Origin of the sequence: Streptomyces sp. NBC_01216 (assembly GCF_035994945.1) — a bacterium.
Taxonomy (GTDB): Bacteria; Actinomycetota; Actinomycetes; order Streptomycetales; family Streptomycetaceae; genus Streptomyces.
Map to the genome: position 1 here is coordinate 6388883 of NZ_CP108677.1, position 110767 is coordinate 6499649.

Here is a 110767-nt window from a genome sequence, read left to right on the forward strand (position 1 = left end):
AGGGTTCCAGGACGGACGGGCGGACGTAGGCGAGCGCCTGTACGGATCGCGTCATGGTCAGGACCGTAGGACCCCGCACTGACATCATCTGCGTACCGCCTCGCGCGGCGCTTCCCGGAGCGCCCGGCCCCGTCTCGCCCGGCCGGAGCCGCGACCGCGGGCGACAGTAGCTCCCAGGCGGGCTGCCCGGCCGGGACCGACACCCGCCCGGCGTCTTCCGGTGTGGTCGCGGCCCGCATGCGGGAGGCGCCCCCTCCGTCGTGGTGTCCCGGGGTCCCCCTGACCGCCTCACGCGGGCCAAGATACGTCGGTCCCACGACCCGGCGCCGGGGCCGCGCACGCCGGTCCCGCCCTCTTCGCGATCCCGGCAGCGCGCGACAAACATCCGCGCAGGCCGTTGAATGGACGAGTGAGCACCGTCCGACTGCTTGCCGCGGCCGGGTTGGCGGCGCTGCTGGGCGCCGCGGCCCCCGGACCATCGCCGCCCCCGCCCCAGCCACCGGCCCAGCTCGACGACGCGGACGTGGCCCGCGCCGTCGACCGACTCGACGGGGTCGTCGAGGCAGCCATGAAGCGCACCGGGGTCCCGGGTGTGGCCGTCGCAGTCGTCCACGACGGCAAGGTCGTCCATCTCCAGGGATACGGCGTCCGTAAGGCCGGCGAGAAGGCCGTCGTAGACGCCGACACCGTCTTCCAGCTCGCCTCCGTCTCGAAACCGATCGCCTCCACCGTGGTCTCCGGAGCCGTGGGCACCGAGGGCTGGACCGCACCCGTCTCCCCGAACCTGCCCGATTTCCGGCTGAAGGACCCGTGGGTCACCACCCACGTGACGGCCGCCGATCTCTTCGCGCACCACAGCGGTCTTCCCGACCACGCCGGTGACCTCCTGGAAGACCTCGGCTACGACCGCGCGTACATCCTGTCCCACCTGCGCTACGAGCCACTCGCCCCGTTCCGCGCGAGCTACGCCTACACCAACTTCGGTCTGACGGCCGCGGCCCAGGCCGTCGCCGACGAACAGGGCGTTTCCTGGGAGAAGCTCGCCGCCGACACCCTCTACGAGCCGGCCGGGATGAACTCCACCAGCTCGCGCTTCGAGGACTTCGAGAAGGCCGCCGACCGCGCCTATGGCCATGTGAAGGCCGACGGTGCCTGGAAGCCCCGCTACGTCCGGGACCCGGACGCGCAGTCGCCCGCCGGAGGCGTCAGCTCCACCGCCCGTGACATGGCCACCTGGCTGCGCCTGCAGCTCGCGAACGGCAAGCTGGACGGCCGCCAGATCATCGACGCGGACGCTCTGGAACGCACCCACTGGCCCGAATCGGTCGCCGCCCCGCCGCGCGCACCCGCCGGCCGGACCGGCTTCTACGGCCTGGGCTGGAACGTGAGTTACGACGACGAGGGCCGGCTCAGGCTCTCGCACACCGGAGCGTTCGCCCAGGGCGCGCACACCAACGTGACGATGCTGCCCGGCGAGCAACTCGGCATCGTGGTCCTCACCAACGCCGCACCGGTCGGCGTCGCCGACGCCGTCGCCCTCGACTTCTTCGACATCGCGCAGACCGGTGAGGTCAGCCGCGACTGGATCCCCCTCGTCGACGCCGTGTACCGGCAACAGGCCGACGAGGCGCGCTCGGAGACCGACTACGCCCAACCCCCGTCCGCTGCCTCGCCGGCGCGGGCCGCCGACACCTACACCGGTGTCTACGACAACGCCTACTACGGGAGGGCGGAGGTCGTCGTCGGCGCGGACGGTGTTCTGACGCTCCGTCTGGGCCCGGAGCCGCGGTCGTTCCCGCTGACGCACTACGACGGCGACACGTTCAGCTTCGAGACCACGGGAGAGAACGCCGTCGGCCGCACCGGGGTCACCTTCACCCCGGACGGGAAGTCCTTCACCGTCGAGTACCTGGACACCCGGGGACTCGGCACCTTCACCCGCGTCGCAGGGGCGGGCGACTGAGAGCCTGTCGGGTGGCCTTCGGCCGACAGGCTCTGAGCCGAGAGGCGGGCGCCGGCCCGTCCGTCGTCCGGGCGCGGAGCACGGTCTGCCAGGCGGCCGTGGTGACGGTGAACGGCTTCGTCGCCTTCTACCGGGGCGTCCAGCGCGTCGGCGTCGAACGGGCCACTCACCTCACCGGCATGATCCCGGTCGCCGCGGCGTCGACCGCTCCCTTCGTCGGCAACCGGGGCTTCGGTCTTTCGCAAGCCGCCGGCAGCGTGCTCGTGGCGGCCGGAGCGGCACGGGGACGGGGCTGTTCGCGCGTGCGCGCCGATCAGCCGCTGCAGTCCAGGATCACCCGCGCGACCAGGGCCGGGTCGTCGTTCATGGGGACGTGACCACAGCCCGGCAGCCGGACGAGACGCGCGCCGGGCACCGTGTGCTTGGCCCGGACACCCTGCCGGGGCAGTAGCAGCCGGTCGCGGCTGCCCCACGCGACGGTGACGGGCACGGCCGGGACGTCGTCGGCGAACCGCACGGTACGGCCCGCCTCCAGGGTCTGCCGAAAACCGGTGGCCTCGCGCAGGGCGAGCGTCTCGGCCACCACCGCCCGCGGTGAACGGCGCCCGGGGCGGGCGTAGATCGTGCTGGTCAGGGCGGTACGTCCGACGGTGCTGCGGGAGAGCCGCTCGATCAGCGACACCGGCATCGAGAGGGCGGCGGCGCGCATCGCCCGCAGTGTCCCGAACGCGTAGCGCCGCTCGCCCTCCGACCAGAACCCGGCCGGGGACAGCGCCGTCACCGAGCGTGCGAGCTTCTCCCGGCCGAGCTCCAGAGCGAGCAGCCCGCCCAGCGAGTTTCCGGCCACGTGCGGCCGCTCGATGCCGATCGCCTCGCAGAACGCCCCGAGGACGGGCACCACCGAGGCCAGGTCGTAGGCGTGGCCGTCCGGGAGCGCCGGTGACGCCCCGAATCCGGGCAGGTCGACGGCGACGACGTCACGTTCGGCGGCGAGGATGTCGAGCACCGGTTCCCACGCCTGCCAGTGGTGGCCGATGCCGTGGAGCAGCAGCAGAGGTGCTCCCGCGCCCCGGCGCTCGTAGGCCACGGAGGCCGTGCGCGCTCCCCCGGGGGAAGCGATCGGGAATGAGATCTGTGCGGACATGCGACTGCTCCCTGTCTTAGACACCCTGTCAGCAAGAATTACCGCTCGGTAGCCACGAGTTCAAGAGGTCCGACGGAAACGGGCGTGCGCGTGGCCGGGGGGCACCTGGACAGGCCCGGACCGGTCGGCTGGGATGGGGCGGTGGCCATCGACGCGCTGACCTACGCCTTCGAGGGGCGCCGCCCCGTGCTCGCCGGCGACGCCTCCCGTGCGTCCCCGGTCGGTTCGGCGCGGCGCGGTTCGGCTGGGAGCCTGTCGGGTGGCCTCTGACCGGGCGGAGGTCAGCCGGCAGGCTCCGGGGCGTGCCCCAGTCGGCGCCGCCGCCCACCTCGCCCCGGCCCTGCCGTCGCGCCGTCCAGCGCCGCCTCCGGTCTCCGGGTCCGGGGCGATTCGCCACACATGCCGCACGGGGGTGCGAACGTCCCGTGAACGATCCGCGCCGGATGACCGGATTCGCGGACTTCCCCCGCAGGATTGGTCTTGACCAAGTAGGTGCGCCGCCTTATGGTCGCAGAGTTAGTGCAGGAACCTTTAATAAACAAGGGCGCGGAAAAACTGCCGGGGACACGGCGATTGCGGAGGATCAGGGTGGGGACCACGCAGCTGGAAACAGTGCCGGAGCCTAAGTACTGGCACCTCAAGACCGTGATCAGCGAGGCTCTCGACTCCGACTTCGCGGTCGGTGAGATCCTGCCCAACGAGAGGGACCTCGCAGCGCGCTTCGGTGTCGCCCGTGCCACCCTCCGGCAAGCCCTGGAACAGCTCGAGCTCGAAGGCCGCCTCCAGCGCCGCCGCGGCGTCGGCACCACCGTCGCCCCGCCCCGGGTCGGCGTGGACGTCTCGACCGCACAGCACTCCTGGCCCGGTGCCGGCGAGGAGACCTGGCAGTCCCTCGACTCCGTCACCGACAAGCCCACCGCGGCCGTGGCGCGCCTGCTGGACACCGACCCCGGCGAGCCGGTGCACATCGTCCGCCGACTGCGCGTCACCGAAGGCCAGCCGGTCGCGGCCGAGCTTCTGTACGTGCCCGTCGGCTCGGTGCCCGGACTCCCGTCCGTCGACGTCTCCGAGGGGCCCGCCCGCGCGCGCGACGTACTGCGCGAACTCGAGTGTCTCGCCCTGGACGGCCAGGACCGCTCCGTGGAACTGGGCTCGGCCCGCGCCGACGACGCCAGGGAGCTGGACCGACTGCCCGGCGCCCCCGTGCTCGTCGTGACGACCCGCTACCTCTCCGCCGGCCGCACCGCGGCGGTCTCGGTCGCCACCTACCGCGCCGACACCTGCCGTCTCACCTTCGGTGACTCCGGCGACCTGGTCATGGCCTCCTGACCCGACCCCCGGCCGACGGGCGTCCCCACGGCGCGCCCGCGCCGCACCACGCCCGTCGGACCCTGGCAGCGCGTACGGCTCCGCGACCTCGCCCCGCACCTGTCGCCGGGCCGCCGTGCCGCCCCCGCGGGTCACGTGTCACCCCGCCGACGTCAGCGACGGGCCGTGACCGTCCCCTCCACCGCGAAGAGTTGCTCCTCCACGTGGTCCAGGGCCAGGCGCAGTGCGCCGGTGCCCACGGCGGCCTCGCCGAGCAGAGACAGGACCACGCGCGGCGGACGCAGGCAGAACCGCGCCAGCTCGTCCCGTAGCGGCGGGAGCACACCGTCCAGACCGGCCGCCCAGCCGCCGACCACGACCACCTCGGGATCGAGCGCCAGCACCAGCGCCGCCACGTCGTGGACCAGCCGCTGCGTGAACCGCTGCACCGCGGCCTCCGCCTGCGGATCGCCCTGGCGGGCCAGGGCGAACACCTCGGCGACGGCGTGTTCGTCCAGGGGATGCAGCGGCTCGTCGGTCGTCGACAGCAGATGCTCCGGGGTGACGCCCCGGCCCAGCAGGTGCAGCGCGCCTATCTCGCCGGCCGCGCCGCCGAACCCGCGGTGCAGCCGGCCGCCGATCAGCGAACCGGCGCCGGGGCTCAGTCCCGCCAACACGAAGACGATGTCGTCGGAGTCGGTCGCCGCGCCCTTCCAGTGCTCGGCGACCGCCGCCGCGTTGGCGTCGTTCTCCACCAGCACCGGGCAGCGGAACGACCGCCGGAGCCGCTCGCCGAGCGGCAGTCCGGTCCAGCCGGGCAGCGCGGTTCCGAGCCGGACGGTCCCGTCGGCCTCCACTATCCCGGGTGTGCCGACTCCGACCGCCCGCAGGCTGGAGCGCGGCACACCGGCCCTGCGCAGGACGTCGGCGACCACCGTGCGGACCCGGTCGAGCCGGTCGTCCTCCGAGGCCGACTCGGAGACGTCCCGGGAACCGGCGCCGATGATCCGCCCGTCCAGCCCGGAGAGCAGCGCGGCGACCCGGTGCGGCCCGATCTCGATGCCCAGCAGATGCCCCGCCTCGGCCCGGAACCGGAACCTTCGGGCCGGACGCCCCTGACGCCGTGCCTCGCCCTCCTCGGGCGCGACCTCGATGACCAGACCGCCTTCGATGAGCCCTTCGATCACGCCCTCGACGGTCGGACGGGACAGGCCCGTGATCCGGGTCAGGTCCGTGAGGGTGAGCGCGTCGGCGCCCCGCAGGGCGTGAAGCACCACCGCGGAATTGATCCGCCGGAGCAGTGACGGGTCCCCGCCGGTCAGCCTGCCCACCGTGTGTCCTCCCAGCTCGCGCGCCTGTCCAGCCGGATGTTACTCAATGGAACGGGGGGCGGCGAGCGCCGCCCGCGCCCCACGCGTCCGGAGACCGCCCCTGACGGGTTACCAGCTGTCGGTGCGCGCCGGTTTACTGGACCCATGACGCTCGCACGGCACCTCGCCGCCATCGACCTGCTGCGCGCCCGCGCACTCCCCGAGGCGGGCTACCACCTGGCGGAGTCGGCCGTCGCCGACGCCGTCACGCCGGAGGAACAGCCGGGGGAGTGGGGCCTGGACCAGGCGGAGGCGGAGTGTGACGCGCTCGCCCTGCTTCTCGCCGCCCGCTGGGGGCCACCGCGTCCGTTCGCCCTCCCGCACCTCCTCCTTCCCCGGTCCGAAGCGGGGGAGGAGGAGACGGAGGAGATACCGGACCCCTGGGGCCTGCTCACGGCCTCACTGCCGGACTTACGGCTCTGGCGTCCGGATGACCGGGGCCCCTGGGTGGCGCTCGGGCTCACGGGTTCGGCCCAGGACGGCTTCCGGCTCGTCGTCTGCGTCACCGAGATCGATCCGCCGTGACGCCCCGGGCGGCCGTCGCGCACCCGGCTCCCTACGTCCGCGGGCCGGGTATGCCCGGCTCCTCCGTGCGCCGGTCCGGGACGCCCGCCCGCTCGCGGAGACGCGCGAACTCCTCGGCCATCGCCGTGGCGGTCCAGTGCGCGTTGAGCCCGCTCGGATTGGGCAGCACCCAGATCCGGGTCTCCCCGATGGTCCGCTCCTGCGGTCCGACGGCCGCCTTGCGTTCCCCGAAGGCGGTCCGGTACGCGGTGATGCCGACGACCGCCAGCCACCGCGGGCGTAGCCGCTCCACCCGCTCCGTCAGCCGCCGGCCTCCCGCCCGGAACTCCTCGGCGGACAGCTCGTCCGCCCGCGCGGTCGCGCGCGCCACGATGTTCGTGATGCCCAGCCCGTAGGACGGAAGTTCCGCCTGTGCCGAGGGCGCCAGCCGGCGTGGCGTGAATCCCGACAGATGCAGCACCGGCCAGAAGCGGTTGCCGGGACGGGCGAAATGGTGGCCCGTCGCGGCCGACGTCAGGCCCGGGTTGATTCCGCAGAACAGCACGGAGAGGCCGCCCGCGACCACGTCGGGAACGACGCGGTCGCGGGCGGCCTCCAGCTCCCGCGGGGTGAACCCGGTCAGAGGATCGACCCGGGGGCGTACCCGGCGACCTCCGGGTGCTGCTTCGCGATCTCCTCGATCCGCGAGACCACGACGGCGACCTGATCGGCGGCAGCACCGGTGAAGGACAGCTTGTCCGCCATCAGCGCGTCGAGCTGTCCCCTGTCCAGCGGGATCCTGTCGTCGGCGGCCAGCTTGTCGAGCAGTTCGTTGCGTTCGGCACCCTGCTCGCGCATCGCGAGGGCGGTGGCGACGGCGTTCTCCTTGATGGCCTCGTGGGCGACCTCGCGGCCGACGCCGGCGCGGACCGCGCCCATGAGGACCTTCGTGGTGGCGAGGAACGGCAGGTAGCGGTCCAGCTCGCGGGCGACGACGGCCGGGAAGGCGCCGAACTCGTCGAGCACGGTGAGGAAGGTCTCCAGCAGGCCGTCGAAGGCGAAGAACGCGTCCGGCAGCGCGACCCGGCGTACCACCGAGCAGGACACGTCGCCCTCGTTCCACTGGTCACCGGCCAGCTCGCCGGTCATCGAGGCGTAGCCCCGCAGGATGACCATCAGGCCGTTGACGCGCTCGCAGGAGCGGGTGTTCATCTTGTGCGGCATCGCGGAGGAGCCGACCTGGCCGGGCTTGAAGCCCTCGGTCACCAGCTCGTGGCCGGCCATCAGCCGGATCGTCTTCGCGACCGACGACGGGGCGGCGGCCAGCTGTACGAGGGCGGTGACCACGTCGTAGTCGAGCGAGCGCGGGTAGACCTGGCCCACGGAGGTGAGGGCCCGGGCGAAACCGAGGTGACCGGCGATCCGTCGCTCCAGCTCGTCCAGCTTGGCCGCGTCGCCGCCGAGCAGGTCGAGCATGTCCTGGGCGGTGCCGACCGGGCCCTTGATGCCGCGCAGCGGGTACCGCCCGAGGAGGTCCTCCAGGCGGCCGTACGCCACGAGCAGCTCGTCGGCCGCGGTCGCGAAGCGCTTGCCGAGAGTCGTGGCCTGGGCGGCGACGTTGTGCGAGCGGCCGGCCATGACCAGCTCGGCGTACTCGCCGGAGAGCTTGCCGAGACGGGCGAGGACGGCGACCGTACGGTCGCGCACCAGCTCCAGCGAGAGCCTGATCTGGAGCTGCTCGACGTTCTCGGTGAGGTCGCGCGAGGTCATGCCCTTGTGGACGTGTTCGTGACCGGCGAGAGCGTTGAACTCCTCGATCCGGGCCTTCACGTCGTGGCGGGTGACCTTCTCACGCTCGGCGATGGAGGCGAGGTCGACCTGGTCGAGCACTCGCTCGTAGTCGGCGAGTGCCTTGTCCGGGACCTCGATCCCGAGGTCCTTCTGGGCGCGCAGCACGGCGAGCCACAGTCGGCGCTCGAGCTTCACCTTCTGCTCGGGGGACCAGAGGACGGCGAGCTCCGCGGAGGCGTAGCGGCCGGCCAGGACATTCGGGATGCGGGGCTTGGCAGTCACGTGACGTGATTCTACTGGCGGTTCGTGCAGGCCGGCGCCACGACCGGCTTCGTCTCTTGCTACGAGACGCGTGCCACGTCCCCGTCGACGACCGCCGCGCCCACCGGGACGCCGGGGCCGGGCCGTCGTCCCGGTAGGGCTGCCCGCGGGCGACCGCGCGCTGTCTCGTCAGCTCGCCAGGGCGGACACCGCGTCCCCCACGTACTTGCCGCCGAGCACGACGAGCAGCGTCGCCATGATGGCGGCGTTGTGGACCGCCATCCACGCCTTCCATCCGGCCAGTACCCGGGTGGACCGGTCCCCGCCGGACAGGTACACGGTGAGCGGGGCGAGGGCGCACAGCGACGCGATGAGCACCATGAGCAGACCGGCGACGGCCCGCCCGCCCGCGGTGGCGTCGGACGAGGCGATGGCCACGGCGCCGCCGACGGCGAGCACCAGGTTCTTGGGATTGGCGACCGCCAGGACCACGGCCAGGCCCGCCGCCTTGGCCGGGGTGAAGGAGTCGACGGCCCGTATCCAGCGCGGCATGCCGTCGCCTTCGGCATCGCGGTGCCTGCCGCGCCACTGCCGCGCGGCGAGCAGGAGGAAGGACACACCGAGGGCCAGCTTCAGCCACGAGGTCCAGGTCGCCGGACCCTCCGCGCCGGACGCGTCGGCTCCCACGCCCAGCGTCACGACCACGGTGACGAGGACCGCCAGCGACACCATCCAGCTCGCCGTGAAGGCGATGCCGTCGGCCCGGCCGCGGGGAGAGGCGAGCATGAGCACCATTGCGATCACGGGCACGGGACTGATGGCGATACCGACGGCCGAGACGAGCATCTGCCCGACGGCGTCCCCCATGAGCGACCTCCACGGCTTCGCGGGACATGACGGAACGGGGAACGTACGCGTCGAGGCCCGACCACGGACGACCGCCCGCTCCCGAACCCGTCGCGGGCGAAACGGTCGTGGGATCGAACTCGTCCCGTTCCGAAGACGTCTCGTGCCGGAGCCGTTCCGGAGTGCGCGACTTTCCCGTGGGTCCTGCCCGGCCGGGTAGGAGCAGCGGTGCCTCCCGCGACCGGGTGACGAGGCGTCACGCCGGTGGACCCCGCCGGCGTGTTCCGATCATGTCCCCGGCCCGGCACCGCCGCCACCGGGCTCACCCGTCGGTGGCCGTCCGGCGGGAGGGGTGTGTCTCAGAGGCCACCCGACAGGCATTCAGGGCGCCGGAGGCTCGAACGGAAGCAGCTCCGGGCGTTTCGCCGGGCGGCCGTCACCCGAGGAGCGGCCCGTCAGGCGACGCCCGATCCAGGGGCCGAGGTGCTCCCTGGCGAAGCGCGCGTCTCCGACCCGCCGGCTCACCCAGCCCGGTGGCGCGGTGGTCGGCAGGGGGGTGCGCCAGTCGCTCTCCGGCGCGAGGCCGAGGATCTGCCACACGGCCTCCGCGACCCGCCGGTGGCCCTCGTCCGTCAGATGCAGTCGGTCCACGTCCCACAGGCGCGGATCGCCGAGCGCCGGCGCGCCGTACAGGTCGGCCACCAGAGCCCCGTGGCGGGCGGCGAGTTCGTCGACGATGACGAAGAGTTCCTCCATGCGGGGCCGGAAGCGCTCCATGACGGGACCGTCGCGGCCCGGACTGCGCATGAGGACCAGTTGCCCGCAGGACGGCGTCAGCCTCTCGACCGCTTCGGTGAGCAGTGCGCGCACCCGCCCCATGTCGCACTTCGGCCGCAGTGTGTCGTTCAGCCCGCCCACGAGGGTCACCACGTCCGCCTTCATGGCGGCGGCCGCGTCGACCTGCTCGTCCACGATCTGGCCGATCAGCTTGCCGCGGACGGCGAGGTTCGCGTAGCGGAAGCCGGGTGCGCGCGCGGCGAGACGTCCGGCGAGGAGGTCGGCCCAGCCCCGGTAGGACCCGTCCGGCAGGCGGTCCGACATACCCTCGGTGAAGCTGTCGCCGACGGCGACAAGACTGGTGTAGGCGGCATTCATCTCCATGGCGGTCCGATCATACCGAACGGTATGGAGTGCGGGACGCCGGAGCCGGGGGACGGCCCTGGTGTGTGGCGACCGCCCCGTGACACGCCGGGCCCGGGACGCGAGCGTCCCGGGCCCGGAGCGGTCCGTACGGAAGCGGTCCGCAGGGAAGCTGCCCGCCGAAGCGGCTACGGCCCCGCCGGGCGGCCCACCAGCTCGCGCAGCACGTCCTCCATCGTGACCAGGCCGGCCAGTTTGCCGTCCTCGCCCAGGACCGCCGCGAGGTGCGTCCGTCCGCGGCGCATAGCCGTCAGCACGTCGTCCATCGGCGACGCCGCCCGGACCCGTGCGATCGGCCGCAGGGCCGAGACAGGGAAGGGCAGGTCGCGCGGTGTGACGTCGAGGGCGTCCTTCACGTGGAGATAGCCCAGGATCCCGCGGGCCGAGTCGACCACCGGGAACCGGGAGAACCCCGACTGCGCGGAGAGGGCCTCCAGCTCCTCAGGCGTCGTGCCCACCGCGGTGTACACGACCTTCTCCACCGGCATCACCACGTCCCGCACCGGACGGCGGCCCAGCTCCAGGGCGTCGTGCAGCCGCTCCGTGGCCCGGTCGTCGAGCAGACCGGCGACTCCGGAGTCGGTGACCATCCGGGCGAGCTCGTCGTCCGAGAACGTCGCCGAGACCTCGTTCTTGACCTCCACTCGCAGGAGTGTGAGCAGCGCGTTGGCGAAGGCGTTGACCGTGAAGATCACCGGGCGCAGCGCCCGCGCGAGAGTCACCAGCGGAGGGCCGAGGATCAGCGCCGTGCGGACCGGCTCCGCCAGCGCGATGTTCTTCGGGACCATCTCCCCGAGCAGCATGTGGAGGTAGGTCGCCACGGACAGCGCGATCACGAACGAGATCGGGTGCACCAGGCCGTGCGGCACGCCGACCGCGTCGAAGACGGGCTCCAGGAGGTGGGCGATCGCCGGCTCTGCGACGATGCCGAGCACCAGGGTGCACAGTGTGATGCCGAGCTGCGCCGCGGCGAGCAGTGCCGAGACGTGTTCCAGACCCCACAGGACGCTGCGCGCCCGACGGTTCCCCTCCTCGGCCTGCGGTTCGACCTGGCTGCGGCGTACGGAGATCAAGGCGAACTCCGCGCCGACGAAGAAGGCGTTCACGACCAGGGTCAGCAGGCCGATCAGCAGTTGGATCGCGATCATCGGCCGGCCTCCCCGGTCCCGTTCCGTCCGGGACGGTCGCCACCGGCCACCCTGTCGGGTGCCCCGTCGTCGTCATCGCCGTACTCGTCCGGCTCCTGCGGCGGCGCGTGCATCAGCACACGGGCGGCGCGCCGGCCGGAGGCGTCCACCACGTCGAGCCGCCAGCCGGCCAGTTCCACGCTGTCGCCGACGGACGGGATCCGTCCGAGTTCGGTGGCGAGTATGCCGGCCAGCGTCTCGTACGGGCCGTCCGGCACCCGCAGGCCGATGGCCTCCAGCTGGTCCGTACGGGCGGCACCGTCCGCGGACCAGAGCTCGCGCCCCTCCGTGTCGGCGCCCGCCCTGGCCAGGTCGGGCGTCTCGTGCGGGTCGTGCTCGTCGCGGACCTCGCCGACGACCTCCTCGACGATGTCCTCAAGGGTCGCCACACCGGCCGTGCCACCGTATTCGTCGATGACGACGGCCATCGTCTGCCGGCCGGAGAGCCGGTCGAGCAGCTTGTCCACGGTCAGCGTCTCCGGCACCAGCAGCGGCTCGCGCAGGATGTCCCCGACGCGCCGGCGGGGGCGTTCCCCGGCCGGTATCGCCAGGACGTCCTTGATGTGGGCGATGCCGACCACCGAGTCGAGACTCCCCCGGTACACGGGAAAGCGGGACAGGCCGGTCGCGCGGGTCGCGTTGGCGACGTCCTCGGCCGTGGCCTGCACCTCCAGCGCCGTGACCTGGACACGCGGGGTCATCACGTTCTCCGCCGTGAGCTTGGCGAGGCTCAGGGTCCGGACGAACAGCTCGGCGGTGTCCGCCTCCAGCGCGCCCGCCTTGGCGGAGTGGCGTGCCAGGGCCACCAGCTCCTGCGGGGAGCGGGCGGAGGCCAGCTCCTCGGCGGGTTCCAGACCGAGCCGGTGCACGATCCGGTTGGCGGAGTTGTTCAGATGGCTGATCAGCGGCTTGAAGGCGGCGGTGAAGACCCGCTGCGGGGTCGCCACCACCTTGGCGACCGCCAGGGGTGAGGAGATGGCCCAGTTCTTGGGGACCAGCTCACCGACGACCATCAGGACGACGGTCGACAGGGCGGTTCCGATGACCAGGGCCGCGGAGGAGGCGACCGCGGGCGACAGGCCCAGGGCCTCGACGGGCCCCCGGATCAGTTTGGCGATCGACGGTTCGGAGAGCATGCCGACGACCAGGTTGGTGACGGTGATGCCGAGCTGGGCGCCGGAGAGCTGGAAGGTGAGGGACTTGACGGCCTTGAGCGCGCCGGCCGCGCCGCGCTCGCCCCGCTCGACGGCCGCTTCGAGCTCGCCGCGCTCCACGGTGGTCAGCGAGAACTCCGCCGCGACGAAGGCACCGCAGGCGAGGGACAGCAACACCGCCACCACGAGCAGGATCACTTCGGTCATCGGTTCACCTCCGTCCCATGATCAGTCAGGGGAAGGGGGAACGCTCGATGTCGGTCCCGGCCGTGTCGCAGGCTGCTACTGGGAGGCTCGCCCATGGGCGGACGCTCACACCTTTCGGTCGTGGTGGAAGAAGGAACCCCCATGGTAAAGGATGAGCAAAAGAGGGTGGTCGTCAGCCTGTGAGCGGCTTCACCCAGCGGGTCGGCCACTCCTGCGGCCCGTACGAGGCGGCCCGCCAGGCGTGCTGCCCGAGTTCGTTTCACCCCGCCCGGAAGGGCGTCGGCCGTGTTTCGCCGTACGGACGGCGGTGCCACGCGCACCGCTGCCGTTGGGCGCGCTCCCGCTTGGGGCCGGTGCCGCCGCCCCGACGGGTCAGTCCCGCCGCGCGACGCCCAGCACGCAGAAGGAGGAGGGCAGTCGGGGTCCGCCCTCCGGAAGGGTGAAGGCACGGCAGGCGGTCGTCTCGAAGCCCGCGGCCTCGATCGCCGCGAGCGGGTCGCGCGCCGTGTGGCAGCCGCCGAACAGCGGGGGCCACACCGTGCGGTCCAGCGCCCGCTGCGCGCGGGCCATTCCGCGCCCCGGGGCCAGGCCGTGTTCGAGGAAGCGGAGTTCGCCGCCCGGCCGCAGCACCCGGCGCAGTTCGGCGAGCGCGCGCGGAACGTCCCGGACCGTGCAGAGCACCAGCGAGGCCACCGCAGCGTCGAATGCCTCGCTCTTGACCGGCAGCGCCTCCGCCACGGCCGGCACCACGTCCACCGGAACCCGGGCGCGCCGCCCGGCGTCGGCCGCCGACCGGCGCAGGCGGCGCTCGGGTTCGATCGCGACCACCTCGGACACCGCTCCCGGATAGTGCGCGAAGTTCAGCCCGTTCCCGGCCCCGATCTCGACGACCCGTCCCGACAGACCGGCCAGCAGTTCCTTCCGCAGGGGCGCCATGCCGCCCCGCACCTCGGCGGCGACGCTGCACCGCTCGTAGAACCGGGCGAACAGCGGATGGTGGACGGTGTCCCGGGGGACCCGGGCGGAACGCGGTGACATCGCGGACCTCCTCCGACGCGCGGGGGCGTGGACACGGACGGGGGGATTCTGCCCCGTGCCGCCCTGATCACCCCGTGACGAAGCAGAACTCGTTGCCTTCGGGGTCACGCATCACCTGGAAGGAACCCTGGTCGTCGGTGACGGTCCCGCCGACGCGTACGGCCCCGCGGCCGGTCGCCGCGTCCGCCGCCGCGCCGACCTCGGGCACCTCCAGATCGAGGTGGAGCCGGTTCTTGCCCGCCTTGCCCTCGGGTACACGCTGGAAGGCGATCCGTACGGACTCCGGCGGATCGACGTACGACCAGTCGGGGGCCCGGTCCACCGCCGCACCACCCAGCAGCCCGGCCCAGAACCGTGCCAGGCCGGAGGGGTCCGAGCAGTCGAAGACGATCTCCTGGAGGTGTGCGCGCATGCGCTCAGCCTACGGAGGCACCGACCGGCGCGCCGAGCGGCTGGGAACACTCCCCGCCGCGGCGGGTCAGGCCCGGTGTGAGGAGGCGAATGCCTCCGCGTCCCAGTCGCCGCCGAGCGCGGGAGCCAGCCAGCCGCCCGCGCCCGCCCGGAAGGCCGCCGGGCCCAGTGCTCCCGCGCCCTCCGGTACCGCTCCGAGCAGCGGCGCACCGGCCGCCTCCGGCAGGTCCCTCAGGTTGCAGCGCTGGGCCAGGTCCGGAGCGGCCGGCCAGCTGCCGACCACCACGCCCGACTGCGTGATGCCCCGTGCCCGCAGCGCCTCCGCCGTCAGGGCGGTCGCGTTGAGGGTGCCGAGTCCCGCCGGCGCCACCACGAGCACCGGCGCGCCGAGCAACCGGGCCGCGTCGGCGAGCGTGCCGCCCCCGGCGTCGAAGCGGACCAGCAGCCCGCCCGCTCCCTCCAGCAGCACCAGATCGTGGTCGGCGGCCAGCTCCCGGGCCGCGTCGGCGATCTCCAGCGGTCCGACCGGGGCCATCCCGGCCCGCCGCGCGGCCGTTGCCGGGGCCAGCGGTTCAGGGAACCTGGCCAGTTCGACCGAGGTCACGGCGCCGCCGAGCCGGACCACCTCGTCGGCGTCCCCCCGATCGCCCGGCGCGAGTCCGGTCTGCGCCGGCTTGAGCACGGCCACCGACCGGCCGCCGGCCGTGGCCACGGCGGCCACGGCGGCGGTCACGATCGTCTTGCCGATCTCCGTACCCGTACCGCTGACGACGATGACGGTCATGCCTGGGTGCTTCCTCTCCGGTCGCCCGCGCCGATGCGGGCGGGTCAGGCCGCCGACGCGGCGGCGCGGACCGCGGCGCAGATCCGCGCCACGTCGCCGTCGCCGGTCACGAACGGCGGCATGGTGTAGATCAGGTCGCGGAACGGCCGCAGCCACACGCCCGCCCGGACGGCCGCGTCGGTCGCCGCGGCCATGTCCACCTCGTGGTCGAGCTGGACCACGCCGATGGCACCGAGCACCCGCACGTCGACGACCCCGGGCACCTCCACGCAACCGGCCAGCCCCGCCCGGAGCCCCGCCTCGATCCGCTTGACCTCCGTTGCCCAGTCCTGGGACAGCAGCAGGTCGATCGAGGCGCAGGCCACCGCCGCGGCCAGCGGATTGCCCATGAAAGTGGGCCCGTGCGCCAGCACCGGAACCTCGCCGCGCGAGATCCCCTCGGCCACCCGCGAGGTGCAGAGCGTCGCCGCCATCGACAGGTACCCGCCGGTCAGCGCCTTGCCCACGCACATGACGTCCGGGGCGACGCCCGCGTGACCGGCGGCGAACAACGAGCCCGTACGGCCGAATCCGGTCGCGATCTCGTCGAAGACCAACAGCACGTCGTGCTCGTCGCACGCCTCGCGCAGCACCCGGAGGTACTCGGGAGCGTGGAACCGCATGCCGCCCGCGCCCTGCACCACCGGCTCCACGATGACCGCGGCCAGTTCGTCGGCGTGCCGGCCGATCCGTTCGCGCAGCAGCTCCGCGTACGACTCCTCGTAGCCCGTGGGCGGCGCGTCCGCGAAGACCTGACGCGGGAGCACGCCCGACCACAGCTCGTGCATCCCTCCCTCGGGATCGCACACCGACATCGGCTGCCAGGTGTCGCCGTGGTATCCGCCGCGCCAGGTGAACAGCCGCTGCTTGCCGGGCCGCCCCACCGACCGCCAGTACTGGAGGCACATCTTGGCGGCGACCTCGACGGCGACGGAACCCGAGTCGCTGAGGAAGACGTGCCGGAGCGGCTCGGGGGTGATCTCGACCAGCCGAGTGGCGAGCCCGACGGCGGGCTCGTGGGTGAGCCCGCCGAACATCACATGGCTCATCCGGTCCAGCTGACCACGTGCCGCCTCGTTGAGCACCGGGTGGTTGTAGCCGTGGATCGCGGACCACCACGAGGACATTCCGTCGATCAACTCGGTCCGGTCGAAGGCCGCTTCCGCGAGCTGGAGACGAACCCCGGACGCGGACGCGACGACCAGCGGGTCCGTACGGCCGGGCATCGGGCCGTAGGGATGCCAGACGTGCGCCCGGTCCAGGGCCACCAGTTCGCCGCTACGCATTCGGCGCGATGTCCGTGCCGGCTCCGCGACGGCGGACGGCCACCAGATCGGTGCGGGCGTTCGCCTCCTCGGCGTCCCCCGCCGCGACGCCCTCCCGAGGCGCCGAGGCCGGGACGCTCTCCGCCGGCGCCGCGTGCCCGCCGCACGGGCCGCAGCCGCCGGACTGCCCGTGCCCGCCGCACGCCGCGCCCGACCCGGCCTCGGCGTGCGCACCGCAGCCCCCGGCATTCGCGGCGGCGTCCACCCGGTGGCGGGGCAGCGTCGTCGTCCCCGCGCCCTCCACCTCGAACCCCGCGTCCGCGATCATGTCGAGGTCCGCCTGCCCGGCCTGCCCCTCACTGGTGAGGTAGTCGCCCAGGAAGATGGAGTTCGCCACGTGCAGGGCCAGCGGCTGCATCGAGCGCAGATGCACCTCACGGCCACCGGCGATCCGCACCTCCACGTCGGGGCAGACGAAGCGGACCATCGCCAGGATGCGCAGACAGCGTTGCGGGGTGAGGTTCCACTCCTTGGCCAGCGGGGTGCCCTCGAAGGGGATCAGGAAGTTCACCGGCACCGAGTCCGAGTCCAGCTCACGCAGCGCGTAGACGACGTCGACCAGGTCCGCGTCGCTCTCGCCCATGCCCGCGATCAGGCCCGAGCAGGCCGACAGACCGGCGGCGTGCGCCTTCCGCACGGTGTCCACGCGATCCGCGTAGGTGTGCGTGCTGGTGATCTCCCCGTACGTCCCCTCGGAGGTGTTGAGGTTGTGGTTGTAGGCGTCGGCGCCCGCGGCCCGCAGCCGTTCCGCCTGGCCGTCCGAGAGCAGGCCGAGGCACGCGCATACCTCGACGCCCTCGTTCTGCTCCTTGATGGTCTCGATGGTCCTGCCGACCCGGTCCACGTCCCGGTCCGTCGGACCGCGTCCACTGGCCACCAGACAGACCCGCTTCGCACCGCCCGCGACACCGGCCGCGGCGGCGTCGGATGCCTCGTCCGGCTTCAGCCAGGTGTACTTCAGGATCCCGGCCGTCGAGCCCAGCCGCTGCGAGCAGTACGAGCAGTCCTCGGGGCACAGCCCTGACTTCAGATTGACCAGATAGTTCAGCTTCACCCGGCGGCCGAACCACTGGCGGCGTACCTTGCCGGCCGCGGCCACCACATCGAGCAGTTCGTCGTCGGAGGTCGCCAGCACGGCGAGCGCTTCTTCACGGGTCGGCAGCTCGCGCCGCAGCCCCTTGTCCACCAGCGTGTTCAGCAGGTCCATAAAGGCTGATCCTGACGTACGGCACACCCTGCGGCCAAGGAGGAACTGAACAAACGAGCCCGTTTGAGGTGTGTGCATGGCCACACCCTGACCTCGCCCGAGGAGAGTTAGGGTCTGTGCGCTGCCTACAAAAGGATCTGCCCCATGCACCGGGACGAGGACACGCGCCCGAAGGCGTTCGACTGGATCGACGCCGAGGCACGCCGACGCGCCGAAGCCGGACTCGTCCGCACCCTCCGGCCGCGCCCCGCCGAATCGGATCTCCTCGACCTCGCGAGCAACGACTACCTGGGCCTGACCCGGCGCCCGGAGGTCACCGAGGCGGCGGCCGAGGCCGCCCGCCGCTGGGGCGCGGGCTCCACCGGGTCCCGGCTGGTCACCGGCTCCACCCGGCTGCACGCCCGGCTCGAACGCGAACTCGCCGAGTTCTGCGGATTCGAGGCGGCCCTCGTCTTCTCCTCCGGCTACACCGCCAACCTCGCCGCGCTCACCGCGCTGAGCGACCGCGACGGGCTGGTCGTGTCGGACGCGGGCAACCACGCCTCGATCGTGGACGGCTGCCGGCTCTCCCGCGCCGAGACGGCCGTGGTACCGCACGCCGATCCGGAGGCGGTGGACAAGACCCTGCGGAGCCACCGCGGTCGCCGGGCCCTCGTGGTCAGCGACTCGGTCTTCTCCGTCGACGGCGACAAGGCACCCCTGCCGGAACTCGCCGCCGCCTGCCGGGCGCACGGGGCGGCGCTCGTCGTCGACGACGCCCACGGTCTGGGTGTGCTCGGCGCCGGCGGCCGGGGTGCCCCGCACGCCGCCGGACTCGCGGGCGCCCCGGACGTCGTCGCCACGCTCACCCTCTCCAAGTCGCTGGGCAGCCAGGGCGGCGCTGTCCTCGGCCCCGCCCGCGTCATCGAGCACCTGGTGAACACGGCCCGTACCTTCATCTTCGACACCGGACTCGCCCCCGCCGCGGTGGGGGCGGCGCTCGCGGGCCTCCGCCTGGTCCGGAAGGAACCCGGGCTCGCCGAGCGGGCACGGACGGTCGCGACGACACTGCACCGGCTGCTCACGGAAGCCGGCCTGACGGCGACGCGCCCCGACGCGGCCGTCGTCTCGGTCCGCGCACCCTCACCGGAAGCGGCGCTGGCCTGGGCGGCGGACTGCCGAGAACAAGACCTGGCCGTGGGCTGTTTCCGCCCGCCGTCGGTCCCGGACGGCATCTCACGGCTGCGCCTGACAGCCCGTGCGGACCTCAGCGACGCCGAGATCGACCGAGCCGTCGCCACCGTCCTCCGTACGGCCCGGCGGTAGCACGTCCCCGGGTGACGGGTGACGGGGGTCTCGCCCTCGCCCGCATACGCCGGACCGTGGAGCGCCGGTGGTTCCGGACCCCCGCCCGACCCGTTTCGCTCCCCCCGGCGGCCCGCGGCGCCCGGTCCGACGCCGTACCTCCGCCGGTCCTGCGCCGCACCTCCGCTCCCGGAGGCCGTCCCGGAGCGGACGGTGGCCGTCGCCACGGCGGAGTCCTCCGCTGCCCCGGCCCACGGCCGATAGCAGAGTTCACTGCTTCCGACGATGGATATGTGGATATCTTGGTGGATCGACACCCATGACGGCACGGGAAGTGGCAGTCTGGCGCGAAGCGCGATCCGGGGCGGGCCCCGGTGCGGAAAGGGACTACGTCGCCATGGCAGATCACCAGGAAGCAACCGTCACTCTGCCGAGCGATCCGGCCTCGGTCTTTGTGGCCCGGAGGTTCGTCGCGGACGTCCTGACCGAGTGGGGACTCCCGCTAGGCGACGACATGGCCGAGACCGTGCGGCTCGTCGTCTCGGAGCTGGCCACCAACGCCGTCCAGCACACCTTCGGGCAGTCGCCCACCTTCACCGTCGACGTCCGCCTGGAGCGCGAGGAGCAGCTCCGCATCGGTGTCACCGACAGTTATCCGCGCTGGCCCAGACGGCTGCCCGCGGCGGTCCAGCAGGACAACGGCCGCGGCATGGTCATCGTCCGCATCCTCACGGCCGAGGCGAAGGGACGGCTCTCGGTCACCCCCACCGACGACGGCGGCAAGACTGTCTGGATCAGCCTTCCGTGGACACCCCCGCTGCCTCGGTAGCGCCCCGCCCGCCAGGAGGGCCGGTCCGGGGCGCCCGGTCGAACCCGCCGCGCAGCAGGGCCCGCAGCGACCGTGCCGCCGGGCCCGACTCCTCTCCGCGGTGCGCCACCGAGATGGTCCGCCGGAAGGACACGGGTTCCAGGGCCCGGACCCCGAGCGGCTCCGGCGCCATCGAGGCGACCATCTCCGGTACCACCGCCACGCCGAGTCCCGCGCTGACCAGTGCGCACACCAGGGCGTAGCCGGGTGTCCGGCAGACCACCGCCGGAGTGGCGCCGATCCGTGCCAGCGCGTCCTCCACACCCCGACGTGGGGGATGGCCCGGCGCGCTGCTGATCAGCGGACGGCCCGCCAGCTCCGCGAGGGGCAGCCGGCCGGTGCCCTTCGCCAGGGCATGGCCCGGCTCCGTCACCAGGACCAGCTCCTCCACCAGCAGGGTCTCCAGCTCCACGCCCGGCGGTGGCGGGGTGGACTCCGCCGGCTCGTACGTGTGGGTCAGCGCGAGATCCACCTCGCCGGACGCGACCGCCCGGACACCGGCCGGCGGCTCGTACTCCGCGACCGTCAGCTCCACGTCCGGATGCGCCCGGCGGAACGCGCTGAGCACCGGTGGCAGCAGATGGACGCCGACCGTGGTGAACGTGCCCACCCGCAGCCGGCCGCCGGACAGCCCGCTGATCCGGGCCAGTTCGTGACGCGCGCGCTCCATCTCGTCGAGGACGCGCCGCGCCCGGGTGACCAGCAACTCGCCTGCGGGCGTCAGCCGTGCCCCGCGGTGGTGCCGCACGAGCAGCGCCGCACCCGCCTCCCGTTCCAGCTTGGCGAGCTGCTGCGAGAGCGCGGGCGGAGTGTAGCCCAGCCGGGTGGCGGCCCGGGTGATCGAGCCGTCCTCGGCGACCGCGACCAGCGCGGCGAGCCGCACCAGATCCTGCATGAAGCGTTCCTTTGGGCAGACCCACGAGATTCCGTCTTCACCCTAGAGGCAGGGCGGGGGCAGTCTGGGGCCATGGACGGACAACTGATCGCCTTTCTCGGGGTCGCGGCGGGCATGGTGGCCATGCCCGGCGCCGACTTCACCGTCGTCGTACGCGGCGCGCTCGCCGGGCGCCGGACCGGGGTCGCCTGTGCCGTCGGTGTGGCGGGCGGGCTGCTGGTGCACACCGCGCTCGCCGTGGCGGGCCTCGCCGCCGTGCTGATCGCGGTACCGGCGCTCTACCGTGCCCTCCAGATCGCCGGTGGGATCTACGTGCTCCTGCTCGGTGTCCAGGCGCTACGCGAGGCGCTGCGGGCGTCGACGGGGGAGCCCGCGGACACGGCCGGTGAGCCGGGGGTGCTGCGCGGGCTGCGGCAGGGCTTCCTGACCAATGTGCTCAATCCCAAGGCCCCGGTCCTGTTCCTGAGTCTGCTGCCGCAGTTCGTGCCGGACGGCGCGGCCGTGGTGCCCCGCACGCTGCTGCTGGCGACGGTCGTGGTGCTGCTGGCGCTCGTCTGGTTTCCGCTGGTCGCGGTGTCGGTGGACCGGCTCGGTCCCTGGCTGCGCCGTCCCCGGACCGCGCGCACCGTGTGCGGGGTGACCGGGGGCGCGCTGGCCGCGCTGGGGCTGTCCCTGCTCGCGGCCCCGCTCTCGGCGGGCTGAGAGCCTGTCGGCTCTCGCGCCCCGCCGTCGCTCCGGGACGGCGGGGAGGGTGGCCTCCTGTGGTGAGTGCCTGTCAGGAGCCGCGGGTGAGGGAGTCAGCGGACGCGGCCGTAGTAGACCTTCGACGACCAGATCTTGTCGAGCTTGACCCAGGACCCGGTCTTGGGGGCGTGCCAGATCCGGCCGCTCCCGGCGTAGATGCCGACGTGGTACACCCTGCCACCGGTGTGGAAGAAGACCAGGTCGCCCTTCTGCCTGCCGGCGGCCCGGATGTGCCGGGTCTTGTCGTACTGCTGCTGCGCCGTACGGGGCAGCGACTTGCCCGCCCGCTTGTACGAGTAGAGCGTGAGCCCCGAGCAGTCGAACCGGGTGGGTCCGGTCGCCCCGTACCTGTACGGGGCGCCCTTCTTCGAGGCCGCGACGTTCAGCGCCTTGCCGGCGTACGAGGTGGCGGCCTCGGCCTCCGGCGTGGCGCCCGGTGCCAGCAGTGTGCCGCCGACGGCGGCCAGGGTGAGAGCCGAGACGGCTCCGGCCCGGAACAGCAAGGACGGGACATGTGCCTGCGCGGTCATGCGCAACCCTTCGTCAGCCGCCTGTGAAGGATGACCTGTCGGGTTCGGGCTGGCGAAGTCGCCCGGCCGCGGCTGCGGCTTCACCCCGAGGAACGGCCCCACCGGCCGGCCGTCCCGTAGTGCTCGGGTCCTCCACTCCTGCCGATCCACTCCTGTCGACCAGGCATCCGGGACGGCGGCAGGACTCGGCGTCCGCCCGGACCGCCCCGCCGCGGTGGCGGGGGCTTGTCGTCGTCACGGATCTTGACCCACGAACCGGTCGAAAACCGAGCTGAAACGGCGATATGTGAGGCTCCTCACGACTGATCCGTTCGGGTGGACAGGCTGGTTTGGCGATCTTCGGAGGGGTGCCTGCAGGGCCCCGCACCAGCGACGGAACCCCCGGTGCACCCAGATGTGTGCACCTGTCGCGCAACTCGCCCCGGTCGTAAGCGGATTCGCCGGCTACGCCGAACGAGGGAGCGATTCCGTCGACCCGCTGGGCCGACTGGGTCTGGACGCGACACGCCCTCGTGTCAACTCGTCTGAGCACTCGGCACCGTGACGCGTCCGGCCCGCCGCTCCCCGTCCAGTACGCGCAGCGCCCGGGCCAACGTGTCCGCGTGCACCTCGCTTTCGCCGCGTCCGTGCATCGTGGCCAGCGCGTCGCGCAGCGCGGTCGCGCGCCCCACCAGGGCCTGTGCGGCCCGGAGCGCGCCGTAGGTGTGCGAAGCCCTGGACGGGTTGACGCGGCCGAGCAGGTCCACGACCTCCAGGTAGGCGTCGACGAGTTCGCCCTCGGCGCGCGTCAGCGCGGGCAGCGGCGGCAACTCGGGCACCACGGCCGCCTCACCGCGCCCCGAGGCCGCCGGCCGCGGGGCGATGGTGGACCACGTGGTCCACCAGGCCGTAGGCGGTCGCCGCCCCGGCGTCCAGGACGGTGGTCCGGTCGATGTCGGCGTCGATCCGTTCGCGGCTCCGGCCGGTGTGGGTGGCCAGCATCCCGGCCACCATGGTGCGCAGGCGCAGCAACTCCCCGGCCTGGATGACGAGATCGCTCGGCTGCCCGCGCAGCGGCTCGTCCGTCGAGGGCTGCCGGAGCAGGACCCGCGCACCGGGCAGGATCAGCCGTTTCCCCGGCGCCCCCGCCGCGAGCAGGACGGCGGCGGTGGACGCCGCCTGGCCGAGGCAGGTGGTCTCCACGTCGCAGGTGACGACCTGCATCGTGTCGTAGATCGCCGACATGGCGCTGAGCGAGCCGCCGGGGGAGTTGATGTACAGCGAGATGTCCCGGTCCGGCGCGGCGTACTCCAGGTGCAGGAGCTGTGCGATGACGTCGTTCGCCGAGGTCTCGTCGATCGGTGTGCCCAGGAAGACGATCCGCCCCTCCAGAAGCCTTGAGTACGGATCGAGGGTGCGGTCGCCGTAGGCGCTCCGCTCGGTGAACTCGGGCAGCACGGAGCGGGCGTCGGGTCGGGTCATGGCGGTGCGCCTCCATCGGTGGCCTCGTGGATCTGTCAAAAATGTACAGGACGTACAGGCCGTAAGATGAGAGTCATGGCCTACGAGATTCCGGTGACGCAAGCACGTGCTGAGCTCGCCGACTTGATCAACCGCGTGGTGTACGGCGACGAGCGCGTCGTCGTGACCCGGCACGGAAAGCCGCTCGTGGCGCTCGTCTCCGCAGCTGACCTGGAACGACTGGAGGCGGAGGAGGCGCGCGAGGCATCGGAGGCCGAGGAGCAGGTCGTCTCGTCGCTCTCCCGCGTCCGCACCCTCGCGTCCGCTCCGGGCGAACAGGGCCGCTTCGGCATCGCCGCGCGCCACCGCGAGCCGGGCGTCTGACCACCAGCAGGGCACCCGGTCGGACGCCGTGGGCGCGCGCCCTCCTCGTCACCGCCCAGGCCGTCGTCGCCCGGCGGGCACTCCTCGGCGACGCCGCGGTCGAGGTCCTGGTGGGCGGGCTGCGCGGGCTCATGTCCATGCGGCCGCCAAGCCCGAGTTAACGCGCCGGAAAAACTTCCGCCCTAACGTGCAAAGTCCGGCTCGGCGGCCCGTCATCGCAGCTCAACGGAGTATCGAAGATCGGTAAGGTCCGCTGCTGTCCGGGGAGAGCCCGCTGGACGACTGTGAGGTGGAAGAGTGCAACTGACCCCGCACGAACAGGAACGCCTGCTCGTCCATGTGGCGGCGGACGTGGCGGAGAAGCGCAGGGCGCGCGGTGTGAGGCTCAACCACCCGGAGGCCGTCGCCCTGATCACCTCCCACATCCTGGAGGGTGCCCGCGACGGCCGGACCGTCGCCGAGCTCATGTCCAGTGGACGCGAGGTACTCACCCGCGACGAGGTCATGACCGGGATCCCCGAGATGCTGCACGACGTCCAGGTCGAGGCCACCTTCCCGGACGGCACCAAGCTCGTCACCGTCCATGACCCGATCGTGTGAGGAAGGAGCGCCGCCGATGATCCCGGGAGAGATCCTGCACGGTGACGGCCCGATCGTCCTCAACCAGGGCCGTGCCGTCACCCGCCTCACCGTCCTCAACGCCGCCGACCGGCCCGTCCAGGTCGGCTCCCACTACCACTTCGCCGAGGCCAACCCCGGCCTGGACTTCGACCGCGCCGCGGCCCGCGGCCGGCGGTTGCACATCGCCGCCGGTACCGCCGTGCGCTTCGAGCCCGGCATTCCGGTCGAGGTCGAACTCGTCCCGCTGGCAGGCCGGCGGATCGTCCCGGGTCTGCGGGCGGAGACCGCCGGCCCCCTCGACGCCCCGGCGGGCGCCGGGGCGGAGGAGGCCCACCGTGCCTGAGCTGCACCGCGCCGTCTACGCCGACCTGTTCGGTCCCACCGTCGGCGACCGTATCCGGCTCGCCGACACCGCCCTGCTCGTCGAGATCGAGGAGGACCGCTCCGGCGGCCCCGGCCGGGCCGGCGACGAAGCCGTCTTCGGTGGCGGCAAGGTCATCCGGGAATCGATGGGCCAGTCGCGGACCACCCGCGCCCAGGGCGCACCCGACACCGTCGTCACCGGCGCCGTGGTCCTCGACCACTGGGGTGTCGTCAAAGCCGACGTCGGCATCCGCGACGGCCGGATCACCGGCATCGGCAAGGCCGGGAACCCGGACACCATGGACGGGGTCCACCCTGACCTCGTGATCGGCCCCGAGACCGAGATCATCGTCGGCAACGGCCGGATCGTCACCGCGGGCGCCGTCGACGCCCACGTCCACTTCATCTCCCCGGGTCTCGTCGACGAGGCGCTCGCCGCCGGGATCACGACCCTGGTCGGTGGTGGCACCGGACCCGCCGAGGGCACGAAGGCCACCACGATCACCCCCGGTCCCTGGCACCTGGCGCGCATGTTCGCGGCTCTGGAGAACGCGCCCGTGAACATCGGTCTGCTCGGCAAGGGCAACACCATGTCCCGTGACGCCATGTACTCCCAGCTCCGGGGCGGCGCCCTGGGATTCAAGATCCACGAGGACTGGGGGGCGACCCCGGCGGTCATCGACGCCTGCCTCGGCGTCTGTGAGGAGACCGGCGTCCAGCTCGCCGTCCACACCGACACCCTCAACGAAGCGGGATTCGTCCGGGACACCCTCGCCGCGATCGCCGGGCGCACCATCCACGCCTACCACACCGAGGGTGCGGGCGGCGGACACGCGCCGGACATCATCACGGTGGTCTCCGAGCCGCACGTACTGCCCAGCTCCACCAACCCCACACGGCCGCACACCGTCAACACCATCGAGGAGCACCTCGACATGCTGATGGTCTGTCATCACCTCAACCCGGCCGTCCCGGAGGACCTGGCCTTCGCCGAATCCCGCATCCGGCCCTCGACGATCGCCGCCGAGGACCACCTCCACGACCTCGGCGCCGTCTCGATCATCTCCTCCGACTCCCAGGCCATGGGACGCGTCGGTGAAGTGATCATGCGGACCTGGCAGACGGCGCACGTGATGAAGCTGCGTCGCGGAGCGCTGCCCGGCGACGGCCGCGCGGACAACCACCGGGCCCGCCGCTACGTCGCGAAGTACACCATCAATCCCGCGATCGCCCAGGGCCTCGACCACGAGATCGGCTCCGTCGAGACCGGAAAGCTCGCCGACCTGGTCCTCTGGGAGCCGGCCTTCTTCGGAGTGAAGCCCCTGGTCGTGCTGAAGGGCGGCCAGATCGCCTACGCGCAGATGGGCGACGCCAACGCCTCCATCCCCACACCCCAGCCGGTCCTGCCCCGGCCGATGTTCGGGGCCCTCGGCAAGGCCCCGGCGGCCAACTCCGTCAACTTCGTCAGCCAGGCGGCGATCGAGGACGACCTCCCCGGACGTCTGGGGCTGGACAAGGGGTTCACGGCGATCCGGAGCACCCGGCGGATCACGAAGGCTGACATGCGGGAGAACGACGCCATGCCGCGTGTCGAGGTCGACGCCGACACCTTCACGGTGACGATCGACGGCGATCCGGTCGAGCCTGCGCCCGCCGCCGAACTTCCGATGGCCCAGCGGTACTTCCTCTTCTGATGGACGCGCACACGCCCAGCCGGGCCGCCCTGCTGGTGCTCGCCGACGGCCGCTTCCCCGCCGGCGGGCACGCCCACTCCGGCGGAGTCGAGGCCGCCGTCGCGGCGGGCCGGATCACCGACGCGGCCGGCCTGGCGGCCTTCTGCCGGGGCCGCCTGCACACCACGGGGCTGACCGCGGCGGCGCTGGCCGCGGCGGCGGCGTTCGGACACGACCCTGCCGAACTCGACGCCGCCGCCGACGCGCGGACGCCGTCTCCCGCCCTGCGGGCCGCCGCCCGCAAACTGGGCCGCCAGATGATGCGGGCCGCGCGCGCCGCCTGGCCCTGCCCCGAACTCGACGCGCTCGCCACCGCGTTCCCCCGTGGCGCCCACCAGCCCGTCGTCCTCGGCACCGCCGCCCGCGCCGCCGGACTCGGACCCTTCGACGCCGCGTCCTGCGTCGCGTACGAGACCGTCAGCGGCCCCGCGACCGCCGCCGTGCGCCTCCTCGGCCTCGACCCCTTCCAGGCCACGGCCGTCCTCGCCCGTCTCGCACCCGAACTGGACCGGGTCGCCGAGCGGGCCGCCGCTGCCGCCCGGCAGGGAGCGGACGCGCTGCCCGCCGCCTCGGCGCCGCTGCTGGACATCACCGCGGAGCAGCACGCGACCTGGCCCGTCCGCCTCTTCGCCTCCTGACCCTCCCACGGACACCCGGAGCCGCCCCATGCACCTCGACCACCACCACCACCACGACGGCGCCGCCCTCTCCGCGGACGCCCACCGCCCCGACGGCACCCGGCGCGCCCTGCGGATCGGCCTCGGCGGCCCCGTCGGCTCCGGCAAGACCGCCACCGTAGCGGCGCTCTGCCGCGCCCTGCGCGACCAGCTCTCCATCGCCGTCGTCACCAACGACATCTACACCCGTGAGGACGCCGAGTTCCTGCTCCGCAACGCCGTTCTGCCACCCGAGCGCATCCGCGCCGTCGAGACCGGCGCCTGTCCCCACACCGCGATCCGGGACGACATCTCGGCCAATCTCGAAGCCGTCGAGGAACTGGAGGAGTCCGTCGGTCCCCTGGATCTGATCCTGGTCGAGTCCGGCGGCGACAACCTCACCGCCACCTTCTCCCGGGGGCTGGTCGACGCTCAGGTCTTCGTCATCGACGTGGCCGGCGGTGACGACATCCCGCGCAAGGGCGGCCCCGGCGTCACGACATCCGACCTGTTGGTCGTCAACAAGACCGACCTCGCCCCGCATGTCGGTTCCGACCTGCGGCGAATGGCGCGCGACGCGGCGCGACAGCGGGGCGACCTGCCCGTCGCGTTCACCTCCCTGACCGGCGTGGAGGGTGTCGCCCCCGTCGCCGCCTGGGTCCGCGAGCGGCTCGCCGCCTGGTCCGCATGAGCGTGCGCGCCACCGCCCGGCTCGTCGCAGACGCCGACGGCGGGCTGCCGCTCCTGGAGAGCGACGGGCCTCTCGCCCTGCGCCGCACCCGCGGCACCGGCACCCGCACCCGGGTCACCGTCGTCGGCGCCATGAGCGCCCCCCTCGGCGGTGACCGGCTCGCCGTCGAGGCGGAGGCGCGTGCCGGCGCCCGGCTCCAGGTCGGCTCGGCCGCCGCCACGATCGCGCTTCCCGGCCCGACCGCCGAGCCCGCCTCCTACGACGTCCGGCTGACCGTCGGTGCCCACGCGGAGCTGCGCTGGCTGCCCGAGCCGCTCGTCTCCGCCCGCGGGTCCCTCCTGCGGATGCGGACGACCGCCGAACTCGCCGCCACCGCGCGGCTGGTACTGCGCGAGGAGCAGATCCTCGGCCGCCACGGCGAGACACCGGGGACGCTCGCCAGCCGGCTGACCGTCCGCCGCGCCGGCCGGCCGCTGCTCGACCAGGAACTCGGCTACGGACCCGGCGCCCCCGACGGCTGGGACGGCGGAGCCGTCCTGGCCGGCCATCGGGCGACCGGGCAACTCCTCGTCGTCGCACCCGAGTTCGAAGACAAGCCGGTAGAGCCGCGACTGCTCGGCGAGAACGCCGTCCTCGTCCCGCTGGCCGGGCCCGCGGCACTGGTCACCGCGGTGGCACCCGACGCGCTCCGGCTGCGCCGCGTCCTGGACGAGGCGCTGCTCGCCCTGGCGCCCGCCTGAGCTGATCACCCGTCGGGTCGCCTTCGGTCGACAGGCTCTGAGTGCCCGTCGACCCGTCCGGAGCCCACCCGGGGCGTGGGGCTCACCGCTCAGCGGTACCCCCCTGTCCGGTTATGGGTTCGGCAAAGAAACGCCTGTGCGCCCTTTTGCCGTGAGCGGCTCGGACGAAAGGATCCCCCGGGACGGACCGACCGATTTCACGGCGCCGCGACGAGGGCGGCGCCGACACGAGGGGGAAACCACGTGAGACGCGTGAGTATGCTCGGCTCGACCGGCGCCCTGATAGCCGGCGTGCTGTCGGCCACGGTGCTGGCGGCACCACCCGCCGGAGCCGACAGCCGCGACCACCGTTCCCACGCGGAGTACCGCGGTGCCGTGATCGCCGCCGACCGGGCCGCGCGGCGGGGCATCGACTGGGCGGACTGCCCGGCCGGCTGGGGGCTGGAGAAACCGATCCAGTGCGGCCGGGTGACCGTTCCCCTCGACTACGCCCGGCCGTACGGCCGGCAGATCGAGATCGCCGTCGACCGTGTCGCCGCCACCGGCACCGCCGCCGAGCACCAGGGTGCGCTCGTGTACAACCCCGGCGGCCCCGGGGGATCCGGCCTGCGTTTCCCGCGCCGGGTCGTCACCAGGAACGCGATCTGGGCGAACACCGCCAGGGCCTACGACTTCGTGGGCTTCGACCCGCGCGGAGTCGGCCACTCGGCCCCCCTCTCCTGCGTCGACCCGGCCGAGTTCGTCAAGGGTCCCAAGCCCGACCCGGTCCCCGACACCGAGGCCGACAAGCGTGCCCAGCGCAAGCTCGCCGCCGAGTACGCCGCCGGATGCGCCGAGAAGAGCGGCGACCTGCTGCCGCACATGAACACCCCCGACACCGCCCGGGACCTGGACGTCATCCGGGCCGCACTCGGCGAACGGAAGCTCAACTTCGTCGGAGTCTCCTACGGCACCTACCTCGGAGCCGTCTACGGCAGCCTCTTTCCGGCCCACGTCCGGCGCATGGTGCTCGACAGCGTCGTGAACCCCTCGACGCGCAAGATCTGGTATGGGGTCAACCTCGACCAGGACATCGCCTTCGAGGGCCGGCTCGAGGACTGGATGACCTGGGTCGCCCGCAACGACGCCACCTACCACCTCGGCGACACCTACGCCGAGGTCCGCCGCCAGTGGGAGACCCTGCGCGCCGCGGCCAAGGAGCACCCGCTCGGGGGCACGGTCGGCCCGGCCGAGCTCATCGGCTTCTTCCAGAACGCCCCGTACTACGACTCCATGTGGGCCCCCGTCGCCGCGGCGTGGAGCTCCTACGCCGCCGGCGACCCCCAGCCGCTCGTGGACGCCGCCGCCGGGGACCCCACCGACACGGCCGGCAACATCGCCGCGGAGAACGGCAACGCCGTCTACAACGCCGTCGAGTGCGGCGACGCGCCCTGGCCGACCGACTGGCGGACCTGGGACCGGGACAACAGCCGGCTGCACGCGCGCTACCCGTTCATGACCTGGGCCAACGCCTGGATGAACCTGCCCTGCGCCACCTGGTCCGCGCCGCCGCGCCGGCCGACCGAGATCCGCACCGGCCGGGGACTCCCGCCGGTGCTCATCGCGCAGTCCGAGCGCGACGCGGCCACGCCGTACGCCGGAGCCGTCGAGCTGCACAAGCGGTTCAAGGGCTCGCGGCTGATCACCGAGAGGGACGCCGGGTCACACGGCATCACCACCCTGGTCAACCCGTGCCTCAACACCAGGGTGGAGGCGTACCTGCTGACCGGGCGACTGGACCACGCGGACGTGACCTGCGGGCCGCACGCTCCGCCCCGCCCGTAACTCCGGTGGGCGTGGGCGGCCGTGCGCCACGGCCCCGCCCCGCCCGCGGGAAGCGGTACACGGGAGCCGCCCTTCCGGTACACGACGGCCGGACGCGACGGCTCCCGGTGCGCCGGCCGCGGCACCCCCACCGCGCCGTCGCTCCGCTCGCCGGACCCGTCAGCGGCCCCTGCGCGGGAACCCGCGCGTCCGCCGAGTGCTCCGCGCCCCGGCCCCCGGCGGGACCTCCGCCTCGGCCTCCTTGACGCGGGCCGCGTAGGCGTCCACGTACTCCTGCCCGGACAGCGCCAGGATCTCGTACATGATCTCGTCCGTGACCGCGCGGATCGCCGCCTTCTCGCCCTCCATGCCCGCGTAGCGGGAGAAGTCCAGCGGCGCCCCGAAGCGGATGGTGACCCGCCTGACCCTCGGTACGATCCTGCCGGGTGGCTGGATCTCGAAGGTGCCCACCATCGCGCACGGAATCACCGGGACACCGGCCGTGACCGCCATGACCGCGACCCCGACCTTGCCCTTGTACAGCCGTCCGTCGTGCGAGCGGGTCCCCTCGGGATAGATGCCGAGTAACTCGCCCCGGGCCAGCACGCCGAGACCCTCGCGGATCGCGGCCCGTCCCGCTTCCTTCCCGGACCGGTCCACCGGGATCTGCCCCACGCTGCGGAAGAAGGCGGCGGTGAGACGGCCCTTCAGACCCGGACCCGTGAAGTACTCCTGCTTGGCCAGGAAGGTGATCCGCCGCTTGAGCACGACCGGCATCAGGAAATGGTCGGAGAACGACAGGTGGTTCCCGGCGATGATGGCGGCGCCGTCCTCCGGAACGTGCTCCAGTCCCTCGATCCGCGGGCGGAAGGCCACCCTCAGCAGCGGTCCGAGCAGAACGTACTTGAGCACGTAGTAGAACACCGGCGGCCCCCGTCCATGTCTGAGGGTTCCTTTGTAACGACTTGGGCGGGCGCGGTCCACCGCAGGGGAGCACACTGGGACCGATGGCAGCCGAGCGTCGACGTCCACGGCCCGGCGCAGCCGTCGCCGTGCTGTTGTGCGCGGTGATGACCGCCGGGTCGTACGGATGCTCCGACGCGGGCACACCCCGGCCCGTGCCCGCGTCCGCTCCGGCCACCCCCAGCACTCCGGTGGCACCCGCCACCCCCCGCCCGTCCGGTCTCTCACCGCTTACCGGCCTGCCCGCCCGGCCCGCGCCGGTACTCGGCGTGAAGATCGACAACGCTGCGGCGGCCCGCCCGCACACCGGCCTGGGCGCGGCCGACCTGGTCTACGTCGAGCAGGTCGAGGGCGGCCAGACCCGGCTCCTCGCGGTCTTCTCCTCCCGGCTCCCCGAACGCACCGGTCCGGTCCGCAGCGCCCGGGAGTCCGACATCGAGCTGCTCGCCCAGTTCGGTGAGCCGGCACTGGCCTACTCGGGTTCCCAGAGCGCCCTCGAACCGCTCCTCACCGCCGCTCCGCTGATCGCCCTGCCGCAGGAGGCGGCCCCCGGGGCCTTCGTCCGCGGCTCCGCCCGCGCCGCGCCCCACAACCTGTACCTGCTGCCCGGACGGGCTCTCGCGGCGGCTCCCGGGGCGAGCCTCGCCCGGGACATCGGCTTCCGGTTCGGGCCGGCCCCCGAGGGCGGTACCCCGGTCCGCGAGCACACCGTGCGCTACCCCGCCGCCCGCTACGCCTTCACCTGGTCCGTCGCGGACGGGGCATGGCGGGTGGCGATGGACGGCACGGCGGCGCGGACCACCGACGAGGGACCGCTGCGGGCGGCGACCGTCGTGGTCCAGTACGTCGACATCCGGCCGTCGCGCTTCCACGACTTCCTCGGGAACACCTCCCCGTTCACGGTGACCACCGGCTCCGGGACCGCGCTCGTGCTGCGCGACGGACGGGCCTACGAAGCCCGCTGGAACCGGCCCGATGCCACGGCCGGCACCAGTTTCACCACGCCGGCCGGGGCGCCGCTGGACTTCGCCGCCGGCCAGGTCTGGGTCGTGCTCGCGCCGCGCGTCTGACCGCGCCGCGTGCTCAGCTCTGGGGTCCCGGTCGGCCGGGACCGCGCCGCGGTGCCACCGGAACGTTGCTGTCCGCGGCGGCCAGCCCGATCGTGATCACGCCGAGCACCACCCAGCCGAACCACAACAGGCCGTTGCTCCCCAGTGCCACCGTGTACGCCGTCGTCAGCACCAGGGCCGCGACGGTGATCACGCTCATCGCCTTCGTGGGACCGGACATGGGTCCGCCCTCCTCATGACGGGGCCGTCGGGCCCATCGTCACCCCGGAGGAGGGGTGCGCGCTACTCCCGGGACGCCACCGGGCCGGTGCGCCGCCCCGGATGGCCTTCGCGGCACCCGGGGCCTACGCTGCGGGACCCGCGGCGGTCTACTGCTCGCGGGTCCGCAGCGAGGCCAGATAGGCGTTGTACGCCTCCAGCTCCCTGTCCCCGTCGCGGTCGGCCGCCCGGTCCTTGCGCACGGCCTGCCGCTGTTCGGAGTGGTACCACTGGTAGACGAGGGCGATGAGCACCAGGACGGACGGGATCTCGCTGAACGCCCAGGCGATACCGCCCGCCGCGTTCTGGTCGGCGAGCGCGTCGATCGCCAGCGAGGCCGGCGGGTTCTCGTACACCTCGACCATCGGCTGCGTCGCCATCATCAGGGCGATGCCGAAGAAGGCGTGGAACGGCATGCCCGCGAAGAGCTCCAGCATCCGCATCACGTAGCCGGGGCGGTGCGGGCCCGGGTCCACGCCCATGATCGGCCAGAAGAAGACGAGACCCACCGCGAGGAAGTGCACCATCATGCCGATGTGCCCCACCTTCGACCCCATCAGGGTGTCGAAGAGCGGCGTGAAGTACAGGCCGTAGAGGCTCGCGATGAACAACGGGATCGTGAACGCCGGATGCGTGACGAACCGCAGGTACCGGCTGTGCAGGAGCATCAGCAGCCACTCGCGGGGCCCCTTCGTCCCCCGGGCCGCGACCGGCAGGGCCCGCAGTGCCAGGGTCACCGGCGCGCCGAGCAGCAGCAGGATCGGCGACAGCATCGAGATGACCATGTGCTGCACCATGTGCACGCTGAACATGACCATGCCGTAGTCGTTCAGCTTGGTGCACATCATCAGGGCGATGCTCAGCACGCCGGCCGCGAAGAACACCGTCCGGCTGACCGGCCAGCCGTCGCCGCGAGCCCGTAGCCGCGCCACACCCCAGCCGTACAGGGCGAGGCCCGCCGCACACCCGACGAGGAAGAAGGGGTCCGCGGAGAACTCCAGCCCCCGCCCCAGCGTGAACGGCGGCAGATCCATGGTCATGCCGTGCCCGCTGTGATCCATCCGTGTACTCCTGGAGCCCGATTCGCGCTTGTTGTCCGCACCAGACTAGAACCGCCCCCGGTCGCGGACGCGACCGGGGGCGGTTCGGGACGTACGTGGCGTGGGTCAGAGCACGCACTCGGCCTCGGCGTACCGCTCGGCCGGGACCGTCTTGAGGGTCTCCACGGCCTGCGACAGCGGCACCATCACGATGTCCGTGCCGCGCAGCGCGGTCAGCATGCCGAACTCGCCGCGGTGTGCCGCCTCCACCGCGTGCCAGCCGAAGCGGGTGGCGAGGACGCGGTCGTAGGCGGTCGGCGTGCCGCCCCGCTGGACGTGGCCGAGGATGACCGGCCGGGCCTCCTTGCCGAGCCGCCGCTCCAGCTCGACGGACAGCTGGTTGGCGACGCCGGTGAAGCGCTCGTGACCGTAGATGTCCTTGGCGCCCACGTCGAATTCCATCGAGCCTTCGCGCGGCTTGGCGCCCTCGGCGACCACCACGATCGCGAAGCGCTTGCCGGCCTCGAACCGCGCGCCGACCCGCGCGGTCAGTTCGTCGATGTCGAAGGGGCGCTCGGGCACGACGATGGCGTGGGCGCCCGCGGCCATGCCGGAGTGAAGGGCGATCCAGCCGGTGTGCCGGCCCATGACCTCGACGATCAGGACCCGCTGGTGGGACTCGGCGGTGGTCTTCAGTCGGTCGAGGGCCTCGGTCGCCACGCCCACGGCGGTGTCGAATCCGAAGGTGACGTCGGTCGAGGCGATGTCGTTGTCGATCGTCTTCGGGACGCCGACGATCGGCAGCCCGGCCTCGGACAGCAGATTGGCCGCCTTCAGGGTGCCTTCGCCGCCGATCGGGATGATCGCGTCGATGCCCAGGTCGGCGACGTGGCCGCGGGCGCGCTCGACGCCGCCGACCAGGTGCGCCGGCTGGACGCGGGAGGAACCGAGGATGGTGCCGCCCCGGGCGAGGATGCCGCCCACCGCGTCAAGGTCGAGCTTGCGGTAGTCGCACTCCAGGAGGCCCTTCCAGCCGTCGTGGAAGCCGATGACCTCGTCGCCGTGATCGACGACGGCGCGGTGCACGACGGAACGGATGACGGCGTTCAGACCGGGGCAGTCGCCGCCGGAGGTGAGCACACCAATGCGCATAGCCCGAAATACCTTTGCAACGTGGGCCGACTCCCGGACCACGTCGTCCGGTTGGATCCCCGCCACCCTATCGGTGTGGGGTGGTGGGGCCGAACCGGATGTCCGCACCGTGGACATCGTAGATTCGTACGAAAGATCGTCGGGGCCTCGGAGGGGTTCGGTCGGCCTTCGGTCGCAAGGCGGAACCGGCGGCGTGTGTGTGATTGCCAGGCCGGGACGCCCTCGCGGTGGAGGAACGAGGGTGTCCCGGCATCACCGGAAGCGCGCGGTCCGGAGGCGTGACCGTCCGGCCGGAGGCCACCCGCCGGGCGCTCAGGCGGGCTGCGTGGCCGCCTCGATGCGCTCGGCGCGCAGTGCCTCGTACCAGCGGTCGTCCGTCGGCGGCAGCGCGTTCACGTCGAGGGCCAGCTTGAGCAGCAGGTCCGCGATCTGCGGGTTGCGTGCCATCACGGGGCCGTGCATGTACGTGCCGAACACGGTGTCGTTGTAGGCGCCCTCGGTCCCGTCCCCGGTGCCGTTGCCCCGGCCCAGGAGGGTGCGGGCGAACGGGCGGGCGGTCGGCCCGAGGTGGGTGATGCCCTGGTGGTTCTCGAAGCCGGTGAGCTGGGGGAGGCCGAGTCGCGGGTCGATGTCCGCGAGGACGTCACCGACGCAGCGGTCGCCCTCGCCACGGGTGGAGGTCACGTCGATCAGACCGAGTCCGGCCTCGCGTTCGCCCAGGTCGTTGATGAACTCATGGCCCAGGATCTGGTAGCCGGCGCAGACGGAGAAGATGATCGCGCCGTTGGACGCGGCGCGGGAGAGGCCGCCGTCACGCCGCAGCCGCTCGGCCGCGAGCCGCTGCGGCCGGTCCTCGCCGCCGCCGACCAGGTAGATGTCGCCGGAAGTCGGCACCGGCTGGTCGCTGCGGACGTCGACGCGCTGGACGTCCAGGCCGCGCTGGCGGGCGCGGCGCTCGACGACCAGGGCGTTGCCCTGGTCGCCGTAGGTGCTGAGCAGGTCCGGGTAGACCCAGACCAGACGCAGGCTGCTGTCACTCATGCTGCAAGTCCTCTACGGGTCAGTTGCCGACGCGGCGGCGGACGTCCTGGAACGCGGTGTAGTTGGCGATCAGCTCGATCTGGCCGGGCGGGGCCTGGCGGACGGCCTCGTCGATCGACTCGCACACCCGGAACTCCACACCCGCGACCTCCAGGCGGACCGCCAGGTCCAGCTTGCGGTCGCCGATGACCATGATCGGGTGACCGGCGAGACGGCCGTAGTCGACGTCCCACAGCCAGGAGGTGTCGGTGCCGTCGGCGCCGCGCGCGTTGACGGAGAGGATCACCGGCGTCGGCGGCTGGTCGATGAGGGAGAAGGTCTCCAGCCAGCCCGCGGGGTTCTTCGCGAGCAACAGGCGCAGGTCCCGGTCCTGGAAGCGGACCACGTCGTACCGGCCGGCCACGGCCTGTACCTGGTACATCCGCTCCAGCGCGACCTGCGGCGGTACCCCGAACACCGCGGCGACGGCGGCGGAGGTCGCGGCGTTGGCCTTGTTGGCGCGGCCGGGCAGCTGCAGGTGGATGGGCCAGGCGGAACCGTGCGGGTCCAGCACGTGGTCGCCGTTGAGCGCCCAGCTCGGCGCCGGGCGGCGGAAACCGCACTCGCCGCAGAACCAGTCGTCGCCCGGCCGCTGCATCACGCCGCCGCAGGAGGGGCACGACCAGGCGTCGTCCTTCCACTCCTGGCCCGCGGCGACCCACACCACGTTGGCGGAGGAGGAGGCGGCCCACACGATCAGCGGGTCGTCGGCGTTGGCGATCACCACGGCCTTGCTGCCGGAGAGGCCCTCGCGCCACTTCTCGGCGAGCATCCGGGTCTCGGCCGCGCGGTCGAGCTGGTCGCGGGAGAGGTTGAGCAGCGCGATCGCCTTGGGGGTGGTGTCCCGGGCGACACCGGCCAGGTACTTCTCGTCGACCTCGATCACGCCGTACTTGGCGTCTGAGCCGCCGGCCAGCGCCGAGGTGATGCCGGCGGGCATGTTCGCGCCCAGGGCGTTGGAGACGACCGGGCCGCTGGCGCGCAGGGCCTCCGCGATCAGCCGGGTGGTGGTGGTCTTGCCGTTGGTCGCGGACACCAGGACGACGTCGAGATGCTGCGCCAGGCGACCCAGCAGATCCGGGTCGAGCTTGAGCGCCACCCGGCCGCCGATCACCGATCCGCTGCCGCGCCCGGCCGCGCGCGACACCGCGGCGGCTGCCTTGCCCGCCGTCACGGCCAGTTTGGCGCGCGGCGACAGCGGCTCTGGATTACCGGGGTGTCCTGACATCTTCCTTGTTCCTCCTTGCGTCGGTCCGGGCTCAGCCTATCGAGATCGGGTCCCGGCCCTGAACAGCGGCACCGTACGGGCCTCGTCCGGAACGGCGAGGTCACGGCGGACCGTACCCTTACGCCCATGCGAAACCGGCCGATCCCCGGCAGTTCCGGCCTTGTCCGAGCCATGACGATGCTCGGCGCCCCGGTCCTGCACACGCCCTGTGAACCCGTCACCGACTTCGGACCGGTCCTCGACCGGCTGATCGAGGACATGTTCGCCACGATGTACGCCGCGAACGGGGTCGGTCTCGCGGCGAACCAGGTGGGGGTGGGCCTGCGGGTGTTCGTCTACGACTGCCCGGACGACGAGGACGAGCGTCATCTGGGGCACCTGGTCAATCCGCGGCTGGTGGAAGCGGACGGGGACGAGATACGCGGCCCCGAGGGCTGTCTGTCCCTGCCCGGCCTGGAGGCGCCCACGCCGCGCTTCGACCGGGCGGTCGTCGAGGGCTTCCGGAGGGACGGCACCCCGGTCCGCGTGGCGGGCACGGGCTTCTTCGCCCGCTGCCTCCAGCATGAGTGCGACCATCTGGAGGGCGGCGTCTACGCGGACCGCGTCACGGGGTGGCGCAGGTCGCGCCTGCTGAGGGCGATCCGCAAGGAGCCCTGGGGCGTGGACACCCGGGCCTGGGGGAGTGGGAGCTGAGAGCCTGCCGGGTGGCCTCTGACCTGGCGGGCACGCGCGCTGCCGGTGTTGCGGACATGCCCCGGTAGCTCTCTACAGCGGCATCCCGGCGCCTTGGAATCGCACGCACCAGACCGCGTCCGCCTGCCGGCCGAAGGCCACCCGACAGGCTCCGAGGGTGCCGGCGCCCCCCGGGCCGCGGCGTCGGACACCTCCGCGGGTCCCGGTGCCGGACGGTTCGCGTGAGGGCGGTGCGGGCCACTCGGGAGACGGTGGTGCGCTCCTGGGAGCGGTGCGCTCAGAAGACCGGGCCGCCGTCACGGTCGCCCGCTTCCGCCAACCGGCCCCACAGGAGGTCGGCCAGGCTGCGGACCAGTTCGGCGCGGGAGCAGGGGCGCTCGCCGAGCCACCAGTCACCGGCCGCGTGCATCATGCCCACGATGCCGTGCCCCCAGATCCGGGCCTGCGCCTCGCCGCCGGGGCCGAGGTCGATCCGCTCGGCGACGACCTGACCCAGCTCCTCGCCCATCCGCCGCAGCAGCGGGGCCGAGTGCCGTCCCACGTCGAAACGCTGCTCGGCCTGCTGGGTCTCCTCCGCCGGGTGCATAAGGAAGCGGTAGACCTGCGGCATGGCCTCGATGGAGGCGAGGTAGGTGTCGAGGGTGGCCTCGACCCTCCGGCGCCGGTCGGCCGGAGCGTCGAGCGCCGCCCGCAGCGCGCCGAGCAGCGCGTCGGTGTGGCGCGTGGCCAGGGCGCGGTAGAGCCCGCCCTTGTCGCCGAAGTGTCGGTAGAGGATGGGCTTGGTGATCCCGGCCTCCGCGGCGATCGCGTTCATCGAGGCGCCGGGCCCGTCCCGGAGCACCACCCGGTCCGCCGCCTCCAGCAGTTCGCGGCGCCGCTGCTCGGCCGTCTTCTGCTGGTCGGTGGTCCGATGTGTGGTCTCCATAGCGCGTCTCCCCGCCCGTGCGATTCCGTGAGGCTGTCGCAACGTAACACCCGACCGGCTTCCCGTGTCGGTCGGCCCGAAGCGCTCCGTCGCAGGTTGACAGGGCCTACTTGCCGGTAACACACTGCGGTTACCGCAAGTAACGTACTGCTGGGAGGGAACATGTCCGAGTTCACGCTCGAACTCAACGACGACCAGAAGCAGGTCCGTGACTGGCTGCACGGATTCGCCGAGGACGTGATGCGCCCCGCCGCCGCGGAGTGGGACGAGCGTGAGGAGACTCCCTGGCCGATCATCCAGGAAGCCGCCAAGATAGGCATCTACTCTCTCGACTTCTACGCGCAGCAGTTCTTCGACCCGACCGGTCTCGGCATCCCGATGGCCATGGAGGAGCTGTTCTGGGGCGACGCGGGCATCGCCCTGTCCATCGTCGGTACCGGACTGGCCGCCGTCGGCGTCCTCGCCAACGGTACCGAGGAACAGATCGGCACCTGGATCCCCCAGATGTACGGTGACGTCGACGACGTCAAGGTCGCCGCCTTCTGCTCCTCCGAGCCCGACGCCGGCTCCGACGTCGCCTCGATGCGCACCCGGGCCGTCTACGACGAGGCCAAGGACGAGTGGGTCCTCGACGGCACCAAGACCTGGGCGACCAACGGCGGCATCGCCAACGTCCACGTCGTCGTCGCGGTCGTCGACCCCGAGCTCGGCTCCAGGGGGCACGCCTCCTTCATCGTCCCGCCGGGCACCCCCGGCCTCTCCCAGGGGCAGAAGTTCAAGAAGCACGGCATCCGCGCCTCGCACACCGCCGAGGTCGTCCTGGAGGACGTCCGCGTCCCCGGCCACTGCCTCCTCGGTGGCAAGGAGAAGCTCGACGAGCGTCTCGCCCGCGCCCGGGAGAAGGCGAAGGCCGGTGGCGGGGGGAGTGTCAAGAACGCCGCCATGGCCACCTTCGAGGCGTCCCGCCCCGCGGTCGGCGCCATGGCCGTAGGCACCGCCCGCGCCGCCTACGACTACGCGCTCGAGTACGCCAGGACCCGCGAGCAGTTCGGCCGCCCGATCATCGACAACCAGGGCATCGCCTTCCAGCTCGCCGACATGCGCACCCGGATCGACGCCGCGCGCCTGCTGGTCTGGCGCGCCTCGTGGATGGCGACGGCGGGCAAGCCGTTCACGTCGGCCGAGGGCTCCATGTCCAAGCTGTTCGCCAGCGAGACGGCCAGGGAGGTCACCGCCCAGGCGATCCAGATCCTCGGCGGCAACGGCTTCACGCGGGAGTACCCGGTGGAGCGGATGCACCGCGATGCCGCGATCTACACGATCTTCGAGGGCACCAGCGAGATCCAGCGGCTGGTGATCGCCCGTACCCTCTCGGGCATGCCGATCCGCTGACCCGGCGGCCGGACCGGAGGTGTCCCCGGCCGCACCCGAAGCCCCCGGTCCCGCGCGCCACGGCGGTCCCCGTCGACGACGGGGACCGCCGTCGTGCCGGGCCCGCGCCTCGGCGGTCACGTCAGACCACGCAGAACTCGTTGCCCTCCGGGTCCCGGAGCACCACCGCGTAGTAGTCCATCCCGTTCGGCTCGTCCATCGTGCGGAGGACCGACGCGCCGAGCGCCGTCAGCCGTGCCACCTCGCCGTCGACCCGCTCGCGCCGCACCGCCAACGGCACCTCGCGCCCACCGCCCACCTTCAGGTCGAGATGGAGCCGGTTCTTGACGGTCTTCGGCTCCGGTACCTGCTGGAACCAGACCCGCGGACCGATGCCCCGCGGGTCCACGATCGACTCGGGCGACTCCCCGGCCCCCTCGGGCAGTTCCTCCTCCGGCACCCCCGTCGCCGCCCAGTACTCCCGCCAGCTGGAGTGCCCCTCGGGCGGCGGCTGCGGCACGTACCGCAGCGCCGCCGCCCAGAAGGGCACGAGCCTCACCGGCTCGGCGCAGTCGATGGTCAGCTGCAGGGTCATCTCGATCGGCTCCATCCCGTAAGCCTCCCAGATGCCACCGACAACGCCGCCGATCAAGCCAACCGGCCTGATCCGGACGGGTGTTCGCCCGTCCCTACCGGCGGGTCACCCGGTGCGGCACAATCACCGGGACGGGACCAACAAGGGGGAGACCGCACGCATGGCCACCACCAGCACCCACGTGCCCAGCCCCGCGGGGACACCCCTGCTCGGCTCGATGCTCGACCTCAGGAAGGACGCCCTCGGCACCTTCCTGCGCTCCCAGCGCGAACTCGGGGACGTCGTCCGCTTCACCGCCGGCCCACCCGGTCTGCGCTCCGTCGTCTACGGCGTCTTCTCCGCCGCCGGAGCCCAGCAGGTCCTGGCCACCGAATCCGCCAACTTCCGCAAGGACAACGCCTTCTACCAGGAGGTCCGCGAGTCCTTCGGCAACGGCCTGCTGACCAGCCAGGACCAGGACTACCTGAGGCAGCGCCGGCTCGTCCAGCCGCTCTTCACCCGCCGCCGCGTGGACGGCTACGCCGAGGCCGTCGCCGTCGAGGTCGCCGCGGTCCTCGCGTCCTGGCGGGACGGCGGCAGGACCTCCGTCGACGTCCTCGACGAGATGACCGTGCTCGCCCTGCGCGCGGTCGCCCGCATTCTCTTCGGCACGGACGTGGCCGAGGCCGTCGAGGTCGTCGAACGCTGCTTCCCCGTTCTCGGCGACTACGTCCTGCGCCGCGCGTACGCACCCGTGACCATCCCGCGGGACTGGCCGACCCCGGGCAACCGCCGCGCCGCCGCCGTCCACGCGGAGCTGTACGCCGTCTGCGACCGCATCGTCGCCGAGCGCCGCGGCTCCGGGACCGACCAGGGGGACCCCGACCTGCTGAGCCTCCTCGCCGAGGCCGAGAGCGCCGAGGACGGCAGCTTCGACGCCTCCGAGCTGCGCGAACAGGTCCTGATCTTCCTGCTCGCCGGCCACGAGACGACGGCCACCTCCCTCGCCTTCGCGCTCCACCTGCTCTCGCTCCACCCCGAGGAGCAGAAGCGCGCCCACGAGGAGGTCGACCGCGTCCTCGCCGGACGCACCCCGACGGCCGCCGATCTCGACGCCCTGCCCTACCTCACCCAGGTCCTCAAGGAGGCCATGCGGCTCTTCCCCGCCGCCCCGGTGATCGGCCGCCGGGCCGTCGAGGCCACCGTCGTCGACGGGCACACCATCCCGGCCGGCGCCGACGTGATCGTCGCCCCCTGGGTCACCCACCGGCACACCGACTACTGGACGGACCCGGAACGCTTCGACCCCGACCGCTTCACCCCGGAGAACGAGGCCGCCCGCCCCCGGTACGCCTGGTTCCCGTTCGGCGGAGGCCCCCGCGCCTGCATCGGGCAGCACTTCTCGATGCTGGAGTCGGTGATCGCACTGGCGATGATCCTCCAGGAGTACGGCTTCGAGGCGATCGACACCGAGGTGCCCCTCGGCTCGGCGATCACTCTCCGGGCGCACGGCCCGGCCCGCTGCGCCCTGCGCCCGCGCACATAGCGGCCGGGGCCCGCCCGCGAGCCGGGCGGGCCCCGCGTCAGCCGCGGGTGGCGACGACCACGGTCGCGTACCACTCCTCCGAGACCTCCACGCGCGGACTCAGCCCGTGGCCGGCGAGCACCGCGACGGCCTGACCGGCCTGCCGCTCGCTCGTCTCCACCAGCAGGTGCCCGCCCGGCGCCAGCCAGCCCGCGGCCTTCGCCGCCACCCGCCGCAGCACCTCCAGCCCGTCCGCGCCGCCGTCCAGCGCCACCAGCGGTTCGTGATCGCGCGCCTCGGACGGCAGCAGGGCGACCTCCCCGCTCGGGACGTACGGCACGTTCGCCACCAGCACCTCGACCCGTCCGCGCAGCCCCTCCGGCAACGGGGCGAAGAGGTCACCCTCGTGGACCCGCCCCCCGAGCGGCTCGACGTTCCGCCGCGCGCACCGCACGGCCGCCGGTTCGATGTCACAGGCGTGCACCTCGGCGCCCGCCACGGCGGAGAGCAGCACCGCGCCGGCCGCGCCCGATCCGCAGCACAGATCGACGCACACGGCACCGTCACCGGCCAGGCCGACCGCCCGCGCCACGAGGAACTCCGTACGCCGACGGGGCACGAACACCCCCGGATCGACGGCGATCCGCAGACCGGCGAACGCGGCCCACCCCACGACGTGTTCCAGGGGGAGTCCGGCGACGCGCCGCTCGACCATGGTGCCGAGTTCGAGGGCGCTGTCCGCCGCGCCGAAGAGGAGCTCCGCCTCGTCCTCGGCGAACACGCACCCCGCGGCGCGCAATCGGGAGACGGTGGCGGAGCGAAGGGGAAGAGAGGGGGCAAGCGACATGAGACCTTCCGGGAAGCGATGGGGCGCTCCCGTGGTCACCTCTGTCGGGCGGACCGCACGGTCGACGAAGGGAAGCACCCAGCCTGCGTGGCGTTGATGAGTCCCACCTCCTCGGTCGATCACTGCCTGAGCCGGACACATTACATGATCGACATCATCGGCACCGCGCGAACCGCCCCCACACGACCCGGTCAGGCGGAGAGCTGGGCCTCGATCGCCGCGAGCACCTCGGGGGCGTCCGGCTCGGTACGCGGACGGAAGCGGGTCACCCGGCCGTCCCGGCCGATCAGGAACTTCTCGAAGTTCCACTGGATGTCACCGGACTGGCCCTCGGCGTCCGCCGCTTTCGTCAGCTCTGTGTAGAGCGGGTGACGGCCCTCGCCGTTCACGTCGGTCTTCTCCAGCAGCGGGAAGGACACGCCGTACGTCGCGGAACAGAAGGTCGCGATCTCCTCCGCGTTCCCCGGCTCCTGACCCGCGAACTGGTTGCAGGGCACGCCGAGAACGGTGAAGCCGCGGTCCCCGTACTCCTTCTGGAGCCGTTCCAGACCGGCGTACTGCGGCGTCAGACCACACTGGGACGCCACGTTCACGACCAGGACGGCCCGGTCGCGGTAGTCGGCCAGGGAGACCGGGGCGCCGGTCAGGGTGCGCAGCGGGATGTCGTACAGGCTCATGGAATGCTCCTCGTGAGAACGCGGTCGTGCATGGGGTTTGATCCCAGCATGAGTGAAGAACCGACGGCAATCGTGATCGATTCCGGGTCCGGCGAAGAGCACCGGCGTGTGTGCTGTCGCCTGTGCGGCCGGCCACTGACCGGGGCCCGGTCCCGGCGCACCGGACTGGGCCCCTCCTGCGACGCCAAGCTCCGCCCGCCGGGCCCCGACATCCGCTCCCACCGCCACGAGGTCGCGCAGGACCCGCTCCCGGGCATCTGAGCCGGGGGCGCCGGGTCCCCCGCGCCCCCGGCTCAGAGCCTGTCGGGTGGCCTTCGGCCGACAGGCTCTCAGAGCTTCCGGAACAGCCCCTCCTGCACCACCGACACCAGCAGCCTGCCCTCACGGTCGTAGATCCGGCCGCGGGCCAGGCCCCGGCCGCCCGTCGCGATCGGGGACTCCTGGTCGTAGAGGAACCACTCGTCCGCCCGGAAGGGACGGTGGAACCACATCGCGTGGTCCAGTGACGCCATGTCGAAGCCGCGCGGGCCCCACAGCGGCTCGACCGGGAGACGGACCGCGTCCAGCAGCGTCATGTCCGAGGCGTAGGTGAGCGCGCAGGTGTGCACCAGCGGATCGTCACCCAGCGGCCCGACCGCCCGCATCCAGACCGCACTGCGCGGTTCCGCGCCCCTGACCTCCTCCTTCGACCAGCGCAGCCGGTCGACGTAGCGGATGTCGAAGGGCTGCCGGCGCGCCATCCGCTCCAGTGTCTCCGGCAGCACCCCCAGGTGGTCGCGGATCTCGTCCGCGACCTTCGGCAGTGTCTCCGGGGCCGGGACGTGCCGAGGCGCCAGCTGGTGCTCCGGACCCGACTCCTCCGGCCGGTGGAAGGAGGCCGTCAGATGGAAGATCGTCCGCCCCTGCTGGACGGCCGTCACCCGGCGCGTGGTGAACGAACGCCCGTCCCGCACCCGCTCCACCTGGTACACGATCGGGACGCCAGGCCGGCCCGGCCGAAGGAAGTACGCGTGCAGCGAGTGGACCGGCCGGTCGCCCTCGGTGGTCCGCCCGGCCGCGACCAGGGCCTGACCGGCGACCTGGCCGCCGAAGACCCGCTGCAGCGACTCCTGCGGGCTCCGGCCGCGGAAGATGTCCGCCTCGATCCGCTCCAGGTCGAGCAGGCCGACGAGTCCGTCGGAGGGATGGGTCATGACCGCGCTCCTCTACAGCTGGCCCACGGACGTCACGCGGACGACCGCCCGGCCTTCTTCCTCGGAGGCGGCCAGATCCACCTCCGCGCCGATGCCCCAGTCATGGTCGCCGTTCGGGTCGGCGAACGTCTGCCGCACGCGCCACAGACCGTGCGCCGCGTCCTCCTCGATCGACAGCAGCTTCGGGCCACGCGCGTCCGGGCCGGTGCCGAGGTCGTCGTACTCGTCCCAGTACGCGTCCATCGCCTCGCCCCAGGCGTCCGCGTCCCAGCCGGACTCGGCGTCGAGGTCCCCCAGCGCGTCCACGTTGTCCAGGGCGGCCAGCTCCACCCGGCGGAACATCGCGTTGCGCACCAGCACCCGGAAGGCGCGGGCGTTCGCCGTGACCGGCTTGACCTGGTCGGCCTTCTCCTGGGCCTCCTCGGCCGTCTCGACCTCGGGATTGGCCAGCTGCTCCCACTCGTCCAGCAGCGAGGAGTCGACCTGGCGCACCATCTCGCCGAGCCACTCGATGAGGTCCTCCAGATCCTCGGTCTTCAGATCGTCCGGAATGGTGTGGTCCAGCGCCTTGTACGCGCTCGCGAGGTAGCGCAGCACGATGCCCTCGGTCCGCGCCAGTTCGTACCACGAGGTGAACTCGGTGAAGGTCAGAGCCCGTTCGTACATGTCACGGATGACGGACTTGGGCGACACCGGATGGTCGCCGACCCACGGATGGGACGTCCGGTAGACGTTGTAGGCGTGCCAGAGCTCCTCCTCCAGCGGCTTCGGGTACGAGATCTCCTGGAGCCGCTCCATGCGCTCCTCGTACTCGACGCCGTCCGCCTTCATCCGCCCGACCGCCTCGCCGCGCGCCTTGTTCTGCATGGCGGCCAGGATCTGGCGCGGGTCGTCGAGCGTCGACTCCACCACCGAGACCATGTCGAGCGCGTACGACGGGGACTCCGGGTCCAGCAGGTCGAACGCGGCGAGCGCGAACGTGGAGAGCGGCTGGTTGAGTGCGAAGTCCTGCTGGAGGTCGACCGTCAGCCGGATGGTCCGGCCCTCGGCGTCCGGCGTGTCGAGCTGCTCCACGACTCCGCCGTCGAGCAGCGAGCGGTAGATCGCGATCGCCCGGCGGATGTGCCGCAGCTGCGCCTTGCGCGGCTCGTGGTTGTCCTCCAGCAGCTTGCGCATCGCCCCGAAGGCATCGCCCGGACGGGCGATCACGGACAGCAGCATGATGTTCGTGACCTTGAAGCGCGAGGTCAGCGGCTCGGGTTCGGCGCCGATCAGCTTCTCGAAGGTGGTGTCGCTCCAGGCGACGAAGCCCTCGGGCGCCTTCTTGCGGACGACCTTGCGGCGCTTCTTGGGATCGTCGCCCGCCTTGGCCAGCGCCTTCTCGTTCTCGATGACGTGCTCGGGCGCCTGCGCGACGACGAAGCCCGCCGTGTCGAAACCCGCGCGTCCTGCCCGCCCCGCGATCTGGTGGAACTCACGCGCCCGCAGTGTCCGCACCCGCTTGCCGTCGTACTTCGTGAGCGCCGTGAACAGCACCGTACGGATCGGCACGTTGACGCCGACACCGAGGGTGTCCGTCCCGCAGATCACCTTCAGCAGTCCCGCCTGGGCCAGCTTCTCCACGAGACGCCGGTACTTGGGCAGCATGCCCGCGTGATGCACGCCGATGCCGTGCCGTACGTAGCGCGAGAGGTTCTGCCCGAACTTGGTGGTGAACCGGAAGCCGCCGATCAGCTCGGCGATCCTGTCCTTCTCCTCACGCGTGCACATGTTGATGCTCATCAGCGACTGCGCCCGCTCGACGGCCTGCGCCTGCGTGAAGTGGACGATGTAGACCGGGGCCTGCCGGGTCTCCAGGAGTTCGGTCAGCGTCTCCGTGATCGGGGTGAGCTCGTACGCGTAGGAGAGCGGGACCGGCCGGTGAGCCGAGCGGACCACCGAGGTCGGACGTCCGGTACGCCGCGTCAGATCCTTCTCGAACATGGAGACGTCGCCGAGCGTCGCCGACATGAGGACGAACTGGGCCTGCGGGAGTTCCAGCAGCGGGATCTGCCAGGCCCAGCCGCGGTCCGGCTCCGCGTAGAAGTGGAACTCGTCCATCACGACCTGGCCGATGTCGGCGTCCTTGCCGTCGCGCAGCGCGATCGAGGCCAGTACCTCGGCCGTACAGCAGATGACCGGCGCGTCCGCGTTCACGGAGGCGTCGCCGGTCAGCATGCCGACGTTCTCGGTACCGAAGAGCTTGCAGAGGTCGAAGAACTTCTCCGAGACCAGGGCCTTGATCGGCGCGGTGTAGAACGTCACCTGGTCGTTGGCGAGCGCGGTGAAGTGGGCGCCCGCCGCCACCAGGGACTTTCCCGAACCGGTGGGCGTGGAAAGAATCACGTTGGCGCCGGAGACCACTTCGATCAGCGCCTCTTCCTGGGCGGGGTAGAGCGTGGTGCCCCGGCCCTCCGCCCATGAGGTGAACGCCTCGAAGAGGGCGTCGGGGTCGGCGGTCGGTGGGAGCTGATCGATAAGGGTCACGCCCCCATCTTGCCTGGATTCCGGCCGGAGGAGGGAACCGGCCGTCGAGCGGAAGATCGCGGACGATACGCTCTCTTGTCGACCGGTCGTCAACCGAGCGCCGGCACACGAGGAATCGGGGCGGGACGACCCATGATGGGACCGGCGCATTCGCTGTCCGGAGCAGCGGCCTGGCTGGGTGTCGGAGCCGCGACGGCCGCCGCGGGACACCCGATGCCGTGGCCGGTACTGGTCGTCGGCGCACTCATCTGCGCCGGAGCGGCCCTCGCTCCCGACCTGGACCACAAGTCGGCGACCATATCGCGCGCCTTCGGCCCCGTCTCCAAGGGCCTGTGCGAGATCGTCGACAAACTCTCGTACGCCGTCTACAAGGCCACCCGCTCGACCGCGGACCCGCGCAGGTCCGGCGGCCACCGCACGCTGACCCACACATGGCTCTGGGCCGTGCTGATCGGGTCGGGAGCCTCGGCCGCCGCGGTCGTCGGCGGCCGGTGGGCCGTCCTGGGGATCCTCTTCGTCCACCTGGTGCTGGCCGTCGAGGGCCTGCTGTGGCGGGCGGCCCGCGTCTCCAGCGACATCCTGGTCTGGTTGCTCGGAGCCACCAGCGCCTGGATCCTGGCAGGCATCCTGGACCAGCCGGGGAACGGCTCGGACTGGTTCATCGCCGGCCTCGGCGACGGTCCCGCACAGCAGTACCTGTGGCTGGGCCTGCCGATCGTCCTGGGCGCTCTCGTGCACGACATCGGTGACGCGCTGACCGTCTCCGGCTGCCCGATCCTGTGGCCGATACCGGTGGGCCGCAAGCGCTGGTACCCGATCGGCCCGCCGAAGGCGATGCGGTTCCGCGCCGGCAGCTGGGTCGAGCTGAAGGTCCTGATGCCCGCCTTCATGGTGCTCGGCGGCGTCGGCGGCGCGGCGGCCCTCGGCTTCTTCTGACCCGGCCGGGAAGCCGGGGCGGGTGCCCGGCAGGCGCCCACGAGGGGGCCGGCACCGGGGCGCACGGCCGCGCTTGCGGACCGGGTCTCCGCCCCCTCCGCGGGCCCCGGCCCACGGACGGTCCGGGACACGGCCGCCGGTCATCCGTGCCACGACCTCCACAGCGCCGCGTACGCCCCGTCCGCCGCCACCAGTTCGTCGTGGCTGCCCAGCTCGCTGATCCGGCCCCCCTCGACCACCGCGATCACGTCCGCGTCGTGCGCCGTGTGCAGCCGGTGGGCGATCGCGACGACCGTACGGCCGTCCAGGACCCTGGCCAGGGAACGCTCCAGGTGCCGTGCCGCCCGGGGGTCCAGGAGCGAGGTCGCCTCGTCCAGGACCAGGGTGTGCGGATCGGCGAGGACCAGCCGGGCCAGCGCGATCTGCTGGGCCTGAGCCGGCGTCAGCGCGACCCCGCCCGAACCCACCTCGGTGTCCAGACCCTTCTCCAGGGCACGCGCCCAGCCGTCCGCGTCGACCGCGCCGAGCGCCGCCCACAGCTCGGCGTCCTCGGCGCCCGTCCGGGCGAGCAGCAGGTTGTCGCGCAGCGACCCGACGAACACATGGTGCTCCTGGTTCACCAGCGCCACATGGGCCCGGACGCGCTCCGCCGGCATGCGCGCCAGCTCGGCGGCGCCGAGCGTGACCGTTCCGCTGCCTGGGGCGTAGATGCCGGCGAGAAGCCGGCCGAGCGTCGACTTGCCGGCACCGGAAGGGCCGACCAGCGCGACCCGGGTGCCCGCGGGCACGTCCATCGAGACCCGGTGCAGCACGTCGACGCCCTCGCGGTAGCCGAAACGCACCTCGTCCGCGCGCACCGCACGCCCCTCGGGCCGTACCTCCTCGTCGCCCGCGTCCGGTTCGATCTCCCGCACTCCGACGAGCCGCGCCAGCGACACCTGCGCCACCTGGAGCTCGTCGTACCAGCGCAGGACGATCCCGATCGGCTCCACGAGCATCTGCGCGAGCAGCGCCCCCGTGGTCAGCTGCCCGACGTCGATCCAGCCCCGGAGGACGAACGCGCCGCCCAGCAGGAGCACCGACGCGAGGACGGTGATGTGCGTGACGTTGACGACCGGGAAGAGCACCGACCGCAGGAACAGGGTGTACCGCTCCCATGCGGTCCACTCCCGGACCCGCTGGTCGGAGAGGGCGATCCGGCGGGCTCCGAGCCGGTGTGCCTCGACGGTGCGGCCCGCGTCGACGGTCTCGGCGAGCGAGGCGGCCACCGCCGCGTACCCGGCGGCCTCCGAGCGGTACGCGGACGGTGCCCGCCGGAAGTACCAGCGGCACCCCACGATCAGCAAGGGTGCCGCCACCAGGACCGCCAGGGCCAGCGGAGGCGCGGTGACGGCCAGGCCGCCGATCAGCAGGACGACCCAGACCACCCCGATGACGAGCTGCGGCACCGCCTCACGCATCGCGTTGGCCAGCCGGTCGACATCGGTGGTGATACGGGAGAGCAGATCACCGGTTCCGGCCCGCTCCAGCACGCCGGGCGGCAGCCCGACCGACCGCACCAGGAAGTCCTCGCGCAGATCGGCCAGCATCTCCTCGCCCAGCATCGCGCCTCTGAGCCGCACCAGCCGTACGAAGACGGTCTGGACGGCCAAGGCGAGTGCGAACAGCCCGATCGTGCGTTCCAGGCGCAGATCACGGGACCCGTCCGAGAGCCGCTCGACAAGCGAACCGAACAGCTGCGGGCCTGCCATCGAGGCGAGCACGGCGACGGCGTTCACGGCGATCAGCACGGCGAACGCCGTACGGTGACGGCGCAGCAGGTCCCGCACGTAGCCGCGGACCGTCAGGGCCGTCCCGACGGGCAGCGTGGTCGCCGATTCCGGGGCCGCCGGATCGTACGCGGGTGGCGCTTGGCCCCTCATGCCGTCTCTCCTTCCAGTTCGGGTACGTCCCCGGCCGGCACGGAATCGTGCGCGGTGGATGCGACGCCCTCCGAGGCGCCGACCGGAGCCGGAGACCCGGCGGGGTCCCCGGGCCCCGCGCCGGCGGTGGGCCGGGCCGGGCGCCCTCCGTCGGTCTCGCGGGTCACGACCGCCCGGTAGCGCGGATCGTCGCGCAGCAGCGCGCGATGCGTCCCCACGGCCGCCACCGCGTCCCCGTCGAGCAGGACGACCCGGTCGGCGAGGTCGAGCAGTAGCGGTGACGAGGTCAGCACCACCGTCGTCGCGCCCGCCCGCAGTCGTCTGACGCCCGCCGCGACCCGGGCCTCGGTGTGCGAGTCCACCGCGGAGGTCGGCTCGTCGAGGACGAGCACCTCCGGGTCGGTGACCAGGGAGCGGGCCAGGGCGAGCCGCTGGCGCTGGCCGCCCGAGAGCGACCGGCCGCGTTCGGTGATCCGAGTCCGCAGAGGGTCGCCGCCGGAGTCCGCGGATGCCTGGGCGAGGGCGTCGAGCACGTCCCCGCACTCGGCGGCCGCCAGCGCGTCCCGCGGGCGGACCGTGCCCGGCGAGGGCACGTCCAGCAGTTCGCGCAACGTCCCCGACAGCAGCACCGGGTCCTTGTCCTGCACCAGGACCGCCGTCCGTGCCGAGTCGAGCGCCAGTTCGTCGAGCGGCACAGCACCCAGCAGCACCGAGCGGTGCCCGGTGCCCGGATCGGTCGGGTGCCCGCCGAGCCGCTCCGCCAGCCGTCCGGCGGCGTCCGGGTCCCCGCACACCACCGCGGTGAAGCCGCCGGCCGGAGCCAGCAGTCCGGTCACCGGGTCGTACAGGTCGCCGGACGCCTTGCGCCCCTCCTCGCCGCGCGCCGGGCCACTCGTGGAGCGGGTCAGCGCCAGCACCCGGGCGGCGCGCCTCGCGGACGGCCGGGAGAAAGAGAACGCCATCGCGATCTCCTCGAAGTTCCGCAACGGATGGTGGGTCAGCATCACCGTGCCGTAGACGGTGACGAGCTGACCGACCGTGATCCGCCCGTCCAGGGCGAGGCGTGCCCCGTGCGCCACCACCACGATGAGCAGGACACCCGGCAGCAGGACCTGGATCGCCGCGATCAGCGCCCACATGCGGGCGCTGCGGACGGCGGCCCGACGCACCTCCTGCGAGGCGGCGCGGTAGCGGCCGAGGAACAGCTCCTCGCCGCCGATGCCGCGCAGGACGCGAAGCCCCGCCACCGTGTCGGAGGCCAGCTCGGTGGCCCGGCCCGCCTTCTCGCGCTGTACGTCGGCCCGTCGGGTCGCCCGGGGGAGAAGCGGCAGCGCGGCGAGCGCGAGGACGGGCACGCCGACGGCGACGACGACGCCCAGCGCGGGCTGGTAGACCATCAGACCGACGCAGACCGCGACCAGGGTCAGGGCCGCCGCGGCGAAGCGCGACAGCGCCTCCACGAACCAGCCGATCTTCTCGACGTCCCCGGTGGACACCGCGACGACCTCACCCGCGGCGACCCGGCGGGTCAGCAGCGAACCGAGTTCCGCGGTCTTGCGGGAGAGCAGTTGCTGCACCCGCGCGGCGGCCGTGATCCAGTTGGTGACCGCGTACTGGATGGGATTACGGCATCACTCAGAGCCATCTACCGAGGTCAGAGTAGGTGGAACGAGGAGTCGAGTTGACAGACCAGAGTGTCACACTCCAACCTGCATCCATGAACAAAAGTCTCACACTCCAACTTCCTGCACGCCCCAAGTCGGACACGCTCCGGCTCCTGGGCGAAGTTCGGCTGTCCCGTGAGACTGAGACGAGCACGAGCCCCGAGCGGCAGCACGAGTCCATCGACGGCATCGTGAAGATGGTCCTGGGCACCCTCGTCCACGTCTGTGACGACCTTGATGTCTCCGGCCGGGTGTACCCGCAGCACCGGCCGAAGCTCGGGCGCTGGTTCCGCGCTCTCGAACCGGCCTGCGAGACCTCCGAGTGCTGGCACACCCCCGACGAGCCCTGCATGGGGCAGTGGGATGCCCTCGTGGCCTGGAAGATGGACCGGATCACCCGCCGCGCCCTCCACTTCCACACCCTCATGGAATGGATGAAGAAGTACGGCAAGGCCATCATCACCTCCGACGGCGTGAACACCACGACTAAGGCCGGCCGTCAGATGGCCGAGATGATGGCCATGGTCGCCTCCTGGGAGTGGGAGGCCATTCAGGAGCGCAACCAAGGGGCCGCGGAGAAGATGCGGCAACTCGGCCGATGGAAGGGCGGCGTCGTCCCCTACGGCTACAAGGCTGTACCGAGCCCCGTACACGACGAGGGCTGGTTCCTCGTCTTCGAGGACGACACGATCCGCCACGTACAGACGATGATCAACCTCTCCGAAGACCACTCGATGAAGGACATCACTGCCCACCTCAACGAGAACCGGATCGTGAGCCCGAGTGAGTGGCGGAGGCGCAATCAACTGATAGCCAAGGGCGAGATCACCCCCGAAGAGGCGGCACAGCGCGACCCCGGGCGCTGGAATCAGTCCACCGTGCACGTCATCCTTACGAACCGCGTCCTCACAGGCGAGTCTTGGAAGGACGGGAAGCCGATCCGAGGCAAGGACGGCCTTCCCGTGATCCGAGCGCAGGCTCTGATGTCCAAGCCTGACTTCGAAGCCATGCTTCGGCGCTTCAAGACCCGGAACAAGGCCCAAGGGACCGTCACCAAGAACGCGACAGACCTCCGAGAGGTCGCCTACTGCATGAACTGCCTTGCTGTCCTCTACGAATCGAACTCAAGCAGGACCCGGAACGGCAAGACCCAGCACTACAACTACTTCCGGTGCTCCACGAACAACACTCCTGGGGCCAAGTGCCACGAGGATGCCAAGAACATGAACGGTCATGAACTGAAAGCCCTCGTGGAGAAGTACTTCCTGAACGAAGTCGGAGCCGAAGACGCTCAGGTGAAGGTCTTCGTGCCTGGAAACGATGTGGCAGCCGAGAAGGACCGGTACGAAACCGCCCTCAAGGAACTATCCGAGGAGTGGGACATGGAGCTCTACGACTATGAGGGGGGAAGGCAAGATTACTTGAGCCGGAAGAAGAACCTCATGGAAAGGTTGAAAAAGGTCGAAACGGCAGAAATGGTGAAGCCTCACCATGAATGGCAGTCAATGGGGAAGACCTACGCGGAAGCCTGGGCTGAGATGAGCTGGAAGGAGCGCGGCGACCTGCTCCGGAAGTGCGGAGTGAAGGTCCTGGCCTGGCCCACGCCTAAGCAGAGCGACCCTCCGCGCCTTCTGCTCGACTTCCCGGACGACATGCTGGATCGACTCCGAGAGCACGTGACGGTCAGTTCACTCAAGGGCTGACCGGGTGCGAACTCGCTGGATCGCCTATTTTGTAGCGTGGACTGTACTGCGGTTAGTTCATTCATTCATGACTGTTGCTTCATCCCCCGCCCCCACGAGGGGGCGGGCCGGCGCTCAAACCGGTCCGATGATGCCCTCCTGGGTGGGGTAAGGTCAGCTTGTCCTGGACGGCCCGCAGTACACGGCCAGGACCAAGGACCCCTTCGTCGGCCTCGGTCGGTGAGGGGGTCTTTCTGTTGGTTGAGACCTCGCTCATGAAGGCATGTAACCCCCCTCAAAAGAAATGTCGGCGTCTTTAGCCTGCCGACTGGACACTAGCCCTCACGAAAGAGACCCGTATCACATCAACTGGCAGTTGATTCGAGCCTGCGGAGCCGGTAAAGGGCGAAAATTCGCCCCCTAAGCGCTGTGCAGGGCCATCCAGGGCCACAAGAGAGTCCGGGGAGAGGTTTTGGGTGGGTAGGTGCCGGCGGGCACTCAGGGGCCCGTCAGTTAGTTCATACCCGTACACGATCGAAGGAAGGCACCCCTGGTGGGTCCTTTGAATGAATGCACAGGTATTACCCCCGTATGCATATGCGTGTGCGTGTGTGCGAGTTAGTTCATTCACTATGTGGTGGTTAATGCGCAATATCTCTAACGCCATTCCAGCTAGCGCCCGATATTCACTGAGAGTGAATGAACTAACTGTAATCGCTGGGTATCCATGCCTATGCGGAGCGTTACGGAATGAGCGTGTCGATATGTAGTGACAGGAATCACATTTCAATGACACATATAGCACGCTCGGGAATGTGCTAGCGGTCAAGGGAGGTGTGTATTGCATCACTAATAGGGCACAGGTTCTCAGGGTGCGCATTCTGTAGATGTCCACCATGGAGTGCGGCTGGATATTGTAGGGTGTCCACATAGACATGTCGGGGCGGGTGTGTATTTTAGGGCCCATTGGTGTGACGCTGATCATGTAATTCCCTATTGACATTTGATGTGTTGCATGGTTTCGCGTGCGTCTCCCTTGATATTCAAGGGCTCTATGCGTGTTGATACAAATGGCAATACATATCTTTGACGCGTGCATGACGTAGACACTCAAGTTGGAATGTGACAGTGTTCTTCCTGTCAGCGAGACACCGACCGGAAAGGCCAACCGAAACCCACCCGCTAAGCGGGGATGCGGATACGGGGCCTGAATCTGAATCCGGCATCAGGGACGCGACAGGAGCGCTTAGAGCGACTCCCAAAGGAAGTACGGACCACAACCTAGGTACTAGGAACAGGTCCCTGTGTAAGAGCCTCTAGGGCTTACAGGGAAACCGACTAGGAACATCACATAGGCCACACCTGGCGAAGCGAATAACCAGGGAGTGAGCGCGTACCGGAGCGGAGTGAATCCCGCTATGAACGGCGCGCTACGTGAGCGGATAGCGGGATGTGATCGCCCCGACATGGATAGATCAATGCACTACTGAGATTGACTCTCACACACCCAATCGACACGACGTGTCCAGCGTACCGGGACAAAGCCACGAGCAACGGCCCACAGTGCGTCTCTAAGCGTCTGAGAGTGGATGTGTGGGGGTGAGTGACAGTAAGGCACTCAGAACTACTGAAAGGGGAACAAGGGTGGAACGTATTGCGGAGGACTCGCCCCGTAAGGGCTTCCGTATCAGCCGCTTTGCTCGTGAATATGCGGAGCGCTCACCGCACACCTATGGTGGCGGGGAATTCGGAACGTACGGCATGTGGGACATGCGCGGAAGCGCGGAAAGCCTCACGGTGGCCAAGGGATTCGGTCTGATCGAAGACGCCGACGGGGCGCCCCTGTCTGACTGGGATTCGCGTGGCTACTACGGCTGCGACTGCACCGAACGCACGAACCGCGTGAATGCGGAAGTGGCGCACGCTGCCTTTGAAGCGGCTGGGGTCGAGCACTGGGAATGGCGAGGCATGATCGCATTTGATGCGGGCGACATTCGAGGGCTGAGAATTGCCCGTCAGATCTCCGATTGCCTGGCCGGGTGGTCGATCCTGGACGACGACCGGCATTCTGAATTGGAGTGGGATGATGCGTGCAAGATGATCGAGGATCAGTACACCCTGCCCGAAGGTGTGGAGGCTGGCGACGTGATTAACAAAATGCCGGAAGTCCCGCACTGCTCTAACTGCTCATCCTGTGACGTTGACGACGCAATGGAAGCCCTCGGATATCTCCAGTGCCAGGACTGCGACACCTGGTTGAAGACTGAGACTGAAGGTGCAATGTGCCGCGACTGCACGGAGCGAGAGGAGGAGGGCGAATGCACCTGCGTAGCAAGCTACGTGGATACGCTTAAGCACACGGGGACCTACGCCACTATGGCCGACGTGCGGACGATTCAGCGCTCTTGCGACACTTGCTATCCGGAGATCTGGCCTCACGTCTCCCTAACCCTCGCAGGCTGAAAGGTTGGAATGTGACATGAAGGATTGTCTGGCCGGTGCGCGACTCAAGGAAAAGATGACATGCGACGTGGAGGGTCACTGTCCGGTCAAATCGCGTGAAGTGTGGGAATGGCACGTGACCGTGTGCCTCACGTGTAAGGAAGAGGAGAGCAATGGGTAAGGGTGTAAGTAAAGGAATGGTGGAGCACACAAAGGTGCTCTATGGTGGTCGCATAGGTTGCTACGTCCTCGGGTGCGAGGAACCCGCGACGCGATGGATTGATATGGAGCGCTACGGGATACGCCGCTGGCTGTCCACTTCATACTGTGAGGCTCACGGGGACTCTGATATGGCCGACCCTCACCATGTGTACCGAGTGCGAAAGATCGAGAACTGAGCAGAATTCAGGCACCCTCGAAAGTTGGAGTGTGAGATCGATGGATAGTGAAGTTTTCCACGAGCCGTGTGCCGTGTGTGCTGCGGACTGCCCAGAAGAAGATCTGACGCCCGTGGGTATCGGCGGAGTGGAAGAGATGGTCTGTTACCGCTGCGCCCCGGGGTGTGAGGCAGTCGAGGGCTGAGGGTCTTTAGTCGGGTCCGCATGTTGGAATGTGACATGCGGATGCGGCTATGGACTCTCAGACAGGCGAGAGTGTGAATGAAAGGTAGGGGAATGGAAACCGTCCACCTTGACCAGATGGACCGAAACGAACTGACTACGGGTAAGCGGGTCCGTATCAAGTTGCCCCACTGTCGGTATACGGGTCGGTCGGCTGGAAACTACCGAGGGACGATCGAATACGTGAAGGGTGACCATGTGGGAATCTGGGTGCCCTTTAAGGGATACGGTGCGGCCGATGGATTCCTTACCGGCGCGTCGCGCATGGACGGTCACGGTACCTGGATTGAGGGCCGCTGAATATGCAGACATACGAGATTGAGGTCTACCAGTCGGCCACCTACCGCTTTGAGGTCGAAGCAGAGAACGAGGAAATGGCGCAGGGCAGGGCGGGCGAGTTCTGGAGCACCGTTCCCGCCTCGGAAGAGGTCAAGTATCTGCACAGCGTCTATGACTCGCTCGTGGACAGCGTGACTCTAAAGGGTGGTAAATGATGCGGCTCAATCCGTGCGGAATGGTTGAGTGCTCGGACTGCGGAATGGACCTCGGGGCCTATCCGTCCGACTACGACGTGGGCCCGGAAGGCGATGTGTACTGCGGTCACTGCGAGAACGAGCGGCACGAATGCCCGGTACCTGTGGATGAATCGGCTGCGTCCAAGGTGCTCCGCGACGCTATCGCCCGGATCAAGTGGCATGAGTGTCAGTGGCGCCTAAAGGGCGTCGGCCCGGACCATCGCGAGTTCCTGCGGTCGCTCCTAGGTGAGTTCCAGACCCAGGCCCAGGCCGGCCGGGGGAGTGACCGGCCTTACACAGTCGTCATGGATTGGGAATCGGACTTCTTCGATCACGGCGCTGACGACGTTCGCAGCGAGTACGGCCAAGACGATCCCGTGACGTTTCACGTGTGGGCCCCGAATGCATCCGACGCAAGTGATGCCGCTCGGGAGCGTGCAGAAGAGACCTTCAAGGAAGCGGCCGATTATCTGGGGAGCGTAGCGGTTCTCCATGGACACGCGCCCCTGGTGCGAGACGGAGAGTAACCCCAATGACGATGATTCAAGAGATCACCCGCGCGATCCGCTCCGACGTGGTGAAGATGGGCGAGCGTGCGGCGGCGCTTAGCGGCGAGGTTCACGAACCGGTCTACGTCTGGACTCGCGAGGACATATCTAACGCGGTCAACAACGGTGTGGACCTGGTGGCTGATGAACTCGCCGGGAGTGAGCGGGATGCGGACCTGATGAACATGGTTGTAAACGCCGCCATGACCCTTCTGGAGAACCCGCACTACACCTTGGATGAGGTCATCCAGGAGTGTTACGACGAGGACCCGGAAGAGGTTCGCTCGTGGTGGTCGGGATGGTAAGCCCCGCCGCCGTTCAGATAAACATGTGGGTCACGTTTAAGACCATTCACGGCCACAGTCTCACTGGGCAAGTGATCGGCTGCGTATACGGCAATGACGGAAAGATGAAGCGCGACAACATCACGCATCTCGTTATCCGTGGCCGGTACGACGTAGAGCAGAACCGTCCCATCTTCCACCCGCTCTCACACCCGGACGTGATCCCGCTGGATCGCATCCGCAAGTACAAGGGATAAAAAACCATGCGTCAGATCTATGCCGCCTGTCTCGCCTCGTACAACCACGGCATCCTTCACGGTGAGTGGATCGATGCGACACAGGACCCTGATTCGATCGGTCATGAGATCGAGCTCATGTTGAAAGCCTCCCCGATACCGGGGGCGGAAGAGTTTGCAATCCACGACTACGAAGACTTCGGCGGCATCCAGCTTGGGGAGTACGAGTCGCTTGAAGAACTCCACCTGATCGCGCTCGCGCTGGACGACTTCCCGGCCGTGGTGGTACGGCACTTCCACGGGGAGGTGGACGCGGAAGACCTCTACGAGACCTGCCAAGACCGCTACATCGGCAAGGTTGAAGAGGAGGCCGGGCCGGAGGAGAACGCGTACGCCGCGTACATCCTCGCAGAGGAAGACCACTTCTGGGATGAACTCCCGAAGCAGTACCGCAGCCACATGCGGGCCATCGCAATCAGCGAGGCGGAGGAACGGCTTATCTGCGGTGAGACGGCTCTGTATGAGGGTGCCGGTACTTGGCACTTCGTACGTGACTACTGATCTTTAGCGGCTGGACATCAGGGGCTCAAGTTGGAATGTGAGCCCCTGGTTTCGAGTCTCTAAGGGCTCACTCCAACACCAAGAAGGAACCGAGAAGTGGGACGCATGAAGGCGTACAACTCAGACCGCGCGGCGGTGCGTTGGGAAGCGGAAGAGGCGGCGCATGAGCCGACACACGAGGGGCGTATGACCCACATGGAGCGGGTCTGGGAGATGTGCGGCACGTCCGCGAACGGATACCACTGCCCGACCGCAGTGGCAGAAATGCTGGTGAAGGAAGCGGTGTCCGCCTTCCTGGACTCGCGCACCACCCTGATCCTGGACGAGGTGGCTTGAGATGGATTTCCTCATCCCGGAACAGCGAATGTGTGACGTGTGCTGTGTCCCTCTCAACGGATACAGGGGCCTCACCTTCGGGGATGTCTCCTACCGTCACCCGGATTGGGAGGGAGTCACGTGGGACCACGACGCGGCCCCTGTCCCCGTGGACCCACAACGGCTGGCTTCCATCTGTGACTTCTGCTCTTCCGGCCGCACGGTGACCGCCTTCGAGACGGTCAAGGCAATCGTCATGATTCAGGGCCCCTACACGAATGTGTTCTCCGATCCGTGGGATGCGTGCGAGCGATGCGCGGTCCACATTCGGAGGCGGACGCTGCACCTGTTGCTCGACCGTGTGGTCGCGGTACTGCCTGGGGACCTCAACCGTCCACAGAGGCGGGAGCGTCGCCGTGAACTCAAGGCGCTTTACGTGAAGTTCTTTGCGGCGGAGCCGATCGAGATTGGGAAGCGTTGACATGCGACCGACTGAACAGACCGTGATCCGCAACGCGGCCGACTGCTGGCGGGCGTCCGCGCCCGGCTCGAAGAAGTGGGTCTACGACGCGCACGGTCGCGCGTCCCTGGTCGAGGCGGACCTGTTGGAACGGCTCGATGCTCTCGGCTGGGCCATGCGGTACGTGGACGACTGGCGGGTGTACTACCCGGAGAGCCACGCGGCTTGGGCGAAGGCCAGCGAGGAGGCCGGCCGTTCACTGGACCCGGAGAAGTGGCACCACGAGTGGGTCAAGGCAGGCAAGCCCCAATGAAGGAGGCCGCAGCCGAAAACGTGAGCCTGGTCGAGTCGCTGCGGGTGGCGGTGCCGCTTCACATGATGCAGCTCGGTTCCCGCTCACCGGAGGAGCTGCAACGGATCGCGGTGGAGTCCGCCTCGGTCATCGGTTCCCAAGGGGACGTGTTGCAGTTCCGGTCCCCGAAGCGAGGCGAGACGGCGAAGGCGTTCAACGGCCTCGCACGTGGGCTCGCTGCTGCCGCCCTGATCGCCTGGGGCGGTGCCACCTTCGCCGGCCTGCACTGGTGCACGGTCCGACGCTGTCCGGGTCCTGATGCCGAACACCCCAATCCCACAGAAGGAAAGACGCATGAGTGATATCGACCTGTCCCGTTATCCCTGCCCTGTCGAAGAGTGTGACTTCTTCTTGGAGATGACCGTCCCCATGTACCTGGATGTCTGGGCGGACGAGGACGGGGCGGCGCACTTCACGTTCGCCGGAAGCGACACGCCCACCTTCTTTAGCTGCGGGGGGGAAGAAGCGCATGGGGTGTTGGACTTCCCCACGATTCTCGTGAACCAGGTAACGGAACGTCTCAACCTTGCTGAGACGGCGATGCACGAGGAGAACTACGGCTAACCGGATTCGGTGGCTTTGATGAGGGCCCGGCTTCGGCCGGGCCCTTTGTCATGGCTGATCGAAACACGATCAGACGGATAGAGGGATACACGCATGGCTAAGAAGCAGGTCACGACCTACATTGACGACCTCGACGGCACGGAGTCCACTGACCCGCGCGAGATCCGAACGGTTGACTTCGGGATCGACGGGGCGCTGTACGAGATCGACCTGACCGACGCGAACGCGGACCAGCTCCGCGAACTCCTCGCCCCCTACAAGGAAGCCGCACGCCGAACGGGCCAAGGGCAGACCCAGGCCGGCCGTCCCGAGGCCCGTCCTTCGGTCCGCGGTGGTGACGCCCTGAACGCGAAGACGGTCCGGGCCTGGGCGAAGGAGCACGGGTACGAGCTGAACGATCGTGGCCGCATCCCGGAGCACATCCAGCAGGCGTACCGCGCCGCCACAGCCGGGCGCTCCTCGACCCGCGTTGAAGTGACGGAGGAGCAGAAGGCGGTCGAGGCCGTGAAAGGTGTCGGGCCCGTCATCGCGAGCGAAGAGGAGGCGGCGAAGCACTACGAGGAGCTTCCCGTCCCGGCCGGACGGGAGAAGAACTGGGCGAAGCGTGAAGGCTCCGGATGCGAGCGGACGCACCGCATCGCAGAGATGACGCTCATGGAGCGGATCGACGCGCTGACCCCCTTCAACCTCAAGGTTCTTGGACAGCTCACGGGAGACATCCCGGTCAAGAACGGAAAGGTGAAGGGGCTTGGTACGTCCGGGGCCCGTCTCCTGAACTTCGAGTTCATTGATAGCGATTCGAAGGTGACACCGTTCGGTCGGTATGCCTACCGCGTCCACGCGCAGAAGGCGAACGCATAGCGCACCGATGGCTTTTGGTCGGGGCCGTCCGTTAGGGCGGCCCTGTAGCCATGATCTATCGGTCACAGGAGGACAGATGGCGAGAAAAGTCATTGAGGCTGTTGTATGTGATGCCTGTTCAGTAACGGGCAAAGAGCGGACTGGAGTTGTCGAGCTTGCTATAGGCTCGGCACGCTATGACCTGTGCCAGGAGCACGGCGATAAGTTCGCGGCCTATTTCGAAGACCTGTTCGGTTCAGTCGCGAGTGTTGCGGCATAAGGGGAGAGAAGCAACAAGTGACCACGTTCAAGGCAATGCAGTACGGCCCCCTGGGTAAGGCGGTTGCGGCGGCGATGCCGCATACCGAGGCGGACCCGATCGGCGTGTACGCCGCCACGCTGTCCCTGTGGTCTGCGGCCGTCAATGGCCACGTGCTACAGCCGAACGGGCGGCCCACAGTGTTCTGGTCTGCGCTCGTGGGCAGGTCCAAGCTGGGACGAAAGGGCTTCGCCCTGGCGACCGCCCGCGCCATCGTGGACCCATCCATCGGGCCCTTCCTGGCAACCAGGAGTCGCAAGGGGATCAGCTCCGGGCCGGCACTCGTGACCACGCTCTTCGAGGTCGAGCAGGAGTCGCTTACCTCCGAGGACGGCCGGGACGGCCGCGTCATGATCTCGGAGGACGAGTGGGCATCGGTCCTCAAGCGGGCGAACCGGGACGCCACCTATCACGATCAGCTCATCAACGCATGGGACGGGGCGCCCATCGCAAACACCACCAAGGGCAAGGGCGGGAAGCGCGAGGAGCAGCGGATCGAGACTCCGCTTCTCGGCTACCACGTCCACATCCAGCCGGGCCGCTGGGCTCCGCTCGTGAAGCCGGAGCACGCGCTCGGGGGTGCCTTCAACCGCATCCCGCACTTCATCGTGGACAAGTCGAAGAACCTCCCCTCCCACATCAAGCGACCTCTGGACGCAGTGAAGGAGACCCCCGCTCTCACCCGCGCCTACCGCTGGGCGCGGGAGAAGGTCCGTGAAATGGAGCTGTCCCCGGAGGCAGCGGCCCGCCACGATGCCTACCGCCTGGAGTTCGATGACCGCATGGCATCGCTTCCCGAGAACGTCTCCTGCTTCATCGAGCGCGGGGACGAGAACCTGCTTCGGATCGCCTGCCTCCTGGTGGCCGCCGAGCGAAAGACCGTGATCTCACTCAAGGCGTGGGAGGCGGCGCACGCGATGATCGAGTACTCGATGGCGTGCACGGAGAAGCTGATCAACGAGGCCCAGCAGGGCACCGGCCGACAGATGAAGTCGGTCGAGCAGATCATCCGGGAGTCACTCACCCGCTACGGCGGAGAGGCCACCCGGACCCTGATCCTGCGGTCCCTGGGGACGCGAGGCAATGCGGACTCCATGGAAGCGGCCATCGAGAAGATGCCCGACGTAGTCATGGAGAAACGGCCGGGCTCCGCCAAGGGTGGGCCGAAGCCGGTGGTCGTTCGGTTCGTGGACGCGACGCGTGAGCACGAGCGGCCGGCCGTGCAGCAGGCCCAGCAGGACGACGTCTCCCAGGAGCACGACACGGGCGAGGAGCGGCCAAAGCTGACGGTCGTTCCGGCTCAGCAGAAGCGGGCTGCAAAGCGCCCGCCAGCCAGGAATGCGACGGAGTCGGCCAAGAAGACGGCCCCGCGGAAGCGGGCAGCCAAGAAGGTTGCCGAACCTCCGAAGCGGGAGAGCAGTAATCCGCTCGCCGGGCTCCTGTGAGCCCAAACCAGATGCCACAGAGGCGGCCCGCACGATTCGTGCAGGGCCGCTTTTCTGTACTGGTGAGCAAGTGGAACGATGGACGATGGAAGGAGTGAAGACGATGGGTCGATATGCTTTGGAAACCGGCTGCGTCAGTGGCGGTCAGCGGGATACCTTCCCGGGGTGACTGCGAACACTACTCCGCCCGTAGAGGCTGCTGCCCTACGCCTGCTCCCCACTCCCGAACTGGGGATGTTGTTGCTCGATCGGTTGGCGAAGGACTCGTTCTTCCTCCCACAGAACATCACGGCGGAGGCAAGGATGGCTTTCCGTGGTGAACCTGATGAGGGTGCGCTCGTGGACCGCGTCTGTGAAGCCTGGGCGTGGTTGGAGTCGAAGGCGCTGGTCAGTCAGGTCGGCGCCAAGACGAGTGACTTTCGGCGGGTAACGACGGAGGGGCGCCAGCTGCTTGCTGACCCCGCAGCACTGGTCAGGCTTGCCGCTTCTGATCGCCTGGCAGGACCGATGCACACTGTCCTAGAAGGGCATGTGCGGACGAACTTTCAGCTTGGCCAGTATGAGACTGCTTGCTTCGCGGCGATGAAGGAAGTGGAGGTCGCGGTACGGGATGCCGCTGGACTCGGACACTCTGAGCTCGGTGTGAACCTCATGCGAACAGCCTTCAAGCCTCATAACAACGGGACTGGCGGCGGACCACTGGCCGATGCCGGAGCCGAGGGCGGTGAGCAGGCTGCCATGGCGGCGCTCTTCGCGGGATCGATCGGCGCGTTCAAGAATCCGACGAGCCACCGCACAGTGACCTTCGATGATCCTATGGAAGCGGCCGAGGTCATCCAGCTTGCCGACCTCCTTCTCCGTCTCGTGGACAAGGCCAAGGCACGGAGGGCTGAGGCAGCGCGTGAGTAAACAGAAAATGACCCCCGGCCATCCCTACACGGGATGGCCGGGGGTCATTTCGTTTTCGAGCCTATGATTCATGCACGCGCCGGTGTTCTCCATCTTTCCGAGCAGTACCCTTGCTACCCGAAAAGCCCCGAGAGGCATGGAGCCCTCGGCCGGCGAGGCCGGTCGGGGGCTCTGTATGCACGAGCTACAGGGGATCGATGAATCGATCCCATATGAACCGGCCGAGTAGATATCGACCAACGCCGATGATCATTCGACCGACCATTAGTAGCCCATTAAACCAAGTGAATGACGTACTACTCGTGTCGCTCACTCGTTCTCCTTACGTCGGAAACAGTGGCATGGACCGCCGCTATCTCCGTGGAGACAAGGTCTACTTTACGCCCTTCGAGTCGATTCATACTCGGCGAGTCGCAGGTGCAGCTCGGCGAGCTTGTCGGTGGGTGGTGTCTTGTGCAGGGCCGTGACCGTCTTCTGGTCCTCAACCCGCTGGGCGACCTCTGCACCACCGAGCAGTGCGAGGGAGAACGGGATCAGAGCCTCCCAGGGGATGTCCGGGAACTGAACGACCAGCCAGGGAGTGAGGGCGGCCAGGGCGCCGAGCAGGCGCACGACGTGCTTACGGAACATGGGTGACCTCCTGGGTCGGAATGACGAGCTGGGGGACAACGGGGACATGAGTGGGCTTGGAGACCTCGGGGTGGACGGGAGCCGGCACGTCCGACTTCGGCTCCTCGGGCTTGGCCTCGACGTCCGGCTTCGGCTCCTCGGTCGGCTTCGGGTCGGGCTTCGGGGTCAGCTTGTCGAGCTTCCCGGAGACCTCGTGGAGCTTGTCCTTGACCTCTCGCAGCTCCTCCTCGATCCGGGCCAGACGGTCATCCCGTGAGGGCTTCTGAATCGGAGGCGCAACAGGCTTCGAAGGACGGGACTGCTCACGAGGCTTCCACTCCTTCACCGCAGTTGGCGTGACCGCGTGCTTACCGGCCTGGACCTTCACCTTCTGACCGGGGTAGATCAGGTGGGGGTTGGCGGCCAGGCCCGCGTTCCAACTCACGAGCTGTGCCAGGCTGACCCCGAAGCGGTTAGCGATCGAGGACAGTGAGTCGCCCTTGGCGACCGTGTACGTGCCCCTGTTGGTCGGAGGGGCCGGAGGCTTCGGCTTCTCAACGGGAGGCGTCGGCTTCTCCGGCCGGACCGGCGGGACGGGCTTGTCCGGAACGTTGATCTCCTGGTCCGGGTAGACCACGTTCGGGTTCTTGATGTCGGGGTTGGCGGCCAGGAGTGCCGCCAGGGAGACGCCGAGCAGCGCGGCGATAGCGCCGAGCGTCTGCCCCTTCCTCACCTTGTACTTGTTCCTGGGGGTACCCGTGGAGTCACCCGAGTTGGAGGCCGGTGCCGTTGCGGCAGCCGCGTACTTGAAGCCTGCCTTGCCCTTCTTCGAGGGGTCCGCGGTGACGATGCCCTCGGTGTACTGCGGCAGCCCGTAGCCGTGAACGTACGCGTCTCGGCGGCGGCGCTTGCGGGCCATGACGCCGTTGCCGTTCGCGTCGTTCGTCAGTGAGGTGTTGCCCTCGTAGGTGTAGATGTAGGTCTCGTCGTAGGCGTAGCAGATGCCCGTGTGGGTACTGCCTGATGTGCCGTAGATGACCTGGGCCCCGATCGCGGGGTACTCGCTCCACCGCGACCGCTGCTTGAACCACTGCATCGCGGTCCACACGCTTGCGGTTCGCGGGAAGAGACTCGCGACGCCTGCCTTCATGGCGACCCACGAGACCCACGTTGCGCACCACGGCTGGTAGTTCGACCATTCGAGTCCGGGTACCTGGCCGCTGTACTTCTGGTGGCCGGATGGACGTTCGCCTGGAGCGCGTTCGGCGCGGTAGCCGACCTCCCCCTTGGCGATGGACAGAACCTTGGAAGTCTGACTCATGTTGCCTCCTTTTGGGCATGAAAAAAGGGCCCGCCCTCATGGGGAGCCCTGCGCAACAACTGGATTCGGTGAGTTAGTTCATTCAGTGCGTTGCAAAATGATCAGCCGCTCTGGGTCGATCGCGGTAAGTATCTGGATCAGCCGGGCGTTCTCCTGCTCGATCCGCTTGAGGCGGTCCTTGATCTCGGTCAGGTCGAGTTCCAGCCGGTCTCCGCGGGCCTTCTGTGCCTCGGCTTCCGCCTTCCAGACCTCGGCGGTCTTGGCTTCGCGGGTTGCGCGAACGACGACCAGGCCGCCAACGATCGTCGCGAGGATTCCGCACAGTCCGAATGTGTTGAGGATCAGCGTCGTCGTATTCACGCACCCAACCCCTTGGCGTCAGGGGCGATCTGGATGGCACCGAAAGAATTCATCGACCAGTTCTCGTTCGAGGACGTGGCCTGAGTCCACGTTCCGCCCCAGCCGGTAACGGAGGCGAACACGTGGAACCCTTCCGGTATGTGGACCAAGCCGGAAAGGTTGACGCTGACGTACGAGCCAATAATCTTTGTCGTGGTTAGCGACTTGATGGCATCGCTGTAACTGTCATCCTCTGGTGCCTGTGTGCTCGCCAGGGTGTAAAGGGTTACTGACTTCTTGCCGTCCATGTCGCTCGGCGGCCGGAACGTCAGATTGGCCGTGACGAAGTACGTTCCGGTCGAAGGGCATCGAAATCTGACCATGTCAGTAGAACTCCAGCCGTGGCGCTGAAAATCCCACATGTCCCATTTCACTCGTGCCCGACTGGAGAAGCTGGTTATGGACTCGGCCCCCTTGACACGGAAAGCGCTGGGGGCGGCGAGTTGCTTGCTATTCTCGTAGAGGTAGGGATTAAGGTCCGAGGCCGCGACGAGTTGCCGCGAGGACCAGGCGGAGTAGGTGAGCATTCAGCCTCCCATGTAGACGGCTCCCAGAGTGTTGATGCGGCCATCACTTTTTCCGCTGACCCAGCGAGTTCCGGTGCCCCATCCGTAGAAGCGGACATTCAGAGGCTCGCCGGCACCCAGATAGATCAGGTCCTCCAAGGCGACGGAGCAGTCTTGGTTGATTCTTGTTGTGGTGTTCTGTGCAAGGATTCTTGCGCTGCCGCTGTTCCCGTGAATCTTGAACTGGAAGCCGTACGAAGCAGTATCCACACCACTTGTGTGCTGGGCTGAGCAGAAGAAATTGACGAGATACATGCCCGAGTACGGGACAGTGATAGCGGTACGGTCGGCGTAACCGTCTGCAAGGCGGCGCAGCGTGAACCCGCTGTCATTCGCATACATGCTGCTCCAGGGGAGGGCTACCTTTTCCTGTCCGGCTGACACATTGAAGGAGGTGCCACGGGCCGTGAATCTCGGCCGATTCTCCAGGTGGGCGAAGGTGTCGAACGTCTGACGGTTCATATCGGACACGCTGACAGCAGCGTTGTCTTTCCAGGGAGTGAGATTGGGAGGCTTTACCGCCGCCTGCCTCCAGCCGCCTGCACTTGGGCTCAACATGAAGGCATTGAAGTCGGCATCGAACTGGCTCGACGCGATCCCCCATCTCCCTGTTGCCCCCGAGTCCAGATAGACCTGCGAGCGAATCGACGTGCCCTTGGTGAAGTACTCGGTAATGCTGACGCGGATAGTCGTATAGCTTCCGGCGTGCTGATGCTGAAAAGTAGTGTGCCCGATATCCCCAGATGCACCCAGGCCGTTCGCGCCATCCGCCGTGATGTACGCGTTCAAATTCTCCCCGACAGCCCGGACCGTGTTTCCCCAGACAGCAGCATTGAACGTCACGTGGTAAACGCCGTCCTCGGGGATGCGGAATCGGATTCCGTCTGTGGTCGTGAACCCTCTCGTGGACAGCGTGGTTCGATTCCATATGACATCCCGTCGCTGTCCGGCGTAAAGAGGCTGATTCGGCGGGACGCCGACCGGAAAGGCGCCTCCAATTTTGACGCCGCGTGCCGAGAAATTCGGCATGTTCGCGTAGTACTTCTGTGGGTCCGTCACCCTTTCCCGCATGAGGGCAGGGGTGGGGATTTCACGCGACTGCCACCGCGTTAGCGTCGGCTTCGTCATGTTTCACCTCATCACTGGAGATAGGTCGTCTTGCCCAGAACAGAGGCAGCTGTGTCACCAAGAATCCAGGTCGGTAGTCCGTCATCGGCGCCGGGAATCTTGATAGTGATCACAGCGGCGGCCGGCACGGTCGTATCAAGCCTTGCCATGCCGACCTTCGCCCCAGACCCCGGAGTGTCCGCCGCATGAACTCGAATCTGGTTCTCGCCAAACTTCCCACCAATGGAATGACGGGAAACCAGGCCATCGGGGAACTGGACCGTGGAAAGGTTCTTGGACTCCGATACAACAGTGAAGAGAGACGTGTTGCCGAGAGGCGAGTTCATTGGCACCTCGTACACGTTCTTGTATTCCCTGATCTCCTGGAGTGGCGTGACAGGAAGGTTCAGCGTATCGGCGTATCGGTAGATGTAGTTGGCCACGGTGGAATCTCCGCCACCGGGTACGTGCCAGCGAACCGAGTCACCGTTGCGCAGGCCCCATTCACCGTCGTACCGGAAGACGACACAGGCGATCCAAGAGCCTGTAGCGAGTCGCTTGGCCTGCGGTATGGAGAGAGTCGGATTGAGGAGTTGCGGCATGTCCTTCTTGGCGACACAGATGGACACTACGAAGTCACCCAGGCGGATGCCATCTGGGAGCTTGTACGTCCGGAAATCCAAATCCACCTTTGGAGCTCCGTTAGCTGCGACGAAGGACGGATACTGGATGGGATCGGGATACTTGAACATCCACCCTTGGCCATCCCAAACTCTCACCACTGGCCTCTCGACCCATTTGGCTCCATCCCAGATTTTCTTGCTGGCCTCACGCCAGTCAGTACCGGTCCACCGCATCATGCGGTTGTACTTAGACGCCATAGGAGACCCAAACGTCGCCGGGCCTGAGCGTGATCCCTTGAGTTGCGGGATCAGCCGGCCCGGAGAAAACTCGCGCCGTGCCGATGTTCGAGGCGGTTACCGTCCCGGCGGTCTCGACATTCCCGTCATAGTCCACGCGAAAATTGGAGTTCGCTCCCGTGGTCTTTCCGTCGTTGACGGCCAGGGCCCACTTGTTTGTCCTTGCTCCTGCGCGGACCTCGAACGCGATGTGGGTATCGGTGTGCTGATAGAGCGTCATTGAGCCGTTCTGGCGCAGCGCAAAGTTGTATGTCCGATCCCCATTGCTCTGGTAGATGGTGTCGCCGCCAGGACTGGAGTCCTGGTTCATGAGGCCAAGCCATCGCTGGTTCTTAGGAAGGGCTACCTGGTTGAAGTCACGCCTCAAGTGATCCCCGAGCTTGGTATCCGTGTAGGCGCGGTCGCCGTGCGGGTCGGAGTTGGGGATCAGGTGCGTCCGAAAGCGGAGGCCCACATTGTTCGCGGTGAGCATGACCCGGCCCTTGCCGAAATCGACCCAGAGCTGTTCTGCTCCGTCCGGCCCCTGGAACTGGGGGATCATGCCCCGGTCATCGGAGAGGAGCCCGTCCAGGGGCTCGTCATTGGGGCCCTGGATGTCCTTCACCGGGTCGGGGTCCGTGGCTGTCAGGTACACCCGGCCGGGAAGGTTTGGGAGGCGTGAGCCGGCCTCGTCCTCGGCCACGTCAGCCGACGTTCCGCCAAAGTAGTTGCGTGCCATGGTGCCTCCCGTTACTTGAGTCCCTGCGTCTCGTAGACGCCGGAGAAGAGGATGTACGACTTGCGGGGGAACACTCGGAGGTAGTCAAGGCCCTCGTGAAGGTACTTCTGGTTCTGGTACAGAATGCGGGCTACGTTGGTTCGGTTGCCGCCCCACGTGTAGCCGCGGAGGTCAACGAAGTTGGGCATACCTGCGTCGTAGCCACCGTTCGTCATCTGCCCCGAGAGAACCTGGCCGATGTCGCCGTGAAACGGCATGGGCAATGTGAATGAGATGCAGTCGTCCTTGGCGTTGTTCCAGAAGTCGATTTCTGTGTTGTTGGCAATATCGACGGAGTACCAGACCATGTTCGGGGCGATCCAGCGCCACCGGCCTCGGGCCTGGAGTCTCCCGTCTGCGTTCACACGGGTGTTGAGGATCTTTGGTGTGTAGGTCTTCGTAGCGCCGAGATCCCGGGTGACTGTGTATCCGTCCGAACCGTTGAACGCCTCGTACTGGTTCTTTGGGTCAAGACACCGGATGAACGTGCCCTGGGGTTGGTGGTAGGCCACCGACTGAGCCGGGGCGACGGATGCCGCATCGTCCCCCGTCGTGTAGGGGTGGACTGGCTCCGCCACGGGATTGCCGCCGCCACCCTTGGGCACGCGGATGACGTACAGGGGCAGTTCCCACGCTCCGCCCGGCTGGCGGGCAGGCTTCGGGATCTTCGGAGAGGCCGACTCGGCGCCACGTCGGATCGCGAGATTCACCGAACTCCTTGCCAAGTCGGCCCGCAGGACCAGGAGGTCAACGCGTGACTTGTCCTTGGACAGATTGCTGTCGATGCGTACCGAGCTGGGGGCGTCGAGCTTGTAGTAGAAGCCACCCACGAATGCTTCGCCAGGCTGAACGGTAATAGTGTTCACGTCGGAAACTCTGGCGTAGAACGGCATTGCCTCCGGGACCATGTTGGTAGAGGTCAGAAGCATGTTGATGCGGTCACCCGACCACATCGAGGCCATGCTTTGCCAGTCGTTCTGAGTGACCGCAGTATGGCCACCATCGGGGGAGTCCTTCTCGAAGGGGTAACTCGACTCCGCCATTACAGCCTCGCTTCCAGCTTGCGCAGCTTCTCTCGAAGCTCACTCACGTGCTTGTAGAGATTGAGTGGTTCACCTGTTCCCTGTTCACCGATCTTGGGCGTCACGGTCGAGATCCGGCCCCCGTCCTCAACCGTGATGTTGACCTCTCGCACCACATCGACGTAGACCTCTCCATCGATGTCCACGGTCACCTTGTCGCCCAGGTAGTAGTCCCGGCCGAATCGGCACTGAGGGGTTTCCACGGGGTAGACCTGGAAGTTGCCGTTCTTCTGGTTCTCCTTGAAGATGCCGTCGGCCGCGGACTTGATGGAGTCCAAGTAGTGCTTGATAGCTGTGGCCTTGTCCTTCCACGGTTTACCGTCCGGGTCCGTACCGAGGTCTTCCCTGCCGTCCAAGGTCCTCGTGACCAGTTCGGGTCTGCCGTCCGTGCCCGTCCTCAACGGCACGTCGCGCCGGTCTACGAACTGCTCGATGACGAAGCCCCACTCGTCCTCGTCCTTGGTGACATCACCGACCCACAGCGGCGTGCCGTCCTGATCCTTGGCGCCAGGCTCGGGGAACTGCTTGATGAACCGTTCCTTGCCTTCGCCCTGACAGGCGACGATCACGCGAGTGACCCGAGGGGCCGTCAGGGTGGCGATGTACTCCCGCAGGTTGCCCAGCTCGGGGGAGAAGCGGACATCCATCGACTTGTCGGCGGGCTCGAAGACAGTTAGTTCAATCCTTCTGGTGTCGGGATTCCAGAGGAACTGGTAGCCGATCTCGCCTTCCTTGGTCCAGGTCTCCGCCAGAGTGCCGATGGAGTCGTATCGCAGTGTCCCGCCGATCTGCTTGCCGACCTTCGGAGGGGTGCCGGCCGTCAGGGGTTTCGGGCCCATGGCCACGCCGGGGACCTTGCGGCCTGGCAGGCTCCGGTTACCGAAGGCGAAGTCGTACTCGACCCAGAGGGCCTGGCCGGCCTCGAAGCCGTACGTCCTGCGGTCCTGGCCCTTCCACTGCTGGTCGATCGGCAGCACCTTGCGGGCGTCGCCTTCGCCAGTGGTGCCAGGGAACGCGAGATAGCCGTAGGGGATCTTGTTGTCGCACTTCCCGCCCACGTAAACGGAGCCGACTCCGGTGTGCTGTTCGGTCGTCCAGTACTTCTGGAACGTCTCGATCTGCCCGGAGAAGATGGGGTTACCGGGACGCTCGTCTATCCAGACGGCTATCCCGCCGCCCTTCTCCAGGAGCTTCGATTGTGGAGTGTCGTCCCGTACAAGGAGCTGCCAGGAGCCGGCACGGTTGAATCGGAGGACCAGATCGAGCTTCATCCACGTGTCCAGCTCGCCTATGCGGTTCAGGTTCCGGTCGCGAACTTCGATGCGATAACCCATCGTCAGTAGCTTTCGTAGCGAGGGAGCATCCGCAGACGGAGGGCCGCCGTGGAAGCTCCCGGATTCATCTTCACGTTGACCTTCGACTCCCCAGAGGGAATCGAGAACAGAGACGGGCTCTTGTCGAGGTCGGGCCAGTAGTTCTTGCCGGTGCTGCTGCGGACCGTCTTGTATCCGGGGCGAGTGTCGATCGTCAGCGTCTCCCCACCGGCGATGATGTCCTTCGTGCCGCCGCCCTTGTTGATGCCGAAGCGTTGTCCGGCCTGATTGGAGATCGTGAAGGACCTGATAGGGCCTGTCAGTTCCCAGACGGGCCAGCACTCGACATCGCCTGGGTTGTTGACGGGTACACCGGAGGATGTGATGGTGCCCCGGCTGATCTCCATGGGAAGGAACGGCTTGCCGACTCCCATGAGGAAGACCTTCCCTGCTCCGGTCTTCCACTCGGCCACAACCTCATTGGCCCCGTAGAACCATGGGTCGAAGGCGGTCAGTTGAACGCCGTACCGGCACCAGGTGAACCCGGCGTCGTCGGGACTTTCCTTTCCCTCCAGACCGCCCTTGTAGTAGGCGGTGATGTAGCGGGACGTGCCGTCGCCCTCGGTGAAACGGAGTACGCAGTACCCGTTCTTCGGGTTCAGGGTGCGGGTCAGCTTCCGCTTCAACCGCAGGAGCGTCCTGCGGTCCACCCCGTACAAGTAGAGCGGAAGCAGGATCTGTCGTGCCGCGGCCTTCGTGGACCGGAAGGCGCCTCCGTCGAGGTTGGGGCTGGTGTCGTAGAAGACTTCCATGGGGGGCATGTCGAGACCCTGAGCGCCATCCTGGAGGAAGATGGCTGGCCACGATCGGCCCGAGAAGTCGGTGAGGGCGATGGGCTCGCCCTCACCGTTGCTTCCCGTGATCGTGACGTTCGTGTGCCCCCACACATCCGGGGAAGGCGGCCTTCCGACGACGGGGATGTTCTCTTCCCACTTGGGCTGCCTGTATCCCGGAATTGGCATAGCACACCTCACTCGTTTTTGGGCAAGCAAAAGCCCCGGCCGGGTGGCCGGGGCTTCCGCTCCCGCTACATTCCGTACATGGTCTCCACGTACTGGAGTCCACGAATAACGGCCTGAGTGGTGTCCTCGGCCTTTGCTTCGTGAATGTGGATTTCGTAGCGGTTACCGAGCAGGTCTCGGGTTTCCCCGTTGTTGTAGACCCTCTCGCCGCCCCGGAAATTCACCAGTTCCGGTCCGCGTTCACCAACCAGGGCGAGACCGGGAGACGCGTACTGGGTGCCGGTCCAGTAGCCCTTCGGAGGCTTTGTCGGATCGGCCTGCTGTACGCGTGAAATGTCGCCGTACCGGGCCTTGATGTAGTTGATCGCGGCAGCGATATTCGCGACCGGATCGAAGATGTCCCACGACGTCCCCGACTGGTGATACGCCTTGAAGGTCGTGGGTACTACCTGCATCAAGCCCTTGGACGAGTTGCCGACTACGGCATTGGAGTCCCAGTCATTGACGGCCCGTGCGTTCCCTCCGGACTCGCGGCGGATGATCGTCGCGATGCCGTCGGACCACTTGGAGCCGCCCACCCCCGTCAGGCTCATCGCCTTGGCGATGGCCTTGGCGATCTCCCCGTCAACACCACCACCGAGCGAGCCGGTGAACTTCGGGATGCTGCCCGGCCAGGCGTTCAGCACGGGGCCGTCAACCGAGGTGTTTCCACCTGTGGGCCGCAGCGCCGCCGTAGCGCTTCGCCAGTAACCTCGGGACCGCTTGAGCTGGTTGGACTCGTTACCGCCAACCGTCTCGTCCGGGCCCGTCTTGATGTTGATGTGGCCGTTGCCCTGGTAGGTCATCAGGTCGCCAGGCTGCGACTGCGACACGGGAACGTGACGCATGGCCGCGTTCCAGGTCGCCACGGCAGGCCAGCGATTCCGCGGTGCCCCCTTGGGGCTGTTGCCATAGGCCGAATTCGCTCCGGCCTTGTCCACCACGTACGAGATGAAGTCGGCACACCAGGCTTCCCCGTTGCCGAGGTTGTACTTGGAGCCGCCCACCATCGGGGCCTCGTTGCGGTGCTCGTCAAGAGCGACCTTGACCGCAGCACCCCCACCACCAGAGGTGTGGTCGTCAACCCACTTGGTCCACTTCTCCGCCCACGGTCGGCCCTTGTCGAAGCCCCGCGCGGACAGGTCACCCGACACACCGAAGGTGCGGGTCACGGTGTCGAGCATGGGCTTGATGACCGACTGCCATCCGGCCTTGAAGGCGCTGGTGTAGCCGTCGAAGTCATCGTCCTTGTGCTTGTTCACCCAGTCCGCACCGGTCGGGCCAGTGAACGCGGCCTGGCCGACGATCCCGCCCCTGGCGTAGACGTGGCCGCCTCGACGGGCCTGCTCGTTCCAGCGGAGGATCGTCTCCGCACCGAGAGACCTGACGACCTCCGGACGGAGGATTCCCTCGCCCTTGGACAGGACGGCCGGGACCGTATCGACGCCAGGCTGGTAGCCCGGCACGATGCCACCGGTCGAGAACTGCACCGGAGACAGCGGAGGCCCTGTACCGGCGAGCTTCGCCATGGCGGACATCATCGAGACGGCACCACGGTTGTAGGGGCCGCTGACCGTGGTCCTGGTGGACGAGTCCACGTAGGACATGGCCTGGCCCCACGCGGTCCGGATCTGAGACCCGGAAGTCTCGAAGAACCGCTTGGTGGTGTCCACGTTGCTGCGGAGTTGCGTAAGGGAGCTGGACACGTCGGAGACCGACGCGGAGACCCTGTTCTGCACGTCGGACCAGACGCCCTGGTTCGTGGACTGGAAGGCCCGCTCCGTCTGGGCCAGAGGCCCGGACAGGTGCTGGACCCACCGGGTCTGAGCCGGGGTGATCGTGCCATCAATGGCCGTGCGGACCTTGGTCGCCACCTGGTCCCAGTCGGCGGCCGACGACGAGCGGTGAGCCGCCACGGCCTTCGTCAGGTCCTCAAGTGACGCGATGATCTTGGCTACGACTTCCTCATACGCCTTCGCGTCAGGGATAGAAGTGTCACTTTCCAACTTCGAGGCAGTGGAAAGAGTCCCCGATTTCGCGCCCGAGTTGAGCCGCTGGATGGCGGCATGGCCGAGAAAGCGCACGGCTTCCGGACGGAGTACGGCTTCGCCGGGCGACAGCATCGCGTGAACCCTGTCGTTTCCCGGAGAGTAGCCGGGAACAATCCCGCCGTCCGCGAACTGGAAAAGCCCCTTCGTGTTCGGCATCAATTCCTTGACCCGCACAACGAAGTTATCGAAGACTTCCTCCGCGTACTCGGACGGATTCGACCAGATCTCCTGGAGCAGGCGAACCATTTCCTTGACCTGATCGACCATGCCTTGAAACATCGACTTCACGGAGGACAGCGCATCCTCGAAAAAGCCGACCGGATCGGTGATCGCATCCTTCAAGGCTCCGAGGATTTCAGCACCCGAATCCCAGACATTCGAGACAAGATCCTTTAGGATCTGAGGGATCGACTTCACCATGTCGGTCATAAAGCGACCGCCACGCTGGAGGACGTTCCCCTCACCCTTCCAGACGTCATCCCAGAAAAGCTGGCCAGCAGTCGGAGCGATGCCGCCAGCGGCGATGCCGATAAGGTTTCCGATCCCGGTAGGCGCCTTCGTCAGGAACGACGGAACCCGCTCAAGGATGAAATCCTTCATCTTGCCGAATCGGTTGTTCACGAGTCGGCCGGCGCCGTCGCCGCCAGCCTGAGCACCCCAGTGGCGCACGTTGGAACCTGTCGGGCCTCCGATGGTCTGACCCGCTCCAGCCATCCCGATACCGCCCGTGAAAGCCCCGATTCCGGGACGCACGTTCACGATGTCGTACAGCTCTTCAAGGATGCTCAGCGGCCAGGTTCCGGTTTTCGAGGAGCCCTCGCCGGCCTTGCCCTTCGCGTGACGCGAGACGCGTCCACGGGCAGCAGCCGAGTTCCATGCGTTGATGGTGTCGGAGCCGAGAGCGTTGGCGATCTCCGGACGGAGCACGGCTTCACCCGGAGACAAGATCGCGTGGTAGTTGTCCACCCCCGGCGCGTAGCCGGGCACGATGCCACCGAGCGCGTGCTTGTTGCCCTTGCCCTTGCCGCCACCGCCCCCACCGAAGCCGGTGAGCCGGTTGACTTCGCCCAACTTGCCCCCAAGGGCCCCGGCTTTGCCTTCGGCCTGGTCGAGCGCGTCACGCAGGGTACGGACCTTGCTGGTGATCTGCCCCAGCCCCCGCCCGTTGACGTCCTTGATCTTGTCGTTGAGGCCCTTGGCCTTCGAGTACGAATCCTTGATCGCGGGGGTGAGGTTCGAGGAGAACTTCGCGCGGAGGCTGTCCAGGGAACGGCCGTTGAGTTCCTGCACCTTGGCGGCGACCTGGGCGACGTAGCGCTTCGCGGTGTCGGCCTTGTCCTTCAAGAACTCGAACTGCTGGCGGACCATGCCGAGCTTGCCCTCGTTGAGGTCATTCACGGCCTGGCGGACCTGCTTGATTCCCGACTGTGCTGTCCCGGCCTTCTCCTTGACGGAGATGAGTCGCTGGCCCAGTTCGGACAGTGGCGACCGGTTCAGCTCCCGCACCGAAAGGCGGGCCTGGTCGATCTCGCGGTCAGCGTTCTGAGCGCCGCCCTTGACGCTGGAGCCGGCCTCGCCGCCCAGCTCGTTGGAGAGCGAGTTCAGTCGCGCCCGGTTGAGGTTGTAGATCCGGCTCTGGATCTGCTGGATCGTCTGGTCCACGTCACGCAGAGCGCGCTCAGCGTCGCTGGTCTCTACGGTCAGGCGGGTGGAACGGCTGTCCTGCCCCCGCATCCGGTCCATGCCCCGGCGAGCCAGGGAACGGTCGTCTCCGTCGTGGTAATCGGCTCGTCGCGCCTGGTACGCCTCACGGAAGTTGCCCTTGCCGGCCGCGACGCCGGAGAGGAACTGGTTCCCGGTGCGGAAGGCTCCGCGGACTCCCTTCGCGAGGCCACCCGTGAGCTTGAGGAGCGGAAGAAACGATTTTCCTACCTTGCCGAGAATCTTGGTGGCAAGACCGATCGCGATGGCCAGAGGTCCCAGCACCGCAACGACCTTGACTGCCTTGGCGACGAGATCCTTCAGCCATGGGTGCTCGTTGAGCAACGCCTGAGTCTTCTCGACCCCGCCCAGGAGAAGGTTGAGCGCCTTGAGCAGGTTTCCGGAAAGGCCCCCGGCGAGCTTCTGGAAGTCCGGGTCCTCTACGAGGTCCTTGAGGCGGTCAGCGAGCTTGTGCGTGTTCTGGCCGAGTTCCGTCCACTCGAACTTGCCCGAGTCGTTGTACTCACCAAAGAGCTTGCCGAGGGTCAGCTGCATCTGTTCCTTGACGGACGTGAAGTGTCCGCCGATGGAACCGGTGCCAAGAGCTTCTGCGGAGCCCTTGACCCCCGGCGCTGTCTGATACGCCTTGATGAACTTGTCGAAGAACTCCTTGGAGTTCACGCCGCCCTTGGGGTCCTGGACCTCCTTGAGGAAGTCGGGACCGCCCTTGAACCCGGCGATCTTACCGATTTCATTCATCGGGATACCGGTGCCGCGGACAAACTGACGAAGGTACCGGGTGGACAGCTTGCCCTGGTCCATCATCATGTCGGCGGCCATCATGCCGCCCTTGACCTTCTCCGGGTTTGTGATGCCGAAGGAAGCGGCGTAGTCAGCGATGCCCTTGATCAGCAGCCGGGACTTCTTGAGGGAATCCGAAGTGGAGTTGCCATAGGACTCGAAGTTTCGAGCGACCTGGGAGAACTTGTCGGTCATGTCCTCCAGGGAGAACGGGGTGTGAACCGCAAAGTCCTGGATGGATTGGAGCCCCTTGGCGACTTCCTTCTGGTTGAAGCCGGCCCGGTTCAGGCCCTCCGAGGAGTAGAACTGCATGTCGGCGCTCGTAGCACCGATCTTGGTGACGTATCCGGCAGCGATGGCCAGGGGAGTAACGAGGTTCTGCGTGATGCTCCGGCCGACCTGCTCAAGGTTCTGGCCGTATGTCTCCGTGGTCTGCGAGAGGGACTTCCACTGCTCCCCGGCGGACCGCATGGAAGTCCTGTGCTGCCGGTCCCAGGAGGCGATCTGACGACGGTTGCTGGCGATCACGTCGGCATACGCCGAGCGGGTCTGCTGGAGACCCCGCAGCTCGTCGCGCAAGAAAGCGACGCGGGCCTGATGGGCCGCACGCTCCTCAGCCACGCGCTGACGCACAGCGGCGGCCAGCTCGCGTTCGGCGGCCCGCTGCTCAGCCGCGGCCCGTCGAGCCGCAGCGGCCAGCTCACGCTTCATCTGTGAGACCTCGCGGGCAAGGGCCCGCTCCTCGGTCCTCTCCGCTTGGACGCGGCGACGGGTCTCCGCCATGGCCTCACGCTGGAGACGTGCCCGCTCCTGGGCCTGGGCCCGAAGTTGGGCGGTCTGTTCGCGCCGGATCTGTGCGACCTCGGCGGCGAGAGCCCGCTCTTCCTTGCGTTCTGCCTGGACACGGCGGGTCGTCTCGGCCCGAGCTTCCTTCTCTGCGCGGGCCTTCTCCTGCGCCTTTTGGCGCTCGTCCCGGATCGCCTCCTGGACGGCCTGACGGTTGGCTTTCACCGTGTCGGTGATGGCCTTCCGGGTGGCCTTCGAGGTGCCTTCCTCCAGCTGCTCGCGCTGCTTCGCGAGGTTCCGGTAGGTGCGGAACTGCTTGCCGGCCTCCTCCCCGTGGAAACGGGTGAGGGATCGCTCGATCTGGCGGAGCTTGTTGGAGGTATCGACCGCTTCCTTCTCGGTGGCCTTCCCGGCCTGCTTTGCAGCCTTGGAAGTAGCGGTGGCGATCCCGTTGAAGCCGCCCGTCAGTCCCTTGGAGAACGCAGCCGCCCCGGCCTTGCCCATCGCCGTGAGCTGAGTGGTCAGATCGGTGCGAAGCCTTGCCAGAGCGATCTTGGAGAGCTCGGGGTAAATCTCGATGAAACCGGCGCCTACCTTGACGGGCGCTCTTCCTCGCGTAGCCATGCAGCCTCCTAGGGGTTGCCGAATGTGTTGAAGAACGAAGCCACCTCATCGCCGGAGGCGAACTCGCGAGGCTTCGGCTTCTCTGCAACCTGCCCGGGACGGGGAAGTGGCTTCGGAGGGTCGAGGTCGTTGTCCTCGGTTGAATTGGCCTTGATGAACAAGTAGTTCGACAGTTCAAGACCGTCGGAGATTCGGGCCAGAATGTGATTGGTCTCGGTCCAGGACGTTGCCTCGTCAATCTCGATGAGGAGCAACGATTCTCCGGGCTTCTTGAAGAGGGCCTGGATCAGGACGTGGACGCGGCGGAGAGAGAGCCGCCCGGACCACAGGTCGAGCAGGTCAACCCCGAAGTGCGACAGGAGGTCGGCTTCCAGGGGATCGCTGTACTCGTGGAGGATGCGGGCGGTCTGTATCAGTTTCCCGGCTCACCGAATCCTGCGGCCTCAGTGACCTTCTCCAGGAACTCGTTGAACTCGCCAATGGTGCAGCGCAGAGCCCGGTACGTGGCCCACTGTTCCGGGCCGACGATGGCCCGAGTGATCGCCCGCTCGCCGGCTCCCTCCTCGATCACGTCCAGGACCTCATCCGGCAGGTTCATCGGGGCCGGGATCACGAACTTCTCGCCCTTGAACTCGAAGGCGGTCTCCTTGCCCTTCGCCTCAGCGGACTTGGCGGCAGCGGTGGTCTTCTTGGCAGCAGTCATGGGAACTCCAGAACACATCGGAGGAAGATGAGAGAGGGGCGGGGATTTCTCCCTCCCCGCCACGGGGATAAGTTCAATTAGGCGGCAGGCTTGATGGTCTGGATGACCGAGAAGGCGACGGAAGCAGAGTCCTTGGCCTGACCGGAGGCGTCCTTCGCGATGATGGAGAACTGATACTCGGTATCGCTGGTGAGGCCGCTGATCACAGCAGATGTGCCCTTTCGGGTCTCAGTCTTGGGTCCGCCGCTGATCTCGTAGTCAGTGGCCCCGGCAACGGCGTTCCAGGACAGCTTCACGGAGGTGTCCGTGACATCGCTGACCGAAAGGCCGTCCGGGGCCGTCAGAAAGACTCGGCCTGCTTTGCGTTTACCGTCAGCTTCTCGGTCGCCTCAACATTGAGGACCGTGCCGGCGCTTGCCTTGACGGTGTACTGGTCAACCGGGGTATCGGCTGCCACTGCGACCGGGATAGCGAACGATCCGTTCTCCTCAACGACCTTGGCCGTGTAGGTGAACTTGACGGAGGACGAGGAGAAGGAGAGGGAGACTTCCTCGCCGGTCGGGAAGCCCTGACCGACCACATTGAAGTGTCCGGTCTGCGCGACCGTACTCGGCTGGAGAGTCACCTTGGTCGCCACTTCGACCGGGCCGTCGATCACCTGGTCATCGGTCAGGACATAGCCGAGGTTCCCGGAGCGGTCAAGCGCGTCGATCGTCAGCTCGAACTTGCCGTTCTCGGCTCGCTGGAGCTGAATCGCACCGCGATCGGAGATCATGGCACGGCCGATGACGCAGCGGTATCGGACCGGCTTTCCGTCAATGGACTGCGACCAGTCAACAACCAGTGCGATTTCCTGGAGTTCGGGAGTGGACTTGAGGTCGAGCCGGTAAGTGCCCGGAACGACCTTGCCTTCCTTGTCGGTGGCCGGCACCCACTTGGCCCCGAAGAACAGCTCGGTCGTGAGCTGGTTCGTCTCCATGAGGGTCGCCTTCACCTGGAAGGAAGCGCTCTTGACGTTGTAGAGCACAGGCACAGCGCTCTGCCAGACGTTCACCGGGTCGGTCTCGATCGACGGGGTGATGGTGACGCCGCCCTCGTCCACGTATCCCAGAGCACGGAAGTCGCCATCCGCGGTGAAGGGAACGGTGTCACGGGGGAGGATGTCCGCTACCTTGTCGGCCGGCGCAACATAGATCTCACCCGAGGGTGCAAAGCGGATCTTCTTGGAGTTACCGGAGTTCTCAGCCATAGGGCCTCCTGTGAGTGGGCATGAAAAAGGCCCCTGTGACAGGGGCCTGGAAAGTCGGAAGCGCTATCACATTCCAACTTCGAGGGAAAAAAGAGAGGCTGCCGGGCTCACGCCTCGGTCAGGAAGAGGGTCACTTCCCCTTGGTAGGTGTGCTCACGGGAGGTGGAGTCGGGGAAGTAGCGGGGGCTGATCGCCTCGTCCACGTCGAGGACCAGGGCGTCACCGACGACGCGGGCAGGCAGGTCCTCAAGCAGGCATTCGCGCACTCGGTAGGCGACGGCCGCGGCCTCCGCTCGATCCTTCGCGTACACCTGGTAGGTGATGTCGGCGCGGTCCATGCGGGCCCGGATGATCCGGAAGCCCCCAGCGTGCTCCAGGTAGATCGTGGTGTCTCCCGGCTCGCGGCCCACCAGGTCGCCGGTGACGAAGTCAGTTAGTTCATGCAGGCCCTTGAGGTAGCCGAAGACCACCGACACGGGATCGAGACGCATCAGCCTTCACGCTCCTTCAGCAGGGCTTCCTTCAAGGTGTGGTTGCCGGGATGGCGTCGGCCGCCCTTGTCCCGCCAGCCGTACTCGATGAGGAGGGCGTGCCTGTCTGCCTGCACCGCTGAATGAACTGTCCCCTCGACCTCGTACGCGGTGACGGAGAGGGAGCGGGCGTACATGTTCCACGAGCCCTTGCTGTTCTTCGGAGCAGACCCACGGGCGGTCGCGGCGATGGCCGATGCCTTCTGCGCGAGCATCTTGGCCGTCTCGGCTGAGGACATGAGGCGGTGCATGGCGGCCTCGTCGAGGATCAGGCGGAAACGGGCTGCCATCAGTGCTCCACCCGCCAGGCCCGGACCCGCACATGCCGGAGGGAGCCGTGCTCCCAGGGCATCGGCACACCATCGACCTCGTACAGCTGCGACCCGAACTGGAGCCGGTCTGCGGAATTCACGTCGGCCCCGTAGGGCAGGTAGACGAGAACCCGCTCCTGTGCCGTCTCCCTCTCGGGGGATCGGACCTCGAAGGATCGGTCAGGCTGGACGTTGCCAAGGCCCTTGAAGACCACGACCGCACGGGACCAGTCCCGCTTCTTGCCGTAGGTCGTCTCGGTCAGGCCGGCACGGAGGATGCGAACCTCGTCGCGGAAGAGGTTCTTCACGCGTCCTCCCGGATCAGGGAGACCGAGGCGAGCTTCTTCCGGTACCGCTTGAGCGAGGACCTGGCCGCAGGAGAGAGGGACTGCGTGGTCGCAGTCGAGCCGAACTCGACCTGGATGTCTCCCACGCGTTCGCTCACGATGCCCGGAGCCACCGCGAGCCACCGGATCACCTCGGCGCAGATCACGGCCTTGATGCCCGGCGTTTCCGCGTAGCCGCTTCCGCAGTGGTCCCGCACGAGGGCGGAGGCGTCCTCAATGAACGCCTCCACCCTCGGCTTCTCATCGTCCCCGATTGTGCGCCCCAGACGAACAGAGATGTCGTCCACGGTGATGTTCAAGTGTCACATCCCAACTTTGGGCACAAAAAAAGGGTCGTTACTTTGCGGCGGCCTGAACCGCGACGGTCCGGTTCTTCTCCACGGCCACCTTGTTGTGGTCCTGGATCGCCTGCTCGACGCCGGTCGCAACGAGAAGCTGCTCGGGCCGGATGATCTTGGCGTCGTAGATCACGCGCGACTTGATGGCGTCCGTGAAGGACTTCTCCGGCTTGTACGCCTCCATCTGCGCGAACGGGATGACGAGCGAGGTCGCAGCAGTCGAGCCCATGAACATGTCGATGTTCTTGAACTCGTCGTGACGGCGACCCTTGACCAGCTTGCCGGCCTCGGCTCGGGCCGTGCCGAGAGTGTTCGAGACGCGGATCGGGATGCCCAGGATGGTGCCGATGACACCGGACGGCATGACCGAGCTGCCGAAGTGCGACGCATCGATGAACTTCGGGTCGCGCAGAAGCAGCGACCGCAGGCGCGGGGAGATGAACAGGTAGCGGGAGTCCGGAGCGTTCTTGAGGTCCAGGTTCTCCAGCATCGCAACCACGTAGTCGTAGACGCCGATGACCTCAGTGTCCAGGGCGTTCGGGGTCACGGTGTCGATCTTGCCGTGCAGTGCGGGCAGGGTGTTGAGGTCGGCCGGCATCGTCTCGGCGCCGTTCAGGTCCTTGCCCGAGACGGCCGCGGTGAGGGTCTGGGCCAGCATCCGGTCGATGGAGACGGCGGCCTGACGGCCGCGCTGACGGACCAGCTCCGACATGAGGTCGATGCCGCTCTTGGTCTGGAGCTGATGCAGGGCGTCAATCTCGATGTGGAAGCTGGAGCCCTTGGCGACCGTCATCGGAATGTACTCAAGGGCTGCATGGTCCTTGTCACCGATCTCGCCGTACGCCTTGACCAGGCCCCTGTCCTCCACCGTGTCGATGAAGTGGGGAATGCGAATACGGTCGCCCTCGCGCCGGAACTCACCCTCAAAATTTCGATTGGTGATCTCTGCAGAACCGAGGATCAGATTGTCCTCAAGGTCCTGGAGGAGCTGAGCGGTCCACAGCTCCGGGACAAAGACACCATGACCCTTGAGTGTCGGGTCCTGTCCAGTAGGGCCGCCAGTCAGAAGACCCGAAGCGGCCTGAGTGGTGAAGTCGTTACCAGCCATATAGTTTCCTTAGTGAGGAAGCATGGCCCGTGTGTCACACTCCAACTTTGAGCGCAAAAAAAGGGACCATGCTTAGATTTCGCCTCGCATGAGGGCGTCACACTTGCCCGCCTTGCGGGCCTCGTTGATCTCCCTCGGAGACATGCGGGAAAGGTCTTCACGAGTGAGCTGGCCGGCGGCCGGGCTCCCCTGACGACCGAGGCCGAGGTTCTGCGCGTAAGGCGGCGCGGAGTTCGGCTTGGGAAGGGACGACACGAACGCCTCGATGCGAGCTGAATCAGGGTTGCCGTCCTCACCGAGGAAGGAGTTCAGATTCAGGAACTCGGCACCGGGAAGAGCCACACCGGCCGCAGAGGAAGTGGCACGAAGCTCAGCGCTGATGAGCTTGGTTCCCACCTCGGAGAGAGCTGCGTTTCGCGCCTCCACCTTGGCGGCCTCGATAGCCTTCTCGGTGTCGGACATCTGAGACTGGCGGTAACCCTCAAGCTCCGTGGACGCCTGCTTGAAGCGGTCCTCGTTCTTCCGGGAGAGGGCCTTCCACTTGTCAACCTCCGCCTGGAGCGCGGTCACATCGGAGGCGTCATTGGCACCGGCCGGCTGGGCGTTGTCCGCAGTGTTCTGGTCGTCGCTCATGTGATCATCCATTTCGGATCGGGAAACGGCCCCCATTTCGGGAGTCGTCAGGAAAACGTTTCTGCTACTTCTTCTCGAACCGCTGACGGTTCGCGTTGCCGGAGTTGCCCTGCGGGGGCTTCATGGCGTCCGACTTGGCCTTCACGGCAGGCATGGCTGACTTGTCGTCCGCGCTCTGCTGGGCGATGGCGAGTTCCTGCTTCTGGGCGGCAGTCTGGTACTTGTCGGCCCGTTCCATTTCGGTCTTGGCCTCTTCCTCAAGAAGCTGATCGAAGCGTGCGATCTGAGAGGGGGTGTAACCCGCGTCCTGCCAGAGCTGCTGCTTCGGAACATTGAGCTGCTGGAGCTTGAGCAACGCGTCAATGTGCTGAGCCTCGGTCCGGTTTTCCGGATCGCGCCAGATAACCTCCGCAGCCTCGTACTCCTCGCGTAGATCGCCACCATTCTCGACGGCGATAGCGAGTCTCATGACTCGCTCCCAAGATTCTCCGAAATGAAGCATCCGTTCCCTGGTCTTCGAGACCAGGCCGGCTTCCGCAGAGGTGATCGCGTCACCGCTCGGAGGCTGCCCACCCTTGAGCATGTAATGGAACGGGACTCTCGCGATACTGGCCATGTGCATGGTCAGCATGTCCACGAGATCCACATAGTTGCTCAAATTCGCGGCTTCGAATTGGCCGAACGAGGCTGCGGGGTCTTCGGCCTGGAGGAGTTTGTCTACGGCGACCTTGAACGGTTCGATCGGGTTGCCGTTCTCGTCCTCCTGGATTTCCAGGCCGGTCACGTAGCGCTGTGGCCAGGCTGCGTACTCGGAGGCAACGAGAGAATCGGAGACTGTCTTGTTGATCGCGTCCTGGATGGGAATGACCGTCGCCAGGTCCGACATCGGTTCCCCGACAAGTCGGGTCCGGTTCTGGATGGGTACGACGGGCACCACACCGAGAGGGTTCGGCTTGGCCGGCCCGTCGATGGTGTAGCCGCCAATCTTCCAGTTACCGACGTAGACGGCCTTAGCGAGCCACAGGGTGCAGAACTGCCGGCCCCAGTCATCGACGTAGAACTTCGCCGCGGCTTCGATCTCGTGACGTGAGCCGGGCTTGTACTGCACGACGACGTGTTCGGCGGACTCGACGGAGATCACGGCCTTGCCGTCCTCGTCGCCCCAGACGACCGCGTACGCGGCTCCCTGGATCATCGCGTCCAGATGGGCGGAGTTGGACTCGGAGTCCATCCGGTTCCGCTGCCAGATCTCGCGTGCGAGGTCGTCTTCCGCTGGCTCCCTGGACAGTCGGAAACCGTCGATGAACATGCGCTCGTTGACGCTGTCGATGATCAGACCGCAAAAATTGTCATTCCAGCGGTCAAAGACGTGAGCGAACTCAGTCCGGTACTTGGACTGCGAGAAGAGCATCTTCTGATGCTTGCCGTCATAATATTCACCGAACCGCTTATAGCGACCGGCGCGGGAGGCGAGCTTCGAGGAGAGGTAATCCATCCACATCTGCGGAGTGGACGGGGGCGACATGACGCCTTCCTGGCCTATCGCCTTATCCAGAGCAGCAACCATCTAAGCCCCTTTCGAGCGGGGCTCAGAAACCGACTACTCGCCTCCTCTTAATCTGGAGGCGTCCATCCGCAATCGCGTCCGCGCGTGCTTCAAGTGCAAGTACGGCGGCCACCGCAAGGTCAATCTTTCGTTTGGATCGTGGAGAGTCCTTCGTGATGAGGTCGCCCTGCGGGACTTCCTTCACAACGGCATTCAGAACGTGCCGCGTGAGTTCGGAGTCACCAACATGCGAGAGGTCACCGACGAGGACCGCAGTACGGAATCTCTCGACGGCCTGAACCATCCTCGTCGGTTTGTTGGTCCAGAATTCAAAGACGTAATCATCGCCCCATTCAACCGCCCAGCGGCCGATGTTCTCCTGCCACCAGGGAGGGTCTGCGTACATCCATTCAACGCGGTAGTTATCGAAAGCCCGCTTAACGGCGGCCTCGACCGAGAGAACATCAACTTCCCAGTCGTCCTTGGCATGCTCAGGACGCAGCCACTTCCCGAGGACAAACAGTTTGGCGTCACGCAATCTCACGCCGACCAAAGCCGTTCCGTCTCCGCGGACACTTCCATCGAATCCAATTGCGATCTGCTCGCCGGCCTTGATGTCGTCCTCAGCCTCGCAGGCATCCCATTCAGCCTTCGACATCCAGCCGTCGCTCGACTCGGCAATTTGATTGAAAAAGAACCGGCAGTAAGTCGAATCGGGCGTGGTCCGGTCGTAGAGGATCGTCTTGGTAAGACCATCGATATCCGCCCAGTGGGCGTCACCGTAAGCCTCGATGAGCGAGGCCCGGACCTTCTCCTCGTTCCGGATTTCCTCGACAGCGATCGAGCCTTCGATGCAGTCGTAGAGCCAGAAGCCCTGCGACACCATGTCGGATTCGAAGATGATCTGGGCAACGCTGTCTTCGTTCGGATTAAACGCGTTGGTGGTTGTCACCCACCTGCTACCGGCCTTGGTCGTCTTCTCGACGTTGCGCTTGAGGACCTGGTAGAAGTCGGGGCCACCATTCGAGGACACCCAATGGTGGACCTCGTCCATGACAATGAATCAGTCATCGTCCGGGCCCCAGCAGAATTCAATCCACCGGGGCCCGGACAAAGGTTGGGCGATTTCCCTCGTTCGTACGGCCAGAGGTCGCCTTCGGGGAGATCGAGCCCGGCTTGCCGGACTTGAACTGGACCATGGACTTCGAGATCTCAAGGCCGTATTCCTTCTCGGCCGGAGACTCAGAGAGCATGCCGCGGATCATGTCGAGCGTCTGCTGTGTCTGGTCCAGCGCCGTCGCACCGAGCTGGACGACAGGCAGCGGTACCCGCTTGCCGACTGGCATCCCGTTCTCATCGAAATGGCTGAACCGGCACGGTCCGATGAATTCCACGATGGCCAGGGCTGCCAAGAGCGGTGTCTTACCCCAGCCCTTAGCCCGACGAAGGGTGCCCGCCGAATATTTCCACGATCCATCGGGATTCACTGAGTAAAACCAGAGGACAAACTTCAACTGCTCGGCAGTGAACCTCCAGGGCTCACCTGCTCGCTCGCCATCGGGCGTAACGATGTACGTCTGGGCCCATCGAATGATTTGATATCCGAGGGTTTCGTTCGGTGCCGGAACGCCCTTGGGAAGGTTTCCCGTCTGGGCCATCCGGCACCACCTCTAACCTTCTGAAAGAAGCTTGTACAGCTCCACGTCCATGTCTGCGGGGGATGTAGGTTCGGGGGCCTGTGCGGCCTCTCCTCGAACCTGCTTGTCGAAGGACATCCGGAGCCTGGCCCTGTCCTCGGTCGTCGCGCCCCACTTGCCGACGCGTTGCCGGATCTCCCCGGCGAGCTTCATGTCACCGAGGTAGAAGGCGTCCACGAGCTTCGTGACGATCTCCAGCTCGGCCCAGTCCGTGTCCATCCAGTCCTCGGTCTGCGGGGCCTGACTCCACGTCATCCAGAAGCGCTTTGCCCCCGAGGTCGTGATACCGAGGGCCTTCGGCAGCTCCCGGCCGACCCCGCTTCTGCCGGACAGCTTCCGCGCACCGAGGGCGTGATCCTTGTTCCTGCGGACGGAGCTGGGGTTGGGCGCCGGCCCCCGTCGAGCAGGCATCAGATCGCCCCCTTCACCACGTCCGGTGAGACGCCGTACAGGTCGCCCAGCTCGTCAAGCTCCGTCAGGACCTCGCTGTGCCACCGCCGTTTGGCCGCGGCCTTCGACGGCTGGCGTCGTCGTAGGAATTGCCCCTGGCCGTACTCGTCGGCCCAGGCGTCCCACGGGTCGGAGTCAGTCATCACATCACGGCTCCATGCATGAACTAACCGGGCCTTAGTGGCCTCGGTCCTCGTAGTAGGTCTTGATTGCGTGGCAGCGGCCACAGAGCGTCCAGAGGTTGTCCAGGTCCCAACTCCCGCCCCGGGAGACGGGGATGAGGTGGTCAACCTGGAGGTTCTGTCGCGTCCCGCACCTCTGGCAGGTGAAGCGGTCTCGGACGAGGACCTTGGCCCTGCGGGAGGACCAGTCGCCGGGCCGGGAGCGGTTACGGGCCGAGGGCCGGTCCCAGCTCTTCCGGGCTGGCGGAGCGTGCTCCCCGCAGCGGCCTGAACGAATGGTCACGGAGGTACACCCGCTCACAAGGCATATCTGCTTGGCTCTTGGCATCGGCCCTCCTCCGTGACTGAGTGAGTTGCCGGGACTTGAACCCGGTCTGGCCCCATGCGCAGGGGCAGTGCTCGCCAGCTACACCACAACTCCAACCGGCTGCGGCCGGCCTTCACCGGCCGCAGGGGATCAGCCTTGGCCAGTCGAATGGATGGCCCCGGAGGTTTCTGATCTGGCTCCGGGGCCACTGCCCTCCTGGATCTCTACTGGAAGAACTCAACAGGAGATCGGACAGGAAGGAATATTTTCCTTGACTTTATGAGAGTCAAGGAATTTTAGAGAGGTAACTACTAAGAACTTCTTCTTCTCACTAATTATGTCGGTGTCCACAGAATGAGTAGCGGACGGTCGGGAGTGGGAATGTGACACATGGCACTCGGTTTACACCCTCCAACGAGACAAGCATTCGAGTTGGGATGTGACATGCATCTCAAGTTGGAGTGTGATGCAACTCTTGGAGGGTTCGGATGTCCGCGTGAGTGCTAACGTCGATCACGACAGCGCGTTCGAACGACACGCAGGGAAGGAGGTCGGACCCGTGGAGAAGCGCCTGCCGGATCTCAACACCCTGATCCGCCTCTCACAGCAGGGCTTGACCGACGAGCAGATCGGAAGCCGCTACGGCACCACGGGGCAGGCCGTGAACAAGGCGCTGACCCTCGGGGGGTACTACCGACGACAGGTCTCCAAGACCGTCATCACCGAGTTGATCCCCTGGGACGTGCTGACCACCCAGGAGAAGGGGTCGCACCACAACACCTACCTGGCCAAGCAGCTCCGCGCCTATCTGAGGGCCGCGCTCGGGGACGAGACGGTGAAGGACACGCACCTCACCGCGGCGGCCCGCTTCGAGAAGAAGATCAGGCGAGAGGGTCTGGTCGTCACCTATGACCGTGATCGCGAGGGCGGATTCGCCCTGGAGCCCAGGAAGCCCGAGGATGGTGCGCTGATCGTCAGGTGGCCCAAGGACCGGCCGTTGCCCGAGGGTGCCCACCTGAGCGCCATCACTCTCGCGGACGAGTGAGGCGAGCCGTCGAGACTGGCCCCGGTAGACGAACAGGCCCCTGGTGTGAACCAGGGGCCTGCTGTGTGTCTCGGGCACCGCGCCGCTGAGGGGGCGGCCGGTTAGTTAGTTCGTGAACCGCTCCAGAGTCCGGCGTTCGGTGTCGCTGATGCGCCGGGGCCGGCCTGCCGTCGAGTCGTAGGCGACCATGAGCGTGCTCGCCTTGAGGTACGTGGCCTCAGCGTCGTGAATCTCGCAGTCGAGCGAGAAGGAAACGGCCTTGATGGCGGTGACCTGTGCGCTGATGGTGACGGGCTCTGGGCTGTAGACGAGCGGCTGGACAAACTTCATCGACTGCTCGGACACGACGAAGTTGTTCGCCAGCCGCTCCCGAGGGTCGGAGGGGACGAGGTCCGCGAACATGTTCATGCGGGCCTCTTCCAGGTACCGGGCGTACACCGCGTTGTTCACGTGGCCGTTCGCGTCCATGTCGGACCAGCGGACCTGGCACTGGAAGGTGAATGCGTTCATATTGCTGTCTCGCTTGGATCTGAGATGGTTCAGCGGGTGACGGGCGGGACCATGAAGCCGATCGGGCTCTCGGCTTCGTGGGGCCAGGTGAGGAGCACCAGGCGAAGGTTGTCGAAGCGCGCGGGGATGAACACCTGCGAGATGAGGTCGATCTCCTCGGGGAACCGGGGTATGCGGAGACGGAAGTGATGACCGTCCCGGTTGGCAACCACGGTGGTGTCCTCCGCCCAGTAGGCCCGGATCAGGGGATCTTCAAGCGCACGCTCAAGGATCTGAGGGAGCACGCTGTCCGTGCGGTTTCGCGCGAGTTCCAGACGGATCATGCTCAGGTAGACACGCGCGTGGCTCTCCCAGCTCACGAGCTGGTGACGAGACTCGGGGTTGATGAGCCCCCAGTGCATCAGGTTCGCGCCCTCTTCCCGGACCCACGAGAACCACTCACCCATGGGCCGGTTGTACGCCACGATGTTCCAGTCCGCATCGGACACGTACGCCGGCCGGGGGTCCTGCTGGTCCAGGACGAGCTGGATGGCCCTGTGCTCAGGCGAGTCGTGGATCGCCGTGACGCCAGCGGGCGGGTTGCAGCCAACGGTGTAGAGGAAGAGCGTCAGACGCTGGTCGGGCTCCAGGAGCAGCGCATCGGCCAGGCGTTCCATGGCCTCGCGGTCGGGTCGGGGCATGTACCCCTTCTCCATGTCCCTGTACCACCGGTCACTCATGCCGCAGCGCTGCGCGACAACGGCCTGTGGCATCGGTTTGCTGAGACCCGTCTTCTGGCCTGCCGCAGCACGCCACGCACGCAGGAACCTGGGCAGTCCTGAATTCTCATCACTGAATTCATGATCAGCTTGAGGGTTCCCTGGCGATCCAGCCCGCATTTATTCAGTCTCCCTTCAAAAGTGCTTTAGCTCTGCATTACGCCGGGAGCCTACCGGAGGGTAGCGATCGACCTTTTCAAGATCGAACCGCTGAGGTGTCCTTCATCTCGCTCTGTCGTCGTGAGGGCATTTAGAGGAAGATGCCTGAACGTGCATGGAGGTTGCCTTGGAGGTCGCGAATGTGGCGGAGGTAACTTCCGGAGAGAAAGTTCCGGAAACGTCGTTCCGGTTCTGGGTGGGTAAGAATTTTGCAACCGCACCACGGCCGGGCAACTGCTAACGCCTGACACGTGGGGTGTTGGCGTTGAGATGAACGTCGATCGGCCATGTCGGCCGGCCAGCAACGGGGGCGGGGCCCTCACGGGGAGAGTTATGCGACTGCGATTGCTGTGGGGACCGTCACAAGCGGGTTCACGCGGCCCTCTTCCTGGGAGTTGTGACTGTCAACACAGTTGGAATGTGACACTGCGCTGATCTGCGGCTGTAGGGTTGAACGCAAGGCGGCTGGTGCCGTCGGAACTGAAAGAGGGGCATGGTGTTCGAAACCTTCAAGAATGTGAAGGTCCATGTGCAGGCTGCTGAAATCGTCAGCTCTTTCGCTCGTTACGAGCAGTGGTGCGAACGGCCTGTGGAAACCCCTTCCTGTGGGATTGTCACTGCCGTTGCCGCAGGGTTTGGATCGATAACCACAGTGACGCTGGGGGATGACATGGGTGACGCGGAGCGTCACCAGATATCCCTTCTCGAAGGAAGGCTTGGGCGGACCGTGAAGGACTCCGTCATCGTGTACTGCAACCTGTGCGACTGGCCCCATCCCAGGATGAAAGGGTCCACGTCCTTCATACAGTTCGGAATATTCCAGGAGGTATCCGCGTGACGATCGAGGCCAACTACGAGCGATGGGCCGGCATGGCGCGCTCGGTGTCCCAGATCACCGAGTTCGAAGAGTGCCGGTACAAGAGCTGGCTCAAGAGGGTGGAGAGGGTCCAGCCGCGGCCTGCGGCCTGGAGCACCCACGGGACCGCGTTCCACACCGCCGCCGAGCGCTTCGAGCTGGGCGGCCGGGAGGTGGCGGCGGAGGATGCTGTGAGCATCTTTCGGGACGAGTACACGAAAGGCATCAGCCGGGACCTGGAGACGGTCAACGACGTGGACCTCTGGCTACGGGCCAACCGTGGCAGCGCGGCCCAAGATCTGGAGGAGCGGTACGAGGTCGGCTCGCGGCAGACGCGAGAGTACGTGGAGTACGTACAGGAACACGCGCCTGTGCTCTGGCGCCCCGACGGAGAGAAGCCTGCGATCGAGCTGTACTTCATGGCCGACTTCGAGGGCGTCAAACTCCGGGGCTACATCGACCAGGTGGTGAAGAACAAGGACGACTCCAACCGGGTCCGGGACCTCAAGACCGGCTCGACCAGGAGCAAGTTCCAGCTCTGGGTGTACGAGATGGCGCTCAACCGCCTCTACCCCGAGCAGGAGGCCACCAGCGGTGACTGGTACCTCGCCAAGACCGGCAAGGTGTCCAGGCCCGTCAAGCTGGCCGACGCGGACCAGGACGAGATCATCGAGCGCATCGTGCGGATGGATCAGGGCGTGAAATCCGGTGACTTCCCAGCCAGCCCCGGATTCGCCTGCCGGTTCTGCGACGTGGCATACGCCTGCCCTTTCGCTCGGCGCTGAAGTTGGAATGTGACATTCATGAAGGGTTGAAACTTGTTCAGTCTCAATCAGTCCATCCTCGTTCGAGGTGCGGCCGGCGAGCCTCTGAAGAACCCGTTCACGGGTCTGTCGAAGCTCGAAGTCGAGTTCCGTCGCGGGGACTTCTCCGTCGTCTGCGCCGGTGGCGGAACCGGCAAGTCTCTGACGGCTCTCTGGCTGGCGGTCTGGTCCAACGTGCCCACCCTGTACTTCTCGGCAGACTCCACGGCGGCTACGCAGCTCTCCAGGGCCACCGCCATGATCACGGGCGACGGTGCCCGCGACATCAAGCGGAAGCTCGTCGCCAACGACGGGTCGTTCGCGGAGTATGAGGCCGCTTTGTCGAAGCGCTGGTGGCTCCGGTTCAACTATGCGGCCCGGCCGACGCCGAAGGAGATCGAGCTTCATCTTGAGTGCTACCGGGAAGTGTTCGGGATCTATCCGCACCTGGTGATCGTGGACAACATCACCAACGTGGACGGGGGAGGGTCCTCGAACGCAGAGGAGTACACCTTCGGCCTCGAAGGGCTCTGTGACTACTTCAATGAGATGGCGAGGGAGACGCGATCTCACGTCATGGCCATGCATCACGTCGTCGGTGAATACAGCTCCGGCATCAAGCCCATCCCGCTCGATGGCGTGAAGGGGAAGATCGGGCGTGTGCCGTCCGTCGTCCTCACTATCCATGCGGAGGTGGACGGCATGAGCGGCAGGACCCTGCATATTTCCCCGGTGAAGAATCGAGAGGGCTTTACCGACCCGTCCGGCGAAACGTACGCCTCGTTCGAGGTGAACACGACGAACCTCCAGATCACCGACCTGTCGGACGAGTTCCAGCTCACACCGATCCAGTTTGGCCCACGAGTTGGAATGTGACACACTAGGTGAAGAAGGGAAGGGCGAATGAGTCCCCCTCGAAAAGGGTTCCGGAAGTGCGAGAAGTGCGAGAGGAACCGAGCGGAGAGGTTCTTCAAGTCCGCGCGAGGCAAGGTGTGCGCGTCTTGCAGGAAGCGGACACGTAGTGCGAGTTCTCACGAGGCAAGGGTCCAGGCGACATACGGACTTGGGCCGGGTGAGTACGCAACTCTCTTCCAGGAGCAGGGCGGAAGATGCGCCATCTGTCGCCAGACCCGACAGCAGCGGCTCAGTGTTGATCACTGCCACAAGTCGGGCCTGGTGCGCGGCCTCTTGTGTCGGCGCTGCAACAACCAGCTTCTGGCCAAAGGGGCAAGGGACAGCCCGGAAATCCTCCGCAGTGCGGCTGGCTACCTCGATAACCCCCCGGCAATACGAATCATCGGCAAGCGGTACCACAAGGAAGACGGAAGATGATCAGCTTCGACGGTGGCGTTCTCTATGTGACCTTCACCCGCAAGACCAACCTGACCAGGCTCGTGCGCCTGCTGGAAGCCGAAGCTCAGCTCGGTCTTCACGACCGAGCCGTGGCGATCTACAAGGGCCGCCGGGAGCCCCTGCGAAAGCAGATGTCGATTCCGGCCCTGGCCGCGATGGTCCGGGCCGAGGTGGAGACCATGAAGCAGCTCCGCCTTGAGTCGGCCCTCAAGGTTGGTATGTGACATGGAGAAGCCGGGCATCGTCCAGGTCTTCCGGCACTACTACCCCGAGGTGGACGTGAAGGGGCGCGGTGGCTGGGAGAAGATCCACTGCCCTGAGCACGCCGAGAACAACCCCAGTGCGTCAGTTAGTTCATTCAAGAACCGCTGGTCCTGCTTCGCCTGCGACATCAGCGAGGACAGCTATGACGTGATCATGAGGAAGGAAGGTATCGGGTTCCGTGCTGCTCAAGAGTTCGCAGCCAGCCGCTTCGATGGTGGAGATCGCCCAGGGGTACAGCCGCAGCTTCCCCGACAGCCCCGCCGCGGAGTACATCAAGCACCGAGGTTTGGACAGCATCGCGACCCGGATGGGTCTCGGGTATGTCGCTCACCCCGCTACGGGGCATGAAAAGCAGCTCGGCCGCCTCGCGGTCCCCTACCTGCGTCCGGCAGGAGGAGACCACGCAGTGACAACCATCCGCTTCCGGTGCATCAACGAGACCTGCACCAAGCACCCGGATGGCACCTGGCGTGAAGAGGAAGTGCACGCAGAGCACGGCAAGTACCAGAGCCTTCCCGGCTCCAAGCCCATGCTCTACAACACCCAGGCCCTCATCAGGTCATCGCCCTACATAGGGCTCGCAGAGGGGGAGTTCGACGCCGCCAGCGCCGAGCTGGCAGACATCCCATGCCCCGGCGTCCCCGGCGTCGCCTCCTGGCGTGACCACTTCGACCCCGCGTTCCTCGGGTACGAGGTCGTGTTCGGCTTCACCGATGGAGACGGCCCAGGCGAGCAGTTCATATCCAAACTCGCGGAACGGCTCCCGAACCTCGTCCCCATCTACTTCGACAAGAAGTACGACGTGAACCGATTCGTCAATGAATACGGGCCCCAGGCCCTTCGAGAAAAGTGCGGTCTGACGTGAACGACCCAGTGAACAGCCCTGCTCACTACACCCAGGGCAGCTACGAGGTCATCGACATCATCCAGGGCTCGATGTCCGAGGAAGCCTTCCGCGGCTACCTCCTCGGAAACATGGCCAAGTACCTGATGCGCTGCCAGTACAAGCATCAGGACGGCGGAATCCAGGACCTTCAGAAGCTCATCTGGTACGCCAACAAGTTCATGGAGGAGCAGGGCGCTCATGAATCGCTGTAGCGTCCAAGGTTGCCTTAACTGGCCGCGAGTTGCGGGTATGTGTCGATATCACAACTCCAAGGTGCCCCGATTGGGTCCGTGCCATGTTCATGGGTGCGCTGGAACGGCGAAGATCCGGAACCTCTGCAAGCTGCACTACGGGATGTTTCTGCGGAATCGATCGCCGGAGCAGCTACGTAAGCGACCTCCCGCTCGTCAGAGTGCAGTAGAGCGCGCGAAATGGTTGCTGGATAGGGCGGTCGCTCACGGTGACTGCATGGAGCATTGCCCAGTTCAAGGTACCAACAACTACGGCGGGGTTACTTTCGAGGGTAAGAGCTATGCGGCTCACAGGTTCGTCTACTCGCACCTGGTAGCAGAGATTCCTGCCGGGTTGGCCATCCATCACAAGTGCGCCAACCGGGCCTGCATAAACCCTGAGCATCTTCAGGCCGTTACTGCACGAGAGAACACAGCCGAGATGCTGGAGCGGAACTTCTACCTGGCCCAGATAAAGGAACAAAGCATGGAGATTGCTCGTCTGAAAGCGATGGTGATGGTGTGAAGCGAATAGTTGTCTTGCCTGACGTCCAGGCTCCTCTGGCCACCGAGCTTGACTGGGCTTACCTGTCCGACCTCGCCGGGAAGGTGGCGTACTCCATCGCGGAACGCTGGCACATCGTTGAGGCCGACGACGTGAAGCAGGCCATCCTTGAGCACGCCATCCGGGAGCGGAAGAACATCGCCCTGGCCGTCGAGGATGAAGCCCTCCTCAAGCGGATCTTCTGGACGGCCGGCAAGCGGTACGCCGCCAAGGAACGGTTGTACCGGGACCTGGTGGACGGCGAGTACTTCTACACCGCCGACGAGGCCAAGAACGCCCTCCAGACCATGATCTACACCCATGAGGAGTTCAGCGGCCTCCTGGGCAAGAAGGACGACCTCAACCACTGCACCGTGAGCGAGAACCTGTTCACGGCCCGGCTGGACGCCGAAGAGGGCATGAAGCACCTCAACGACCGCTATCAGCGACTCCTCCACACCCGGTACGTCCTCGGAGTCCCGCTCACCTCCGACGCAGACCAGAAGGCGTGCCAGCGCGCAGTCATCGCCCTCTCCTACGAGATGAACCGCTCCATCCGACGAAAGGTCCACACGTGATCGAGACCCGCCACCAGTACAGCCGGGAAGACGTGGGAATCGAGGTGGTCTACGACACCGGAGAGACCTCATCCCTCTACCTCGGAATCCGCACCAAGACGGAGTCCTTCGAGGTCAACATCGACCGCCAGGACTTCCCCGCCCTGCTCGAAATGCTCAACGACGCATACAAGACCAACTTCTGAGGAGCCCACTTGTTCGAGACTGAAACCGCGGAAACCGTCTTCCTGCGCACCTACTCCCGCAAGAAGCCCGACGGCTCCCAGGAGACCTGGCCCGAGACCGTAGAGCGCGTCGTAGACGGAAACCTCGCCCTGGTCGAGCCCCGGTACATCGAGGCCGGCGAGCGTCAGACGCTCATCGACCTGATCCAGAACTTCAAGTTCCTCCCCGCAGGCCGGCACCTCAAGAGCAGCGGCGTGAACGACTTCGCGCTGAACAACTGCTGGGCGTCAGGGTGGAACAAGGACGACCCCGCCGAGCACTTCGAGTTCACGCTCCTGCGCCTGGCCGAAGGCGGGGGAGTCGGAGCCAACTACAGCAGCCGGTACCTTCACAGCTTCCCGTGCGTCGAGAACCAGGTGATCGTCCACATCGTGTGCGACTCCGCGCACCCGGACTACGAGGATCTGGCCAAGGCCGGGCTCATCAGTGACGAGTACGACTACGAGTGGGCCGGCGCGTACTCCGTCGAGGACTCCCGCGAGGGCTGGGCCACGGCGCTCGGAGACCTGATCCGCACCGCCCACGAGCCGACCACGAAGCATCACAACCGGGTGTTCGACGTGAGCCGAATCCGCGGCAAGGGTGCCCCGCTGCGTTCCTTCGGCGGAACTGCCTCGGGGCCCGAGCCGTTCGCCCGCATGATGATCGAGGTCGGCAAGATCCTCTCGGAGGCTGCCGGGTGGCCGCTCAGCGGCATGGACGCCATGGCCATTGATCACCAGATCGCCACGGCCATCGTCGCGGGCGGAGTCCGAAGGTCGGCCCGCATGAGCATCATGGCCTGGGACGACAGCCTCATCGAGGAGTTCTTGGCCTGCAAGGGTTCGGACACAGCCGCGATGTGGACGACGAACATCTCGGTCGAGATCGACTCCGCGTTCATGAAGGCCCTGGAGGAGAAGAAGCCTCACGCACAGAAGGTCATGAAGGCGATTGCCGAAGGGGCCGTCGCGAACGGGGAGCCCGGCTTCTGGAACTCCGCACTGACCGCCGAAGGCGAGGTGGACGGCACCTACACCACCAACCCGTGCGGAGAAGCGACACTGACCCCCTGGGAGCCATGCAACCTGGGCTCGGTCAACCTCGGTCAGTTCGTTCATGCTGGAAAGCCGGACCTCGCCGGCCTGGAGCACGCGCACCGTCTCGCCACCCGCTACCTGATCCGTGCGACCTTCGCAGAGGTGGCCGACCCGAAGTCTGCCGAGGCCATCGGCAAGTACCGGCGTATCGGCGTGGGACACCTCGGTTTCGCGGACTACCTTGTGAAGCAGGGCATCAAGTACAGCCAGGCTCCGTACAAGCACGAGGTACGGTTCGACCTCGACTTCTTCGCGGAGACCGTGGACAAGGCCGCAGCCGAGTACGCAAACGAGCTGCGCATACCGGTACCGATCAAGAAGCGGGTGATCGCCCCGACCGGCACCACGAGCAAGCTGGCCAGCGCTTCCGGCGAGGGCATCCACGCCCCCTTCTCGGACTACTTCCTCCGCCGGATCAGGTTCTCCTCCATCGAGCCCACCGAGAAGGCGCAGATCGAGGAGTACGAGAGGAAGGGGTACCGCACCGAGCCGTGCGTCTACTCGGCCAACACGGTCGTAGTCGAGATCCCGACCGTGGACCCGCTCCTGCCGGCCTACCCCGAGTACGCCGACGCCTTTGAGCACGCAGGCGAGCTGACCCTTGAGCAGATGCTTTCGGTACAGCGCATGTACCAGGAGATATGGGCAGACCAGGCCGTCTCCTACACGGCCTCGGTGAACCCGGAGGTCTATACCGTCATGGACGTGTACGAGACTCTTCGCGGGTTCCTGCCCGTCCTCAAGGGAACTACGATCTTCCCGGAAATGAGCCGCCCGCAGTCGCCGTACGAGCGGATCTCCGAAGAGGAATACGAGAAGCGCATGTTCGAGATCGGTGAAGTCGTCGCGGATACCGGCTACGACGAGATCTGCGCCTCTGGGGCCTGCCCTGTCTGAGAGTTAGATCACGGCCCCTCAAGTTGGAATGTGACACTAGAAATGCGAGGATGAATACATGAGTGAGAGCCCCTTCGGAAGCGGTTCCCCCTGGGATGAGCCCACCGAGAACACCGCATCGAACAAGAACGACACGGAGTCGCCTGTGACCACTGCCGCCCCCGCCCCGACCGCCGCCCCCGAGGGCGTCACCGTCTCCTTCAAGGGCGGTCTCGGCTATGACGCCTCACTCGCCGTACTGCGAGCGGCGACCGTCGCCGACATGGACAACCTCCTGGAGGAGGAGGGGCCGGCCATCGCCTCCATGCTCCGAAAGATGGCCAAGATCCAGGCGTTCAACACCGAGCTGAACACCAAGGACAAGGGGGCCACGGCCAAGCCTGCGGGCAGGACCACCTTCTCTGGCGGCCGGGTCCAGCAGGAGGAAGGCTCCAGCGTCGTGGGCGACACCTGCCCCCATGGCCGCAAGCACTTCGCCAAGGGTGACTGGGAGGCGATGTTCTGCACCGAGCGCGAGAAGTCCGACCAGTGCCCGCCCGCCTTCAAGGACAAGAAGACCGGCAAGTACGTCCAGAAGTAGCAGCTCCAAACGTTGGAATGTGACACCAGGGGGCCGGGTGACCGGCCCGGCCCCCTTGCCCCAGAAAGGCAAGCGTGAAGTTCAAGAGCGTCATGGACGTGGAGCTGGTTCAGCAGCTCGCCAACGACGAGATGGTCTGTATGGCCGCCCGCGTCTCGACCATCGGCAACAAGGCCCAGAGCTACACCCGTGAGAAGAACCGGGGCCTGATCAACTTCCTTGTGCGCGACAGGCATGGCAGTCCCTTCGAGCACGGCTCGTTCACGTTCCGGATCTGCGCCCCCATCTTCGTCGTCCGCGAGTTCATGAGGCACCGGGCCGGCATGAGCTACAACGAGGAGTCCGGCCGGTACAAGGAGCTGGAGCCCGTCTTCTACATCCCGGCCGGGGACCGGCCGCTCGTCCAGTTCGGCAAGGCCGGAGCGTACGACTTCAAGCCCGGCACCTTCCGCCAGGCCCTCGTTGCGAGCGAGGCCATGCGGATGGCCTATACCGAGGCGTGGACCCAGTACCAAGCCATGCTCGACCAAGGCATTGCCCGCGAGGTGGCCCGCAGCGTCCTACCGGTCGGAACCTTCTCCACCTTCTACGTCACCTGCAATCCGCGGAGCCTCATGCACTTCCTGTCGCTCCGCACCAAGAGCGACCACGCCAGGTACAAGAGCTTCCCCCAGGTCGAGATTCAGATGGTCGCGGACCAGATGGAAGAGCACTTCAAGACCTACATGCCGATCACTCACGAGACCTTCGTGCAGCACGGCCGGGTGGCGCCGTGAAGCTCGCCAACGTCCTCGGGGCGCTCTTCCTGGTCCTGGTCGTAGTTAGTTCATTCCTCATCTGGGCCAAGGCTCCCTGCGGACTGTGGACGTATGCCAAGGCCGGCGACATCCCGAACCGCTGTGCGGACTACCGCCGTTGATGGCCGAGTTGGTCAGCCTCCTGGCCTTCTACCAGTGCCCTTGCGGAATGTCCTTCGTCATGGACTACCCCGCCGACGAAACCCCCGAAGAACCCGCAGCCTGCACGGCTTGCGAAACCCCTGGAGCGAACGAATGAACACGTGGATGACCGCAAACGCCTACGAGCGTGAGAACTCTCAGATGGACCTTCGGAACGTCCCCCTGAACAAGGTGACCATCGAGGTCAAGGAAGAGAACACGGCGCTGGTCACGTCCCTGCGGGACCAGCTTGCCCAAGCCGAGGCAAAGGTGAAGGAGCTGACCGACGCCCGGAAGTACTGGACCCAGCGGTACGACGACGAGAAGCGAGTCTCGATGGACTGGCGAGGCCGCTACGAGGCAGAGCGGACCAGGAAGACCGAGGGGGCCGGCCACCGCTACGTCCAGATCGTGAAGCACCTCGCAGACCGAAAGCGGGCCCTCCTGGGCGTCGTTGAGCGCGCCCAGCACGACAAGCGCTGGTCGGACGCCGCGAACGCCCAGGCCCACCTTGACGAGGTTCAGACGGCGATGCGAGCTGCCGGTGTTCTTTGAGATCTGGGACGAAGTTCCTCTTCACGTCTACATCCACAACAACATGACCGTCGAGCGGCGGATCGGGCCCATCACCGAGGAGTCCGAGTTCCCCTCCGTCCTGGAAGGCACCTACTGATGAGTGATCACGTCACCATCCAGCTTCACGTCAGCACGGGGTACGTCGGGGCCGACTACCACGACGAGATCCAGATGCACCGCCCCCACTGGGAGGCGATGACTCCGAAGGAGCAGGAGGAGTACTGCCAGGAGGAGTTGAAGTCGCTGATCGAGAACCACATCGAGTCGTGGTGGGAGGTCACCGACTGATGTTCGGGAAGAAGGCCGCGGCTCTGCGGAAGGTGGAAGCAGAGCTGGCGCTGAGCCAGCGAGCAGCCACGAAGCACCAGCAGGTAGCCCACCGACTCAACCTCTACGCAGACGAGTTGGAACGCGAACTCGACGTCGCCGTACGCGAGTACAGCGAACTCGAAGCGAAGTTTGACGCGCTCATCGCACAGCGAGACCGCGACCGAAGCGCGGAGCCGCCCTTTTGAGCGCGCGAAGTTGGAATGTGACACTGGAGAGCTCTTGAGAGTCATCGACTACAGCCTCAACGGCGACGCCATCCGCATCAACGTCGTTGAGACAGAAAAAGACCTCCCAGAGTTCCGGCGCTTCGTGGAGGTCAACCGGCGCGCACTCGGATTCGACACCGAGACGGACGGCCTCTCCTGGTGGGAGGACGGATTCCGAATCCGCCTCGCGCAATTCGGGAACGCTCACGAGAGCTACGTCCTCCCCGTGGAGAAGGGCGGCCTCTTCCAAGAGGATGCGATCAAGGCCGTCGGCTGGGTCCAGAAGCTCGTCATGCAAAACGGCACCTACGACATCCTCTGCATGGACCGGGTGTGGGGCGTCAAGGCCGAAACGGTGTTTCCCCGGCTTCTCGACAGCCGCATAGTCGCCCACCTCGTGGACAGCCGGGGGCGGAAAGACGGCGGCATTGGTCACTCGCTCGAAGAACTCACCCGCCACTACCTCTCAGCAGTGGTGGCCGATGAGGTGAAGAGCAGCATGACCGCCATCGCCAAGGAGTTGAAGGTCAAGAAGGCCGAGGTGTGGCCGGTCGTTCCGCTGGAACATGAGGGCTTCAACCTCTACGCCGGCATGGACCCCGTGCTCGCCTTCCGGCTGGCCCGGAAGCTCAAGCCGCTGATACCGGCCTCCGCCCGAAAGCTCCTCGACTACGAGCACCAGCTCGCCGCCGCGTGCGCCTACATGGTCCGCAAGGGCATCAAGGCGGACGTGCCGTACATCCAGGCCCGCGCGAACGAGCTGGCCCGTACAGAGGTCCACTTCAAGGACGTGGCCGCGAAGCTCGGGCTGGAGAACATCAACTCCCCGAAGCAGGTGGGGGACGCGATCATCAGCCGGGGCATCCGGCCGACCGACACCACCCCCACCGGCCAGCCCAAGGTCGATGACCAGCTGCTCAAGGCCCACCTCAGTGACCCCTTGTGCGAGGCGATCTACCAGGGCAAGAAAGCTGCCAAGGCGAAGAGCACGTGGTTCGACAATGCGCTGGCGAACCGCGACTCCGAGGATCGGCTGCACGCCGCGATCAACTCCACCGGCGCGCGCACGGCCCGCATGTCGATCAGCGGGGCGATACCGGCCCAGACCTTCCCATCCAAAGATTCCCTGGTCCGCCGAGGCTTCATCGCGGACCCCGGATACGTCGTCTGCGCCGTGGACTACAAGGCCCAGGAGCTTCGAGTCCTGGCCGCCTTGTCGGGAGACATGGCAATGAAGCGCGCCTTCCGCGAGGGGGCCGACCTCCACCAGATCACCGCGGACTCGGCGGGGGTTGACCGGAGCACGGGGAAGATGGCTGGGTTCCTGACCGTGTATGGCGGGGGCTGGGCCGCTCTGGCCTCCCAGGCCGGGGTCAGCGAGGAGACAGCACGGCGCGCGATCGACGGCTTCTTCGAAGCCTTCCCCAGGGTCCGGGAGTACTCCGAGGAGCTACAGAAGGAAGCCCGCCGGAACGGCTACATCACCACGAACACCGGGCGCCGGCTCCTTGTCGATAAGCGGCGACCGTACGCCGCCTTGAACTACGCGGTACAGAGTGCCAGCCGCGATGTGACCGGCCGCGCAATCCTCCGGCTCCAGAAAGCCGGATACGGGCCCTACTGCCTTCTCCCCGTCCATGACGAGGTGATCTTCCAGTTCCCGGAAGAGCACGCCTTGAAGGCCACCACCAAGGCCGCCCAAATCATGAAGGAAACCATGAACGGCGTCCTCATCGACACCGACGTGTCGGTCTACGGAAAGAGCTGGGGCTGCGGATACATGGCGGCCGGCCAGTACTGCGACCTCTGCGACACCATCCACAAGGAGAGTGAATGAGCAACGAGCACGACCCCTTTGACGAACTCGTCGGAGGCATCAGCAAGGAGATCCACGAACGGCTGATAGAGAGCACCGGCCTTGCGGCCCTCAAGTCCGCACGCATCGCCGGGACCATCATCCGGGAGGCGAAGGACTGGGGCGTACCGAAGGACCTAGCCGAAGTCATGGGGGCCGATGTCTGGCAGCTCCTCATGATCGGCACCCCCGTAGCGGAGGTGACCGAGTGAACACCGACGACTTCACCGTTGAGGGCATGGAGAACGGCGGCATCGTTGTCTGGATGAAGGACCGCGACGACCCGATAGCCGAGGGCGGCTGCTCCTGCTGCGGCGACAACGAGGTGACTCTCACCGACCTGATCAGCGCGGCAGAGATCCACTGGGGCTACAAGGAGAAGGAGGCCGCGGAGTGACCTCGTACCTCCTGTTCTCGTCGCCGGCCTGCGTCCCCTGCCAGCGCATGAAGCCCCTGATCGCCCAGGAATCCATCACGGCCGACGTGACCGTGACCGATGTCGTCGCCCCCGACGACCTCTTCGAGGTCCTGGCCGTGACCAGCGTTCCCACCCTCATGGCCATGAAGGACGGCCGAGAGGCCGGCCGCCTGGTCGGCCTCCTGAGTCAGGCCGACCTCGTTGAATTCTTCGAGGAAACGGCTTGATAGATGATCGACCCGACTGGGACACGTACTTCCTCGGAATCGCTCAAGCTGTCGCTGCACGAGGTGATTGCTGCCGCTGCCGCGTCGGAGCTGTGGTGGTCGGCCCTGACCGGCGAATCCGCGCTACGGGATACAACGGATCACCTCCAGGCGGCCCGTCGTGCAGCCGTGGAGAGTGCCCGCGCTGTCTCTCGGAAGCCCCCTCCGGCTCCTCATACGAGGAGTGTCTTGAGACTCACGCCGAGGCCAACGCCCTGCTGTACGCGGACTGGCCGGCCTGCCAGGAAGCGACGATCTACATAACGAGGGCACCGTGCCGGGACTGTACCAAGCTGATCCAATCGTCCGGCATACGTGAAGTCGTCTATCTCTCTGATGGAACAGTGAGCCGGATCGAACGGTAGGAACGCGAGAGGACCCCCGGCTTGCTGAGCTGGGGGTCCTTCTGCGTGCTGCGGTTGGTAGGGATGTCTACCAGGTGATCTTCTGGCCATCGGGGGTGACAGTGACCTGGAACTTCTCCAAGGTCGGGGTACCGGCCTCACGCCAGAGGCGAACATGGGTCTCGATGTCGTCCCAGATACGTTCTGGGCCTCCCTGGCGGACAGTCCAGCGGCCCTCGGTCTCGGCAAGTGCAGCCCACGACCCGTCTCCGACATCAACCAGCACGTGTTCCGTTCGACCGTCGCGGTCCAGGCTGATCCGCTGTGCACGGGGGGCCGCGATCTGGGCGACGAACCGCGTGTCCCAGTCGTTGATCACGTCGGCTCCGAGAGTGGTCAGCCGCTCGTCACCCTGGTCGATGTCGGGCAGCATTCCAAGCGGGGGAGGGGACTGGGGGCGGGCGAGCATGAAGGAGATCTGGCCGCCCAGGAATCGTCCCGACGCCGTCCCGTCGTCGTTGACCGTGAGTCGGGCGAGCTCGGAGGAGAACATCCAGCCACCGAGAGTAGCCAGGATGGTCCCGCCCGGACGCGTCTGCTCGACCCACGCGTAGGGAAGGGAGACGAGCCCACACGTCACGATCACGCGGTCATAAGGGGAACCAGCCGCGTGCCCGGCGAGTCCGTCACCCACGATCAGTTGCGGGTGATAGCCGCATTGGGCCAGTGCAGTTCCGGCGCGCGCGGATACTCCCGCATCGACCTCAACGGAGGTGATCCGCTCGTCAGTCAAGCGGTGGCAGCCGAGCGCGGTCGAGTAGCCCGTGCCCGTGCCGACTTCAAGGACCAGGTCATCATCCTCCACTTGAAGGTCTTCCCACATTCGGACGACCAGGCTCGGCATCGTGCTGGAAGACGTAGGCGCGCGCATGATCTCGCCCCGCAGATCGCCGGGCACAATCGTGCCGGCGATCTGAGTGACCAGAGACTCGTCCTCGTAGCACCGCTCCAGCCACAGCGGCGTGTGCGGCGTGATCGGCGTCCAGGCCGTAGGCCCGCTTCCGTCGATCCTGTCGAAGAACCCGCCGCGCAGAAACTCGTGCCGAGGTACGGCCTCCACTGCTTCTCGCCAGGGCCGCGTCCGTAGATGCCCGTTGGTCGCCAACATCTTCGCGAGCCGAAGGCGAAGCTCCTGCTCTTCGTTGCTCATGTCCTCTTCCTCTCCAGCAGATCTGCCATTGCCGAGACCATGGGGAGTCCCGTGTCCGGCTCCATCCAGGCCCACTGCCCGGACGGGTTGCACTCCAGGAACCACCATTGCCCGAGCTTGTCGATGGCGAAGTCGAACGCCCCAAAGACAAGCCCGAAGTGGGAGAGGTAGGCGCGGATGGACTCCTCGGTTCCCGGCGGTAGCTCGACCACGGAGTAAGTGAGCTTGTCGTAGTCGGTGCGCCAGTCCAACAGGTCCGAGTCGATACGGACGGCAAAGATCCGGTCGCCCATGACGGTCACCCGCACATCGGCGGTCTTGTCGATGCAGTGCTGGAACAGGTGTGCCGTGCCCGAAACGGAGTCGTCGATCTCGTCGGTGGTGACCGTTCGGACCTCGACCGTCGAAGACACTCCGTCGAGCCGGTACAGCGGTGTGGCGAGAGGCTTGTAGATCACAGACTGGTAGTGCGAGGTAAACCTACGGGCCTCGATCGGGTCCGAGGTGATCACGGTCGCCGGGACGTGAAATCCGCTCTGCACTGCTGCGGCGAGGCCCGAGGGCTTGAACTCGGCGTCCCCGATGCGGTGGGGATGGTTCACGTACAGACAGTTCGGCAGTGAAGCGATCACGCCTCCGAGGCCGTACCGGGCCTGCGTGATGGCGAAGCGCGCCGTTTGCTCGTCCAAGTGAGGGAAGGCGAATCCCGATGGCCGGCGGTAGTACATCGAGCGAATCTGCGTGAGATCCGCGGTGCGGGTCGGAGTCGTCAGCGAACCCTGAATGCCGTGAGGCGTGATGCGCGCCGCGAACGACAAGGTGGCGGGGAAGTCCCCAGAGTCGAACCGCACGACCGGGACACCCCGGTCGTGCAGCTCGTCAATCACCAGGTCGGCCGTGGGGTCGTCCAGATTGGTGACGACCAGCACCGGACCGAGTTCGGTCACTGGTCGGTGTCGTTACCCGTGTCAGAGTCCCCGCCACCGGAGCCACCACCACTGCTGCCGTCCGACGGGTTGCCCGTGTTGGTGGACGGGTTGGTACCCGAGCTGGTGCCGTGGCCCGGCATCATGAGCGGCTTTCCGGCGTGGTCGAAGTAGCGGCCGGTCTGGGTCGTGGGGTCCAGCTCGACCTTCGCGTATCCGGGAGCGAACGCGGGGTACGGGGCCATGCGCCGCACGCCCCACGGGACAGGCGTGCTGAGTCCGTTGGGGAGTGGTGTCCCCTGCGGAATCCGGTCGGAATGAACGAACATCATTGCCTCCATCGTGTGGTGGTGGATGACGCGGTTGGAGTCGTCATCCCCTCCCCGGACCGGGGAGAAGTCTTCACAGAGCGAACTTCGGCGCCTGATCTCGCACCTGCACGCCAGAGAAGGTGCAGGCATCGACCAGTTGGTAGTCGGTGTGATCGAGCTGATTCTGTGAGATCCAGCCGTACGTCCCTCTCGGCTGGAGCTCACTTCGTCCGCCTGCGGGCACTACCAGGGAGGTGAAGCAGGAGCCCGAGGTCAGGCAGACGGAACACCACGTACTCCGGTCGCGGGGAGTCTGTTAGGCGGAACGGCGGTTCCGATCACGGGCGAGCTTGAGCAGGCTGGCGTACTGCTTCCGCTGGTGCTCCGTGGGCTCCCTCAGCCGTCGCTTGTCCGCTTTGACGGTGTTGCCCCAGGGACGCTTGAGGTCCACGATGTTGGTGCTGTCCAGGTAGTGAAGGACGCCGACCATCTCAGAAGCGGGGTCGTAGACGAGCTGTCCAACACGCAGGCTGGTAAGGAACGTCTCCCCAGCCTTCGGGGCGATGCGTCTGTACGGTCGATAGATCCTGGCGGCGGTGGCCATGGAATCCCTCCCTTTCTCGACTATGGGGCAAGGCCGTCCCACCCAGACGACCGCAGGGAACAAGGTGTGCGAGGCAGTTGGGCCCGACTAGGGGTCAGGGAGAGGACGCCCTGTCCGCGAGGGCCGAAACTATGAGGGCAACTGCGGTCCCCCAGATGAGGATTAGCAGGATCGACCCGGCCAGCGAGCCATCCTTCCAGCCCTTTGGCAAGCGAAGACGCCTCACGGGTCGCCGGTCTCCAGGCGGCCGGTGATCACCCTGACCGCCTGAATCGGCGTGAGGCACTGGGCCTCCTGGGGGCTTGCCGGCCTGCACTGCTCCGCGTGCTGCTCCCACTGAAAGCCGCCCGGACGAACCAGGATCAGCTCGTGACCGTTGATGTTCTCAACCTGGCCCACGAGTTGACGCGGCTGGTCCATGACGACTTGACCTCGGCGGTAGATCACGGGCCCTCTTCCTACTGCCTGCATGTTTCGTTCCGAGAGCAACCTTGTCTCTGTAGCCGTCCTCACGCCGCACCCTTCGAGGGCGCAGCCTCCTCGTCCTGGTTGGCCGGCACCAGCGCCGTGGCCGTGTTCAGGAAGGCGGTGAGGCGCTCAGCGGACGGGATGTCGCAGGGGCCGAGGTTGATCACCGGCTTGTCGCGTTCCCCGGCCTGCAAGCTCATGTAACGCAGGTTTACGCCGATGCCCAACAATGCCTGGTAGAGGCCGGCGTAGGCGAGCTGAGCGCGCTCCTGGGGGATGTGTTCCGAGTGGATCGGACTGCTCTTCGGCTCGCGCTTGGGGAGAGTGCTCTGCGGGGGCATAGCGGCTCGCTTCCTGGGAATCTGATTCAGCGTTGCTGTCTCCTTGTTCTGAGTCACAGGCTGTGGCGCGCTGGGTAGGCTCCGCTAGTAGGTGAGGCGACACACGAGCTTTGTAACGAGGGGGCGTTGAGCTTTGGCCAAGACATATGGCGAGTGGTTGAAGGAGCAGCGCGAGGCGAAGGGCTGGAGTCAGCAGGAGTTAGCTGACAGGGCGGTCATGTCCCGCTCGCTCATCACGGCGTTCGAAACGGGCCGGCGGTACCCGTCCGAAACCGATGCGAAGCGCTTGGACCAGGCGCTGGGCACGGGGGACGTGCTGACCACGTTCCGGCCGAACCAGTCCCCAGATGTGCAAGTGGCCGACTGGTTCGAGAAGGCGTTGGAGTTCGAGCGGCAGGCCATCATGATCCGTGAGTTCGGCCTCTCGTTCATCCCTGGCAGCCTCCAGACGGAGGCGTACGCAACGTCTGTGATCAACGCGGGATACCCACGTGTGAGTGAAGCCGAGCGACACAAAGCCGTCGTAACACGACTCACCCGAGGGAAGCTCCTTGAGGACCCCGTGCATCCGGCACTATGGGCTCTGTTGGATGAGGCGGTCATTCGTCGCCCCATAGGGGGGCACGCGGTGATGGCTGAGCAGCTGAACCACATCATCGAGCTTGCCGACGCAGGGCGGATCAGAGTCAACGTGCTGGAGTTCGGTACGCTGCCGCACCCTCTCCTGGACGGCATGAGCACGCTGATGTGGTTCGAGGACCAGCCGCCGATCGTCTACGCCGAAGGGATGCGCATGGGCCAGATCCATGACAGCCCGGCCATGGTCGAGGAGATCCAGGGGGCATACGATCTTGCCCTGAGCGAGGCGTTGCCGCTTCAAAAGTCACTCGCCCTGTTGAGGGCGGTAGCGGAGGAATACAGGAACCATGGCTGAGCACCACATCCCGGACGCGTCCGTCTTCAAGGGCTGGCGCAAGTCTCGCCACAGCGGCTCCCAGCAGGGGAGCTGCGTCGAGGTGCTGGACGACTACCCCGAAGGCGTGCCGGTTCGTGACAGCAAGCGGCCCAGTGGCCCCGCAGTGGTCTTCAGGGACGACTCCTGGTCGGCGTTCGTGAAGACGCTCTAGCAGTCGCCGGTTGCATGAACTAACCCCCCCGGCACCCCTCTGGCCCGGGGGTTAGTTCTTCTGGCGCAAGTTGGAATGTGACATGCGGGGTGGGGGTCGCAGGTCAAGGCGTTGTAGTGTGGCGATCGTCCGGTTGTAAAGCCGTCCACTACGTGACCGCCGCGCGGTGCAGCATCACATCGCCCACCGCGAGGCCCGCGCCCAGCAGCGCGAGCAGACCGCCCGCGAGCCCGAGCCGGCCGGCGTCACGGTCGACGACCGCCTGCACGGCGAGGCCGACGGCGAGCGGCAGCGCGGCGATGGAGAGCTGGAGCAGCAGTCCCCACAGGGTGGCCCTGACCTGGCCGCCGAGCTGACCGCGGCCGAGCCAGAAGAGGAACCGGGTGCCCGAGCGGACGTCGGGGACGCCTGGATCGGCGTAGGGGAGATCGTGAATCTGCATGTCGTCCCAGGGTCTTCCGGTGCGTCTTCGGCCCGGGCCGGATGGTGCGAGCGCTGCAAGGTTCACCCTCCGACGGGGCGGTCGGCAATCGAATTTCCCGCGGCCGGGCCCAGAACCCGCCAAGATCGCGATGCGGAGGTCGTGGCGGGGCCGCGGACCGCCGGAAGCGCCGACGGAAGGACAGCGCGGCCACCGCACTCCCTCCCGCGAGGGACCCGCCCGGTGGGTCAGGGACGCGTCGCGCGTTCCAGCGCCAGCAGGACGGACTCGTAGCTCCGCCCCGTCGCCCGGTCCATCCCGATCTCACACATCCGGTTGGCCGACAGGTGGAGGTCGAAGGGCCGCGCCGTGACCTCCGCCGCCTCCCGTGCCGTCGCCGAGGCCGTCAGTTCCGGATGGAGCATCCCTCGGTCGCCCGCGAAGGCGCAGCAGCCTTCGTCGGCGGGCACGACGACCTCCGCGGCGCAGGACCCGGCGAGCGCGGTCAGCCGGTCCACGTCACCCAGGTGTCTCATGGAGCACGTCGGATGGACGACCGCCGAGCCCACCACGCGCCGCACGTCCAGACGCGGCAGCAGTTCGTCCGCCGCCCAGACCAGCGCGTCGACGACGGTCAGCTCGGCGTGCAGGTCCCGGTTCTCCTCGGTGAGGTACGGCACCACCTCGTGCGCGATCCCGAGCGCGCACGAGGACGCGTCGACCACCAGCGGCAGTCGCCCGCCGGCCGTCCAGCCCCAGGCAGCCTCCACGATCCGGTTCGCCATCACCTCGTTGCCCCGCCGGTACCCCTTGGAGTGCCAGATCGTCGCGCAACACGTCCCGGCCACGTCCCGCGCGATCCACACCGGCTTTCCCGCGCGGGCCGAGAGCATCACCACCGCCTCGGGGAGCGAGGGTCCGCGCCGGTCCCGC

129 protein-coding genes, 1 tRNA gene, 3 pseudogenes and 1 riboswitch (2 of these 134 cut by a window edge) are annotated in these 110767 nt (G+C 67.4%); of the genes and pseudogenes, 63 read left to right on the top strand and 70 right to left on the bottom strand.

Translation table 11 applies throughout. The annotated features are described in order from the left end of the window. Positions 1-55, bottom strand: partial view of an SWIM zinc finger family protein gene (locus OG393_RS28755; RefSeq protein ID WP_327377593.1) — the 5' end (the start) only. The gene continues 1307 nt to the left of window position 1, outside the view; the window shows 55 of its 1362 coding nt (coding positions 1-55); it begins with the start codon at positions 53-55; its stop codon lies off the left edge, out of view. 354 nt (positions 56-409) lie between these two features. Here OG393_RS28755 and OG393_RS28760 point away from each other — a divergent pair, with 354 nt between their 5' ends. Together OG393_RS28760 and OG393_RS28765 are read left to right on the top strand one after the other, a co-directional pair. Further along, positions 410-1963, top strand: a complete 1554-nt coding sequence (locus OG393_RS28760; protein WP_327377594.1) for a serine hydrolase — start codon at positions 410-412, stop codon at positions 1961-1963. Between the two features lie 11 nt (positions 1964-1974). Continuing rightward, positions 1975-2340, top strand: a complete 366-nt coding sequence (locus OG393_RS28765) for an EamA family transporter (RefSeq protein WP_327377595.1) — start codon at positions 1975-1977, stop codon at positions 2338-2340. Here the strand turns inward: OG393_RS28765 and OG393_RS28770 are convergent. Further along, entirely contained in the window at positions 2277-3107 is an 831-nt protein-coding gene (locus OG393_RS28770; RefSeq protein WP_327377596.1) for an alpha/beta fold hydrolase, read from the bottom strand. The genes OG393_RS28765 and OG393_RS28770 overlap by 64 nt on opposite strands. Before the next feature lie 84 nt (positions 3108-3191). Here OG393_RS28770 and OG393_RS28775 point away from each other — a divergent pair, with 84 nt between their 5' ends. Then, positions 3192-3377 carry a hypothetical protein gene (locus OG393_RS28775; protein ID WP_327377597.1) on the top strand — a complete coding sequence of 62 codons (186 nt, stop codon included), beginning with the start codon at positions 3192-3194 and terminating at the stop codon, positions 3375-3377. 318 nt (positions 3378-3695) lie between these two features. After that, positions 3696-4436 carry a GntR family transcriptional regulator gene (locus OG393_RS28780; protein WP_327377598.1) on the top strand — a complete coding sequence of 247 codons (741 nt, stop codon included), beginning with the start codon at positions 3696-3698 and terminating at the stop codon, positions 4434-4436. Between the two features lie 152 nt (positions 4437-4588). Here OG393_RS28780 and OG393_RS28785 read toward each other — a convergent pair whose 3' ends face one another. Continuing rightward, entirely contained in the window at positions 4589-5746 is a 1158-nt protein-coding gene (locus tag OG393_RS28785) for an ROK family transcriptional regulator (RefSeq protein ID WP_327377599.1), read from the bottom strand. 144 nt (positions 5747-5890) lie between these two features. Between OG393_RS28785 and OG393_RS28790 the strand changes: the two genes are divergently transcribed. Beyond that, positions 5891-6310, top strand: a complete 420-nt coding sequence (locus OG393_RS28790) for a hypothetical protein (protein ID WP_327377600.1) — start codon at positions 5891-5893, stop codon at positions 6308-6310. Between the two features lie 31 nt (positions 6311-6341). Here OG393_RS28790 and mug read toward each other — a convergent pair whose 3' ends face one another. From mug to bioB, 11 genes are all read right to left on the bottom strand, one after another. Continuing rightward, complete coding sequence (gene mug, locus OG393_RS28795; RefSeq protein WP_327378584.1) at positions 6342-6932, bottom strand: G/U mismatch-specific DNA glycosylase; 591 nt, start codon at positions 6930-6932, stop codon at positions 6342-6344. Further along, positions 6929-8362 (bottom strand): adenylosuccinate lyase, encoded by a 1434-nt coding sequence (gene purB, locus OG393_RS28800; protein WP_327377601.1) that lies wholly within the window; start codon positions 8360-8362, stop codon positions 6929-6931. The genes mug and purB overlap by 4 nt, the downstream gene beginning before the upstream one ends. Positions 8363-8530: 168 nt before the next feature. Continuing rightward, on the bottom strand, positions 8531-9208 hold the full coding sequence (locus OG393_RS28805) for a GAP family protein (RefSeq protein WP_327377602.1): 678 nt from the start codon (positions 9206-9208) through the stop codon (positions 8531-8533). 360 nt (positions 9209-9568) lie between these two features. Then, on the bottom strand, positions 9569-10348 hold the full coding sequence (locus OG393_RS28810) for an SGNH/GDSL hydrolase family protein (protein ID WP_327377603.1): 780 nt from the start codon (positions 10346-10348) through the stop codon (positions 9569-9571). Positions 10349-10515: 167 nt separating this feature from the next. Next, positions 10516-11535 (bottom strand): hemolysin family protein, encoded by a 1020-nt coding sequence (locus OG393_RS28815; RefSeq protein ID WP_327377604.1) that lies wholly within the window; start codon positions 11533-11535, stop codon positions 10516-10518. Beyond that, positions 11532-12935, bottom strand: coding sequence for a hemolysin family protein (locus OG393_RS28820; RefSeq protein WP_327377605.1), 1404 nt, complete (start codon positions 12933-12935; stop codon positions 11532-11534). The genes OG393_RS28815 and OG393_RS28820 overlap by 4 nt, the downstream gene beginning before the upstream one ends. Positions 12936-13307: 372 nt before the next feature. Then, positions 13308-13973 (bottom strand): class I SAM-dependent methyltransferase, encoded by a 666-nt coding sequence (locus tag OG393_RS28825; RefSeq protein ID WP_327377606.1) that lies wholly within the window; start codon positions 13971-13973, stop codon positions 13308-13310. Positions 13974-14040: 67 nt separating this feature from the next. Continuing rightward, entirely contained in the window at positions 14041-14385 is a 345-nt protein-coding gene (locus OG393_RS28830; RefSeq protein WP_327377607.1) for a VOC family protein, read from the bottom strand. 66 nt (positions 14386-14451) lie between these two features. Beyond that, positions 14452-15168 carry a dethiobiotin synthase gene (bioD, locus tag OG393_RS28835; protein WP_327377608.1) on the bottom strand — a complete coding sequence of 239 codons (717 nt, stop codon included), beginning with the start codon at positions 15166-15168 and terminating at the stop codon, positions 14452-14454. A 44-nt stretch (positions 15169-15212) separates the two neighbouring features. Further along, positions 15213-16493 carry an adenosylmethionine--8-amino-7-oxononanoate transaminase gene (locus OG393_RS28840; RefSeq protein ID WP_327377609.1) on the bottom strand — a complete coding sequence of 427 codons (1281 nt, stop codon included), beginning with the start codon at positions 16491-16493 and terminating at the stop codon, positions 15213-15215. Beyond that, on the bottom strand, positions 16486-17739 hold the full coding sequence (gene bioB / locus OG393_RS28845; protein ID WP_327377610.1) for a biotin synthase BioB: 1254 nt from the start codon (positions 17737-17739) through the stop codon (positions 16486-16488). The genes OG393_RS28840 and bioB overlap by 8 nt, the downstream gene beginning before the upstream one ends. A gap of 144 nt (positions 17740-17883) precedes the next feature. Here bioB and OG393_RS28850 point away from each other — a divergent pair, with 144 nt between their 5' ends. Together OG393_RS28850 and OG393_RS28855 are read left to right on the top strand one after the other, a co-directional pair. Then, a complete protein-coding gene (locus OG393_RS28850) occupies positions 17884-19044 on the top strand; it encodes an 8-amino-7-oxononanoate synthase (protein WP_327377611.1) in 1161 nt (386 codons plus the stop codon). 376 nt (positions 19045-19420) lie between these two features. Continuing rightward, on the top strand, positions 19421-19852 hold the full coding sequence (locus OG393_RS28855; RefSeq protein ID WP_327377612.1) for an ATP-binding protein: 432 nt from the start codon (positions 19421-19423) through the stop codon (positions 19850-19852). Here OG393_RS28855 and OG393_RS28860 read toward each other — a convergent pair. Then, on the bottom strand, positions 19818-20786 hold the full coding sequence (locus OG393_RS28860) for a LysR family transcriptional regulator (RefSeq protein ID WP_327377613.1): 969 nt from the start codon (positions 20784-20786) through the stop codon (positions 19818-19820). The two genes, OG393_RS28855 and OG393_RS28860, sit on opposite strands and share 35 nt — an antisense overlap. A 72-nt stretch (positions 20787-20858) precedes the next feature. On the opposite strand from OG393_RS28860, the gene OG393_RS28865 reads away from it, so the two are divergent. After that, the gene (locus tag OG393_RS28865; RefSeq protein ID WP_327377614.1) at positions 20859-21488 is read left to right on the top strand and encodes a LysE family translocator; all 630 of its coding nucleotides are present in this window, start codon (positions 20859-20861) and stop codon (positions 21486-21488) included. Positions 21489-21583: 95 nt separating this feature from the next. On the opposite strand, the gene OG393_RS28870 is transcribed toward OG393_RS28865, so the two are convergent. The 3 genes from OG393_RS28870 to OG393_RS28880 form a co-directional block, all read right to left on the bottom strand. Further along, positions 21584-22060 carry a C40 family peptidase gene (locus OG393_RS28870; protein WP_327377615.1) on the bottom strand — a complete coding sequence of 159 codons (477 nt, stop codon included), beginning with the start codon at positions 22058-22060 and terminating at the stop codon, positions 21584-21586. A 3-nt stretch (positions 22061-22063) separates the two neighbouring features. Next, positions 22064-22236: riboswitch (cyclic di-AMP (ydaO/yuaA leader) on the bottom strand. Positions 22237-22575: 339 nt separating this feature from the next. Continuing rightward, positions 22576-22881 (bottom strand): hypothetical protein, encoded by a 306-nt coding sequence (locus OG393_RS28875; protein WP_327377616.1) that lies wholly within the window; start codon positions 22879-22881, stop codon positions 22576-22578. A gap of 7 nt (positions 22882-22888) precedes the next feature. Continuing rightward, positions 22889-23521: an ATP-dependent Clp protease proteolytic subunit gene (locus OG393_RS28880; RefSeq protein ID WP_327377617.1), complete on the bottom strand. Its 633-nt coding sequence runs from the start codon at positions 23519-23521 to the stop codon at positions 22889-22891. 75 nt (positions 23522-23596) lie between these two features. On the opposite strand from OG393_RS28880, the gene OG393_RS28885 reads away from it, so the two are divergent. The 8 genes from OG393_RS28885 (at position 23597) to OG393_RS28920 (ending at position 30512) form a co-directional block, all read left to right on the top strand. Continuing rightward, a complete protein-coding gene (locus OG393_RS28885) occupies positions 23597-23884 on the top strand; it encodes a type II toxin-antitoxin system Phd/YefM family antitoxin (RefSeq protein WP_327377618.1) in 288 nt (95 codons plus the stop codon). 297 nt (positions 23885-24181) lie between these two features. Next, positions 24182-24484 (top strand): urease subunit gamma, encoded by a 303-nt coding sequence (locus tag OG393_RS28890; protein ID WP_327377619.1) that lies wholly within the window; start codon positions 24182-24184, stop codon positions 24482-24484. Positions 24485-24500: 16 nt separating this feature from the next. After that, a complete protein-coding gene (locus tag OG393_RS28895; protein ID WP_327377620.1) occupies positions 24501-24848 on the top strand; it encodes an urease subunit beta in 348 nt (115 codons plus the stop codon). Then, positions 24841-26562: an urease subunit alpha gene (locus OG393_RS28900; RefSeq protein ID WP_327377621.1), complete on the top strand. Its 1722-nt coding sequence runs from the start codon at positions 24841-24843 to the stop codon at positions 26560-26562. The genes OG393_RS28895 and OG393_RS28900 overlap by 8 nt, the downstream gene beginning before the upstream one ends. Next, positions 26562-27239 carry an urease accessory protein UreF gene (locus tag OG393_RS28905; RefSeq protein ID WP_327377622.1) on the top strand — a complete coding sequence of 226 codons (678 nt, stop codon included), beginning with the start codon at positions 26562-26564 and terminating at the stop codon, positions 27237-27239. Before OG393_RS28900 ends, OG393_RS28905 begins: the two co-directional genes overlap by 1 nt. 28 nt (positions 27240-27267) lie before the next feature. Continuing rightward, positions 27268-27948: an urease accessory protein UreG gene (gene ureG / locus OG393_RS28910; protein ID WP_327377623.1), complete on the top strand. Its 681-nt coding sequence runs from the start codon at positions 27268-27270 to the stop codon at positions 27946-27948. Next, positions 27945-28688, top strand: coding sequence for an urease accessory protein UreD (locus OG393_RS28915; RefSeq protein WP_327377624.1), 744 nt, complete (start codon positions 27945-27947; stop codon positions 28686-28688). Before ureG ends, OG393_RS28915 begins: the two co-directional genes overlap by 4 nt. 258 nt (positions 28689-28946) lie before the next feature. Beyond that, positions 28947-30512 carry an alpha/beta hydrolase gene (locus OG393_RS28920; RefSeq protein WP_327378585.1) on the top strand — a complete coding sequence of 522 codons (1566 nt, stop codon included), beginning with the start codon at positions 28947-28949 and terminating at the stop codon, positions 30510-30512. 159 nt (positions 30513-30671) lie between these two features. Here the strand turns inward: OG393_RS28920 and OG393_RS28925 are convergent, their stop codons facing one another. Further along, on the bottom strand, positions 30672-31415 hold the full coding sequence (locus OG393_RS28925) for a lysophospholipid acyltransferase family protein (protein WP_327377625.1): 744 nt from the start codon (positions 31413-31415) through the stop codon (positions 30672-30674). An 83-nt stretch (positions 31416-31498) separates the two neighbouring features. On the opposite strand from OG393_RS28925, the gene OG393_RS28930 reads away from it, so the two are divergent. Next, a complete protein-coding gene (locus OG393_RS28930) occupies positions 31499-32524 on the top strand; it encodes a DUF3048 domain-containing protein (protein WP_327377626.1) in 1026 nt (341 codons plus the stop codon). Between the two features lie 13 nt (positions 32525-32537). Here the strand turns inward: OG393_RS28930 and OG393_RS28935 are convergent, their stop codons facing one another. The 5 genes from OG393_RS28935 to OG393_RS28955 all read right to left on the bottom strand — a co-directional run bounded on the left by OG393_RS28935 (position 32538) and on the right by OG393_RS28955 (position 37282). After that, positions 32538-32744 carry a hypothetical protein gene (locus OG393_RS28935; RefSeq protein ID WP_327377627.1) on the bottom strand — a complete coding sequence of 69 codons (207 nt, stop codon included), beginning with the start codon at positions 32742-32744 and terminating at the stop codon, positions 32538-32540. Between the two features lie 148 nt (positions 32745-32892). Next, positions 32893-33843 (bottom strand): cytochrome c oxidase assembly protein, encoded by a 951-nt coding sequence (locus tag OG393_RS28940; protein WP_327377628.1) that lies wholly within the window; start codon positions 33841-33843, stop codon positions 32893-32895. A gap of 105 nt (positions 33844-33948) precedes the next feature. Continuing rightward, on the bottom strand, positions 33949-34974 hold the full coding sequence (locus OG393_RS28945; RefSeq protein WP_327377629.1) for a 6-phosphofructokinase: 1026 nt from the start codon (positions 34972-34974) through the stop codon (positions 33949-33951). Between the two features lie 312 nt (positions 34975-35286). Then, positions 35287-36015, bottom strand: a complete 729-nt coding sequence (locus OG393_RS28950) for a type 1 glutamine amidotransferase (RefSeq protein ID WP_327377630.1) — start codon at positions 36013-36015, stop codon at positions 35287-35289. Positions 36016-36034: 19 nt separating this feature from the next. Then, positions 36035-37282 carry a Mur ligase family protein gene (locus OG393_RS28955; protein WP_327377631.1) on the bottom strand — a complete coding sequence of 416 codons (1248 nt, stop codon included), beginning with the start codon at positions 37280-37282 and terminating at the stop codon, positions 36035-36037. A gap of 126 nt (positions 37283-37408) precedes the next feature. Here OG393_RS28955 and def point away from each other — a divergent pair, with 126 nt between their 5' ends. Then, positions 37409-37975 (top strand): peptide deformylase, encoded by a 567-nt coding sequence (def, locus tag OG393_RS28960; RefSeq protein WP_327377632.1) that lies wholly within the window; start codon positions 37409-37411, stop codon positions 37973-37975. A gap of 277 nt (positions 37976-38252) precedes the next feature. Here def and OG393_RS28965 read toward each other — a convergent pair whose 3' ends face one another. Then, positions 38253-38900, bottom strand: coding sequence for a TetR family transcriptional regulator (locus OG393_RS28965; protein WP_327377633.1), 648 nt, complete (start codon positions 38898-38900; stop codon positions 38253-38255). Between the two features lie 162 nt (positions 38901-39062). Here OG393_RS28965 and OG393_RS28970 point away from each other — a divergent pair, with 162 nt between their 5' ends. Continuing rightward, a complete protein-coding gene (locus OG393_RS28970; RefSeq protein ID WP_327377634.1) occupies positions 39063-40292 on the top strand; it encodes an acyl-CoA dehydrogenase family protein in 1230 nt (409 codons plus the stop codon). A gap of 121 nt (positions 40293-40413) precedes the next feature. Here the strand turns inward: OG393_RS28970 and OG393_RS28975 are convergent, their stop codons facing one another. After that, positions 40414-40881 (bottom strand): VOC family protein, encoded by a 468-nt coding sequence (locus OG393_RS28975; protein WP_327377635.1) that lies wholly within the window; start codon positions 40879-40881, stop codon positions 40414-40416. Between the two features lie 145 nt (positions 40882-41026). On the opposite strand from OG393_RS28975, the gene OG393_RS28980 reads away from it, so the two are divergent. After that, positions 41027-42391, top strand: coding sequence for a cytochrome P450 (locus tag OG393_RS28980; protein ID WP_327377636.1), 1365 nt, complete (start codon positions 41027-41029; stop codon positions 42389-42391). Positions 42392-42428: 37 nt separating this feature from the next. On the opposite strand, the gene OG393_RS28985 is transcribed toward OG393_RS28980, so the two are convergent. After that, positions 42429-43217, bottom strand: a complete 789-nt coding sequence (locus tag OG393_RS28985; RefSeq protein WP_327377637.1) for a putative protein N(5)-glutamine methyltransferase — start codon at positions 43215-43217, stop codon at positions 42429-42431. 191 nt (positions 43218-43408) lie between these two features. Next, a complete protein-coding gene (locus tag OG393_RS28990) occupies positions 43409-43894 on the bottom strand; it encodes a glutathione peroxidase (protein ID WP_327377638.1) in 486 nt (161 codons plus the stop codon). 48 nt (positions 43895-43942) lie between these two features. On the opposite strand from OG393_RS28990, the gene OG393_RS28995 reads away from it, so the two are divergent. Continuing rightward, positions 43943-44155, top strand: coding sequence for a DUF6011 domain-containing protein (locus OG393_RS28995; protein WP_327377639.1), 213 nt, complete (start codon positions 43943-43945; stop codon positions 44153-44155). 68 nt (positions 44156-44223) lie between these two features. Here OG393_RS28995 and OG393_RS29000 read toward each other — a convergent pair whose 3' ends face one another. Together OG393_RS29000 and OG393_RS29005 are read right to left on the bottom strand one after the other, a co-directional pair. Further along, complete coding sequence (locus OG393_RS29000; protein WP_327377640.1) at positions 44224-45087, bottom strand: acyl-CoA thioesterase; 864 nt, start codon at positions 45085-45087, stop codon at positions 44224-44226. A gap of 12 nt (positions 45088-45099) precedes the next feature. After that, on the bottom strand, positions 45100-47613 hold the full coding sequence (locus OG393_RS29005) for a DEAD/DEAH box helicase (RefSeq protein WP_327377641.1): 2514 nt from the start codon (positions 47611-47613) through the stop codon (positions 45100-45102). A 132-nt stretch (positions 47614-47745) separates the two neighbouring features. Between OG393_RS29005 and OG393_RS29010 the strand changes: the two genes are divergently transcribed. After that, entirely contained in the window at positions 47746-48549 is an 804-nt protein-coding gene (locus OG393_RS29010; RefSeq protein ID WP_327377642.1) for a metal-dependent hydrolase, read from the top strand. A 140-nt stretch (positions 48550-48689) separates the two neighbouring features. Here the strand turns inward: OG393_RS29010 and OG393_RS29015 are convergent, their stop codons facing one another. After that, on the bottom strand, positions 48690-50471 hold the full coding sequence (locus tag OG393_RS29015; RefSeq protein ID WP_327377643.1) for an ABC transporter ATP-binding protein: 1782 nt from the start codon (positions 50469-50471) through the stop codon (positions 48690-48692). After that, on the bottom strand, positions 50468-52090 hold the full coding sequence (locus OG393_RS29020; protein ID WP_327378586.1) for an ABC transporter ATP-binding protein: 1623 nt from the start codon (positions 52088-52090) through the stop codon (positions 50468-50470). Before OG393_RS29020 ends, OG393_RS29015 begins: the two co-directional genes overlap by 4 nt. Before the next feature lie 98 nt (positions 52091-52188). Between OG393_RS29020 and OG393_RS29025 the strand changes: the two genes are divergently transcribed. The 14 genes and pseudogenes from OG393_RS29025 to OG393_RS29090 all read left to right on the top strand — a co-directional run bounded on the left by OG393_RS29025 (position 52189) and on the right by OG393_RS29090 (position 64227). Continuing rightward, the gene (locus tag OG393_RS29025) at positions 52189-53838 is read left to right on the top strand and encodes a recombinase family protein (RefSeq protein ID WP_327377644.1); all 1650 of its coding nucleotides are present in this window, start codon (positions 52189-52191) and stop codon (positions 53836-53838) included. Between the two features lie 1623 nt (positions 53839-55461). Beyond that, positions 55462-56280: a hypothetical protein gene (locus OG393_RS29030; RefSeq protein ID WP_327377645.1), complete on the top strand. Its 819-nt coding sequence runs from the start codon at positions 55462-55464 to the stop codon at positions 56278-56280. Positions 56281-57181: 901 nt separating this feature from the next. Next, entirely contained in the window at positions 57182-57373 is a 192-nt protein-coding gene (locus OG393_RS29035) for a hypothetical protein (RefSeq protein WP_327377646.1), read from the top strand. After that, a complete protein-coding gene (locus tag OG393_RS29040; RefSeq protein ID WP_327377647.1) occupies positions 57370-57921 on the top strand; it encodes a hypothetical protein in 552 nt (183 codons plus the stop codon). The genes OG393_RS29035 and OG393_RS29040 overlap by 4 nt, the downstream gene beginning before the upstream one ends. Before the next feature lie 5 nt (positions 57922-57926). Further along, positions 57927-58247 carry a hypothetical protein gene (locus OG393_RS29045; RefSeq protein ID WP_327377648.1) on the top strand — a complete coding sequence of 107 codons (321 nt, stop codon included), beginning with the start codon at positions 57927-57929 and terminating at the stop codon, positions 58245-58247. A gap of 242 nt (positions 58248-58489) precedes the next feature. Beyond that, entirely contained in the window at positions 58490-59023 is a 534-nt protein-coding gene (locus tag OG393_RS29050) for an antirestriction protein ArdA (RefSeq protein WP_327377649.1), read from the top strand. A 105-nt stretch (positions 59024-59128) separates the two neighbouring features. Beyond that, positions 59129-59359, top strand: a complete 231-nt coding sequence (locus OG393_RS29055; protein ID WP_327377650.1) for a hypothetical protein — start codon at positions 59129-59131, stop codon at positions 59357-59359. A 1-nt stretch (position 59360) separates the two neighbouring features. Further along, positions 59361-59819 (top strand): hypothetical protein, encoded by a 459-nt coding sequence (locus OG393_RS29060; protein ID WP_327377651.1) that lies wholly within the window; start codon positions 59361-59363, stop codon positions 59817-59819. A gap of 1 nt (position 59820) precedes the next feature. After that, positions 59821-60111 carry a hypothetical protein gene (locus OG393_RS29065; protein ID WP_327377652.1) on the top strand — a complete coding sequence of 97 codons (291 nt, stop codon included), beginning with the start codon at positions 59821-59823 and terminating at the stop codon, positions 60109-60111. Then, on the top strand, positions 60108-60452 hold the full coding sequence (locus OG393_RS29070) for a hypothetical protein (protein ID WP_327377653.1): 345 nt from the start codon (positions 60108-60110) through the stop codon (positions 60450-60452). The genes OG393_RS29065 and OG393_RS29070 overlap by 4 nt, the downstream gene beginning before the upstream one ends. Further along, the gene (locus tag OG393_RS29075) at positions 60445-60714 is read left to right on the top strand and encodes a hypothetical protein (protein WP_327377654.1); all 270 of its coding nucleotides are present in this window, start codon (positions 60445-60447) and stop codon (positions 60712-60714) included. The genes OG393_RS29070 and OG393_RS29075 overlap by 8 nt, the downstream gene beginning before the upstream one ends. Before the next feature lie 93 nt (positions 60715-60807). After that, positions 60808-61158, top strand: a pseudogene (locus tag OG393_RS29080) (histone-like nucleoid-structuring protein Lsr2); the annotation flags it as partial. Positions 61159-61851: 693 nt separating this feature from the next. Further along, positions 61852-63318, top strand: a complete 1467-nt coding sequence (locus tag OG393_RS29085) for a hypothetical protein (RefSeq protein ID WP_327377655.1) — start codon at positions 61852-61854, stop codon at positions 63316-63318. 165 nt (positions 63319-63483) lie between these two features. Further along, positions 63484-64227 carry a TIGR02391 family protein gene (locus OG393_RS29090; protein WP_327377656.1) on the top strand — a complete coding sequence of 248 codons (744 nt, stop codon included), beginning with the start codon at positions 63484-63486 and terminating at the stop codon, positions 64225-64227. Between the two features lie 378 nt (positions 64228-64605). On the opposite strand, the gene OG393_RS29095 is transcribed toward OG393_RS29090, so the two are convergent. From OG393_RS29095 to OG393_RS29230, 28 genes are all read right to left on the bottom strand, one after another. Then, positions 64606-64857: a hypothetical protein gene (locus tag OG393_RS29095; RefSeq protein WP_327377657.1), complete on the bottom strand. Its 252-nt coding sequence runs from the start codon at positions 64855-64857 to the stop codon at positions 64606-64608. After that, positions 64847-66157, bottom strand: a complete 1311-nt coding sequence (locus tag OG393_RS29100; protein WP_327377658.1) for a LysM peptidoglycan-binding domain-containing protein — start codon at positions 66155-66157, stop codon at positions 64847-64849. The genes OG393_RS29095 and OG393_RS29100 overlap by 11 nt, the downstream gene beginning before the upstream one ends. A gap of 78 nt (positions 66158-66235) precedes the next feature. Next, entirely contained in the window at positions 66236-66517 is a 282-nt protein-coding gene (locus OG393_RS29105; protein ID WP_327377659.1) for a hypothetical protein, read from the bottom strand. Beyond that, complete coding sequence (locus OG393_RS29110) at positions 66514-67083, bottom strand: hypothetical protein (RefSeq protein ID WP_327377660.1); 570 nt, start codon at positions 67081-67083, stop codon at positions 66514-66516. Before OG393_RS29110 ends, OG393_RS29105 begins: the two co-directional genes overlap by 4 nt. Beyond that, on the bottom strand, positions 67084-68250 hold the full coding sequence (locus tag OG393_RS29115) for a hypothetical protein (protein WP_327377661.1): 1167 nt from the start codon (positions 68248-68250) through the stop codon (positions 67084-67086). 11 nt (positions 68251-68261) lie between these two features. Further along, entirely contained in the window at positions 68262-68981 is a 720-nt protein-coding gene (locus OG393_RS29120) for a hypothetical protein (protein ID WP_327377662.1), read from the bottom strand. Between the two features lie 118 nt (positions 68982-69099). Further along, the gene (locus OG393_RS29125; protein WP_327377663.1) at positions 69100-69867 is read right to left on the bottom strand and encodes a hypothetical protein; all 768 of its coding nucleotides are present in this window, start codon (positions 69865-69867) and stop codon (positions 69100-69102) included. An 11-nt stretch (positions 69868-69878) separates the two neighbouring features. Next, entirely contained in the window at positions 69879-70949 is a 1071-nt protein-coding gene (locus tag OG393_RS29130; RefSeq protein WP_327377664.1) for a hypothetical protein, read from the bottom strand. Then, the gene (locus OG393_RS29135; protein ID WP_327377665.1) at positions 70949-72322 is read right to left on the bottom strand and encodes a Gp37-like protein; all 1374 of its coding nucleotides are present in this window, start codon (positions 72320-72322) and stop codon (positions 70949-70951) included. The genes OG393_RS29130 and OG393_RS29135 overlap by 1 nt, the downstream gene beginning before the upstream one ends. A 2-nt stretch (positions 72323-72324) precedes the next feature. Continuing rightward, the gene (locus OG393_RS29140; RefSeq protein ID WP_327377666.1) at positions 72325-73122 is read right to left on the bottom strand and encodes a phage tail family protein; all 798 of its coding nucleotides are present in this window, start codon (positions 73120-73122) and stop codon (positions 72325-72327) included. Positions 73123-73388: 266 nt separating this feature from the next. Continuing rightward, the gene (locus tag OG393_RS29145) at positions 73389-79325 is read right to left on the bottom strand and encodes a transglycosylase SLT domain-containing protein (RefSeq protein ID WP_327377667.1); all 5937 of its coding nucleotides are present in this window, start codon (positions 79323-79325) and stop codon (positions 73389-73391) included. Between the two features lie 8 nt (positions 79326-79333). Beyond that, entirely contained in the window at positions 79334-79579 is a 246-nt protein-coding gene (locus OG393_RS29150; protein ID WP_327377668.1) for a hypothetical protein, read from the bottom strand. A gap of 158 nt (positions 79580-79737) precedes the next feature. Continuing rightward, positions 79738-80028 carry a hypothetical protein gene (locus tag OG393_RS29155; protein ID WP_327377669.1) on the bottom strand — a complete coding sequence of 97 codons (291 nt, stop codon included), beginning with the start codon at positions 80026-80028 and terminating at the stop codon, positions 79738-79740. A 77-nt stretch (positions 80029-80105) separates the two neighbouring features. Beyond that, complete coding sequence (locus OG393_RS29160) at positions 80106-80372, bottom strand: fibronectin type III domain-containing protein (RefSeq protein ID WP_327378587.1); 267 nt, start codon at positions 80370-80372, stop codon at positions 80106-80108. Beyond that, on the bottom strand, positions 80369-81277 hold the full coding sequence (locus OG393_RS29165; protein ID WP_327377670.1) for a phage tail tube protein: 909 nt from the start codon (positions 81275-81277) through the stop codon (positions 80369-80371). The genes OG393_RS29160 and OG393_RS29165 overlap by 4 nt, the downstream gene beginning before the upstream one ends. Positions 81278-81384: 107 nt before the next feature. Next, complete coding sequence (locus OG393_RS29170; protein ID WP_327377671.1) at positions 81385-81768, bottom strand: hypothetical protein; 384 nt, start codon at positions 81766-81768, stop codon at positions 81385-81387. Then, entirely contained in the window at positions 81768-82097 is a 330-nt protein-coding gene (locus tag OG393_RS29175; RefSeq protein WP_327377672.1) for a hypothetical protein, read from the bottom strand. The genes OG393_RS29170 and OG393_RS29175 overlap by 1 nt, the downstream gene beginning before the upstream one ends. Further along, on the bottom strand, positions 82097-82426 hold the full coding sequence (locus OG393_RS29180; RefSeq protein WP_327377673.1) for a hypothetical protein: 330 nt from the start codon (positions 82424-82426) through the stop codon (positions 82097-82099). Before OG393_RS29180 ends, OG393_RS29175 begins: the two co-directional genes overlap by 1 nt. After that, positions 82423-82695 (bottom strand): hypothetical protein, encoded by a 273-nt coding sequence (locus tag OG393_RS29185; protein WP_327377674.1) that lies wholly within the window; start codon positions 82693-82695, stop codon positions 82423-82425. Before OG393_RS29185 ends, OG393_RS29180 begins: the two co-directional genes overlap by 4 nt. A gap of 106 nt (positions 82696-82801) precedes the next feature. Continuing rightward, the gene (locus tag OG393_RS29190) at positions 82802-83911 is read right to left on the bottom strand and encodes a phage major capsid protein (protein ID WP_327377675.1); all 1110 of its coding nucleotides are present in this window, start codon (positions 83909-83911) and stop codon (positions 82802-82804) included. 72 nt (positions 83912-83983) lie between these two features. After that, on the bottom strand, positions 83984-84544 hold the full coding sequence (locus OG393_RS29195; protein WP_327377676.1) for a hypothetical protein: 561 nt from the start codon (positions 84542-84544) through the stop codon (positions 83984-83986). Positions 84545-84608: 64 nt separating this feature from the next. Continuing rightward, entirely contained in the window at positions 84609-86111 is a 1503-nt protein-coding gene (locus OG393_RS29200) for a phage portal protein (protein WP_327377677.1), read from the bottom strand. 22 nt (positions 86112-86133) lie between these two features. Further along, entirely contained in the window at positions 86134-87144 is a 1011-nt protein-coding gene (locus OG393_RS29205; protein ID WP_327377678.1) for a hypothetical protein, read from the bottom strand. 37 nt (positions 87145-87181) lie between these two features. Beyond that, complete coding sequence (locus OG393_RS29210) at positions 87182-87748, bottom strand: hypothetical protein (protein WP_327377679.1); 567 nt, start codon at positions 87746-87748, stop codon at positions 87182-87184. A gap of 12 nt (positions 87749-87760) precedes the next feature. Then, a complete protein-coding gene (locus OG393_RS29215; RefSeq protein ID WP_327377680.1) occupies positions 87761-88198 on the bottom strand; it encodes a phage terminase small subunit in 438 nt (145 codons plus the stop codon). Further along, on the bottom strand, positions 88198-88380 hold the full coding sequence (locus OG393_RS29220) for a hypothetical protein (RefSeq protein ID WP_327377681.1): 183 nt from the start codon (positions 88378-88380) through the stop codon (positions 88198-88200). The genes OG393_RS29215 and OG393_RS29220 overlap by 1 nt, the downstream gene beginning before the upstream one ends. Before the next feature lie 34 nt (positions 88381-88414). After that, positions 88415-88702, bottom strand: a complete 288-nt coding sequence (locus OG393_RS29225; RefSeq protein ID WP_327377682.1) for an HNH endonuclease — start codon at positions 88700-88702, stop codon at positions 88415-88417. 64 nt (positions 88703-88766) lie between these two features. After that, positions 88767-88840, bottom strand: a tRNA-Ala gene (locus tag OG393_RS29230). A 445-nt stretch (positions 88841-89285) separates the two neighbouring features. On the opposite strand from OG393_RS29230, the gene OG393_RS29235 reads away from it, so the two are divergent. Then, on the top strand, positions 89286-89771 hold the full coding sequence (locus OG393_RS29235; protein ID WP_327377683.1) for a hypothetical protein: 486 nt from the start codon (positions 89286-89288) through the stop codon (positions 89769-89771). A 105-nt stretch (positions 89772-89876) separates the two neighbouring features. Here the strand turns inward: OG393_RS29235 and OG393_RS29240 are convergent, their stop codons facing one another. After that, positions 89877-90281 carry an acyl-CoA thioesterase gene (locus OG393_RS29240; protein ID WP_327377684.1) on the bottom strand — a complete coding sequence of 135 codons (405 nt, stop codon included), beginning with the start codon at positions 90279-90281 and terminating at the stop codon, positions 89877-89879. 29 nt (positions 90282-90310) lie between these two features. Next, positions 90311-91159 carry a helix-turn-helix transcriptional regulator gene (locus tag OG393_RS29245; RefSeq protein ID WP_327377685.1) on the bottom strand — a complete coding sequence of 283 codons (849 nt, stop codon included), beginning with the start codon at positions 91157-91159 and terminating at the stop codon, positions 90311-90313. A gap of 532 nt (positions 91160-91691) precedes the next feature. Here OG393_RS29245 and OG393_RS29250 point away from each other — a divergent pair. The 24 genes and pseudogenes from OG393_RS29250 to OG393_RS35545 all read left to right on the top strand — a co-directional run bounded on the left by OG393_RS29250 (position 91692) and on the right by OG393_RS35545 (position 104447). Then, positions 91692-92036, top strand: a complete 345-nt coding sequence (locus OG393_RS29250) for a hypothetical protein (protein WP_327377686.1) — start codon at positions 91692-91694, stop codon at positions 92034-92036. After that, positions 92033-92839 (top strand): RecB family exonuclease, encoded by an 807-nt coding sequence (locus tag OG393_RS29255; protein ID WP_327377687.1) that lies wholly within the window; start codon positions 92033-92035, stop codon positions 92837-92839. Before OG393_RS29250 ends, OG393_RS29255 begins: the two co-directional genes overlap by 4 nt. 33 nt (positions 92840-92872) lie before the next feature. Beyond that, the gene (locus tag OG393_RS29260) at positions 92873-93733 is read left to right on the top strand and encodes an AAA family ATPase (protein ID WP_327377688.1); all 861 of its coding nucleotides are present in this window, start codon (positions 92873-92875) and stop codon (positions 93731-93733) included. Between the two features lie 27 nt (positions 93734-93760). Then, complete coding sequence (locus tag OG393_RS29265; RefSeq protein ID WP_327377689.1) at positions 93761-94189, top strand: endonuclease VII domain-containing protein; 429 nt, start codon at positions 93761-93763, stop codon at positions 94187-94189. Continuing rightward, positions 94186-94434: a hypothetical protein gene (locus OG393_RS29270; protein WP_327377690.1), complete on the top strand. Its 249-nt coding sequence runs from the start codon at positions 94186-94188 to the stop codon at positions 94432-94434. The genes OG393_RS29265 and OG393_RS29270 overlap by 4 nt, the downstream gene beginning before the upstream one ends. A gap of 1 nt (position 94435) precedes the next feature. Continuing rightward, positions 94436-94624 (top strand): annotated as a pseudogene (locus OG393_RS35540) (CHC2 zinc finger domain-containing protein); the annotation flags it as partial. Positions 94625-94652: 28 nt separating this feature from the next. Continuing rightward, positions 94653-95339 carry a toprim domain-containing protein gene (locus tag OG393_RS29275; protein ID WP_327377691.1) on the top strand — a complete coding sequence of 229 codons (687 nt, stop codon included), beginning with the start codon at positions 94653-94655 and terminating at the stop codon, positions 95337-95339. Further along, complete coding sequence (locus OG393_RS29280; RefSeq protein ID WP_327377692.1) at positions 95336-95572, top strand: DUF3310 domain-containing protein; 237 nt, start codon at positions 95336-95338, stop codon at positions 95570-95572. The genes OG393_RS29275 and OG393_RS29280 overlap by 4 nt, the downstream gene beginning before the upstream one ends. A gap of 256 nt (positions 95573-95828) precedes the next feature. Then, the gene (locus OG393_RS29285; protein WP_327377693.1) at positions 95829-96116 is read left to right on the top strand and encodes an HNH endonuclease signature motif containing protein; all 288 of its coding nucleotides are present in this window, start codon (positions 95829-95831) and stop codon (positions 96114-96116) included. 14 nt (positions 96117-96130) lie between these two features. Next, positions 96131-96712, top strand: a complete 582-nt coding sequence (locus tag OG393_RS29290; protein ID WP_327377694.1) for a hypothetical protein — start codon at positions 96131-96133, stop codon at positions 96710-96712. After that, positions 96709-96897 carry a hypothetical protein gene (locus OG393_RS29295; protein ID WP_327377695.1) on the top strand — a complete coding sequence of 63 codons (189 nt, stop codon included), beginning with the start codon at positions 96709-96711 and terminating at the stop codon, positions 96895-96897. Before OG393_RS29290 ends, OG393_RS29295 begins: the two co-directional genes overlap by 4 nt. 9 nt (positions 96898-96906) lie before the next feature. Next, the gene (gene nrdJ / locus OG393_RS29300) at positions 96907-98913 is read left to right on the top strand and encodes a ribonucleoside-triphosphate reductase, adenosylcobalamin-dependent (protein WP_327377696.1); all 2007 of its coding nucleotides are present in this window, start codon (positions 96907-96909) and stop codon (positions 98911-98913) included. A gap of 58 nt (positions 98914-98971) precedes the next feature. Next, positions 98972-99493 carry a hypothetical protein gene (locus tag OG393_RS29305; protein WP_327377697.1) on the top strand — a complete coding sequence of 174 codons (522 nt, stop codon included), beginning with the start codon at positions 98972-98974 and terminating at the stop codon, positions 99491-99493. Between the two features lie 92 nt (positions 99494-99585). Continuing rightward, positions 99586-100269, top strand: a complete 684-nt coding sequence (gene thyX / locus OG393_RS29310) for an FAD-dependent thymidylate synthase (protein WP_327378588.1) — start codon at positions 99586-99588, stop codon at positions 100267-100269. Next, the gene (locus OG393_RS29315; RefSeq protein ID WP_327377698.1) at positions 100266-100412 is read left to right on the top strand and encodes a hypothetical protein; all 147 of its coding nucleotides are present in this window, start codon (positions 100266-100268) and stop codon (positions 100410-100412) included. The genes thyX and OG393_RS29315 overlap by 4 nt, the downstream gene beginning before the upstream one ends. 145 nt (positions 100413-100557) lie before the next feature. After that, positions 100558-100986 carry a hypothetical protein gene (locus OG393_RS29320; RefSeq protein ID WP_327377699.1) on the top strand — a complete coding sequence of 143 codons (429 nt, stop codon included), beginning with the start codon at positions 100558-100560 and terminating at the stop codon, positions 100984-100986. After that, positions 100976-101104 carry a hypothetical protein gene (locus OG393_RS29325; RefSeq protein ID WP_327377700.1) on the top strand — a complete coding sequence of 43 codons (129 nt, stop codon included), beginning with the start codon at positions 100976-100978 and terminating at the stop codon, positions 101102-101104. Before OG393_RS29320 ends, OG393_RS29325 begins: the two co-directional genes overlap by 11 nt. After that, positions 101104-101295, top strand: coding sequence for a DUF7167 family protein (locus OG393_RS29330; RefSeq protein ID WP_327377701.1), 192 nt, complete (start codon positions 101104-101106; stop codon positions 101293-101295). The genes OG393_RS29325 and OG393_RS29330 overlap by 1 nt, the downstream gene beginning before the upstream one ends. Further along, positions 101295-101522: a hypothetical protein gene (locus OG393_RS29335; protein WP_327377702.1), complete on the top strand. Its 228-nt coding sequence runs from the start codon at positions 101295-101297 to the stop codon at positions 101520-101522. Before OG393_RS29330 ends, OG393_RS29335 begins: the two co-directional genes overlap by 1 nt. A 34-nt stretch (positions 101523-101556) precedes the next feature. Then, complete coding sequence (locus OG393_RS29340) at positions 101557-103380, top strand: DNA polymerase (RefSeq protein WP_327377703.1); 1824 nt, start codon at positions 101557-101559, stop codon at positions 103378-103380. Continuing rightward, positions 103377-103610 carry a hypothetical protein gene (locus OG393_RS29345; protein ID WP_327377704.1) on the top strand — a complete coding sequence of 78 codons (234 nt, stop codon included), beginning with the start codon at positions 103377-103379 and terminating at the stop codon, positions 103608-103610. Before OG393_RS29340 ends, OG393_RS29345 begins: the two co-directional genes overlap by 4 nt. Next, entirely contained in the window at positions 103607-103795 is a 189-nt protein-coding gene (locus OG393_RS29350; protein WP_327377705.1) for a hypothetical protein, read from the top strand. Before OG393_RS29345 ends, OG393_RS29350 begins: the two co-directional genes overlap by 4 nt. Next, entirely contained in the window at positions 103792-104043 is a 252-nt protein-coding gene (locus OG393_RS29355; RefSeq protein ID WP_327377706.1) for a thioredoxin family protein, read from the top strand. Before OG393_RS29350 ends, OG393_RS29355 begins: the two co-directional genes overlap by 4 nt. Further along, a complete protein-coding gene (locus OG393_RS35545) occupies positions 104040-104447 on the top strand; it encodes a deoxycytidylate deaminase (RefSeq protein WP_442817374.1) in 408 nt (135 codons plus the stop codon). Before OG393_RS29355 ends, OG393_RS35545 begins: the two co-directional genes overlap by 4 nt. Before the next feature lie 67 nt (positions 104448-104514). On the opposite strand, the gene tgmC is transcribed toward OG393_RS35545, so the two are convergent. The 6 genes from tgmC to OG393_RS29385 all read right to left on the bottom strand — a co-directional run bounded on the left by tgmC (position 104515) and on the right by OG393_RS29385 (position 108286). Further along, entirely contained in the window at positions 104515-105636 is a 1122-nt protein-coding gene (gene tgmC, locus OG393_RS29360) for an ATP-grasp peptide maturase system methyltransferase (RefSeq protein WP_327377707.1), read from the bottom strand. Beyond that, positions 105633-106583 (bottom strand): ATP-grasp ribosomal peptide maturase, encoded by a 951-nt coding sequence (gene tgmB / locus OG393_RS29365; RefSeq protein ID WP_327377708.1) that lies wholly within the window; start codon positions 106581-106583, stop codon positions 105633-105635. Before tgmB ends, tgmC begins: the two co-directional genes overlap by 4 nt. Further along, positions 106580-106891, bottom strand: coding sequence for a putative ATP-grasp-modified RiPP (gene tgmA / locus OG393_RS29370; protein WP_327378589.1), 312 nt, complete (start codon positions 106889-106891; stop codon positions 106580-106582). The genes tgmB and tgmA overlap by 4 nt, the downstream gene beginning before the upstream one ends. Before the next feature lie 298 nt (positions 106892-107189). Further along, on the bottom strand, positions 107190-107363 hold the full coding sequence (locus OG393_RS29375; protein WP_327377709.1) for a hypothetical protein: 174 nt from the start codon (positions 107361-107363) through the stop codon (positions 107190-107192). 336 nt (positions 107364-107699) lie between these two features. Further along, on the bottom strand, positions 107700-107924 hold the full coding sequence (locus OG393_RS29380) for a hypothetical protein (protein WP_327377710.1): 225 nt from the start codon (positions 107922-107924) through the stop codon (positions 107700-107702). 62 nt (positions 107925-107986) lie between these two features. After that, the gene (locus tag OG393_RS29385) at positions 107987-108286 is read right to left on the bottom strand and encodes a hypothetical protein (protein ID WP_327377711.1); all 300 of its coding nucleotides are present in this window, start codon (positions 108284-108286) and stop codon (positions 107987-107989) included. 133 nt (positions 108287-108419) lie between these two features. Between OG393_RS29385 and OG393_RS29390 the strand changes: the two genes are divergently transcribed. Both OG393_RS29390 and OG393_RS29395 read left to right on the top strand, forming a co-directional pair. Next, entirely contained in the window at positions 108420-109220 is an 801-nt protein-coding gene (locus OG393_RS29390; protein WP_327377712.1) for a helix-turn-helix domain-containing protein, read from the top strand. Beyond that, positions 109213-109413: a DUF397 domain-containing protein gene (locus tag OG393_RS29395; RefSeq protein ID WP_327377713.1), complete on the top strand. Its 201-nt coding sequence runs from the start codon at positions 109213-109215 to the stop codon at positions 109411-109413. The genes OG393_RS29390 and OG393_RS29395 overlap by 8 nt, the downstream gene beginning before the upstream one ends. A 151-nt stretch (positions 109414-109564) precedes the next feature. Here the strand turns inward: OG393_RS29395 and OG393_RS29400 are convergent. Both OG393_RS29400 and OG393_RS29405 read right to left on the bottom strand, forming a co-directional pair. Beyond that, positions 109565-109855, bottom strand: a pseudogene (locus OG393_RS29400) (ABC transporter ATP-binding protein); the annotation flags it as partial. Between the two features lie 227 nt (positions 109856-110082). After that, positions 110083-110767 carry the end of an FAD-binding and (Fe-S)-binding domain-containing protein gene (locus OG393_RS29405; protein ID WP_327377714.1) on the bottom strand. It continues 2240 nt past the right edge of the window, so the window shows 685 of its 2925 coding nt (coding positions 2241-2925); its start codon lies beyond the right edge, outside the window; it ends in the stop codon at positions 110083-110085.

Excerpts from the sequence above, each read along its gene's own strand:
- OG393_RS28770 (WP_327377596.1), bottom strand. The coding sequence starts at position 3,107 with ATGTCCGCACAGATCTCATTCCCGATCGCTTCCCCCGGGGGAGCGCGC.
- OG393_RS28790 (WP_327377600.1), top strand. The coding sequence starts at position 5,891 with ATGACGCTCGCACGGCACCTCGCCGCCATCGACCTGCTGCGCGCCCGC.
- OG393_RS28805 (WP_327377602.1), bottom strand. The coding sequence starts at position 9,208 with ATGGGGGACGCCGTCGGGCAGATGCTCGTCTCGGCCGTCGGTATCGCC.
- OG393_RS28810 (WP_327377603.1), bottom strand. The coding sequence starts at position 10,348 with ATGGAGATGAATGCCGCCTACACCAGTCTTGTCGCCGTCGGCGACAGC.
- OG393_RS28815 (WP_327377604.1), bottom strand. The coding sequence starts at position 11,535 with ATGATCGCGATCCAACTGCTGATCGGCCTGCTGACCCTGGTCGTGAAC.
- OG393_RS28820 (WP_327377605.1), bottom strand. The coding sequence starts at position 12,935 with ATGACCGAAGTGATCCTGCTCGTGGTGGCGGTGTTGCTGTCCCTCGCC.
- OG393_RS28825 (WP_327377606.1), bottom strand. The coding sequence starts at position 13,973 with ATGTCACCGCGTTCCGCCCGGGTCCCCCGGGACACCGTCCACCATCCG.
- OG393_RS28830 (WP_327377607.1), bottom strand. The coding sequence starts at position 14,385 with ATGCGCGCACACCTCCAGGAGATCGTCTTCGACTGCTCGGACCCCTCC.
- bioD (WP_327377608.1), bottom strand. The coding sequence starts at position 15,168 with ATGACCGTCATCGTCGTCAGCGGTACGGGTACGGAGATCGGCAAGACG.
- OG393_RS28840 (WP_327377609.1), bottom strand. The coding sequence starts at position 16,493 with ATGCGTAGCGGCGAACTGGTGGCCCTGGACCGGGCGCACGTCTGGCAT.
- bioB (WP_327377610.1), bottom strand. The coding sequence starts at position 17,739 with ATGGACCTGCTGAACACGCTGGTGGACAAGGGGCTGCGGCGCGAGCTG.
- OG393_RS28850 (WP_327377611.1), top strand. The coding sequence starts at position 17,884 with ATGCACCGGGACGAGGACACGCGCCCGAAGGCGTTCGACTGGATCGAC.
- OG393_RS28855 (WP_327377612.1), top strand. The coding sequence starts at position 19,421 with ATGGCAGATCACCAGGAAGCAACCGTCACTCTGCCGAGCGATCCGGCC.
- OG393_RS28860 (WP_327377613.1), bottom strand. The coding sequence starts at position 20,786 with ATGCAGGATCTGGTGCGGCTCGCCGCGCTGGTCGCGGTCGCCGAGGAC.
- OG393_RS28865 (WP_327377614.1), top strand. The coding sequence starts at position 20,859 with ATGGACGGACAACTGATCGCCTTTCTCGGGGTCGCGGCGGGCATGGTG.
- OG393_RS28870 (WP_327377615.1), bottom strand. The coding sequence starts at position 22,060 with ATGACCGCGCAGGCACATGTCCCGTCCTTGCTGTTCCGGGCCGGAGCC.
- OG393_RS28880 (WP_327377617.1), bottom strand. The coding sequence starts at position 23,521 with ATGACCCGACCCGACGCCCGCTCCGTGCTGCCCGAGTTCACCGAGCGG.
- OG393_RS28885 (WP_327377618.1), top strand. The coding sequence starts at position 23,597 with ATGGCCTACGAGATTCCGGTGACGCAAGCACGTGCTGAGCTCGCCGAC.
- OG393_RS28895 (WP_327377620.1), top strand. The coding sequence starts at position 24,501 with ATGATCCCGGGAGAGATCCTGCACGGTGACGGCCCGATCGTCCTCAAC.
- OG393_RS28905 (WP_327377622.1), top strand. The coding sequence starts at position 26,562 with ATGGACGCGCACACGCCCAGCCGGGCCGCCCTGCTGGTGCTCGCCGAC.
- ureG (WP_327377623.1), top strand. The coding sequence starts at position 27,268 with ATGCACCTCGACCACCACCACCACCACGACGGCGCCGCCCTCTCCGCG.
- OG393_RS28915 (WP_327377624.1), top strand. The coding sequence starts at position 27,945 with ATGAGCGTGCGCGCCACCGCCCGGCTCGTCGCAGACGCCGACGGCGGG.
- OG393_RS28920 (WP_327378585.1), top strand. The coding sequence starts at position 28,947 with ATGCTCGGCTCGACCGGCGCCCTGATAGCCGGCGTGCTGTCGGCCACG.
- OG393_RS28930 (WP_327377626.1), top strand. The coding sequence starts at position 31,499 with ATGGCAGCCGAGCGTCGACGTCCACGGCCCGGCGCAGCCGTCGCCGTG.
- OG393_RS28935 (WP_327377627.1), bottom strand. The coding sequence starts at position 32,744 with ATGTCCGGTCCCACGAAGGCGATGAGCGTGATCACCGTCGCGGCCCTG.
- OG393_RS28940 (WP_327377628.1), bottom strand. The coding sequence starts at position 33,843 with ATGGATCACAGCGGGCACGGCATGACCATGGATCTGCCGCCGTTCACG.
- OG393_RS28945 (WP_327377629.1), bottom strand. The coding sequence starts at position 34,974 with ATGCGCATTGGTGTGCTCACCTCCGGCGGCGACTGCCCCGGTCTGAAC.
- OG393_RS28950 (WP_327377630.1), bottom strand. The coding sequence starts at position 36,015 with ATGAGTGACAGCAGCCTGCGTCTGGTCTGGGTCTACCCGGACCTGCTC.
- OG393_RS28955 (WP_327377631.1), bottom strand. The coding sequence starts at position 37,282 with ATGTCAGGACACCCCGGTAATCCAGAGCCGCTGTCGCCGCGCGCCAAA.
- def (WP_327377632.1), top strand. The coding sequence starts at position 37,409 with ATGCGAAACCGGCCGATCCCCGGCAGTTCCGGCCTTGTCCGAGCCATG.
- OG393_RS28965 (WP_327377633.1), bottom strand. The coding sequence starts at position 38,900 with ATGGAGACCACACATCGGACCACCGACCAGCAGAAGACGGCCGAGCAG.
- OG393_RS28970 (WP_327377634.1), top strand. The coding sequence starts at position 39,063 with ATGTCCGAGTTCACGCTCGAACTCAACGACGACCAGAAGCAGGTCCGT.
- OG393_RS28975 (WP_327377635.1), bottom strand. The coding sequence starts at position 40,881 with ATGGAGCCGATCGAGATGACCCTGCAGCTGACCATCGACTGCGCCGAG.
- OG393_RS28980 (WP_327377636.1), top strand. The coding sequence starts at position 41,027 with ATGGCCACCACCAGCACCCACGTGCCCAGCCCCGCGGGGACACCCCTG.
- OG393_RS28985 (WP_327377637.1), bottom strand. The coding sequence starts at position 43,217 with ATGTCGCTTGCCCCCTCTCTTCCCCTTCGCTCCGCCACCGTCTCCCGA.
- OG393_RS28990 (WP_327377638.1), bottom strand. The coding sequence starts at position 43,894 with ATGAGCCTGTACGACATCCCGCTGCGCACCCTGACCGGCGCCCCGGTC.
- OG393_RS28995 (WP_327377639.1), top strand. The coding sequence starts at position 43,943 with ATGAGTGAAGAACCGACGGCAATCGTGATCGATTCCGGGTCCGGCGAA.
- OG393_RS29000 (WP_327377640.1), bottom strand. The coding sequence starts at position 45,087 with ATGACCCATCCCTCCGACGGACTCGTCGGCCTGCTCGACCTGGAGCGG.
- OG393_RS29010 (WP_327377642.1), top strand. The coding sequence starts at position 47,746 with ATGATGGGACCGGCGCATTCGCTGTCCGGAGCAGCGGCCTGGCTGGGT.
- OG393_RS29015 (WP_327377643.1), bottom strand. The coding sequence starts at position 50,471 with ATGAGGGGCCAAGCGCCACCCGCGTACGATCCGGCGGCCCCGGAATCG.
- OG393_RS29025 (WP_327377644.1), top strand. The coding sequence starts at position 52,189 with ATGAACAAAAGTCTCACACTCCAACTTCCTGCACGCCCCAAGTCGGAC.
- OG393_RS29035 (WP_327377646.1), top strand. The coding sequence starts at position 57,182 with ATGCAGACATACGAGATTGAGGTCTACCAGTCGGCCACCTACCGCTTT.
- OG393_RS29040 (WP_327377647.1), top strand. The coding sequence starts at position 57,370 with ATGATGCGGCTCAATCCGTGCGGAATGGTTGAGTGCTCGGACTGCGGA.
- OG393_RS29045 (WP_327377648.1), top strand. The coding sequence starts at position 57,927 with ATGACGATGATTCAAGAGATCACCCGCGCGATCCGCTCCGACGTGGTG.
- OG393_RS29050 (WP_327377649.1), top strand. The coding sequence starts at position 58,490 with ATGCGTCAGATCTATGCCGCCTGTCTCGCCTCGTACAACCACGGCATC.
- OG393_RS29055 (WP_327377650.1), top strand. The coding sequence starts at position 59,129 with ATGAAGGCGTACAACTCAGACCGCGCGGCGGTGCGTTGGGAAGCGGAA.
- OG393_RS29060 (WP_327377651.1), top strand. The coding sequence starts at position 59,361 with ATGGATTTCCTCATCCCGGAACAGCGAATGTGTGACGTGTGCTGTGTC.
- OG393_RS29065 (WP_327377652.1), top strand. The coding sequence starts at position 59,821 with ATGCGACCGACTGAACAGACCGTGATCCGCAACGCGGCCGACTGCTGG.
- OG393_RS29070 (WP_327377653.1), top strand. The coding sequence starts at position 60,108 with ATGAAGGAGGCCGCAGCCGAAAACGTGAGCCTGGTCGAGTCGCTGCGG.
- OG393_RS29075 (WP_327377654.1), top strand. The coding sequence starts at position 60,445 with ATGAGTGATATCGACCTGTCCCGTTATCCCTGCCCTGTCGAAGAGTGT.
- OG393_RS29095 (WP_327377657.1), bottom strand. The coding sequence starts at position 64,857 with ATGTTCCGTAAGCACGTCGTGCGCCTGCTCGGCGCCCTGGCCGCCCTC.
- OG393_RS29100 (WP_327377658.1), bottom strand. The coding sequence starts at position 66,157 with ATGAGTCAGACTTCCAAGGTTCTGTCCATCGCCAAGGGGGAGGTCGGC.
- OG393_RS29110 (WP_327377660.1), bottom strand. The coding sequence starts at position 67,083 with ATGCTCACCTACTCCGCCTGGTCCTCGCGGCAACTCGTCGCGGCCTCG.
- OG393_RS29115 (WP_327377661.1), bottom strand. The coding sequence starts at position 68,250 with ATGACGAAGCCGACGCTAACGCGGTGGCAGTCGCGTGAAATCCCCACC.
- OG393_RS29120 (WP_327377662.1), bottom strand. The coding sequence starts at position 68,981 with ATGTTCAAGTATCCCGATCCCATCCAGTATCCGTCCTTCGTCGCAGCT.
- OG393_RS29125 (WP_327377663.1), bottom strand. The coding sequence starts at position 69,867 with ATGGCACGCAACTACTTTGGCGGAACGTCGGCTGACGTGGCCGAGGAC.
- OG393_RS29130 (WP_327377664.1), bottom strand. The coding sequence starts at position 70,949 with ATGGCGGAGTCGAGTTACCCCTTCGAGAAGGACTCCCCCGATGGTGGC.
- OG393_RS29135 (WP_327377665.1), bottom strand. The coding sequence starts at position 72,322 with ATGGGTTATCGCATCGAAGTTCGCGACCGGAACCTGAACCGCATAGGC.
- OG393_RS29140 (WP_327377666.1), bottom strand. The coding sequence starts at position 73,122 with ATGCCCCCCATGGAAGTCTTCTACGACACCAGCCCCAACCTCGACGGA.
- OG393_RS29145 (WP_327377667.1), bottom strand. The coding sequence starts at position 79,325 with ATGGCTACGCGAGGAAGAGCGCCCGTCAAGGTAGGCGCCGGTTTCATC.
- OG393_RS29155 (WP_327377669.1), bottom strand. The coding sequence starts at position 80,028 with ATGACTGCTGCCAAGAAGACCACCGCTGCCGCCAAGTCCGCTGAGGCG.
- OG393_RS29165 (WP_327377670.1), bottom strand. The coding sequence starts at position 81,277 with ATGGCTGAGAACTCCGGTAACTCCAAGAAGATCCGCTTTGCACCCTCG.
- OG393_RS29170 (WP_327377671.1), bottom strand. The coding sequence starts at position 81,768 with ATGCGTCTCGATCCCGTGTCGGTGGTCTTCGGCTACCTCAAGGGCCTG.
- OG393_RS29175 (WP_327377672.1), bottom strand. The coding sequence starts at position 82,097 with ATGGCAGCCCGTTTCCGCCTGATCCTCGACGAGGCCGCCATGCACCGC.
- OG393_RS29190 (WP_327377675.1), bottom strand. The coding sequence starts at position 83,911 with ATGGCTGGTAACGACTTCACCACTCAGGCCGCTTCGGGTCTTCTGACT.
- OG393_RS29195 (WP_327377676.1), bottom strand. The coding sequence starts at position 84,544 with ATGAGCGACGACCAGAACACTGCGGACAACGCCCAGCCGGCCGGTGCC.
- OG393_RS29200 (WP_327377677.1), bottom strand. The coding sequence starts at position 86,111 with ATGGTTGCTGCTCTGGATAAGGCGATAGGCCAGGAAGGCGTCATGTCG.
- OG393_RS29205 (WP_327377678.1), bottom strand. The coding sequence starts at position 87,144 with ATGGACGAGGTCCACCATTGGGTGTCCTCGAATGGTGGCCCCGACTTC.
- OG393_RS29210 (WP_327377679.1), bottom strand. The coding sequence starts at position 87,748 with ATGGCCCAGACGGGAAACCTTCCCAAGGGCGTTCCGGCACCGAACGAA.
- OG393_RS29215 (WP_327377680.1), bottom strand. The coding sequence starts at position 88,198 with ATGCCTGCTCGACGGGGGCCGGCGCCCAACCCCAGCTCCGTCCGCAGG.
- OG393_RS29220 (WP_327377681.1), bottom strand. The coding sequence starts at position 88,380 with ATGACTGACTCCGACCCGTGGGACGCCTGGGCCGACGAGTACGGCCAG.
- OG393_RS29240 (WP_327377684.1), bottom strand. The coding sequence starts at position 90,281 with ATGAACGCATTCACCTTCCAGTGCCAGGTCCGCTGGTCCGACATGGAC.
- OG393_RS29245 (WP_327377685.1), bottom strand. The coding sequence starts at position 91,159 with ATGCGGGCTGGATCGCCAGGGAACCCTCAAGCTGATCATGAATTCAGT.
- OG393_RS29250 (WP_327377686.1), top strand. The coding sequence starts at position 91,692 with ATGGTGTTCGAAACCTTCAAGAATGTGAAGGTCCATGTGCAGGCTGCT.
- OG393_RS29265 (WP_327377689.1), top strand. The coding sequence starts at position 93,761 with ATGAGTCCCCCTCGAAAAGGGTTCCGGAAGTGCGAGAAGTGCGAGAGG.
- OG393_RS29270 (WP_327377690.1), top strand. The coding sequence starts at position 94,186 with ATGATCAGCTTCGACGGTGGCGTTCTCTATGTGACCTTCACCCGCAAG.
- OG393_RS29285 (WP_327377693.1), top strand. The coding sequence starts at position 95,829 with ATGGAGCATTGCCCAGTTCAAGGTACCAACAACTACGGCGGGGTTACT.
- OG393_RS29305 (WP_327377697.1), top strand. The coding sequence starts at position 98,972 with ATGAGTGAGAGCCCCTTCGGAAGCGGTTCCCCCTGGGATGAGCCCACC.
- thyX (WP_327378588.1), top strand. The coding sequence starts at position 99,586 with ATGGACGTGGAGCTGGTTCAGCAGCTCGCCAACGACGAGATGGTCTGT.
- OG393_RS29320 (WP_327377699.1), top strand. The coding sequence starts at position 100,558 with ATGACCGCAAACGCCTACGAGCGTGAGAACTCTCAGATGGACCTTCGG.
- OG393_RS29330 (WP_327377701.1), top strand. The coding sequence starts at position 101,104 with ATGAGTGATCACGTCACCATCCAGCTTCACGTCAGCACGGGGTACGTC.
- OG393_RS29335 (WP_327377702.1), top strand. The coding sequence starts at position 101,295 with ATGTTCGGGAAGAAGGCCGCGGCTCTGCGGAAGGTGGAAGCAGAGCTG.
- OG393_RS29345 (WP_327377704.1), top strand. The coding sequence starts at position 103,377 with ATGAGCAACGAGCACGACCCCTTTGACGAACTCGTCGGAGGCATCAGC.
- tgmC (WP_327377707.1), bottom strand. The coding sequence starts at position 105,636 with ATGAGCAACGAAGAGCAGGAGCTTCGCCTTCGGCTCGCGAAGATGTTG.
- tgmA (WP_327378589.1), bottom strand. The coding sequence starts at position 106,891 with ATGTTCGTTCATTCCGACCGGATTCCGCAGGGGACACCACTCCCCAAC.
- OG393_RS29375 (WP_327377709.1), bottom strand. The coding sequence starts at position 107,363 with ATGGTCGGCGTCCTTCACTACCTGGACAGCACCAACATCGTGGACCTC.
- OG393_RS29385 (WP_327377711.1), bottom strand. The coding sequence starts at position 108,286 with ATGCCCCCGCAGAGCACTCTCCCCAAGCGCGAGCCGAAGAGCAGTCCG.
- OG393_RS29395 (WP_327377713.1), top strand. The coding sequence starts at position 109,213 with ATGGCTGAGCACCACATCCCGGACGCGTCCGTCTTCAAGGGCTGGCGC.